Here is a 112,617-nt window from a genome sequence, read left to right as displayed (position 1 = left end):
GTGATGCCCTGCTCCTTCAGCGCGGAGACGAGCGCCCACACACCCTGGCGGCTGCGGGGGTCGAGGCCGGTGGTCGGCTCGTCGAGGAATACGACCTCGGGGCGGATCACCAGGCCGCAGGCGATGTCGACACGTCGTCGCATACCGCCGGAGTAGCCGGACACCTTCCGGTCGCCGGCGTCGAGTAGATCGAATTGTGACAGCAGGTCCTGGGCGCGCGCTTTCGCCGCACCCTTGGGCAGACCCATCAGCCGGCCGAAGAGCACCAGATTCTCGCGGCCGGTCAGCGACTCGTCGAGTGCGGCGTACTGGCCGGTCATCATGATGCTGCGGCGGACGGCGGCCGCCTCCTCGACGACGTCGTGCCCGGCGACGAATGCCCGGCCCGCATCAGGCCGGAGCAGTGTGGACAGCACATTGACGGTGGTGGTCTTTCCCGCCCCGTTGGGGCCCAGGATGCCCAGAACCGTGCCGCGGGGCACCTCGAAGCTCACGCCCCGCAACGCAGCGACGTCACCGAAGGATTTCTCGATTCCCTCGACAAGAACGGCGGTGTCAGGTGCAGGCATGTCCCGAGTATGTCACGCGAGGTTGGCGATCAAGGCAGACCGGCGAACACCCTCGCGCCCCCGGAAAACTTCTGTAACGGGAGCGGACGGCGACGCGATCATTACCGGACACCTGTACCACTTCGGCCCCGGCGACCACGGTGGGGAGAGTCCCGTTCCGACGGATCTCCTGATGTACGTCGAGGTTCCGGTTCCGAAGAAGTGGCACACCGCAATTCGGTCCGGCCGCCGAGGCGCTGGGAAGGAATGTGAGCTACGACATGAGCTCCTCGCGGCGTCTATCGCGGGGTGACCCACGTCGTGATGTCGGCGTGAACCACCTCGACCCCCCGGCCGTCGAAGATGCGGACGGGCACCACGACGTCGGCGCCCTCGGTGATCGCGTCGAAGTCCGGTAGTTCCGTCAGTTCGGCGACGGCGCGCAGCGGTCCGTTCGCCTTGGTCCGGTAGTCGACGGTCATCGCCTTGGGAATCCATCGGTGAGTGGACGGGACGGTCGCCTCGGACAGCATGCCCATGGCGGCTTCGGCGAGGTTGCACGCGGCGATCGCGTGAAAGGTACCCAGATGGTTGCGGACGCCCCACCACTTCGGTGCGCGGACTTCGCAACGGCCCGGCCGCATCTCGACGACGCGGGGAAGCACCGAGCCGAAGTACGGGACGCGCAGGCACATGCCGACGGAGAAGAGGGCGTGTCCGAGCGCGTTGTCGGGGAGCTTCTGCCAGGCGGCGTACGCGGGACTCGAGGGAGTGGTCATCCCGTAATCTTACTCCGAAGTAAGTTAGCCGGCGGCGAGGGAGTGCTCGACCGGGTTTGAAGTCTTTCGCCCGGTACGGCATACTGGTCGGGTTGCCTTGTCTGGGACGCGATCGTTTGCGGCCCGAAACAGGTGGGGTGAAACGTCGCGCGGTAAGTCGAATGACCTGCTCGCGGCCATATGCAAGACGGAAGCAGTACCTACTGGCACTCGAATTCGAGTGCATCCGGTGCGCGTTCCCGGCCCGAACAGCTGAAAAGTTCCGGGTCGGAGAATGAGTGGGAGGGCGACACGCCCGACCGCGTGTACCGGAGAACCATGACAGATGAACAGCGGCAGCGGATCGGGTGTGTCCCGGTCGCCTAGCGTTCGGACAGTTGCGGCCCAGGCAAGGGACTGTGCAGACGAGGTAGTTCGGCCCGACTCGGGTGGGACTACGAAACGCGGCAAGAAAAGGACACTAAGCGTGGCGGGACAGAAGATCCGCATCAGGCTCAAGGCCTACGACCATGAGGCGATCGACGCGTCAGCGCGCAAGATCGTCGAGACGGTGACCCGTACCGGGGCCCGCGTCGTTGGACCCGTGCCGTTGCCGACCGAAAAGAACGTGTACTGCGTCATCCGCTCGCCGCACAAGTACAAGGACTCGCGCGAGCACTTCGAGATGCGTACTCACAAGCGGCTTATCGACATCCTCGACCCGACGCCCAAGACGGTTGACGCGCTCATGCGCATCGACCTTCCGGCCAGCGTCGACGTCAACATTCAGTGAGCGCGGCGGAGACAAAAACAATGACTGATACCAAGATCAAGGGAATCCTGGGCACCAAGCTCGGCATGACCCAGGTCTTCGACGAGAACAACCGGGTCGTTCCGGTCACCGTCGTGAAGGCCGGACCGAACGTCGTGACCCAGATTCGTACCGAAGAGCGTGACGGCTACAGCGCCGTGCAGCTCGCGTTCGGCGCCATCGACCCGCGCAAGGTGAACAAGCCGACTTCCGGCCAGTTCGCCAAGGCCGGCGTCACCCCGCGCCGTCACGTTGTGGAGCTCCGCGTTGCCGACACCTCGGAGTACGAGGTCGGCCAGGAACTTACCGCCGAGGTCTTCGAGGACGGCGCCTACGTCGACGTCACCGGAACCAGCAAGGGTAAGGGCTTCGCCGGAACCATGAAGCGCCACGGCTTCGCCGGTCAGGGTGCATCGCACGGTGCACAGGCCGTTCACCGTCGCCCCGGTTCCATCGGTGGTTGCGCCACTCCGGGCCGCGTGTTCAAGGGCATGCGCATGTCCGGCCGCATGGGTAGCGACCGCATCACGACGCAGAACCTCTCCGTTCACAAGGTGGACGCCGAGAACGGTTTGCTGCTGATCAAGGGTGCGATCCCCGGCCGCAAGGGTGGCCTCGTGATCGTCAAGAGTGCAGTGAAGGGTGGTGCACGAGCATGACCAGCACCGAGACATCGACGACCAAGCTGACGCTGGACGTCAAGGTCGCCGGCGGCAAGACCAACGGCACCGTCGATCTCCCCGCGGAGATCTTCGACGCGCCTGCCAACATCGCGCTTCTCCACCAGGTTGTCGTCGCGCAGCTCGCTGCTGCACGTCAGGGCACCCACGCCACCAAGACCCGCGGCGAGGTTCGCGGCGGTGGCAAGAAGCCGTACCGCCAGAAGGGCACCGGCCGCGCTCGTCAGGGCTCGACCCGTGCACCGCAGTTCGCCGGTGGTGGCACCGTCCACGGCCCGCAGCCGCGCGACTACTCGCAGCGGACCCCCAAGAAGATGAAGGCCGCCGCCCTGCGCGGAGCCCTCTCCGACCGGGCACGTAACGAGCGCATCCACGTGATCACCGAACTGGTCGCCGGTCAGACTCCGTCCACGAAGTCTGCCCGCACCTTCCTCGGCGAGATCTCGGATCGCAAGAAGGTCCTGCTCGTCGTCGGCCGCGCGGACGTCGCCGCCTGGAAGAGCGTGCAGAACCTGGACGGCGTGCACCCCATCGCACCCGACCAGCTCAACACCTACGACGTGCTCAACAGCGATGACGTCGTGTTCAGCGTCGAGGCTCTGAACGCGTTCATCCACGGGCCCGCCGAGACCGCCCAGGAAGAGAACAAGGAGGAGGGCAAGTGAGCACCATCGCCGATCCCCGCGACATCCTGCTCGCCCCGGTCATCTCCGAGAAGTCCTACGGACTGATCGAGGAAGGCACCTACACCTTCCTGGTGCACCCGGACTCGAACAAGACGCAGATCAAGATTGCCGTCGAGAAGATCTTCGGCGTCACCGTGACCAGCGTCAACACCGCCAACCGTCAGGGCAAGCGCAAGCGGACCCGGTTCGGTTACGGCAAGCGCAAGGACACCAAGCGCGCGCTCGTGACCCTCTCGGCCGACAGCAAGCCCATCGAGATCTTCGGAGGACCGGTCGCGTAAGCGCCGGGACTTGACGAGACATAGAGGACGAGAAGACTCATGGCAATCCGTAAGTACAAGCCGACAACCCCGGGCCGTCGTGGCTCGAGCGTCTCGGACTTCGCCGAGATCACTCGGTCGACCCCCGAGAAGTCGCTGGTTCGCCCGCTCCACGGACGCGGTGGACGTAACGCACACGGTCGTATCACCACCCGGCACAAGGGTGGCGGACACAAGCGCGCCTACCGGCTGATCGATTTCCGTCGCAACGACAAGGACGGCGTGCCGGCCAAGGTCGCTCACATCGAGTACGACCCCAACCGCACCGCGCGTATCGCCCTGCTGCACTACGCGGACGGCGAGAAGCGCTACATCATCGCCCCCAAGGGCCTGTTCCAGGGTGCACCGGTCGAGTCCGGTGCCGGCGCCGACATCAAGCCCGGCAACAACCTGCCCCTGCGCAACATCCCCACGGGTACCACCATCCACGCGGTGGAACTGCGCCCGGGTGGCGGCGCCAAGATGGCCCGCTCGGCCGGATCCAGCATCCAGCTGCTCGGTAAGGAAGGCACCTACGCCACGCTGCGTATGCCGTCCGGCGAAATCCGTCGCGTCGACGTTCGCTGCCGCGCCTCGATCGGTGAGGTCGGCAACGCCGAACAGTCGAACATCAACTGGGGCAAGGCCGGCCGTATGCGCTGGAAGGGCAAGCGCCCGACCGTCCGTGGTGTCGTGATGAACCCGGTCGACCACCCGCACGGTGGTGGTGAGGGTAAGACCTCCGGTGGTCGCCACCCGGTCAGCCCGTGGGGCAAGCCCGAGGGCCGCACCCGCAAGAACAAGGCGAGCGACAAGCTCATTGTCCGTCGTCGCCGTACCGGCAAGAACAAGCGCTAGGAGGGAGTGAAGGATGCCACGCAGCCTCAAGAAGGGCCCGTTCGTCGATGACCACCTCCTCGCGAAGGTGGACGTGCAGAACGAGAAGGGAACCAAGCAGGTCATCAAGACCTGGTCCCGTCGTTCCACGATCATCCCGGACTTCATCGGCCACACGTTTGCGGTTCACGACGGCCGCAAGCACGTCCCCGTGTTCGTTTCCGACTCGATGGTCGGACACAAGCTCGGAGAGTTTGCACCGACCCGCACGTTCAAGGGTCACATCAAGGATGATCGGAAGGCGAAGAGGCGATGAGCAACACCGAAACCGCCAACCCGACCGCCAAGGCAGTAGCGCGCCACGTGCGCGTCACGCCGATGAAGGCGCGTCGCGTTGTGGACCTGGTCCGCGGGCGTTCGGTTGAAGACGCCCTGAACATCCTCAAGTTCGCGCCGCAGGCAGCGAGCGAGCCGGTCGCCAAGGTGATCGCCTCCGCGGCAGCCAACGCCGAGAACAACCTCGACCTCGACCCGAGCACGCTTGTCGTCGCCACGGCGTTCGTGGACGAGGGCGCGACCCTCAAGCGGTTCCAGCCGCGTGCACAGGGACGTGCGTTCCGTATCCGCAAGCGCACCAGTCACATCACCGTGATCGTGGAGAGCCTGCCGAAGACCGGAACATCGACCCGTAATCGCCGGAAGGGAAGTGCTCAGTAGTGGGCCAGAAAATCAACCCGCACGGCTTCCGCCTCGGCATCACCACCGACTGGAAGTCTCGCTGGTACGCAGACAAGCAGTACGCGGAATACGTCAAGGAAGACGTCGCGATCCGCAAGCTCCTCGCCACCGGCATGGAGCGCGCGGGCATCGCGAAGGTCGAGATCGAGCGCACCCGTGACCGTGTGCGTGTGGACATCCACACCGCCCGCCCGGGCATCGTCATCGGTCGCCGCGGCGCCGAAGCCGATCGCATCCGTTCCGAGCTCGAGAAGCTGACCGGCAAGCAGGTCCAGCTGAACATCCTCGAGGTCAAGAACGCCGAGGCCGAGGCTCAGCTCGTCGCACAGGGTGTGGCCGAGCAGCTCTCGAACCGCGTCGCCTTCCGTCGCGCGATGCGTAAGGCCATCCAGTCGGCCATGCGTCAGCCCAACGTCAAGGGAATCCGCGTTCAGTGCTCCGGTCGTCTCGGCGGCGCCGAGATGTCCCGGTCGGAGTTCTACCGCGAAGGCCGTGTGCCGCTGCACACGCTTCGTGCGGACATCGACTACGGCCTCTACGAGGCCAAGACCACCTTCGGCCGCATCGGCGTGAAGGTCTGGATCTACAAGGGCGACATCGTCGGTGGCAAGCGTGAGCTCGCCGCCAACGTGGCTGCTCCCGCAGGCGACCGCCCGCGTCGCGAGCGTCCGAGCCGTCCCCGTCGTTCCGGTGCCACCGGCACCACCGCGACCAGCACCGAGGCCGGCCGCGCAGCGACCGCCACCGCCGATGCACCCGCTACGACTGAACAGAAGGAGGGCTGACGCATGTTGATCCCACGGCGGGTCAAGCACCGCAAGCAGCACCATCCGAGCCGTTCGGGTGCCGCCAAGGGTGGAACCCAGGTGACCTTCGGTGACTACGGCATCCAGGCTCTCGAGCCCGCCTACATCACCAACCGGCAGATCGAGTCCGCTCGTATCGCCATGACCCGGCACATCAAGCGTGGCGGCAAGATCTGGATCAACATCTTCCCGGATCGCCCCCTCACCAAGAAGCCGGCCGAAACCCGCATGGGTTCCGGTAAGGGTTCGCCCGAGTGGTGGATCGCGAACGTCAAGCCTGGTCGCGTGATGTTCGAGATGAGCTACCCCAATGAGGAGATCGCTCGTGAGGCCCTGCGCCGCGCGATGCACAAGCTCCCGTGCAAGTGCCGGATCGTGACAAGGGAGGAGCAGTTCTGATGGCTACTGGAACCCCAGCCGCAGAGCTCCGCGAGCTCACCGAAGAAGAGCTGGTCACCCGGCTTCGTGAGTCGAAGGAAGAGCTGTTCAACCTTCGTTTCCAGATGGCCACGGGTCAGATGGACAACAACCGTCGACTTCGTACCGTTCGTCACGAGATCGCGCGTATCTACACCGTTCTGCGTGAGCGTGAGCTCGGGCTGGCCGTTGGTCCGGACGCAGGTGACGCGGCATGAGTGAGGAAAAAGCAGTGAGCACTGAAGAGCGCGGCAGCCGCAAGGTCCGCACCGGATACGTCGTCTCCGACAAGATGGAGAAGACGATCGTGGTCGAGCTCGAGGACCGGGTCAAGCACCCGCTCTACGGCAAGATCATCCGGCGCACCAGCAAGGTGAAGGCGCACGACGAGAACGGCGTCGCTGGCATCGGTGACCGCGTGCAGCTGATGGAGACCCGTCCGCTGTCCGCGACGAAGCACTGGCGTCTCGTCGAGGTCCTCGAGAAGGCCAAGTAAGAACCGAATAATGTATCCGGTACGATGGTGGGGTTGCCTTGCGGCCGACGCACGGCAACCCCACCGTTGTGCCGCCCACCGGGGCGGCCCCTCTCGCAGGGCACGGGTGCAGACCGCGCACGTCGGGTCGGAAATCTGCCGTGCAACAGTCCAGGTCAAGGAGAAGTAAGTGATTCAGCAGGAGTCGCGGCTGCGCGTCGCCGACAACACGGGTGCCAAGGAGATTCTCTGCATCCGCGTTCTCGGTGGTTCGTCTCGCCGTTACGCCGGGATCGGCGACATCATCGTCGCCACCGTCAAGGACGCCATCCCGGGTGGAAACATCAAGAAGGGCGAGGTCGTCAAGGCCGTCATCGTCCGTACCACCAAGGAACGTCGCCGTCCGGACGGTTCGTACATCAAGTTCGACGAGAACGCCGCCGTCCTCATCAAGCCGGACAACGATCCCCGTGGCACCCGCATCTTCGGCCCCGTGGGCCGTGAGCTGCGTGAGAAGAAGTTCATGAAGATCGTCTCGCTCGCCCCGGAGGTGCTGTGATGAAGGTGCACAAGGGTGACACCGTGCTGGTCATCGCCGGCAAGGACAAGGGCGCGAAGGGCAAGGTCATTCAGGCCTACCCCGCGACCAACAAGGTCCTCGTCGAAGGCGTGAACCGCATCAAGAAGCACACCGCGGTATCCGCGAACGAGCGCGGAGCTTCCTCCGGCGGCATCGTCACGCAGGAAGCCCCGATCCACGTTTCCAACGTCGCGGTCGTCGACTCGGACGGCAACCCCACTCGCGTGGGCTACCGGACCGACGAAGAGTCCGGCAAGCGCGTTCGGATTTCCCGGAAGAACGGGAAGGACATCTGACATGACCTCCACTGAGAACAAGATCCAGCCGCGCCTGAAGACTCGCTACCGCGAGGAGATCAAGGCTGCGCTGAACACCGAGTTCGACTACGCCAACGTGATGCAGATCCCCGGCGTCGTCAAGGTTGTCGTCAACATGGGTGTCGGTGACGCCGCTCGCGACGCCAAGCTGATCAACGGTGCCGTCAACGATCTCGCTCTGATCACCGGTCAGAAGCCCGAGATCCGCAAGGCCCGCAAGTCCATCGCGCAGTTCAAGCTCCGCGAGGGAATGCCGATCGGTGCCCGCGTCACGCTGCGTGGCGACCGCATGTGGGAGTTCCTGGACCGTCTCGTGTCCGTCGCGCTTCCCCGCATCAGGGACTTCCGCGGCCTGTCGGGCAACCAGTTCGACGGCAACGGCAACTACACGTTCGGCCTGAACGAGCAGTCGATGTTCCACGAGATCGACGTGGACAAGATCGACCGCCCGCGTGGCATGGACATCACCGTGGTGACCACCGCGACCAACAACGAAGAAGGCCGTGCCCTGCTCAAGCACCTCGGCTTCCCGTTCAAGGAGAACTGAGCTAATGGCTAAGAAGGCATTGGTCAACAAGGCCAACAAGAAGCCCAAGTTCGCGGTGCGCGCCTACACCCGCTGCCAGCGCTGCGGCCGTCCGCACTCGGTGTTCCGCAAGTTCGGCCTGTGCCGAATCTGCGTTCGCGAGATGGCGCACGCCGGCGAGCTGCCCGGCGTTCACAAGAGCTCCTGGTGAGCCGGTGACGCCGTCGCCCCGCGGCGACGGCGTCACCCCACAGACTTCCGGTTCGTAACCTCGAACCGGGAAACGTAAGACCTACTTCGCGATAGGCCTGCGCCGGAGACGGCAGAGGGAACCGTTGTGAGAAAGGTAGAGGTCAACCTCATGACCATGACCGACCCCATCGCAGACTTCTTGACGCGTCTGCGCAACGCCAACACGGCGTACCACGATGAGGTGAAGTTGCCCCACTCGAAGATCAAGGCGAACATCGCCGAGATCCTCAAGCGCGAGGGCTACATCGCCGACTACCGCACCGAAGACGCCGAGGTGGGCAAGACCCTCATCGTCGACCTGAAGTACGGCCCGAGCCGTGAGCGCAGCCTTGCCGGCGTGCGTCGCGTCTCCAAGCCCGGTCTGCGTGTGTACGCGAAGTCCACCAACCTGCCCAAGGTTCTGGGCGGCCTCGGCGTGGCGATCATTTCCACGTCCACCGGCCTGCTCACCGATCGCCAGGCGGCCAATCAAGGAGTGGGCGGGGAAGTCCTCGCCTACGTCTGGTAAGGGAGGCCACCACAATGTCGCGTATTGGAAAGATTCCCGTCACCGTCCCCGGCGGCGTCGACGTCTCGATCGACGGCCAGGACGTCACGGTCAAGGGACCCAAGGGCACGCTCGCCCTGACGGTCGCCGAGCCGATTGCCATTGCGAAGAACGACGACGGCACGCTCAGCGTGACGCGTCCGGACGACGAGCGTCGCAGCCGCGCGCTGCACGGTCTGTCTCGCACCCTGGTGCAGAACCTCATCACCGGTGTCACCGACGGTTACACCACCAAGATGGAGATTCACGGCGTCGGTTACCGCGTTGCCCTCAAGGGCAAGGACCTCGAGTTCGCACTCGGCTACAGCCACCCGGTCCCGATCGAGGCTCCGGAAGGCATCACCTTCGCGGTCGAGTCGCCCACCAAGTTCTCGGTGTCGGGCATCGACAAGCAGAAGGTCGGGCAGATCTCGGCCAACATCCGTCGTCTCCGCCGTCCGGACCCGTACAAGGGCAAGGGCGTGCGTTACGAGGGTGAGCAGATCCGCCGCAAGGTCGGAAAGACGGGTAAGTGATATGAGCCAGACTGCAAACCAGAAAGCCAAGCGGATTCCGCTCGGCAAGGATGCGTCCACGAAGCGTCGCCTGTCGAAGGTGCGTCGTCACTTCCGTCTCCGCAAGAAGGTCTCCGGCACGCCCGAGCGTCCCCGCCTGGTCGTCAACCGGTCCTCGCGCCACATCCACGTCCAGCTGGTGGACGACCTCGCGGGCCACACCCTGGCCGCGGCGTCGACCACCGAGGCCGACGTGCGTGCAGCGGACGGCGACAAGAAGGTCCTCAGTGCGAAGGTCGGTCAGCTGATCGCCGAGCGCGCGAAGGCCGCCGGTGTCGAGACCGTCGTGTTCGACCACGGCGGACACGGCTACCACGGTCGCATCGCGGCCCTTGCGGACGCAGCTCGCGAAGGCGGGTTGAAGTTCTGATGACCAAGACCGAGTACATGAACGGAAGGACAGCCTGATGCCGGGACGTCAGAGGCGTGACGGCGGAAGCGGACCCGCCGGACAGAATGGCCCCAACACGGGGGACAACCGCGGCGGCGGCGACCGCCGGGGTGGCGGTCGCGACGATCGTCGCGGCGGACAGTCGGCCGAGAAGTCGAACCACATCGAGCGCGTCGTCACGATCAACCGCGTGTCCAAGGTCGTCAAGGGTGGTCGTCGCTTCAGCTTCACCGCTCTGGTGATCGTGGGCGACGGCAACGGACTGGTCGGCGTCGGCTACGGCAAGGCCAAGGAAGTTCCTGCGGCCATCCAGAAGGGCGTCGAGGAGGCTCGCAAGAGCTTCTTCCGCGTTCCGATGATCGGCAGCACCATCACGCACCCGGTTCAGGGTGAGGCCGCAGCAGGCGTCGTCATGCTGCGTCCGGCAAGCCCCGGTACCGGTGTCATCGCCGGTGGCGCGGTGCGTGCCGTGCTGGAATGCGCCGGCATCCACGACATTCTGTCGAAGTCGCTCGGTAGCGACAACGCCATCAATGTTGTGCATGCGACCGTCGCTGCGCTCAAGGGCCTGCAGCGCCCCGAGGAAGTTGCCGCTCGCCGCGGTCTCGCCCTCGAGGACGTTGCCCCTGCCGGCATGCTGCGTGCGCGCGCACAGGCTGGGAGCGTGAAGTAATGGCCGAACTCAAGGTCACTCAGATCAAGAGCACCATCGGTACCAAGCAGAACCAGCGGAACTCGCTGCGCACCCTCGGCTTGAAGGGCATCCGTCAGACGGTTGTCCGCGAGGACAATGCCCAGAACCGCGGTCTGATCAACGTGGTGCGCCACCTCGTCACAGTTGAGGAGGTCTAACCATGACCATCAAACTGCATCACCTGCGCCCCGCGCCGGGAGCCAAGACCGAGAAGACTCGCGTCGGTCGTGGTGAAGGTTCCAAGGGTAAGACCGCAGGCCGCGGCACGAAGGGCACCAAGGCCCGCAAGAACGTGCCCGCTGCCTTCGAGGGTGGACAGATGCCGCTGCACATGCGTCTGCCCAAGCTCAAGGGTTTCACCAACCCGTTCCGCACCGAGTACCAGGTCGTCAACGTCGGCGACATCGCCCGTCTGTTCCCCGAGGGTGGACAGGTGACGGTGGAGGACCTCGTTGCCAAGGGTGCCGTTCGCAAGAACCAGCTCGTCAAGGTTCTCGGCGACGGCGACCTGACTGTCGCCGTCCAGGTGACGGTCGACAAGTTCACCGGCTCCGCCAAGGAGAAGATCGCTGCTGCCGGTGGTACCGCCACCGAGCTGTGAGCTATCACCGCTAGCCAGTAGATGGCCGCAGTACAGCCTTGCGCTGTACTGCGGCCATTTGCGGCTGTACGGGCAGCACTGCCGCAGGTCTCCCAACTGTGCGTTCAGTTGCCACTGTTAGAGTTCTAGAGTTCATTCACGGACAAGTCTGCTTTCGACTTCGTCTCCCCACCGTCGTGCCAGGAGGATCTTTGCTTTCCGCCTTCGTCTCGGCCCTCAGGACCCCGGACCTGAGGCGGAAGATCCTCATTGCGCTCGGTCTCGTTGCGCTCTATCGCATCGGTGCCGTGATCCCCTCGCCGGGCGTCGACTACGGCAACGTCCGATCGTGTGTAGATCAGCTGTCGGGGGGCGATTCCGCGGGTATCTACTCGCTGATCAATCTGTTCTCGGGTGGTGCGCTACTCCAGCTGTCCATCTTCGCGATCGGCATCATGCCGTACATCACGGCCAGCATCATCGTCCAGCTGTTGACTGTCGTCATTCCGAAGTTCGAGGAACTCCGGAAGGAAGGCCAGTCCGGTCAGGCGAAGATGACGCAGTACACGCGGTACCTGTCGGTCGCGCTGGCGATCCTGCAGGCCACCGGCATCGTGGCGCTCGCGTCGCGCGGTCAGCTGCTGCAGGGGTGCCAGGAAGAGATCATCGCCGACAAGAGCATCTTCGGTCTCGTGATCATCGTGCTGGTCATGACGGCCGGCGCGGCGCTGGTCATGTGGTTCGGTGAGGTCATCACCGAGCGCGGCGTCGGCAACGGCATGTCGCTGCTCATCTTCTCGGGTATCGCGTCCCGTTTGCCGTCCGAGGGCAAGGCCATCCTGGACAGCCGTGGGGGACTGATCTTCGCGATCGTCTGCGTCGTGGCGCTCGCCATCATCGCCGGAGTCGTCTTCGTCGAGCAGGGACAGCGGCGCATCCCGGTGCAGTACGCCAAGCGCATGGTCGGCCGCAAGATGTACGGCGGTTCGTCCACCTACCTGCCACTCAAGGTCAACCAGGCCGGCATCATCCCGGTCATCTTCGCGTCGTCGCTGCTGTACTTGCCGAACCTCATCGCGCAGCTCACCGGCGCCACGTCGTCGGCCGATCCCAGCTGGTGGCAGCGGATCATCAACGAGTACCTGGTGAATCCCAACAACCCGGTGTACATCGCCATCTACTTCGCGCTGATCGTGTTCTTCGTGTTCTTCTACGTCGCGATCACGTTCAATCCGGAAGAGCGCGCCGACGAGATGAAGAAGTTCGGCGGCTTCATCCCCGGTATCCGCCCGGGTCGCCCCACCGCGGACTACCTGAATTACGTGCTCAACCGCATCACCGTTCCCGGCTCGATCTACCTGGGCCTGATCGCGGTGCTGCCCCACTTCTTCCTGTCCGGTGGCCAGACCTCCAGCAGCATCTTCGGTGGTGCCGCTGTGCTGATTCTCGTCAGCGTCGCCCTGGACACGGTCAAGCAGATCGAAAGTCAATTGATGCAACGTAACTACGAAGGGTTCCTCAAGTGAGACTTGTCCTCCTTGGTCCTCCCGGTGCAGGCAAGGGCACCCAGGCCGCGATTCTGTCCGAGAAGCTCGGCGTCCCCCACATCTCGACGGGAGACCTGTTCCGCGCGAACATCGGCCAGGCCACGCCCCTGGGCCTCGAAGCGAAGAAGTATCTGGACGCCGGAGACCTGGTTCCCAGCGAAATCACCAACAACATGGTGAAGGCCCGGGTCGCCGAGCCAGACGCCGCCAACGGCTTCCTCCTCGACGGTTTCCCCCGGACCGTCGACCAGGCTCAGGCGCTCGAAGCGATCCTGACCGAGCAGAACACCAAGCTGGACGCCGTGCTCTCCTTCGTCGTCGACGAGGACGTCGTGGTCGAGCGGATGCTGGCCCGCGGCCGCGCCGACGACAAGGAAGACGTCATCCGCAACCGCCTCCGGGTGTACCGCGAGGAGACCGCCCCGCTGCTGGACTACTACAAGGAGCAGCTGGTGACCGTCGACGCCCTGGGTGAGGTCGACGAGGTCAATGCTCGCGCACTGGGAGCGCTGGGTAAGTAATGGGCTTCGGGCGTAAGCGCAAGGTCGTTCCGTTCCGGACCGCCGGTGAGCTCGACGCGATGGCCGCCGCCGGCGCCATCGTCGGCGCGGCTCTGGTGGCGGTCCGCGATGCGGCGAAGCCGGGTGTGAGCACGCTCGAGCTCGACGAGGTGGCCGAGTCGGTCATCCGCGGCGCCGGCGCCGTGCCGTCGTTCAAGGGCTACCACGGGTTCAGCGGGTCGATCTGTTCGTCCGTCAACGATCGTGTGGTGCACGGGATCCCCTCGGTGGAAGACATTCTCGCCGAGGGAGACCTCGTCTCCATCGATTGCGGTGCCATCCTCGACGGCTGGCACGGCGACTCCGCGTGGACGTTCGGCGTCGGAGACATCATCGAGGCGGACCAGCAGCTGAGCGAGGCCACGCGGCTGTCCATGGAGGCGGGGATCGCCGCGATGCTGCCCGGCAACCGGCTGACCGACGTGTCCCATGCCATCGAGCTGGGCACCCGGGCCGCCGAGGCTCAGCACGATCGCAAGTACGGCATCGTCGACGGGTACGGCGGTCACGGCATCGGCCGGGAAATGCACATGGAGCCGTTCCTCGCCAACGAGGGCGCTCCGGGCAAGGGTCCCCAACTGGTTGTCGGTTCCGTGCTGGCGATCGAACCGATGTTGACCCTCGGCACCACCGACACCGTTGTCCTCGAAGACGATTGGACCGTCGTCACCACGGACGGCACCCGTGCCGCGCACTGGGAGCACACGGTCGCCGTCACCGAGGACGGACCGCGCATCCTCACCCTGCGCCCGGAGTAGCGCACCGACCAGGGTGCTGGTCTACACGTCGATCAGCAGAGTCACCGGTCCGTCGTTGACGAGGCTGATCTCCATGTGTTCGCCGAACACACCCGTCTCGACCGTCGCGCCCAGTTCCCGCAGGGCGCCGGTGAACTCCTCCACCAGTGGTTCCGCCACGGGCCTCGGCGCGGCGGCCGACCAGGACGGTCGCCGGCCCCGGCGAGTGTCCGCCATGAGTGTGAACTGACTGGCGACGAGCACCGGCGCGTCGAGGTCCGCCGCTGACTGCTCGTTCTCCAGAATGCGCATGGTCCACACCTTCTTCGCGAGCAGCGCCGCCTTCGCCGCATCGTCCGTGTGGGTGACCCCGATCAGGACGAGCAGCCCGTGACCGCCGTCCGGGGGGGTGATCCGTCCGACCTCCGTGCCGTCGACCCGTACCGACGCGGACGTCACTCGCTGTACCAGGGCGCGCACGCACACATCCTTCGAATAAGGGGCCGGTTGATTCGGAAGAGGGATCCGGGTCGGCGCGCAGGTCCGTCAGTGACCGCATTTGGCCTGGTGAGCAATTTCCCGTAACATGGATCAACGGTGCGCTATGCGTGCCGGTTGTCTGCGTGCCCAGTGCCGGATTCGATCCGGATTGTTCATGTTTCGGCCGGTGAAGATCCCATTGGGCGCCACGGTAACGGAAACAGATGCAATAAGCACGCCAAACCACATGGATCGCGGAGGATATGGCTAAGAAAGACGGGGCCATCGAGGTCGAGGGACGAGTAGTCGAGCCGCTGCCCAATGCGATGTTCCGCATTGAGCTCGAGAACGGCCACAAGGTTCTCGCCCACATCAGCGGAAAGATGCGTCAGCACTACATTCGCATCCTCCCGGAAGATCGCGTTGTAGTAGAGCTCTCGCCCTACGACTTGTCGCGCGGACGCATCGTTTACCGGTACAAGTAGAACTTCCCCGCCCGACCAGGTCGGGGAGAAGTACGTCCGCTGCGGATCTGCGTAGTGGGCTGCCACAAAACAGGAGATCAGAAGACGTGAAGGTTCAGCCGAGCGTCAAGAAGATCTGCGAGAAGTGCAAGGTGATCCGTCGTAACGGCCGGGTCATGGTGATCTGCGAGAACCTGCGCCACAAGCAGCGTCAGGGCTAGATCTCCGCTTTTCGAGGATCTGCTTGGCAACAAGCAAAGATGACCTCCCAGCACCAGCCGGTACTACGGCTTTCGAGCAGGTACTGGTTCACCCCCGGCACGGAGGCCGGGGCCCCACTGAGTTAGTTGAAGCATTGCCGGTCGCGAGACCGCCGACGTTTGAAGAGGCACAGGGGATGGACTGGGAGCAGACCTCCGCACACCGATAGGAAATGCCGACATGGCACGTCTCGCAGGTGTCGATCTTCCCCGTGAAAAGCGGATGGAGATCGCACTTACTTACATCTACGGCATCGGCCGTACCCGCTCCAAGGAGATCCTGGACGCCACCGGCGTCAGCCCGGATCTGCGGAGCAAGGATCTCTCGGACGAGGATCTGGCCAAGCTCCGCGAGTACATCGAGGAGTCGCTGAAGGTCGAGGGTGACCTTCGCCGCGAGGTCCAGGCCGATATCCGACGCAAGATCGAGATCGGCTGCTACCAGGGCCTGCGCCACCGTCGTGGTCTGCCCGTGCGTGGTCAGCGCACCAAGACCAACGCCCGCACCCGTAAGGGTCCGAAGCGCACCATTGCCGGCAAGAAGAAGGCGAAGTAATGCCCCCCAAGTCACGTAGCACCGGTCCGAAGAAGACCCAGAAGGCGCGTCGCAGGGACAAGAAGAACGTCCCGCACGGCGCCGCTCACATCAAGAGCACGTTCAACAACACCATCGTGTCCATCACGGACCCCGCCGGAAACGTGATTTCCTGGGCGTCCTCGGGACACGTCGGCTTCAAGGGTTCGCGCAAGTCGACCCCGTTCGCCGCCCAGCTGGCAGCCGAGAACGCAGCCCGCAAGGCGCAGGAGCACGGTGTCAAGAAGGTCGACGTCTTCGTCAAGGGCCCCGGCTCCGGCCGTGAGACCGCGATCCGCTCGCTTCAGGCCGCAGGCCTCGAGGTCGGCACCATCTCCGATGTCACCCCCCAGCCGCACAACGGCTGCCGTCCGCCCAAGCGGCGTCGGGTCTAGCGGGAAGGATAGGTAGAAAAAAATGGCACGTTATACCGGACCCATCACCCGCAAGTCGCGTCGTCTGCGCGTCGACCTCGTTGGAGGCGACCAGGCGTTCGAGCGTCGTCCCTACCCGCCGGGCCAGCACGGCCGCGCGCGGATCAAGGAGAGCGAGTACCTGCTCCAGCTGCAGGAGAAGCAGAAGGCTCGCTTCACCTACGGCGTCATGGAGAAGCAGTTCCGCCTGTACTACAAGGAGGCGAACAATCGCCCCGGTAAGACCGGTGAGAACCTGCTCCGCATCCTGGAGTCGCGTCTCGACAACGTCGTGTACCGCGCCGGACTGGCTCGCACCCGCCGCCAGGCCCGTCAGCTGGTCACCCACGGCCACCTCCTTGTGAACAACAAGAAGGTCGACATCCCCAGCTACCGCGTCTCCCAGTACGACATCATCGATGTCAAGGAGAAGTCGCTGTCCACGCTTCCCTTCCAGGTTGCGCGCGAGACCCAGGGCGATCGCCCGATCCCGGGTTGGCTGCAGGTTGTCGGTGGACGTCTCCGGGTTCTGGTTCACCAGCTTCCCGAGCGTGCGCAGATCGACGTTCCTCTGCAGGAACAGCTCATCGTCGAGTACTACTCGAAGTAGGCCTCTCGGCCCGTGCGCCTTTCTGGTTGTTTCGACTACCGGAAAGGCGCACGGGCACGAAGCGCCTTTCCCATCGTGGGCGTCAAATAGCGGACGCCCGTACAGGAGGAAATCCAATGCTCATTTCTCAGCGACCCACGCTGACCGAAGAGGTCATCGCTGACAACCGCTCGAAGTTCGTCATCGAGCCCCTCGAGCCAGGCTTCGGGTACACCCTCGGCAACTCGCTCCGTCGCACGCTGCTCTCGTCGATTCCCGGCGCAGCGGTCACGAGCATCCGCATCGACGGCGTTCTGCACGAGTTCACCACAGTTCCCGGTGTGAAGGAAGACGTCACCGACATCATCCTGAACCTCAAGGGGCTCGTCGTGAGCTCCGAAGAGGACGAGCCGGTCACCATGTACGTCCGCAAGCAGGGCCCCGGCGCTGTCACTGCAGGCGACATCGTGCCCCCGGCCGGCGTCACCGTGAACAACCCGGATCTGCACATCGCCACCCTGAACGACAAGGGAAAGCTGGAGATCGAGCTCGTCGTCGAGCGCGGTCGCGGCTACGTTCCCGCCGTCCAGAACAAGGCGTCCGGCGCAGAGATCGGCCGTATCCCGGTCGACTCGATCTACTCGCCGGTGCTCAAGGTCACCTACAAGGTGGAGGCCACCCGCGTCGAACAGCGCACCGACTTCGATCGGCTCGTTCTCGACGTGGAAACCAAGAACTCCATCACCGCTCGGGACGCGCTCGCTTCGGCGGGCAAGACCCTGGTTGAGCTCTTCGGCCTGGCCCGTGAGCTGAACGTCGAAGCAGAAGGCATCGAGATCGGACCCTCGCCCGCCGAGGCCGATCACATTGCTTCGTTCGGACTGCCCATCGAGGACCTGGACCTGACGGTCCGTTCCTACAACTGCCTCAAGCGCGAAGGTGTTCACACCGTCGGTGAGCTTGTCGGCCGTACCGAGTCCGATCTGCTCGACATCCGCAACTTCGGACAGAAGTCCATCGACGAGGTGAAGGTCAAGCTGCATTCGCTCGGCCTGGCCCTCAAGGACAGCCCCGCGTCCTTCGATCCCACCACCGTTGCCGGCTACGACGCCGCCACCGGAACGTGGAGCGACACGGACGCCGGTTCCTTCGGTGATGCCGAGGGCACCGAGGACTACGCCGAGACCGAACAGCTGTAGCTCACGGTCCTTTACTAGGAGATCATCATGCCCAAGCCCAAGAAGGGTGCCCGCTTCGGCGGGTCGGCTTCGCACCAGAAGGCGATCTTCGCCAATCTGGCTACCGCGCTCTTCGAGCACGGCCGCATCACCACCACGGAGTCCAAGGCCAAGGCCCTGCGCCCGTACGCCGAGAAGCTCGTCACGCACGCCAAGGCCGGAACCCTGGCTCACCGTCGCGAGGTTCTGAAGGTCATCCGCAACAAGGATGTCGTGCACACCCTGTTCGCGGAGATCGGCCCGTTCTACGCCGATCGTGACGGCGGCTACACCCGCATCATCAAGACGGTCCCCCGCAAGGGCGACAACGCGCCGATGGCGATCATCGAGCTCGTCAAGGAGAAGACCGTCACCTCCGAGGCCGACCGCGCTCGTCGCGTGAAGGCTTCGCAGGATGCGCCGGCTGCTGCTCCCGCCGAGGAGAACGTCGTCGAGGCCGTCGAGGCCGAGGCTACCGACGCCGAGGTCGAGAACGCTGACGCCGTCGTCGAGGCCATCGAGGACGAGTCCGCCACCGCGGCCGACGCTCCCGAGGCCGAAGAGGCCAAGAAGGACTAGTCCTCTTGGTTTCGGCACACGCTGAATCGAACGAGCCCGTCGTCCCCGAGAGGGACGGCGGGCCCGTTTCGTATGAGACCACCCGGCTCCGGCTGGACATCGCCTACGACGGAACAGATTTCTCCGGGTGGGCCCGCCAGATCGGCCTGCGCACGGTGTGCGGGGAGATCGAGGAGAAACTCGGCGCGGTCCTGCGCACACCGTTGCAGCTCACGGTGGCGGGACGGACGGATGCCGGAGTTCACGCCACCGGTCAGGTGGCGCACGTCGACGTCCCGGTGGACGCCGTGCCGGACGATCCGTCCCGGCTGGTCCGCCGCCTCGCGCGGTTCCTCCCGAAGGATGTGCGCATCACGCGGATCTCGTTCGCGCCGGACCACTTCGACGCGCGGTTCTCCGCGATGCGCAGGCACTACGAGTACCGCCTCACGGCCGCGGCCTACGGTGCCGAACCGCTGCGAGCCCGGGACACCGTGTCGTATCCCAAGGTCCTCGATCTCGAACTCATGCGCGCAGCGTCCGCGACACTGCTGGGACTGCACGACTTCGCGGCGTTCTGCAAACGCCGGGAAGGCGCCACCACGGTCCGCGATCTTCAGCGCTTCGACTGGGAGCGCACCGGCGAGGTGTTCACCGCCTTCGTCAGCGCGGACGCGTTCTGCTGGTCGATGGTGCGCAGTCTCGTCGGCGCCGTTCTCGCGGTGGGGGAGGGCCGCCGCGACCTCGACTGGATCGAAGGTCTGCTCCGTGAGACGTCGCGGTCCAGTTCGATCCTGGTCGCTCCCGCGCACGGACTGTCCCTGGTGCGCGTCGACTACCCGGACGACGCCGACCTGGCCGCACGCAATCGGATCACCCGAGACGTCCGCACCGTGCCGGGCGGCTGCTGCGGGGACTGAAAGGCCGATCGTGCGACAGCACACATCGCCCCGGAAGAAGGAGCCTGTTCATGACCGCAGCCGAGCCCGTCCGGATCGAGATCGTCGTCGGGTCGGTCAGGGTCGGCCGGATCGCCCCGGTCGTGACCCGCTGGTTCGCCGAACGCGCCCGCGCCCACCCGGGACTCGACGTCGGGATCATCGATCTGGCCGACACGCCGTTGCCGCAGGATCTCGGCGCATCCCCGGCCACGGAAGAGTTCCGGGAACGGGTGGGGCGAGCCGACGCGTTCGTGATCGTCACATCCGAGTACAACCACGGATACCCGGCAGCGCTCAAGACCGCGTTCGACAGCGTCAAACACGAATGGCGCACGAAGCCCATCGGATTCGTGTCCTACGGCGGATTGTCCGGCGGCCTGCGAGCGACCGAACAACTGCGTCAGGTGGTGGCCGAACTCCACATGGTGTCGGTGCGGCAGAGCGTGAGTTTCCACCAGGTGCGCAAGAGATTCGACGACGCGGGGCAGACTTCGGACGGCGCCGCCGCCGACTCGGCGGACCGCATGCTCGCGGAGTTGGTGTGGTGGGCCGACGCCACACGAGGCCAGCGTGCACGCATCCCGTATCCGGGTTAGTGCAGATGCGCGGGCTGATACTCGTCGACAGCGCGGGGCCGTCCGATGAACGCCGTCTCGGACGAGATGGTGACCAGCATCAGTTCGATGCTCGTGCCGCCGGTCGACAGCAGGATGCGGTCGCCCATCGCGTCCGGCTGGACGATGGACAGGTCCGGCTCGGCGCCGGGCCACTGACTGGGCTCCCCGTACAGGTAGATGGCAGTGACGCCGGCACGGGGCGGTAGCGCGTCGACGCCGTCGAACACGACGGTGTTGAAGCTGTTGTCGGACTGCGGATTGTGACCGGCGATGCGAAGCCGGTCGGGTGTGGCGATGGAATCGATCAGCGAAGACCACGTCTCGGGCCGGTCGGTGTGGATGAGCACGCGCGCACCGGTGGCGATGGCACGGAACACCAGTTGCTGGGCGAGATACAACTCGCCCGCCACGTAGACCATGCCGACGCCGGGACCCGCGATCCGGGCGGTGACTCCGTGGCCGTAGTCGTCGGAGCCGATGAGCTGTCCGCACCCCGCCGGGGGCAGGTGGAGAGCACCCAGTCTTTCCGCGGGGAAGTCGGACAACGGCATCGCGCCGTCGAGCTCCGACACGGCGATCGGAAGATTGGACAGCAGTCCGTCGCGCTGACGGCCCTGCATCGAGACGAGCCCGGGAATCGTGAGCGGTTCGGGCATTGTCCGAGTGGTCAGCCGGCAGGACGCACCGACCTTCACGTGCCCGGCGTTCCCGCTGGGGCGGATCCGGATCGTCACGGTGGTGCCGAGGCTCGACGGTACCCAGAGCTTCGCGAGCAGATCCTTCGTGAGGTACCGCGGGTCGACGCCGTAGCCGGTGTTGCGGACCCCGGGGAGCGGCGCGTGATTCCACGTCTCCTCGAAGGTATTCGGATCGACGCCCCGACTGATCTGCAGTGCAGCGGATTCGATTTCCGGCGCGGTGAGAATGCGGGCCCGGCAGCCCGAGTCGGTGAGTGCCCGCACCACCCGGCTCGCCGCGATCGTGATCGCGCGGCAGGCGCCGGCTTCGCCGCCACCACGCCGGGCCACGGCGGCGACGCTCCCGGTGGCGTCGAATCGCAGGGCGAGCCACACCATTCGGGTTGCGGTCGCCGGCAACGGACCCACCAGCCTGTCGTACACATCGGTGGCCGGCGTGCCGGCAGCGGCACGGTAGCCGTGGCTGACGATGTCGATTCCGCTCAGCGAGATGTCGTGCTGCACGAGGCATGCGGCGAGCGCCTCGGTGGGAAGGGCGTGCGTCGTCTGGAAACCGTCGCGGGTGATCTGCGTGAGGCTCCCCGCGGGCGGCAGGACCTCGACGACGGCTACCACGCTCCCACCGTCCCAGCGCAGCCCGACGGACTGCCCTGTCTGCGACTGGAAGCTGACGGTCCGCGACTGCGCCCGGCCGGGCGCAGTGAAGTACCGCCACGCGGTCCGGGCCCAGTCGACACTCGACCAACCGCCCACGCGGATCAGCGCGGCAAGGACGAGGACGCCGGCAGCGGCGACGGCTCCCCACCACACGAGCCCGCACAGCGAGGCCGTGACCCCGCCTCCCACTCCCAGAAGCTGCGCAATGACAATGTCGTTCGCCGACAACCGGAATGACGACAACCGGCGTGACGACGGTCGTGTGGCGCGCGAGCGGTTCATGGTTCCTCCCCCGAATACCTGAACCCGGCGGACCCATACCCGTCCACCGTGAAGACTGTCGATCGAACTGTATCGTCTCCCCCGAGCGCAGCGCGGCACGGGGGAGGAACAATGGCGGTAACACCCACTACTCGGTGGCAGGTCAACGGGTATCGTTTTCTGGTCAGGCGGTTGGAGCACGCTCTGGTGCGCCGCGACGTCCGAATGTTGCACGACCCGATGCGGTCACAGTCGCGCGCACTCGTGGTGGGGGTCGTGATCGCGTCGCTTGCACTCGCCGCGTGTGCCGGGCTGGCCCTCTTCCGCCCGCAGGACAAGATCGGCGACGCATCGATCGTCGTCGGGAAGGATTCCGGCGCGATGTTCGTCGTCATGGGCGACACGCTCCGTCCCGTCCTGAATCTCGCGTCCGCCCGGCTCATCGTCGGAAAGTCCGAGAATCCGGTGATCGTCAAGGAATCCGAACTCGACACACGTCCCCGCGGTGCCCTCGTGGGAATCCCCGGTGCGCCGTCGGCGCTGCCGCCCGGAGACCCCGCGGCGAAGACCCCGTGGACGGTGTGCGATTCGATCGGAGCCGACGGAAATCGCTCCGTCACAACATCGGTCATCGTCGGCGAGACGGAGGGCTCCGAGGGCGGCGGGCCCCTTGGCGGAGGTCAGGCGCTGCTCGCGTCGACGTCCGACGCGTCGTACCTCATCTATGGCGGCAAGCGAGCCAGGATCGACCTCGACGACCCGGCGGTCACCCGGGCGCTCGGCCTCGAGGGGGCGCGCCCGCGCCCGGTGAGCAAGGGCCTCGTCAACGCCGTCCCCGAAGTGCCGCCGCTCGCGGCGCCCGACATCCCGGGGGCCGGGGGCAGCCCCCGGTATCCGCTGCAGGACAAAGTGGTGGGATCCGTCTTCCAGGTGCTGATCGGCTCCGAGACCACCCACTACGTGGTACTGCGCGACGGAATCCAGAAGATCAGTTCGGCCGTCGCGAACCTGATCTTCCTGTCCGACTCGCACGGCGACACCGAGATGTCGAGCATCGCGCCCGACGCCACCAAACGGATCCCCTCCGTCGAACAAATTGCGGTGGACAGCTTCCCGGAGTCGGCGCCGACGATCGTCGATGCCACCGACAGGCCCATCAGCTGCCTGTCCTGGAAGCCTCTCCGGGCTCCGGACGAGACCGGATCGAGCGGTCCGGCGGCCGAACTGTCGCTGATGGCGGGACGGACGCTCCCGATTCCCGGTGACGCCCGCGCTGTCGAGCTGGCCCAAGCGGACGGCACGGGTGACAACGCGGACTCGGTGTACGTGCAACCGGGCACAAGCGGTTTCGTACAGTCCACCGGCATCGAGCCCACCGGCACCCGACGGGACAGCACCTTCTTCGTCGCGGACACGGGGGTCCGGTTCGGTATCCCGGACGGTGACTCCGCCAAGGCGCTGGGTCTCGACGGTGCCCAGCCCCTGGCGCCCTGGCAGATTCTCGGCCTGCTGGCGCAGGGTCCGTCGCTGGGGAAGTCGTCGGCGCTCGTCGCACACGACGGGGTCGCGCCGGACCTCGACCCCGCCGCCGTCGCGTCGGGGTCCAACTGAGCCGGTTCGGTCAGCGCCGATCTGGCGCGGACCGGAAACGGCGGCGGAGTGGGAACGACGCCAGGACGCCGAGCACGAGCAGCGCACCCAGCGTTCCGGTGGCGGCCACCGCGATGTCGCGCGGGCGACGATCCGGCGGAGCCGGGGCCGGGAGCGCCTCGATCGCCACGGAATTGGACTGATCGACAGCGGCGCCGTCGGGGAGAACGTCGACGGTGACCGCGGCCAGCGGATCGATGATCCCGTGCCCGACCGACGGATTCCATCCCTCCGCCGGTGCGTGCGCGGTGGCTTCGATCCGGGTCATGACCTGTTGCGCGGACAGTTGCGGGAACCGCGAACGGACCAGCGCCACAGTCGCCGAGACGTACGGGGCCGCGAAACTTGTTCCCCGCACCGGCTCCGCATTGCCCTGTGCGCCGTACACCGTATTGGTCAGGTCGCCGGTGGTCGGGTGCAGCGATGTCAGACCGGATCCCGGGGCTGCGACGTCGACCCAGGGACCGGCCAGGCTGAAGTCGCTCGGTGACCCGTTCGCCTCGACAGATCCGACGGTCAGCACGTAGTCGTCGTACCAGGCGGGACTGGCGATGGTGCTGACGGAATCCCACGGATCGGCGCCGGGGCGGAGGGGGTCGAGTGCAGGATTCTGAATCTTGCATTCTGCGGAACCGAAGTTGCCCGCCGCCGCGACGACCACGGCGTTGCGCACCGTGACGGCATACTTCACGGCCGACCCCAGATACCGATCGCCACTGCCGATTCCCTCGGCGGCGGTCTTGCACGCGACCTCGGAGATATTGATGACGGTCGCGCCCATGTCGGCTGCACGCCGGATCGCCGTTGCCATCGTCGCCACGTTGCCGTATCCGCCGACCGAGTTGCCGGCGTTGTCGACCTGATCGGTTTGGCCCGCGGCACTGTACGCGCTGCTCGACTGGCGGATGGACAGGATCCGGGAATCCGGTGCACCACCGGAGAAGCCGGAGCCGGGCACCTGCGCTGCGCCGATCAGCCCGGCGACGAGCGTGCCGTGCGCGTCGCAATCGACCGTGCCGGTCTCGGTTCCCACGAGGTCACCACCGTCCATGAGTCCGCGCAGCCGGGGGTGCCGCGAGACGCCGGTGTCGATCACCGCAACGATCTGACCGGCGCCCCGGCTTATCGGCCAGACCGACTGAAAGTCGAGGTCACGCTGGGCGGCCGGGACGTCGGGGCCGTCCGGTACGCGTACCGCATCTTTGCAGGGCCGCCGCTTCTCGACCTTCGTTCCGTCCTTGGGTGGAAGAAGACCGACGTCGATGGGGGCGGGGACCACCGCGGCCGCCCCACCCTGGCCCGCGGCGGCGCTGACCGCCACGATCGCAGTGGCCAGGACGACGCGGGTGACGCGGAGCCTCACAGTCCGCGCATCAGCGAGTAGAGGCCGGTCACCCAGCACACGAGCGGCACGATCGACGCGATCACCGCGAGATCGACGAGTTCCGCGCCCCGCCGCATCACGGGCGAGAACGTCTGGCGTGGGGCGATGATGCCCAGCACCAGCGCACCGACGGCGAACATGATCGCGACGGCGAACGACCCGATCGCGAAGTCGGGCAGGGCAGCGGCCGTCGCGGTGAGCAGCAGCACCGCGATCGTGACACCGCCCGCGATCAGCGGTACGGCCTGTTCGGCGCTGCTGTACGTGCGTCCCCGGAACGTCAGGACGGTCGCGGTCGCGACGGCGAGTGACAGCCCGGGCCAGAAGATTCCGTCGTGCACGCCGGGTTGCGCGGCGAGGACTGAACCGGTCACGGCGAGTGCTGTCATCGCGCCGACCAGGCCTGTGAGGTATTTGCGGGCCCGCGCCGCTCGTTGGGCGAGAGCGTCGAACGACGGCATCGTGACCTCGTCGTCCGGGTCGTCCTCGGACGGGTCGACCGAGGTGCCCGGGGCCGGGACGGGGGGTAGCGGAAGCTTTGCCAGCAGGATTGCCACCCGGGCCGAGAAGGTGAGTCCGGTCAGCGCGGCTGCCACGACCCCGGCCCCGACGGCGGACACCGGAGTGCCGAACAGTGTCGCGGCGAGTGCGGCGAACGAGCCGAACAACGAGGTCACCGACAGAGCGGTGAACGTGCGCAGTCCGACCCCGCCGAGTCGCAACGCCAGGACGGCGGTGGTTCCAGCCAGGGCCAGTCCGAGAAGAAAATGGGGAGCGCCGAGTTCGCCGGGCACGAACAGCATCCCCGCGGTGAACGAGAGTGGCACTGCGCATCCGCTGAGCACGACGGAACCGGGCGCGTCGCCGTAGATCCGGCCCGTAACCGCGCCGGCGATCAGGAACAGGATCGCCGTCGCCAGCGCACAACCGGCACCGAGGAATCCCCCCGTCCCGGCCCCGGACCACAGCAGCGCGAACGCGCCGGCCCCGGTGCCGAGGACGGCGGCCACGGAGCCCACGACCCGAGCCGAACCGCGGGTCCACTCCCGGTCGTCCTCGGCGTCGGCGATCGCGACGTTGTACATGATGTCGTCGAACAGCGGCGGCGGCGCGGCGGCATGCACGCTCTGCAGAACGAGCAGATCACCGTCGCGGATTCCGTGCTCGTGCAACGTCAACGTGGTCGAGAGCGGCGAATGGCCGATCTTCGCGAGAACCCACTCGCTGGGCTCGTACTGCTCGAGCGAATCGTCAAAGTCGTTGGTGCTGCGGTGGGTGTGGATCGTGTCGACGATTCCCGGGACGAGAATGGCCAGCGGCACGCCGAACGGCACCGCCATGTCGACTTGTGAATGCGCCGACAGCACGGTGATCCGGCACAGATCTGCTGCGGCGCCGGGACGGGTGGACGAGGCGGAGCCCCGCGATTCGTCATGGGTGATGGACACTGGCGATTCCCCCAACTCTGCGACGCACAACCCCATCTGCGCCGTTACGACACCGATCGACGACCGGCCACGGATCGTCATCCGATTTTGCTGTCCGACCTTACGACATCCGCGGGTGCCGCCTCCAGTGTCCGGCGGGGCCCGGACCTTCCGTATGCCCGACCGCCCGTCATGGGTTACTGTCTGACTTCGCGGATCAGCCCAGGGGGGCGACCCGGACTTCCGGGTCGGATCGGCTGCATGGTTTTTCGGGGCGGTTGTAGTCATGGGGGGCAGCTGGTGAGCACTATTCGGTTCGTGCGCAGGGCGCGACGAGAGGTACCACGTATTCCGGGCGGCGAAGTGAGCCTGCAACCGCCGCCCGAGATTCCGCGCCTCGTTCCGGGAAACCTGCTGACCAAACTTCTTCCCCTGGTCATGGTCGTCGCGATGGTCGGGATGATGGCCCTGATGTTCACGTCGGGCATGGCGCGCAATCCGATGTCGATGCTGTTTCCCGTCATGATGATGGTGTCGATGCTCGGCATGCTGGCGGGCGGTGGCCGCGGCGGCCCGAAAGCCGCCGAGGCCAACGAGGACCGCAAGGACTACCTGCGTTACCTGGACCAACTGCGCCGCGACATCACCGAGACCGGTGAGCAGCAGCGCAAGGCGCTCGACTGGAGTCACCCCGAGCCGGGTCTGTTGTGGACTCTTGCGGGCACCGCGCGCATGTGGGAGCGCCGGATCACCGATCCCGACTACTGCCATGTGCGCGTCGGGCGGGGAAGCCAGCGCCTTGCGACCCGCCTCATCGCACCGGAGACAGGTCCCGTGGAGGATCTGGAACCGGTTGCCGCGGTGTCGCTTCGACGCTTCGTCCGTGCGCATTCCGTCGTTCAGGATCTGCCCACGGCGGTGTCGCTGCGCGGCTTCGCCGCGGTCTCGGTGGAGGGGAACCGTGGTACGGCACGGTCGTTGGTGCGGTCGATGCTGATGCAGTTGTGCGCGTTTCACGGTCCGGACAATCTCCTGGTCGCGGTCGTGTGCGGCCCCGACACCCAGCACGAGTGGGACTGGGCCAAGTGGTTGCCGCACGCGCAACACCCGGAGTCGTTCGACGGCGTCGGTTCCTCTCGCATGATCTACGGATCGGTCCTCGAACTCGAATCCGCGCTCGGTCCGCAGCTGTCGATGCGAAACCGGTTCTCACGCAACGCCCCCGCGGTCCCCGGTGTCCCGCAGTTCGTCATCGTCGTCGACGGTGGGATCCTCGAGGGTGAATCGGGGATGATCACGGATGGCGGGGTGGACTCGGTCACCGTTCTCGACATCAGTGGCTTCTGCCCCCGGCTGACGACCACGCGCGGACTCCAGTTGGTGGCGCAGGAGGGAGCGCTCGGCGCCCGCAGCGGAACCGGTGTGGAGATGTTCGCGACAGCCGACCTCGTCAGCGACCATCAGGCGGAAACGCTGGCCCGGCGCCTCGCGCCGTACCGGACGGCATCGCAGTCGGCGGTGGATGCCGGCGACGACGAACAGCCGGTGCAGTCGTGGAGCCAGATGCTGGGGATCGGTGACGTCGGCCGACTCAACCCGGATCACGCGTGGCTGCCCCGCCACGGGCGTGACCGGCTGCGGGTGCCGATCGGTGTCGGCGTGGACGGTCATCCGGTGGAGATCGACCTCAAGGAGTCCGCCGAGAACGGGATGGGCCCGCACGGTCTGTGCATCGGAGCGACCGGGTCGGGTAAGTCGGAATTCCTGCGGACGCTGGTACTCGGCCTGATCGCGACGCATTCGCCGGACGCGCTCAACCTCGTCCTCGTCGACTTCAAGGGCGGCGCCACGTTCCTCGGCCTCGACGAGGCACCGCACGTCGCAGCGGTGATCACCAACCTGGCCGAGGAACTGGCCATGGTCGACCGGATGCGGGACGCGCTCGCAGGCGAGATGAACCGCCGCCAGGAACTCCTGCGCTCCTCCGGGAACTTCGCGAATGTCACCGAGTACGAGAAGGCACGCCAGGCGGGCGCCGACCTCGACCCTTTGCCCGCGTTGTTCATCGTCGTCGACGAGTTCTCCGAACTGCTCAGTCAGCAGCCCGAGTTCGCGGATCTCTTCGTCGCCATCGGCCGACTCGGCCGGTCGCTGCACATCCACCTGCTGCTGGCGAGCCAGAGGCTCGAAGAGGGCAAACTGCGTGGGCTCGACAGCCATCTGTCCTACCGGATCGGTCTGAAGACGTTCTCGGCCAACGAATCGCGCACCGTGCTCGGCGTTCCGGACGCCTACCACCTGCCGGCGACGCCGGGCGCCGCATACCTCAAATGCGATTCCGCAGAGATCGTCCGCTTCCAGGCCTCGTACGTGTCCGGCACCTACGAGGGCAGCCGCATCGACACCGTGCAACGGCCGGGTGCGACCGCGGTCGAGTTGCGCCCCAAGGTATTCACGGCCACACCCGTCGCGGTGGATCCCGTCGACGTCCGCGACGAACCACAGTCACTCCACCTGACCGAGGAGACGACGGAGACCCGGACCACCATCGACGTCGTGGTGGAGCGGATCAAGGGTCGTGGACCGAGCGCCCACGAGGTGTGGCTCCCGCCGCTCGACGCCGCGCCGACCCTCGACCAGATGCTGCCGAGGTCGGTTCTCACCGAACCGGTTCCCGCACTGAGCTCGCTGCGGGCGCCGATCGGGATCGTCGACCGGCCCTACGACCAGCGGCGCGACCTTCTCGTCGTGGACCTGTCGGGGTCCACCGGCAACATGGCGGTGGTCGGTGGTCCGCAATCCGGCAAGTCGACAGCGATCCGAACGCTCATCACCTCGCTGGCCGCTACACATTCCGCGGAGCAGGTGCAGTTCTACTGCCTCGACTTCGGTGGCGGCACGCTCGCCGGCCTCTCGGGACTGCCGCACGTCGGTTCGGTCGCCAACCGGCTCGACGTCGACCGGGTGCGTCGCACCATCGCCGAGATGAACACCCTCGTGCGTCAGCGTGAGCAGCGCTTCCGTGAGCTCGGGGTCGAGTCGATGGCCGAGTTCCGGCGACTGCGCGCGAGCGACCCCGGCAGCGGTGGCGCGGCGGCCGGGGTGGCGCAGGATCCATTCGGAGACGTCTTTGTCGTCATCGACGGTTTCGGCAGCATCCGCCAGGATTTCGAGGCCCTCGAGCAGCAGATCACCAACCTTGCATCCCAGGGGCTGTCCTACGGCGTGCACGTCGTGCTCACCGCCTCACGCTGGGGCGAGGTTCGGCCCGCTCTCAAGGATCAACTCGGCACGCGGATCGAGCTGCGCCTCGGTGACCCCTCGGATTCCGACCTCGGGCGCAAGACTGCGGCACTGGTTCCCGAAGGCCGGCCCGGACGCGGCATGACCCGCGACGGCCTGCACCTGCTCATCGGCTTGCCGAGGTTCGACGGAAATTCGGAGCCGACCGACCTGGCATCAGGTGTGGCGCACGCAGTATCGGTCGTCGCTGCCGCATCGCACGGCCGGCCCGCTCCGGCAGTGCGAATGCTGCCTGCCCGGATCGACCGCGAGGACCTGCTGCATGCCGCCGGGTCGTGGCCGTCGTACCTCGACCCCGCGCAGGCATCTCTGCAGATTCCGATCGGTCTCGACGAAGCCGAACTCGCACCGACGTTCCTGAACTTCGCCGAGCAGCCGCACTTCCTGGTGTTCGGCGACACCGAATGCGGGAAGACGACGCTCCTCCGGAACATCTGCGAGGGCATCATGGCGTCGAACACGGGCAAACAGGCGAAGATCATTCTCGGCGACTACCGGCGCACGATGCTCGGTGTCGTGGAAACGGAGCACCTGGCGTCGTACGCGCCGTCCGCGGACGTACTCACGAGGAACATGAACGACCTCGCGATCCTGCTGCAGGGGCGCATGCCGGGCCCCGACTTCAATCGTCAGCAGCAGCGCGACCGGTCCTGGTGGACGGGGCCCGAAGTCTTCGTCGTCATCGACGATTACGACCTCGTCGTGACCTCGAGCGGCAACCCCGTCGCTGCGATCGTCGAATTCCTGCCCCACGCCCGCGACATCGGATTCCATCTGATCATCGCGCGACGATCCGGCGGTGCGGCACGGGCCATGTACGAGCCGGTCATCGCGCGCCTGCGTGATCTGCAATCGACGGGCCTCGTGATGAGCGGCAACAGGGAAGAGGGCAACCTCATCGGGACCGTGCGCCCGAGCGCGATGCCTCCCGGGCGCGGAACGCTGGTCAACCGTTCGGGTACCGGCCTGATCCAGCTCGCGTGGATGCCCCCGCTGTGACGTCGTCGGTCGCGATTCATCTCACCGAATCCGGCATTTGGTCCTGCGCGCAGGGTGTGACGACGGCGATTCGCGAGATGACGCCGCTCTACTTCGTCGACGACGAGTACATCGATGTCGACGGCGGTGTTCTCGCGGTGTCCGACGCCCTGACCGCGGTGTTGCGGTCCGCGATCGGCGTCGACGGGGAGTCGGCGCCGATCGCGACGGCGGTACTGTCCTGCCCCTCGGAATGGGGTTCCGCACGGCGGAGTGTGCTCTCGGATGCGGGTGCGCGCGTTGCCGCCGGCGTGGTGCTTGTTCCCGTGGCCGTGGCGGCGGCCGAGAGCATCGCGACGCCCGCCGGACGATGGCTGGTGGTGGAAAGCCGGACCGTGGGCGCGACCGCCAGTTACGTGGTCGGCGAGGTCGGCGGATACCGGGTGGCCGAGTGTGAGCACGATTCGTCGGTCTGCGCCGACGAGGGAATCGAGAAGTGGGGGGCGGCGGTCGCGGAACTCGTCATCCGGGCTCGTGGTGACCGTCGCGTCGACGGAATTCTGCTGACGGGAATCGACGATTCGCGGGAGGTTCCGTCGATGCGGGACGCCGTGGCCGCATCCGTCGAACCGGCCGCCGATATCCGGGTCGTCACCGGCGAAGAGATCGCGCGCGCCCTCGCGTCGGGCCTGCCCGAGGCGGTGGGGGCGCCCCCGGTGATGGCGGTGCCGCAGGCGAACTGGCTCGAGCCGGCGCTGCAACGATCCGAACAGGACGGCCGGCGGCACGTGCGGCCGACCCTCTTCGCGGTGGCGGCGGTGCTGGCCGTCGTCGTCGGAGCGGTTCTCGTCTTCACTCTCCGGGGCCCCGATTCCGGCGCCGAATCCGTCCGTGCGCTCGACGCGAGTGCGGTACCGGTAGCGGCGCCCACGCCGACAACGACGTTCGGGCTACCCCGGACGACCACGACGACGACCACGGCAACGGCCGCGGCCGGGACGGACCTCGAAGTCGGCGGCCTTCGGGTGACACTGCCCGGCGGCTGGACACAGCGGGTAAACGGGGCGTCGGCTCCGTCCGGAGCCCGCGTGGAACTGGTGCCTTCCGGCGGGGCCGACAGGCGAATCATCATCACGCAGAACGCGGTTCGCGAGGGCGCCGGCTACGACGAGGTGGCGGCGACGCTCGCGGCGAAGATTGCGCAACGCGGCCGCCCGGGGCTGTTCAGGGAACTCGAGCGCGACGTCGTGTTCGGCGGCAGGCCGGGGATCTCGTACAGCGAGTTTCCCGACGAGAGTTCGGCCGTGAGGTGGCATGTCCTCATCGAGCGAGACCTCCAGGTGAGCGTCGGCTGCCAGTTCCTGACCGAGGAGTGGGAGTCGATCGAGAGCGCGTGCGAAGAGGTCGTGCGGTCGCTGGTGATCGTTCGGTGACTCCACCCGCGGCGCCGGAAAATCTTCCACGGTGGTGGAACCGATTGGGCAGTTGATGCGTCCAATCTTGTGTAGGGGTGAATCGGGCAGTCCAGTGGGGGCCGCCGCACCGAGAATAGAAGGAGTCACGATGGCGGGAGTAGTAACCGATGTCGGCCAGATGGAGGTCGCGGCCAATCATGTTCAGACGGTGAACAGCCAGCTGCAGGGCACGATCAACAGTCTCAAGGGTCGTTGCGAGGAGTCGTCGTCGGCGTGGCAGGGTGGAGCGCAGACGGCCTTCATGGAGCTGATGGCTCGTTATGGAGATGCTTCGCGCCGGATGCAGGACTCGCTCGACGAGATCGCGGTGAAGATCCGCGAGAACGGTAAGGGTTACGACGCCGCCGAGCAGGCCAACCAGGATGCGATCCATTCGGCCGGCGCCTCGGGATCGCTCGACATCTAGCGCCGGCGCGCCGAGAACACTCACGAAGCTCGAGGGGAGCACCGAATGTCTTCATTGAAGTATGGATTTGCCGAGTTGCAGGCGCTGGCCAGCGACATCAAGTCGAACGAAGCGAAGCTGCGCGAAACGCACGACGAGCTCCAGGGTTACGTCAACGGACTCGTGGCGCAGTGGGAGAGCGGGGCGCGGGACAACTACCAAGCCGTGCAGGCGAAGTGGGACCGTGCTCACGAGGATCTGCTTCAGGTTCTGCAGACGATCGCGAAGGTCGTCCAGGACGGTGCCCTCGACATGCAGACTGCCGAGGACCGGAACGCCACGGCGTGGCTCTGATCATTGCGTAACACTGAGTGCCCCGGCAATCCACGGTTGCCGGGGCACACTGGGTCCACTCCCGGTGCGACGGGCGGGAATCAGTCGGCGGGCGGGAATCAGTCGACGGGCGGTATCAGCCTGCTGAGGACGACGCTGCTCTTGGTCTGCAGCACCGCGGGCTCGGACCGCAGATTCTCCAGTGTTCGTTCGAGGTGTGCTGTGTCGGTGGTGCGGACGCGGAGCAGGGCGTTGGCGTCGCCGGTGACGGTGTACGCCTCCTGGACCTCGGTGTGGCGAGACACGATCCGTGCGATCTCGACGGCCGAGGTGCGCCCACTGCAGTACAACTCGACGAATACCTCGACGCCCTGGCCGAGGGCCCGGGGATCGAGCGCCGCATGAAAGCCGGTGATCACACCGGACTCGACCAACCGGTCGACGCGGCGCTTCACGGCGGGCGCGGACAGCCCGACGTCCGCGCCGATGGTGGCGAAGCTGGACCGTGCGTTGCGCTCCAGCCGCGCAACGATCCGTCGATCGAGGACGTCCATGCGCAACGAATCATCCATGTGATGGAACGCTAGCGCATTGATCAGGGTTTTTGTCGGGTGGATACTGATCTCACCGACACGGATCGAGGGGGAGTGGAGATGGCGCCCACTGCTGGTATCGAGTCCCAGAGCTCTTACGAGGACCCGTCGGTAGCGTCGGGCGATGCCGCCCGTGCGGCCCGCCACGCTCGCCCGCGGACCTATCTGATGTGCCCGCCCACATATTTCGACGTCCTCTATGCCATCAACGACTGGATGCGCCCCGGCGAACCCGTCGATCGCGACCGCGCCATGTCGCAGTGGTCCGCACTCGCGGACACCTACCGTCGACTCGGTCACGAGGTCCTCACCGTCGACCCCGTCGAGGGGCTCCCGGACATGGTGTTCGTGACCGACAGCGGGCTCGTCGTCGACGGCGTCGCTCTCGGTGCCCGGTACCGGTCCGCCGAGCGCCGGGCCGAGGCCGAACACGTGTTCCGGTGGTTCCGGGACAACGGTCTGACCAGGCCCACCCTGCCGCGCTATGTCAACGAGGGGGAGGGCGACTTCCTCGTCGTCGGCGACGTGATTCTCGCCGGAACCGGGTTCCGGTCCGACCCACGGTCGCATGCCGAGGCGGCGGCACATCTCGGTCGGCCGGTGATCACCCTGAACCTGGTGAATCCCCGCTACTACCATCTCAACACCGCGCTGGGGGTGCTCGACGACTCGTCGATCGCCTACCTGCCCGCGGCGTTCTCGCCCGACAGTCGCGCCGTCCTCGAGCGGATGTTCCCGGATGCGGTGATCGCGGCCGAGACCGACACCGACTGGCTCGGACTCAACCTGGTGAGCGACGGTGTCAATGTGGTGCTGCCCGTGCAGGCGTCGCATCTCGCGGACCAGTTGTCCGGTCGCGGGTACGAGCCCGTGCCGGTCGACTATTCGGAGTTCCTCAAATCCGGTGGCGGAATCAAGTGCAGCACTTTGGAACTCCGCGGGTTCCGCGCACGTGGTGATGCGGGCAGTCTCGGCACTGCGGGAAGTCAGGGGTGATCAGTCATGTCGGACAGTGCGGTTTCGGTGTCGGATGCCACGCGTGAGCAGCTGAGCAGGGCGGACGAGCACAGCGCACACAACTACTCGCCGCTGCCGGTCGTGATCGAGTCGGGCGCCGGCGCGTGGGTGACGGGTATCGACGGCGTCGACTACCTGGACGTTCTCGCTGGTTACTCGGCACTCAACTTCGGCCACGCACACCCCGCCCTCGTCCGAGTGGCGCGGGAGCAGCTGGGCAGGCTCACCCTGACGAGCCGCGCTTTCCAGCACGACCGCTTCGCGTCCTTCTGTGAGGACCTGAGCAGGCTGTGCCACAAAGAGGCGGTCCTGCCCATGAACACGGGCGCCGAGGCCGTCGAGACCGCGCTGAAACTGGTCCGCAAGTGGGGATACGACATCAAGGGTGTGCCGCCGGGGCGTGCCGAGGTGATCACTTGCGCCGGGAACTTCCACGGCCGCACCATCTCGATCGTCGGGTTCTCGTCCGATCCGGACGCGTACACCGGATTCGGTCCGTACCCGGCAGGCTTCGTGTCCGTCGAATACGGGAACGTGGACGCGTTCGAGTCCGCGATCACCGAGGACACAGTGGCCGTGCTGCTCGAGCCGATCCAGGGAGAGGCCGGTGTACTGGTGCCCCCGTCCGGTTACCTCGCGGCAGTCCGGGACATCTGTACCCGTCGCGGCATCCTCATGCTCGCCGACGAGATCCAGAGCGGTCTCGGTCGGACCGGCGACACGTTCGCGTGCGACCACGAGAACGTGACCCCCGACGTGTACATCCTGGGCAAGGCGCTGGGTGGCGGGCTGATGCCGGTGTCCGCCGTCGTCGCCGACTGGTCCGTGATGACGGTGATCGGTCCCGGGCAGCACGGCAGCACGTTCGGGGGCAATCCGCTCGCGTGCGCCGTCGGAAGCGCGGTGGTGGCTCTGCTCGAGACCGGCGAGTACCAGCAGCGCAGCCGAGAGCTCGGCGGCTACCTGCACAGCATGCTGTCGCAGCTGCCCGCCGACCGCGTGTCGGAGGTGCGTGGACGCGGATTGTGGGCAGGGGTGCAGCTGGCCGACGGTATGCCGTCCGCCCGCACGATCTGTGAAAGACTCCTCGCCCGCCGCGTCCTGGCGAAGGACGCGCACGAGGGGACCATCCGCATCGCTCCGCCGCTGGTGATCGAGCGCGACGAGCTGACGTGGGCGGTTGAACAGCTCGCCGATGCGCTCGCGGAGTGAGTTTTGACCCTGAGGCGCCCCGACCGGTAGTGTTCTCCGTTGGCGTGCCGTGCGCCGCTGTGTCCTCGTGTCGCAGTGGCTGGCGGTTCTCGGGTCTCAACTGGCCGCCGGGAATCGCTCGAACGATACGCAATGGCCAGCAGCGGATTGAACAAGACGAGGAAGTTCTGTGTCTACGTACACCCCGAAGGCCGGAGATGTGACCCGCACGTGGCACGTCATCGACGCCACTGACGTGGTGCTCGGCCGCCTTGCCGTCCAGGCAGCCAACTTGCTGCGCGGCAAGCACAAGCCCACCTTTGCACCGCACGTTGACGGCGGCGACTTCGTCGTCATCATCAACGCCGAGAAGGTTGCCATCAGCGGCAACAAGCGTGAGGGCAAGTTCCTGTACCACCACTCCGGACACCCCGGTGGTCTGAAGTCCCGCTCCGTCGGTGAGGTTCTCGACAAGAACCCCGACCGTCTCGTGGAGAAGGCCATCGTCGGCATGCTCCCCAAGAACAAGCTGGGTCGCGCCATCAGCAGCAAGCTGAAGGTCTACGCGGGCCCGAACCACCCCCACGCCGCGCAGCAGCCGGTGCCATTCGAGATCAAGCAGGTGGCCCAGTGACGGCGCCGGAGGAGCAGAACGTGTCCAACCCCGAAGAGATCACCGAGGCTGTCGAGGTCGCGGCGGACGAGTACGTGTCCGTCGAAGAGCCCGAGGTCGCGGAGGACATCGAGGCCGCTGCTGCGCCGCAGGCCCCGATCGTGATCGATCGCCCCATCCAGACCGTCGGCCGTCGTAAGGAAGCGGTTGTCCGCGTCCGTCTGACCCCGGGTTCGGGTGACTTCAAGCTCAACGGCCGCACCATCGAGGACTACTTCCCGAACAAGGTGCACCAGCAGCTGATCAAGGCTCCGCTGGTCACGGTCGAGCGTGCAGAGTCCTTCGACATCGTGGCACTGCTGCATGGTGGCGGACCGTCCGGGCAGGCCGGCGCTCTGCGTCTCGCCATCGCCCGCGCACTCATCGAGGTCACCCCCGAGGACCGTCCGGCTCTCAAGAGCGCCGGCTTCCTCACGCGGGACGCCCGCGCCGTCGAGCGCAAGAAGTACGGCCTGAAGAAGGCCCGCAAGGCATCTCAGTACTCGAAGCGCTGATGTGTCGCCGAAGCCGCCCTCCGGGTCGGCTTCGGCACCTGTTCTTCCCGAGAGCAGGCGTCCATCGTTACCGGACGCCTGCTCTCGTGCTTTATCCGAGATGTAGTGGGTTTCCTAGGTGCGAGGGGTCTGGTCTATGGGTCGATTGTTCGGGACGGATGGGGTTCGTGGTCTCGCGAATACCGAGCTGACCGCCGAGTTGGCGTTGCAGGTGGCCTCCGCCGCCGCGACGGTGCTGGCGTCGCCGGGTTCGGGTGGACGAAAGACGGCTGTGGTCGGCCGTGACCCGAGGGCCAGCGGTGAAATGCTCGAGGCAGCGGTCGTCGCGGGCCTGACCTCTGCAGGCGTCGACGTTCTGAACGTCGGGGTACTGCCGACACCAGCGGTGGCATTCCTGACCGCGGAGCTGGACGCGGCTCTCGGTGTCATGATCTCCGCCTCGCACAATCCGATGCCCGACAACGGCATCAAGATCTTCGCGGCCGGTGGGCACAAACTCGACGACGAGGTGGAAGACCGGATCGAGGCCGTCGCCGCCGGAACCACGACGCGGCGGGCGCCTACCGGAGCGGGCATCGGACGCGTCCGCGCGGTGCCGGACGCCGCCGAACGGTACCTGCGGCACCTGGCTACCGCGCTCCCGAACAGCCTCGACGGGCTGACCGTGGTGGTGGACTGTGCGCACGGGGCGGCCTCGGCCGTCGCTCCCGCCGCCTATCGGGCCGCCGGCGCCACCGTCGTCGCGATCAACGCCGAGCCCGACGGACTCAACATCAACGAGAACTGCGGATCGACGCACCTCGAGAGCCTGCAGAAGGCGGTCGTCGAGCACAGCGCCGATCTGGGGCTCGCACACGATGGAGACGCGGATCGATGCCTGGCTGTCGATGCCGGCGGATCCCTTGTCGACGGCGACGCCATCATGACCGTGCTCGCCCTCGGCATGCGCGACGCGGGTGAGCTGGTCGACAACACTCTGGTCGCGACCGTCATGAGCAACCTCGGCTTGCACATCGCGATGCGCGAGGCCGGGATCTCGCTGGTCACCACGGCCGTCGGTGATCGCTACGTCCTCGAGGGGCTCCGGTCCGGCGGTTTCAGCCTGGGCGGCGAGCAGTCCGGCCACGTCGTGTTGCCCGCCTTCGGCACCACCGGCGACGGGGTGCTGACCGGACTGCGGCTGATGGGCCGGATGGCGGAGACCGGCCGGCCGATCGCCGAGTTGGCAGCGGCGATGACGACGCTTCCGCAGATCCTCGTCAACGTGAAGGTCGGCGACAAGCGTGCCGTCGCCGCATCCCCGGTGGTGCTGGACGCCGTCGTCGCGGCGGAGCGCAGTCTGGGCGAGAAGGGGCGGGTGCTCCTGCGACCGTCGGGCACCGAACAACTCGTGCGCGTGATGGTCGAAGCCTCGGATCTCGACGTGGCCCGCAAGCTCGCCGACGAACTGGCCCGCATCGTCGCCTCCGTATGAATTGAGAGGCACCGCCTCCGTATGAACTGAGAGGCACCGCCTCCGTATGAACTGAGAGGCACCGCGCACCGATCGGCCGAGGGAACCGATCGGTGCGCTGTCGCGTCTAATGGGGTAGGTCGCGAAGAGAGGGTGGGCAATGAGCGATGCAGTCGAGGTGGACGTCGCCCTGGTGACGGATGCGGGCGCGAGGATGCTGCGGTCGGCGGAGGTCCTGCGACAGCAGGCCACGGAAGCTGCTCGGATGGAATTCGGCGGGGCGCAGGCCGGTCGCGACTACGCCGCGAAAGGTGACGCGCTTCGTGACGCGCTCGGCGTCGCCGGGGTGTGCTTCGAACAGTGGGCCGTTGATTCGGAGTCGTTCGGTCACGCCTATCAGGCCGCCGCCGCGCGTTACTCGGGAACAGACGCGGACGTCGCCGCCTCTTTGACCGGGGTGCAGTGGTGACTACGGACCCGAGAGCGCTGATCGACGATCCGAATCTCACCCCCGAGTTCAAGGAGCAGTTGCTCCAGGCGTGGGCCGCCTCGCGTGAGGAAGACGCACACTCGTGGCAGCCCTACTTCGACGAGTACGGTCTCGACAGGCGCGATCGCACTCCGTCCGCCGACCAGCGGTACGCCGCGCTGCTTCAGGACGGCAGCGACGCGCAGACCGCGAACGCGTCCCGGATCGCGCTGGGGGAGCATTTGCGCCCCGACTCCCTCAACACTCCCGATGACATGCTCGACCTGGGCGCGCGGGGACTCGAATTCTTCGAGCTGTTTCTTCCCGCCGCGAGGAGGCTGGGGTACGAGACCCGCGAACTCGCGGACTACTACGCCAGGTTCGACGCCGAACGGGGTATGCAACTGAAGTCCCTCGGCCGCGACGTCGACACCCTCGGTCGCAGTGTCGATGCCGCCCGAACCGAACTCGACGAGCAGGAGAAGTGCGCGGTCGCGGTGCGCGGCGGATGGCGCGGAATCGCCGCTGCCGCAGCCGTCGATGCAGCGGATCGGCAGAATGCTCACGCAGCTGCCACCGTCGGTCGGATCCACGGACTCGCCGAGGTGATGTTCGAGGCGAACCTGACACTGAGCGCGGCGGTGACCAACAAGGCGTACAAGGTGGTGTCGCTGCACCAGTCGACTGTCGGTGGGTACAGCGCAGCGCAGATCGACGTGCTCGCCCACATCTACGCAGACGGTAAGGACGGCGAACACTCGATCGCGAAGGATGCCATGGAAGATGCGTCCTACTGGTTCCCCGAACTCGCCGATGACGACTACCGGCACGTCAATGGTCTGTACAAGGACGGGGGCGGTGGCGCGCTCCGCCTGCTCGACCGCGACGACGTGGTACGGCGCGCCGCCGGGATCACCAAGGACTGGTTCGACGCGAACTTCCGGCATGTGTACGAGGAGAAGCAGCAGGAATTCGCGGCCGCGTGCGCGGACTGCACGGAGGCCGTGAACACCGCCTACGACACCGTGATCGCCGAGGCACGGTCGATCGTGGTGCAGCCGGGCTTTCGCCCGCAGGACACGTCGGATCCGGCGCCGGACCCGGCCGAGCCTGCGGTACCGAACACCGAGACCGCCACCGTCGCCGCGTCGGCACCCGATCCCGTCACTGTCCCGTTCAGCGCGCTACCACTGGCGGCGACGCCGGTCGCAACGCCATCAGGTGCCGAGAATGCGGCCACCGGACCCATGGCCGCGGCACCCCAGCCGGTGACCGCACCCTCGCCGGTGACCGCACCCTCGCCGGTGACCGCACCCTCGCCGGTGACCGCACCCTCGCCGGTGACCGCACCCTCGCCGGCGACCTCACCCCCGCCGGCGACCGCACCCGCCGTGGCGGCGCCGACTGCTCCGGTGCCGGCGGCGCCGGCCGCGGCTCTTCCGGCCCCGGCCCCCACGCCTGCACCCCTCGCAGCCCCGGGCGGTCTCCCGGGATTCGGTTCCGTGCCGGCCCCGGGCGATCTCGTCCGGCAGACGCTCGCGGGCGGCCTGGCAGATCTCGGTGGGATCATTCGCCCGTTGATCGAGGACACCCTGACGACGCTCACTCACCGGGACGAGGAACGACACGACGAGGACCTCACCGGGAACGTCGACGATCCCGGTGAGCACCTCGGCAAGTCGGCACACGACGGGACACCCGCCGAGAGCCTCCGAATGAACCTCGACGGGAAGTCCTGGACGCTCGCCCTCGAGGTGGACGGTCAAGGACTTCACCTCGAGATGAGCGATGGTGCGGGCGGGACGGCGAGGTTCGGGGTCGAGATCGGCCCGGACGGCCTGCCGCGGATCGTCGGCGAAACGCCTGTCGTCGAAGAAGACTCCATCGGCGCCGCGTCCGCCGAGCCGGCTCCCGAATCACCGGCTCCCGAATCACCGGCCCCCGCAGAGGGGAACGCGCCGGACATGCCACCCGGACAGGACGGTCCGGTGGCCGATCGTGGCGTCGGGAACGTGGTGTCGGAACAGGCGGAGGCGCCGCTGCCGGGCGACGAAACACCGGTAGGCCCCCCACCGCCACCGGCGGCCGCTGCCCAGCAGGAGGCTGCTCCCGAACCGGCCGCCGAACCCCAGCCGCTGCGTGAGTCGCGGCCGGCACCCGAACCCGCACCAACGCCCGGCGACGGATTCGACAGCGGTGCGGAGCTGGCCGAGGCCGGTCCGCTGTGAGCAATCGAGCCGCACAGTTGCGTGCGCAACGGGCGCAGATGAGAGCGGACCTGGAGATGTTCCGGGAGCGGCTCGACGAACGTCGGGCACGGGACGAGGCGGCGAGGGCCGGACGCGGTCCGGGGCCGTCCGTCCAACCGGCGACGCCGGAGGCTCCCCGCCGGGGAGTCGTCGAGGACGACGACGAGTTCTACCGGCCCCGCAGCTGGCTGGTGTGACCCGGACCCTCAGATGTGGGGCAGGAGGCCCTCGGAACCGGCATGAGTGTGCTCCTCGTGCGGATCGACCAGTGTGGTGTGCGGGAGTTCGGCATCGGCCTGCGCGAACACCGCGTACTTCTTGTCCTCGGTGAGGTGATGGAGCAGGAAGCCGGTGAGCAACGCACGCGTGACCTGCTGAGTCTTCCGCTCGGAACCTCCGATGCCGAGTGCGCCCAGGAGCCTGCGCCCCTCGGTGAGCCCGGACTCGGAGGCCCCCTTGACGGCGCGCAGGACGTGTTCCCCGCCCCATGCCTCGGCCAGCGGCTTGGCAGTGCTGTTCATGGTGTCGATGTCGGCGCCCGCGACGATGAGCCCCGGCGCTGTGATCTTCGACGCATACTTTTCGGCCTTCGGCGCTGTCGGCGCGGGGAACAGGGCGGCGACGGCCGACACGTCCTGCTGCGCGGCCGCGAGCACAGCCACTCCCGCACCCATCCCGTGGCCGGCGAAGGCCACGCGGTCGGGCTGCACGCTGATCTGACCGGGACCGAGACGCACACCCACACAGATGTCGAGCGTTGCGCGCAGATCGGTGGCGAGCCCGAGGTGGGAGGGCACGGGACCACGCTCGCTGTTGGGTGCGGCCACGACGATTCCCCACGACGCGAGGTGCTCGAGGGTCTTCCGATAGTGGTCGGCACCCGCCATCCACCCGTGTGCGAAAGCGACAGCGGGCAGGTTGAAGCCTGATTCGGGCGTGTATACGACTCCCGGTTGCCCGGCGAGGGCGAGATCACCCCGCAGCACGCGGTGCGGTCCTCGCTTGGACAGTTCACGGGCCAGGGTCTTCGGTTTCGGCGCCACGGGGAGAACGTTATCCGATTCGCGGGCACGCGAGAGAGCCGATGCGGCCCGCACTCCGACTTCGCGGCGTCGCCCGGTCCAAGTACCCTGATGAACCATGTGCGGAATCGTGGGATACGTCGGCCACCGGCAGGCTCTGACTGTTGTGGTGGAGGCTTTGCGGCGGATGGAATACCGCGGATACGACTCTGCCGGGATCGCCGTGCTCGACGGGCGCGGCGGCATGGCGGTGGAGCGGAAGGCGGGTCGTCTCGCGAACCTCGAGGCCGAATTGGACGAGGTCGGGGCCGAGCATTTCACCGGGAGCACCGGGATCGGGCACACGCGGTGGGCCACGCACGGTCGTCCGACCGACCGTAACGCGCACCCGCACCGTGATGCGGGCAACACCGTCGCCGTCGTCCACAACGGCATCATCGAGAACTTCGCCCCGCTGCGGGCCGAACTCGAGCACGACGGTGTCGACTTCGCCAGCGACACCGACACCGAGGTGGCGGTGCATCTCGTCGCCCGTGCCTATGCGTCGGGGGAGACCGCGGGCGACTTCGTCGCGAGCGCGCTGAGCGTGCTGCGCAGGCTCGAGGGAGCGTTCACGCTCGTCTTCACGCACTCGGATCACCCGGACACCATCGTCGCGGCGCGTCGCTCGACGCCGCTCGTCATCGGTGTCGGCGAGGGCGAGACGTTTCTCGGTTCCGACGTCGCGGCGTTCATCGAGCACACCCGTGACGCAGTCGAGCTCGGTCAGGACCAGGTGGTCGTGATCACCGCGGACGGCTACTCGATTCTGAACTTCGACGGATCCGAGGCGCAGGGCCGCCCGTTCCGCATCGACTGGGACCTCGCCGCCGCCGAGAAGGGCGGTCACGACTACTTCATGCTCAAGGAGATCGAGGAGCAGCCGGCCGCGGTCGCGGACACCCTTCTGGGTCACTTCGCGGACGGGAAGATCGTTCTCGACGAGCAGCGACTGTCGGATCAGGAATTGCGCGACGTCGACAAGGTCTTCGTCGTCGCCTGCGGCAGCGCGTACCACTCGGGTCTGCTCGCGAAGTACGCCATCGAGCACTGGACTCGTCTGCCCGTCGAGGTCGAGCTCGCCAGCGAATTCCGCTACCGCGATCCGGTGCTCGACCGGTCGACGCTGGTCGTGGCCATTTCGCAGTCCGGTGAGACGGCGGACACCCTCGAGGCTGTGCGGCACGCCAAGGACCAGAAGGCCCGGGTGCTGGCGGTGTGCAACACGAACGGCGCCCAGATTCCGCGCGAGGCCGACGCCGTCCTCTACACCCGGGCAGGTCCGGAGATCGGTGTCGCGTCGACCAAGGCGTTCCTCGCGCAGGTCACGGCGAACTACCTGGTCGGCCTGGCGCTGGCCCAGGCGCGCGGCACCAAGTACCCGGACGAGGTCGCCCGCGAGTACGCAGACCTCGAGGCGATGCCCGATCTGGTGAGCCGCGTCCTCGAAACGGTCGAGCCCGTGCGGGCGCTGGCGCGGGAGCTGGCGTCGTCGTCGACGGTGCTGTTCCTGGGCAGGCACGTGGGCTACCCCGTGGCGCTCGAGGGTGCGCTCAAGCTCAAGGAGCTGGCGTACATGCACGCCGAGGGTTTCGCGGCGGGCGAGCTCAAGCACGGTCCGATCGCGTTGATCGAGGACGGGCTGCCGGTGATCGTCGTGATGCCGTCCCCGAAGGGGCGCGCGGTGCTGCACTCGAAGCTGCTGAGCAACATCCGGGAGATCCAGGCCCGCGGCGCGCGGACCGTCGTGATCGCGGAGGAGGGGGACGAGGCCGTGCGCCCGTTCGCCGACCATCTGATCGAGATCCCGGCGGCGCCGACGCTGCTGCAGCCTTTGCTGTCGACGGTGCCGTTGCAGGTCTTCGCGGCGGAGGTCGCGCAGACCCGCGGCTACGACGTCGACAAGCCGCGCAACCTCGCGAAGTCCGTCACCGTCGAATAGCACCGATCGGGGGCGCGGCACGAGCCGCGCCCCTACGGGGTCACGATGACGGTGCCCGTCATGTCCGGGTGCAGCGAGCACGTGTAGTCGTAGGTTCCCGGTTCGGTGAATGTGTAGGTGAACGTGCCGGTCTGCATCAGCCGGCTCCGCAGGACGCTCTTCGCGGCGCCGACACCGACCACGTCGTGGGTGACACCGCGGTCGTCGAAATTCCAGGTGACGGTGTCTCCGGCCTTGACGGTGAGCGTCGCGGGCGCGTAGGCCATGTTCGCGACCTGCACGACGGGCCCGGCCGGCGCCTCCGGTGCCGCCGCATCCGGGGAACTGCAGCCGGACACGACCCCCGTCATCGAAATACATGCGGCGAGAGCCACTCCGGCGATCCACGACCTTCCACGTCCTCGCATGAGGTCGAGCGTAGTCTGACCCCGTACCGACCCTTCACTGCACAGCGGCCAGCCGTGACGCTGGCACGACGAGGAGTTCCCATGCGGGGCTACTACACCGCTGACGAGGTTCGAGCCGCCGAGACGCCGCTGCTGGCGTCCCTTCCCGACGGGGCACTGATGCGGCGCGCCGCACACGGACTGGCCACTGTGGTGGCGGCGGAACTGCGGGCGCGGACCGGGGGCGTCGCAGGCCGCGCGATCAGGGTGCTGGTGGGGTCCGGGGACAACGGTGGGGACGCGCTGTGGGCGGCGTCGATGCTACGCAGACGAGGTGTCGCGGCTACCGCGGTGCTGTTGAAACCGGAGAAGACTCACGAGTCGGGGCTGGCGGCGTTCACCGCGGCCGGTGGCCGGACGGCCACTCCCTCCGACGGCCCGGGCCTGCCCGACCTGGTGATCGACGGGATCGTGGGAATCTCCGGCCGGGGACCGCTGCGTCCCGACGCTGCGGCCGTCGTCGACCGAATCGACGCGCCGATCGTGTCGGCCGATCTGCCGAGCGGTGTGGATCCGGACACCGGGGCGGTCGAGGGACCGGCCGTGCGGGCCGCTGTCACCGTCGCGTTCGGCGCCCTCAAGCCCGTCCACGCGCTCCGGGCGGCGCACTGCGGCCGAGTGGAGTTGGTGGACATCGGACTGTCGCTCGGCGTCGCCGGGATCACCGCACTCGACGCCGCCGACGTGGGTGCCGCGTGGCCGGTGCCGGGACCGGGCGACGACAAGTACTCGCAGGGGGTGGTGGGGGTGGTCGCCGGCAGCGACGGCTATCCCGGAGCGGGCGTCCTGTGCACCGGCGCAGCTGTCACGGCGACGTCGGGGCTGGTCCGGTACGCCGGGCCGTGCACGAAGGAGGTGCTCGCGCACTCGCCGGAGGTGATCGCGACTCCCGACTTCGCGAAGGCCGGACGCGTCCAGTCCTGGGTGGTCGGGCCGGGCATGGGCACCGATGACGACGCCCGACGCACGCTGCGGACGGTCCTCGAGTCCGATGTACCGGTTCTGATCGACGCGGACGGTCTCACCCTCCTTGCCGAGGACCCCGACCTGGTGCGATCGCGGACCGCGGCGACGCTGCTGACACCGCACGCTGGTGAATTCGCCCGGCTGACGGGGAAGGATCCCGGTCCGGACCGGGTCGCGTCGGCGCGGGCTCTCGCTGCCTACTGGAACGTCCACGTGCTGCTCAAGGGACGGGCCACGGTGATCGCGGAACCCGGTGGACGGGCTCTGGTCAACGAGGCGGGCGGATCGTGGTCGGCCACCGCGGGCGCGGGGGACGTGCTCGCCGGGATCGTCGGCTCACTCATGGCCGCGGGCATCGCCCCGGACCGTGCGGCCGCGGTGGGCGCCCGAGCGCACTCGCTCGCCGCGAACCTGGCGGCTCGCGGTGGGGGCGCAGACCTCTCCGCCGGGCGTGGAACAGCACCGATCTCCGCCGGAACCCTGCTCGCGCACCTCCGGGAGTCGATCAGGGTCCTGCGTGCGGGGGTGTCACCCGAGGAAACACCGGCTACACCGTGAATGGCAGGATCGACCATATGACGCTTGCTGAAGCAGTACCGGCGGACGAGGACGGCCACAGCGAACTCGCGGCGACCGGCGGGTCGACATCGGCACCTCAGGCCGAAGCCGTGGTGGATCTGGACGCGATCGCGCACAACGTCCGCATCCTGCGCGACAGTGCCCGGGACGCAGCGCTGATGGCCGTCGTGAAGGCGGACGGCTACAACCACGGTGCGGTGCCCGTCGCCAAGGCGGCGCTCGCAGCGGGAGCGTCGGAACTGGGCGTGACGACGGTGTCGGAGGCGCTGACGCTGCGCCGTGCGGGAATCGAGGCGCCTGTCCTGGCGTGGCTGCACACCGTCGATGCCGATTTCGCCCCCGCGATCGCGGCCGGCGTGGAACTCGGTGTCTCCTCGCCCCGCCACCTCGCCGCGGTGGTCGCTGCCGCGCGGAGCGTCGGCACGACGGCGATCGTCACGATCAAGGTCGACACGGGGCTGAACCGCAACGGGGTGGCACCCGACGAACTGGCGCAGGTCCTCGTCGACCTGGCGCGCGCACAGGCCGAAGGCGCGGTGCGGCTGCGCGGCATGTTCTCTCATCTCGCCCACGCCGACGAACCGCACCATGCGTGGATCGATTCCCAGCGCGAACGACTCGAAGGCGCGATCGCGGATGCCAAGCGGCACGGACTGGTTCCCGAAGTGGTGCACCTGTCCAATTCGGCGGCCACCCTGACCCGCCCCGACCTGCGGTTTGACATGGTTCGGCCGGGAATCGCGATATATGGTCTGTCGCCCGTTCCCGAACTCGGTCAGTTCGGGCTGCGCCCGGCGATGACACTGCGATCGAGGGTGGCTCTGGTGAAAAAAGTGGCGGCGGGTGAAGGCGTGTCCTACGGGCACATGTGGGTGGCCCCCCACGACACGACGGTGGCACTGCTCCCGTTCGGGTACGCCGACGGGCTGCCCCGTTCGCTCAGCGGCCGATTCGAGGTCCAGTTGGGCGCCGAGCGCCGCCCGGGGATCGGACGTGTCTGCATGGACCAGGTGGTCGTGGATCTCGGGCCGGACGGCGGTGGAGTCAAGGAAGGCGACACCGCGGTCTTCTTCGGCAACGGCGACCTCGGCGAGCCCAACGCGCAGGCCTGGGCCGACGAACTCGACACCATCCACTACGAGGTGGTGACCGGAGTCCGCGGACGCACCGTGCGCAGCTACATCGGCGGGGCAGGCGCCTAGGTCATGGGGGTGTCGAAGCGCTTGGGGCTGGTCGGCGGGCTGCTGAGCGCGCTCGCGCTGGGCTCGGTGGCCGGGGTCAACGCGCTGCGGAGCGCGACCCGGCCGGGGCGGGAGATCTACGACGACGAGGACTTCGCACTGATGTCGCGGGATAGGCGCAGCGTCGTGGTCACCGAGGACGGCGTCGCGCTCACTGTCCGCGAGGTCGGACCGGTCGACGCCCCGGTGACGGCGGTGTTCGTACACGGATATTGCCTGGACATGACGTCGTGGCATTTCCAGCGCCGTCAACTCGCCGAGCGCTGGGGCGACGACGTGCGGATGGTGTTCTACGACCAACGCGGGCACGGTGATTCGGGTGTCCCGTCGACCGAGAGCTGCACCATCGCGCAGCTGGGCGCCGATCTCGCGACGATCGTCGAGGCAAAGGCTCCGACCGGACCGGTTGTGCTGGTGGGGCATTCGATGGGCGGGATGACGGTGCTCGCATTCGCCGGGCAACGGCCGGAACTGGTGGCGTCCCGGGTGGCGGCGGTGGGTCTGATCGCCACGGCCGCGGCGGGCCTCAGCGAGACCGGATTGACCAGAAACCTGCAGAACCCGGTCATCGACGGATTCCGGTTGGCCGTCCGGACCTCGCCCGATGTGGTCCAGCTCGCACGGGGCGCGGCCCGGGCGCTGATCACCCCCATTCTGCGGGCGGCGTCCTACGGCACGGACGTGAGTCCGCGCCTGCAGAAGTTCTCCGATTCGATGCTGGACCGGACGTCGGTGGTCACCGTCGTGAACTTCCTGCGGACGCTCGAATTGCACGACGAGTCGGCGTCACTCGCGGCGATCGAGGACACCCCGTCCGTCGTGGTGTGCGGCGACAGCGACATGATCATCCCGTTCTCCAGTTCCCGGAAGCTCGCCGCGGACCTCGCGGAATCCGAACTGGTGCGGGTGCGCGGCGCGGGCCACCTCGTGCAACTCGAGTTCCCGTCGGTGGTGTCGGACGCGATCGACCGGGTGCTGCGCCGGGGTCTCGACACGGGGGAATCGCGGGAGCAGTCCGATGTCGGCTGAGGAGAGAGAGCTGGGTGTGAGCGGGACGGTGGTGCTGGCGACGGCGGAGGACACGGAGCAGTTCGGGCGGGACCTCGCCCGGGGGCTCGTCGCCGGCGATCTGGTGGTGCTCGACGGACCCCTCGGCGCAGGGAAGACCGCGCTGACGAAGGGAATCGGGGCAGGCCTCGGCGTGCAAGGACGAGTGACTTCGCCCACATTCGTGATCGCGCGAGAGCACCGGGCGGGCACGCGACCCGGCGGCGGTGCACCGGTGGGAATGGTGCACGTGGACGCGTACCGGCTGGGTGGCAGCGGCCCGCACGCCCTGGACGAGCTCGACGCGCTCGACCTCGACACCGACCTGGCCGCAGCGGTGGTCGTCGTCGAATGGGGGGAGGGCATCGTCGAGCAACTGGTCGACCGCCACCTGCGAGTGCGCCTGCGCCGCGAACCGGAGACGGATGTCCGCACGGCCCACTGGGAGTGGATTTCCTGACGGGTCGGGTGTCGGGAGCCGTTCTGACGTGCGAGTACCCTCAGTTACCGTGCTTGTTCTCGCCATCGACACGTCCACGCCTGCCGTGACCGCCGGAGTCGTCCGGGTTTCGGCCGATTCCGCATCGGTGGGGGCGGTGCACACCCTCGCGGTGCGCGTGACGGTCAACCCGCGCGCCCACGCGGAAGTGCTCACCCCGCACATCCTCGAATGCCTCACCGAGTCGGGTCACGTCGCCGCTGACCTCGACGCGGTGGTGGTCGGGGCCGGGCCCGGGCCATTCACCGGACTGCGCGTGGGGATGGCTACCGCCGCCGCCTTCGCCGACGCCCTCGGTATTCCGGCGCACGGCGTGTGCAGCCTCGACGCAATCGCCGCCCAGGTGGACGGGGACCGGAATCTGCTCGTCGTCACGGACGCACGCCGCCGGGAGGTGTACTGGGCGCGGTATTCGGCGGGAGTGCGGGTGGAAGGTCCGGCGGTGGTGAAGCCGCGCGACCTCGAGCCCATGCCCTCCGAGGTGGTCGCGGGATCGCCGTCGCATGTCGACTTCTTCGATCTGCCCGTCGAACCCGTGGAAACGCCCTCGCCCGCAGGGCTGGTCGCGGTGGCCGCGGAGGCTCTGTTCAGTGGCGGCGTCCCGGACGCGCTGGTCCCGCTGTACCTGCGGCGCCCGGACGCCGTCGAGTTGGCGGACCGGAAGAAATGACGTTCCGCATCGAACCGATGTCGGCCGCGGATGCCGAACGCTGCGCGGAGCTCGAAACCATTCTCTTCGCCGGCGACGGGCCCTGGAGCGCAAGCGCGTTCAGGGCGGAACTCGCCGCCCCGCACGTGCGTTACACCGTGGCGCGGGACGAGTCGGGACACGTCGTCGGATACGCCGGAATCGCCCTGCTGGGCGATGGCGCGCATCCGGAATCCGAGATACACACGATCGGAACGGACCCGGCGTGCCAGCGCCGGGGCATCGGCGGCGCCCTCCTCGACGAGCTTCTCCGCGTCGCCGACACCCACGGTGGTCCGGTGTTCCTCGAAGTGCGGACCGACAACGATGCGGCGATCGCGCTGTACAAACGTGAAGGATTCGAGATCGTGGGAACCCGTAAGAAGTACTACCAACCGAGCGGTGCGGACGCGTTCACGATGCGCCGCCCCGGATCGGGTGAGGAGCCGGTGCAATGATCGTCATGGGGATCGAAAGCTCTTGTGACGAGACCGGAGTCGGCATCGTCCGGTGGAACGGTGACGGAACGTGTGAGCTTCTCGCCGACGAGGTCGCGTCCAGCGTCGACCAGCACGCCCGCTACGGAGGGGTGGTGCCGGAGGTCGCGTCCCGCGCTCATCTCGAGGCCATCGTCCCGACGATGAGGCGTGCCCTCGCGGTGGCCGGGATCGCCAAGCCGGACGCGCTTGCCGTCACCATCGGCCCCGGCCTGGCCGGTGCGCTGCTCGTCGGCGTCGCGGCGGCGAAAGCGTATGCGGCGGCCTGGGACGTCCCGTTCTACGCCGTGAATCACCTCGGCGGTCACGTCTCGGTGGACACCCTCGAGCACGGACCGATGCCGCCGTGTGTGGCGCTGCTCGTGTCGGGTGGGCACACGCACCTCCTGCACGTCGAGGATCTCGCGAAACCCATCGTCGAACTGGGCACGACCGTTGACGACGCAGCCGGCGAAGCGTTCGACAAGGTGGCTCGCCTCCTCGGACTCGGCTTCCCCGGTGGGCCCGCCCTCGACGCTGCGGCGCAGGACGGCGACCGGAACGCGATTCCGTTCCCTCGCGGCATGACCGGGCCGCGCGATGCGCGGCACGACTTCTCGTTCTCCGGTCTGAAGACGGCGGTGGCGCGATATGTCGAATCGAAGGAGCGTGCCGGGGAGGTGTATTCGGTGCCGGACATCGCCGCGAGCTTCCAGGAGGCCGTGGCCGACGTGCTGACGATGAAAGCGGTGCGCGCCGCCCGTGACGTGGGCGTCGACACTCTCGTCCTCGGCGGGGGTGCCACGGCCAACTCGCGTATCCGCGCGCTCGCCGAGGAACGCTGCGCCGAGGCCGGCCTGACGCTGCGGGTTCCCAAGCCGCGCTTGTGCACCGACAACGGAGTGATGATCGCGTCGCTCGGCGCGCACCTGATCGGGGGTGGCGCCGCGCCCTCCCTGCTGACCGTGGCGAGCGATCCGGGACTGTCGGTGGCGACCAGTCAGGTGTTCAGCTGACCGGGATCGTGACGGTCTCGGTGGCCGGCGGAGTCAGCGCCCCGTTCGGGCTCGGAGCAACCGTGCCCGGCGCCGGGACGATCGGGAAGAGCCCCTCGGATGCCGGTGGCTCTGCCGGTGCCGACGGTGCCGCGGGCGTCCCGGTCGGCGGCGCCACTCCGGGAACGCCGGGTGCCGGGGCACCGGGGCTCGGTTCGTTCGGGGTGGATTCTCCCGGAACCTGCGGCCACAGCGGCGGAATGGCGGGCCACTCGATGTGCGGCCATGCCGACGGCGGCGGATTGGTGCCGGGCAGGGTCGGCCGCGCCGGAGCGGTCGGCGTCGGCTGCGGTGTCGTGGTGGGTGGGGTGATGGTCGCGCTCGTCGAGTCGGGCACGTGCTCCGGGGTGCGGTTCGTCTGCGGTTCCGACGCGGGCGGGGCCACCGGGTTGGGGGAGTAGTCCCGTGTCGGTGTGGGGTCGTACGACGGAATCCGCGTGGCGGGAGGTGTATCCGTCGTGGTGGTCGTGACCTGCTCGGTGGTCTGGAACGTGTCGGTCCCGGCGGGGGAGACGTTGGGATCCGGGGCGGGTGCGAGTTCCTTCACGCCGTAACCGAGGACGAGCCCGCCGACGACCAGGGCGCCGACGAGAGCACCGGAGACCTTCGCCGCAGAGCCGGGGCGGTTCGATTCGGTGGCCGGGTAGTTCTGGATGGCGGAGGAGACGGCGAGCAGCGCTGCACCCTTCGCTGTCGCCGTGTCCGGTTCGGGCACGGCGATGACCCGGGCGGTGAACGCGTCGGCGACGGCGGACGCGATCGCCGGAATGGTCGCGCCACCACCGACCAGCGCCAAGGCGTCAGGAGGACGCGGGGAGTCGGCGACGGTGGCACGGATGAACTCGACCGCGACCCGGACCGTCGGTGCGGCGATCTCCTCGAATTCGCTGCGGCTGATCTCGATCGGGCGGATGCCCGGCAAGTCGATGTCGACGTGCGCGTTCGGCTCCGAGGACAACTGCTCCTTCGCGACACGGCACCGCGCCGCGAGCAGATCGCGGTCCAGGTGCCGCAAGGGATGTGGAGTGGCGAAACTGCCGACGACGTGGTGGTAGACGAGGTCGTCGATTCCGGTGCCGCTCACGTGGCTGGTGCGGTCGGCGTGCAGGACGGTGCCGTCCACCTGATCGACGACCGCGACGGACATCCCGGACTCGCCGAAGTCGACGATCGCGACGGTGGCGTGCTGAGCGACCTCGCCGGTGTGCCGAAGGTAAGTGAGGGTGGCGGCGGTCTCGGGCACGAGATGCACGCGATGCCGCTGCCTGCTGACGGCGCTGCGGATCGAATGTGCCTGCTCTGCCGTCCGGTACGCGACGGCGAACGCGTCAGGAGTGGTGGGGGAGGTGGGAACCTGGGTGGTCATCAGCGAGATGGAGGAGCGGACCAGGTCGCCGAGGTCGGTGTGCGCCTGGTCTGCGGAGAGGTAGCGGAACTCGACGTTCTGCGCACCGTTGGAGGCCGTGCTGACGAGGGCGGAACCGACACCTGCCGCACCGGTCGACATGCCCAGCGACATACCCATCACACACCCCCTCACGTATTCGACGCGTGACCTGCCATCTCTGTTGGAACGCCCAGTTCAGCGAGGAATTCCTGCCCGTTGAATCGGCGACTGTTATCTGAACGTTACAGAAAACAAACGGATTTCGCTCCCGGGTTTCGGTCGTGGAAGACGAAGATTGCGCTCGATATCCGGCCTCACCTGCACAGTTGTCCAAAGGAATCTCATGCGACGCGCCAGCGATTTCCGCACCCTCACGAGACGTGAGCGCCGACGGCTTGTAGTGCGCGCGGTTCTGCGCCCGCTGAGCACCGTCGTCCTGTGCGTAGTGGTGTATTTCGCCACGCCGTGGACCTCGTTGGGGGACCTGTCCGCCGTGCTCTTCCTGGTGGGCGGCATCGCCGTGGTCGTGGTGGCCGCAGTGTGGCAGGTCCGGCGGATCATGCGGTCCGAGGCACCCACCCTCCAGGCGATCGAGGCGCTGGCCCTCATCGTGCCGCTCTACCTGCTCGGCTTCGCGACCGGCTATTGCCTGATGTCCGAGAGTGATCCGGGCTACTTCACCGAACCCCTTACCCGCATGGGGGCTCTCTACTTCTCGCTCACCGTCTTTTCCACGGTCGGGTTCGGCGACATCGCCGCGACGACCGACCCGTCGCGAGCCGTAGTGAGCGTGCAGATGATCGGAAATCTGATCCTGCTCGGCGTCGGCATCCGCGTGATCGTCGCGGCCGTCCAGTGGGCCCGCAGGCGCCGGACCTAACGGCCCGACACCAGCACCAGTTCCACGTTCCGGTCCGGCGTCCCGCCGAGCAGGTCGGGGTCCGCGTGAATGTCGTTGAACGACAATTCCCGGTACAGCGACGCCAACCCGAGTGGGGAGAGATCGGTGTGATCGACGGCGTAGGGGCTGTCGGCCTCGAACAGCGTCGTGAGCAGCGACAGGGTTCCGTCGGCGTTGTCGACCACCTCGACGATCCGGCCGTGCTGAGGGAAGTCGATGTGTGAGGCCGTGTTGATTTCCCAGAACGACTGCTCCGGAGTCGCTCCGGGCCACGGGGTGATCCGGTTCTCGTGGGTATGTCCGTTGACCCAGGCGAGGACGTTCGGGAATCGGTGCAGCAGATCCACCAGTCGTGAGCCCCGGATCCGGGGCTCGGCCGGCGCCGAGGGGTCGGGGACGACGTTGTCCATGCTGCCGCTGGTGTGGTGGCTGAACAGGACGAACCATGTGTCGTTGCGGGCCTGCGACACCGGGCGGCCTGCCGTGTCGTAGTAGCGGCTGCTCCCTGCCGTCAGGGTGTCCTCGATCCACTGGAACTGCGCCGCGCCGAGCGAGCCGTCGACGAACCCCGCCCGGTTGGTGGAATCCATGCTGATGCCGACCACGCCCGGGGTGATGTCGAACGAGTAGTAGCCGATGCCGGTCTCGCCGGCATCGGGCGCGAAACCGTGACCGGCCGGTCCGGGGCCCGTGTTGGCCGGGTCCAGGTGCGCGGCGATGAACTGGCGCGGTGTGAACGGCGCCCGCGCGGGGTCGGGTGTGACGACTCGCGGTGGGGTCGTGAATGCGGACAGCGCGCCGGGAACGGCCCCGGGGTCGAACTTGGTGGCGATGTCGACCGCCTTCGCCTGCTCCGGTGATCCGGGGACCTCGAACTTCAGCGAACCGGTGTACATGGCTTCGAGCGGGGGGATGCCGCTCGGGACGGTGCCTTCCACCGAGTCGTCGTGATTGCCGAAGACGCAGTACCAGGGGGTGCGCAGGCCGGGGCTCGTGACGGGACGGATCGCGGCGTCGAGCAGTCCGGGGATCTCCGGGAAGCCGGCCTTCTTGTACATGTCCTGGACGGAGGATTCGGGGTTCCAGTACAGATCCGCACCCGAATTCTGCACGCCTTCGTAGCGGTCCGGGGCACCCGTGTTGGGGACGATGGTGCCCCCGTTGAGCGCGGTGAGGAACCAACCGAGTTCGGCGAACTCCTTGTTGTCGGTGTTGTCGCCGGTGCTCACGACGGCGTCGAACGGGCGCCGCGTGTGCGGGCCGGACGCGAGCGCGTTGACGCGTGCGACCAGCGCGACGAGACCCTGTGAGGTGAGCGTCTCGTGTGGGCGGAATGCGGAACCGGTGAAGGGGTGCACGTATTCGAAGCGCATCGGGGACTGGGCGTCGACCAGGTGCACGTCCGTGAGCTGGACGAGGGAGGCGAGGGCGGTGCGACGGTCTTCGCGCCCGCTGCGGGCCTCGGCGAGTTCGGTGCGGACGATCGTCGGCCATCCCGCTCCCGCGCCGAGCCTGCGGTACCCCGAGGTTCCGAGTGGGACGGCAACCGCTTCGAGCGTGGTCCCCGCCCCGGACGTGGGAAGCGGCGCCGCCCCCGCGTACTGCAACCCCCACGGGCGTGCACCGAACCCCACTGTTCCGACGGCCCCGAGCCCGGCAATTGTCAGGAATTTACGCCGATTGATGTCAGACACCAGGGGAACCTTAGGTGACGACCCGTGAGACAGGCCGATTTTCGGCTCGGCGCGATCTACCGCCCCCTTCTCCTTGAGGGTTGGCACTCTCACGTATAGAGTGCCAAGTGGCGCCGATCGAGCTCCGGCACCCGCGACGACGGGGCTGTGTGACGTGCCGTAAACGGAACACTCAAACAAGGAGTCCGGAGAAATCTCCGGGTCCGCATACCCCAAAGTGGAGGGCTCATCGTGGCGAGCGTCAACATCAAGCCGCTCGAGGACAAGATCCTCGTCCAGGCCAACGAGGCTGAGACGACGACTGCCTCCGGCCTGGTCATTCCCGACACGGCCAAGGAGAAGCCCCAGGAGGGCACCGTCGTCGCAGTCGGCGAAGGCCGCGTCAACGAGCAGGGCAACCGCATCCCGGTCGACGTCAAGGAGGGTGACACCGTCATCTACTCCAAGTACGGCGGAACCGAGATCAAGTACGCCGGCCAGGAGTACCTGATCCTGTCGGCACGCGACGTGCTGGCTGTCGTCTCCAAGTAAGCCATACGTGATCCGCCCCGGAGTCCCCACAGGATCCCGGGGCGGAGTGCGTTCACGCGCGTAACCCTGAGATCCAGGAGAAGACAGAACACATGTCCAAGCAGATTGAGTTCAACGAGATCGCACGCCGGTCTCTCGAGCGTGGAGTCGACAAGCTTGCCGACGCGGTCAAGGTGACCTTGGGTCCGCGTGGCCGCCACGTAGTGCTGGCAAAGGCCTTCGGCGGCCCGACCGTCACCAACGACGGCGTCAGCATCGCCCGGGAAATCGAGCTCGAGGACCCGTTCGAGAACCTCGGCGCGCAACTCGTCAAGAGCGTCGCCACCAAGACCAACGACGTCGCAGGCGATGGCACCACCACCGCGACCGTGCTGGCCCAGGCCATCGTGCGGGGCGGTCTGAAGAACATTGCCGCGGGTGCGAACCCGATGGCACTCGGCATCGGCATCAACGCCGCTGCAGACAAGGTCGTCGAGGCACTGCTCGCCGTCGCGAAGCCGGTGGAGGGCAAGAACTCCATCGCCCAGGTCGCGACCGTCTCCTCGCGCGACGAGGAGATCGGCGAGATGGTCGGCGAGGCGCTCACCCGCGTCGGCACCGACGGTGTCGTCACGGTGGAGGAGTCCTCGACCCTGGCGACCGAGCTCGTGATCACCGAGGGAGTCCAGTTCGACAAGGGCTACCTGTCGCCGTACTTCGTGACGGACCTCGACGCACAGAAGGCTGTGTACGAGGACGCACTCGTGCTGCTGTTCCGCGAGAAGATCACGTCCCTGCCCGATTTCCTGCCGCTGCTGGAGAAGGTGGCCGAGAGCGGCAAACCGCTCCTCATCATCGCGGAGGACGTCGAGGGCGAGGTTCTCTCGACGCTCGTGGTCAACTCCATCCGAAAGACCATCAAGGCCGTCGCCGTCAAGGCGCCGTTCTTCGGTGACCGCCGGAAGGCGTTCCTCGACGATCTCGCCGTCGTCACCGGTGGCACGGTCATCAACTCCGACGTCGGCCTCACGCTGAAGGATGCAGGCCTGGACCTGCTCGGCAGCGCACGTCGCGTCGTGGTCAGCAAGGACGAGACCACCATCGTCGACGGCGCCGGAACCGACGACGACATCAAGGGCCGCGTCGCGCAGTTGCGCCGCGAAATCGAGAACACCGACTCCGACTGGGATCGCGAGAAGCTCGAAGAGCGTCTGGCGAAGCTGGCCGGTGGCGTCGCCGTCATCAAGGTCGGCGCAGCCACCGAGACGGACCTCAAGGAGCGCAAGTTCCGCGTCGAGGACGCCGTCAACGCCGCGAAGGCCGCAGTCGCCGAGGGCATCGTCCCCGGTGGCGGTTCCGCCCTCGTCCAGGCGAGCACCGAGCTGACCGACAACCTCGGTCTGACCGGTGACGAAGGCACGGGCGTCAAGGTCGTGCGCGAAGCCCTGCAGGCGCCGTTGTTCTGGATCGCCAGCAACGCCGGCCTCGACGGGTCCGTCGTGACCAGCAAGGTTGCCGAGCAGCCCAAGGGGCACGGCTTCAACGCCGCCACCCTCACCTACGGCGATCTGCTCGCCGACGGTGTCGTCGACCCGGTGAAGGTCACCCGCTCCGCGGTCGTCAACGCGGCCTCGGTCGCGCGGATGATCCTCACCACCGAGAGCGCCGTCGTCGACAAGCCGGCGGAAGAGGAAGAGGCTCACACCGGTCACGGGCACAGCCACTAGGCTCTGCCGTCGCGCCCGGTCGGACATTCCGACCGTCAGTCGAAGAAACCCCCGTGCGGATCACCGCGCGGGGGTTTCTTCGATCCGGCCTGCGCCGGTCAGCTCAGTTGCAGCACCGCGAACGGATCCGACGTCGGCTGCGGTGACCCGCCGGGTGGCTCGACGGTGACGGCCAGCTTCGACATCGATCCGACGTCGTCGAGGACGACGGGCGTGTTCGACAGCACATCGGAGGGGGACAGGGTTCCGGCCGGCACAGGCGCATCGCCCGATTCGGGCATCAACCACAGCTGGTACACGGTGTCCGGTGCGGGCGGGGTCACGCCGTCCAGCACGAACACGACGGCGTCCTGCGACTTCGAGTAGATGGCGGTCGCGGACCCGCCTGCCGCGATCGCACTCGTCGACGAATGCATGTCCGCGGCGTCCAGCACCTGCTCGGCCACGGTGGGCGACGGCCCTTCGGTGAACTGCCGGACGATCACCGTGCCGCCGGCGAGCACACCGACCGCAGCGGCAACCGCGACGGCGATCTGCCAGCGATGCCGACGGGATCGGCGCTCGGTGAGAGAGATCGGACCTGACGGTGAGTGTTCTGGCGCAGAGTGTCCTGGCGCGGTCTTCCCGACCTCGGCGAGAAGTCGTGCCCGAACGTATGGCGGGGGGTCGACGGCGCCGACCGCACTCACCACCGCGAACGCTTCGTGGATCCGGCGAACCTCCTCGGTGAACGAGGACCGGGTCCGGTCGTCGGTCGCGGCGAGATCGGTGTCGAGTTCGTGGCGTTCGGTGACGTCGAGCGCGTCGAGTGCATACGGGTAGGCCATGCCCACGAGTTCGTCGTTCATGTCACAGACCCCCCAGGCAGCCGCGCAGCCGCGTCAATCCGTCACGGATGCGCGTCTTGACCGTCGACAGTGCGACCCCCAGCTGGGAGGCGACCTCTCGGTAGGTGCGACCGTCGTAGTACGCCATCGCGACCGACTCACGTTGCGTGTCGGTGAGGGAGTCGAGGCAGGCGAGCACCGACTGATGCTCGAGGCGCCGGGTCACCTCCTCGGTGACGTGATCGAACGGCCCGGCGACGTTGGTGTTCTCGTAGAGGGCCTCGCGGTCCGTGCCCGCCTGCTCGGATCGCACCCGGTCGACCGCCCTGCGGTGCGCAAGCGTCATCAGCCAGGACAGCGCGGAGCCGCGAGCAGGATCGAAGTTCGACGCGGTGCGCCAGGCCTGGAGGAAGACTTCCTGTGTCGTCTCTTCGGCGTACCCGGGATCGCGGAGCACGCGCAGCACCATTCCATGGATCCGGGCGCTCGTCCGGTCGTACAGCTCGGCGAACGCCTCGGCGTCGCCGTTCGCGACCCGGGCCATGGCGTCGGAGAGCTCTGCGGATTCGGTGGCCCGGGCCGTGCGTGCCCCGGTCGCGTCCGCCGGGCACACGTCTTCTGCTGACAAGTTGCCCCCGTGGTTCGTCACCGACACTCTTCTCGTTTCATCGAGAACCACGGTAGCGTGCATTTCCACTCATCTCCTCCAGCCGGTAGGCATTCGGAGACCGAGTCGCCGTGGATGGGTGGCCGGGGAGACCGGTGTGTCGCGCGGAACCCGCGCAGCGGGGAGTTCCTAGGTGAGTGTCGTAGTGGAGTCAGACCGCGATCCGGCCGCGCCGGTGACGGCCGTGCATTTCGCGTTCGGTCTCGGACATACCGCCCCAGATACCGTACGGCTCGGACACGCTCAGAGCGTGGTTGCGGCACTGGGCGAGGACTGGGCAGCGTCTGCACATTTCCTTCGCCCGGGTCTCCCGTTGTGCGCGGGCCCGGCCACGCTCCCCGTCGGGATGGAAGAACATCGAGGAGTCGACCCCGCGGCACAGTCCGTGCATCTGCCAATCCCAGATATCCGCGTTCGGGCCGGGAAGGTGGTTGGGTGCAGGCATGTGGACTCCTTAGCTGCAAGCTCGCCTCTGGCGACGAGCGGACCGTGGGCTCGAACGCAAGTTCAAGCCACTGAATCATTCACGTCGCTAACCGTAGAGTCGGTTGTGAAATCGCGTCAATAGTTGTTCACAGTGGTGATTTACATATCCCACGAGCTGAAAGTTAACCTGGAAAATATTTACATTCCCGCGGTTCCATGATTCCGTTTCAGGTTGAAAGACCCCGGATCGCGGGCAACGATGTCCGGGTGCCCCAGCCCGCGGAGCCTGAAACCCAACACCCCTCCGGATCTCCGGACGAGGGACCCACGATCTCGGTATCTGCGCTGGCCAGAAAGCTCGGCGTCGCTCCGTCGACGCTCCGCACCTGGGACCGCAGGTACGGCATCGGGCCGTCCGTCCACCCGCAGGGAAGCCACCGCAGATACACGCCGCTCGACGTCGCAAGACTCGAGTGCATGCAACAGGCGCTGGACGGCGGGGCAAACTCTGCCGAGGCGGCGAGATATGCGATTAACGCAATGGCTACATATTCGTCAGAAAGGGACCACCGAGCGGGCGGGGAAAATCTGCATGACAACTCGGTGAACGGAACGAAAACAGACTCGTCGAACCTTTTGTCGGCCTTTTCCGGCCTCGGCGACACCGACGCCTCGATCCGGAATTTATCGGGGGCGCTGCTGGCGCGGGATGTCGTGACCATCCGGCGAATTGTCGTGCGGGCCGCCGCCGAGCGGGGATTCGTTTCGATGTGGACAAGGCTGGTCGTTCCCGTGCTCGAGTGGGCGGACGAGGGAAGGAACTCGGAGGCCGCCGCCGCGAGTGTCCGCGTCTTCACCGATTGCGTTGCGGGGATCCTGTCTACGATGACGCTGGACGCGCCCATCGGCGGCGGTGGCCGTGTGCTGCTGGTGCGCGTCCCCGCGGACACCCGAGATGCCGGGCCCGCCGACCCTTCCGGCCTCGAATTCCGGGCATTGGGCGCAGCTCTCGCCACCGCCTCGGTCGACACACGGACGGCGCTGCCCGTGTGCCGGTCCGCGCTCCTCACCGCCGTGACCAACGGCGAGCCGGACGTGATCATCCTGTGGTTGCCGTACTCCGGATGCGACATCCCGTCTCTCGTGCGGGCGATCCGCCGCCGCCGCACCGGGCTGATCATGCTCGCGGGTGGCCCCGAATGCCGCGCCCAGGGACTGCCACGGTCGATCGCCGTGCTGGGCGGCACCCTGGGCGAGGCCGTCGACGCCGTCCTCGCGGTCACCTGACTCGCGGCCGTCCAGCGGTGCCGTGATCTCGCCGGTGCCCTGAATCTCGCCGGTGCCCTGAATCTCGCCGGTGCCCTGAATCTCGCCGGTGCCCTGAATCTCGCCGGTGCCCTGAATCTCGCCGGTGCCCTGAATCTCGCCGGTGCAATGATTCGTGCGTGCCCGATTCCAGCCACCGTTCCGAAGTCACGACATCGCTGAACCACGCCGCGTTCGGTGCCGGCCCGGGGGCGGGCCCGCTGGCGGACACCGACGTTCCGGTCGAGCGCTGGATGCGCGCAGTGGTGTGGGGCGCCCGAGGGCACTACAGCCGGGCCCGCGCCGAACTGGAGGCGCTGACGCGGGGCGGCGACGTCGAACCCGCGGTCGTCTCGCTGGCGTGGAGCACGCAGGCGTCACTGCTGCGCCAACTCGGCTGGCACCGTGTCGCCTCCGGATTCGACGGCCGGGCCCTCGCGGTGGTCGGAACGGGGTCCGGTGACGGCGGCGACGTCCTCCTCCGCGAAGCCCGCTGCGACGCTCTGACGGGGCTTGCCGCGGACGCCCTGGGATGCGGTCGTCTCGCGCTGGGCCGGCGCCTCCTCCAACGCTGTGGCGAGCACCTGGACGAGGGTGTCGCGGATCGGCTGTGGCGGCAGCGGATCCGCACCCACTGGGTGAGCGCGGAGCTGTTCCTCGCGGGCGGCGACTTCGCCTCGGCGCGCCGCCACGCCGATACGGCCGCGGAAATTTCGGAGGCCTCCGGATCCGTGCGCCACCACGTCAAGTCGGATCTGTTACGCAGCGCGGCGATGACCGGGGATCCCGATTCCGGTCCCGCGGCACGGCTCGCCGCCGATGTGCTCGACCGCTGCGACCGGCACGGCCTGATACCTCTGAAGTGGGCAGCTGCGATGTTGCTGGGGGGTGTGACGTCGGACTCACGTGCCCAGGTGGCGCGCGAGGAGTGCGAAGCCTTGATCCGGGCGCGAGGTGGGCGCTTCCGAATCTGACGCCGCTGATCGGGTGGGCTACGGCTCGATTGTGCGCGAATCGGTGTGAATCCGCGCGAATACCGTTCGGTCGGCACCGTTACTCTTGGAGTGTTCCGCTGAGAGCGGGAGCACACCCATCGGGGGAGGTGCCACTGTAACGCCAGGATATTCAGCAACGATGACTAATACGAGCGAGGAGTTGGACTCCGCCGTCGCCGCTGCAGCGCAGGGCGACCGGGCCGCTTTAGCTCTGGTCCTGGAAAACATTCGGCCCCTGGTTGTGCGTTACTGCAGAGCCAGGGTCGGTGCTGCGGAGAGGGGACAACTCTCCGCGGACGACGTGGCACAAGAAGTGTGCCTCGCCGTGATGACGGCCTTACCTCGCTACGAGGACCAAGGCCGGCCGTTCATGGCATTCGTCTACGGGATCGCCGCGCACAAGGTCGCCGACGCGCATCGGAACTCCGCACGTAACAAGTCGGAGCCCGTCGCCGAAGTACCCGATGTCGTAGCCAACGACGACGGACCCGAACAGAGGGCGCTGGACTCGGAAGCGAGCAGGCAGATGAACGAATTGCTGAGCACGCTGCCGGAGAAGCACCGGGAGATCTTGATCCTCCGCCTCGTGGTCGGCATGTCGGCGGAGGAGACGGCCGCGGCCGTGGGTAGTACCGCGGGAGCTGTCCGCGTGGCTCAACACCGAGCTATCGCGAAACTGAAAAAAGAAGTGACGAGGGCAGGTGAGAGGTTTGGCTAGGAGCATCAAGCGCAACGGCAATCCCGATGCCGATCTCCCAGAAGACGACGCACCGGTGGACGTTGCGGCAGTACGCCGCGACGATGCGCTGATCGACGCGATCGCCGGTGGCGGTCCCGTCGCAACGGATTCGCCGGAGCAATACGAGCTCGCGCTTCTGCTGACGAATTGGCGCGCCGACATCGTGGCGACGCCGATGCCGACCGAACCGCTGCTGGACGACGTGATCGCGGCGATCGACGCCTCGGACGCCCGTTCCGCACGTAGCGCTGCCCGCAGCAAGCTCCGTCTGCTGCGACCCATCGCCGGCGCTGCCGCCGCGGTCGCCGTCGTGATGGGCGGCGCCACCATCTTCTCGTACAACGCCGAACCGGGCGATCCGCTGTGGAGTGTCAAGTCGGTCGTATTCAGCCAGCAGGCCGATTCGACCGTCGCACAGATCGACACGACATCGCAGTTGCATGAAGCCGAGCGGCTGATCGCGGCGGGCGACGCCGAGTCCGCGCAGCACCTGCTCGACAACGCCGCCGACCGTGCCGGCGGAGTTCGCGACTCCGACATGCGGAACGAACTCGACGTGTGGCGTGCGAAGCTTGCCGCGCAAATCGAGAAGATCGCTCCCACCACGCCGCCGATGACGTCACCCGGCACCACCACGACGAACGCGCAGGCGCAGACCAACGAGATGCCGGCCACCGTTCCGGGCACCCCGGGTGCCACAACGCTGCCGGGAGTCGGTCCGCTGCCGGGCACAGGTACCCTCCCGACCACTGATCTGCAGATTCCGGGACTTCCGGCCATCCCGTTGCCGCAACTGCCGCAGTTGCCGACGCTTCCGCCGCCGGAGACGTTGCCGTCCACGAGCCCCGATCCCACGATCATGATGGTCCCGACGCTGCCCTCGGACATCCCGGCAACGGAACCGTCCACCCACCAGCAGGTCCCGCAGGAGCCGTCGTCGGTGCCGCTGCCCACTACGACCACGGTGCCGGTGCCGCCGCCCACCGGTTAGCGGCACACCTTTCCTCCACGAACGACTGTGGCCCGACACGCGAAGTGTCGGGCCACAGTCGTTCGTGGAGGAAAGCGTGCCCGGGTCAGGCGTCGAAGCCGTCCCCGTGCAGAGCGTCGTTCATCGAGGCGTCCGCGTAGCCACGGCAATAATCCCACGTGACGTAGGCCTCGGGTGTCGGGTCGTAGGCGGGCTCGTGCGGGCGCACGGTGCCGTCGACCAGAAGCTGGAGGAGATTGGCACGGAGCATGTCCCAATCGTGGTAGTGATCTTGCTGGCAGTCTTCGCAGCAGACGACGAGCCCGCGGATCCCACGATGAGCCAGCAGCGCCTCGTACACGGCGAGGTCGGCCAGATCTTCCTCCACGGCGAGGCGCTCGTGGGGGTCGAGTGGCTGGCCCGGTTCGATCGCATCGAGAGCTGCGGACGGGTCGGCGGGGTCGCCGGCGAAGGGGTCCGGGGGCAGACCTGGAGGCAGTTGATCGCGCACAGCACCACGGTACGCAGGTCAGCCCGGTCTGCGCCAGCCGTTCGGCGTACGCCCAGCGTGGGTGGGCTCCGTGGCGATCGCGCCGAGCCGATATCATGGTCTCCGGAGCTGGGAATATCGATCGACGCTCCGGACTTTTCCCTGTAAACCGGATCGATGATCCGGCTGTCCACAGACGGCGCCGCGGCGCTGCACCTATGTTTCATGGAGGGCCCGAACCGCATGACAAGTTCAGCAGGGCATGTACACACCGGCGGTGACGACCCGAACAAGGTCGCGATGCTGGGTCTCACGTACGACGACGTCCTGCTCTTGCCGGCGGCGTCGAATGTCATTCCCGGCCAGGTCGACACGTCGAGTCAGCTGACCCGCGACATCCGGCTGCGAGTACCCCTCGTCAGTTCTGCGATGGACACCGTCACCGAGGCGCGGATGGCCATTGCCATGGCCCGCGCCGGTGGCATGGGCGTCCTGCACCGCAACCTGTCGGTGGAGGCCCAGGCGGGGCAGGTCGAGACGGTCAAGCGGTCCGAGGCGGGAATGGTCACCGATCCGGTCACCTGCAAGCCGTCCGACACCCTCGCCGAGGTGGACGCCAAATGTGCCCGTTTCCGGATCTCCGGACTGCCGGTGACCGATGCGGCCGGGCAACTGGTGGGCATCATCACCAACCGCGACATGCGCTTCGAGGTCGACCAGAATCGGGCCGTGTCCGAGGTCATGACCAAGGCGCCGCTGATCACCGCGCAGGAGGGTGTCACCGCGGAGGTGGCGCTGGGCCTGCTTCGCCGTCACAAGATCGAGAAGCTGCCGATCGTGGACGGGCAGGGCAAGCTCACCGGTCTCATCACGGTCAAGGACTTCGTGAAGACCGAGCAGCACCCGGACGCCACCAAGGACCGCGACGGCCGGCTCCTCGTCGGTGCCGCCGTGGGTGTGGGTGACGAGGCGTGGAGTCGTGCGATGGCTCTCACCGACGCCGGCGTGGACGTCCTCGTCGTCGACAGCGCTCACGGGCACTCGGCCGGCGTCCTGGACATGATTTCGAAGCTCAAGGCCGAGGTCGACGAGCGCGTGCAGATCATCGGCGGCAATGTCGCCACCCGCAGCGGTGCAGCCGCCCTCATCGAAGCCGGTGTCGATGCGGTCAAGGTCGGTGTCGGACCGGGCTCGATCTGCACCACCCGCGTCATCGCCGGTGTCGGCGCCCCGCAGATCACCGCGATTCTCGAAGCGGTCGCCGCGGCGAAGCCCCACGGTGTGCCGGTGATCGCCGACGGCGGCCTGCAGTTCTCCGGCGACATCGCCAAGGCGCTGGCGGCGGGCGCGTCGACGGCCATGCTCGGTTCGCTGCTCGCGGGCACCGCCGAGTCGCCGGGTGAGCTGATCCTGGTGAACGGCAAGCAGTACAAGAGCTACCGGGGCATGGGTTCGCTCGGCGCGATGCAGAGCCGCGGCGCCGCCAAGTCGTACTCGAAGGACCGCTACTTCCAGGACGACGTGCTGTCCGAGGACAAGCTGGTCCCGGAGGGCATCGAGGGCCGGGTCGCGTTCCGCGGGCCGCTGTCCCAGGTCACGCATCAGCTCACAGGTGGTCTGCGCGCCGCCATGGGCTACACGGGAGCGTCGTCGATCGAGGAGCTGCAGAATGCGCAGTTCGTGCAGATCACGGCCGCGGGCCTGAAGGAGAGCCACCCGCACGACATCACGATGACGGTCGAAGCTCCCAACTACACCGCCCGCTAGCAACCAGTCACGATTCACGAGAAAGGGGCGCGCGTGCGCGACCTCGTTGAGATCGGCATGGGCCGAACAGCCCGACGAACCTATGAGCTGGACGACATCGACATCGTCCCCTCCCGCCGGACCCGCTCCTCCAAGGAGGTGTCGACGGCCTGGCAGCTCGACGCGTACCGGTTCGACATCCCGGTGCTGACACATCCGACCGACGCGCTCGGGTCGCCGTCGTTCGCGATCGAACTCGGCAAGCGTGGTGGCCTCGGGGTCATCAACGGTGAGGGTCTGTGGGGCCGGCACGCGGACGTCGAGGCGAAGCTCGCCGACCTCGTCGCGCTGGCGGAGTCGGACGTCGACGTCGAGGCGCCGATCAAGAAGCTGCAGGAGTTGCATGCGGCACCGTTGCAGCCGGGTCTCCTCGCCGCCGCGGTCGCGCAGGTCCGTGACGCCGGCGTCACGACCGCGGTCCGGGTGAGCCCGCAGAACGCCCGGGCGCTCACCCCGCTGCTGCTGGAGGCGGGCATCGACCTGCTGGTCGTGCACGGCACGATCATCTCCGCCGAGCACGTCGCCCACGGCGACAGCGAGCCGCTGAACCTCAAGACGTTCATCTCCGAGCTCGATGTCCCCGTCGTGGCCGGTGGCGTGAGCGATCATCGCACCGCCCTGCACCTGATGCGCACGGGCGCGGCCGGTGTCATCGTCGGATACGGTTCCACCGAGGGTGCCACCACCACCGGTGAGGTGCTCGGCATCGGACTCCCGATGGCTACGGCCATCGCGGACGCCGCGGCCGCCCGCCGTGACTACCTCGACGAAACGGGTGGGCGCTACGTCCACGTCATCGCGGACGGCAACATCACGTCCTCGGGCGATCTGGCGAAGGCGATCGCCTGTGGTGCGGACGCCGCGGTCCTGGGCGCGCCGCTGGCCGTGGCAGCGGAGGCCCCCGGCGGCGGCTGGTACTGGCCGTCGGCCGCCGCGCATCCTTCGGTCCCGCGCGGGACGATGCTGCCTGTCGCGTTCGGCGAGCGCCCGTCGCTCGACCGGGTGCTGACCGGTCCGTCGGACGACCCGTTCGGTTCGCTGAACTTCGTCGGCGGTCTGCGCCGCTCGATGGCGAAGTCGGGGTATTCGGACCTGAAGGAATTCCAGAAGGTGGGCCTCACCGTCCGCGCCTGAGACCCGCTCTCGACCGCTTCACTCGTCGCCCGATGTCGCATCGGTGCAGTTCAACTGCACCGATGAGGCATCGGGCGACAGTCTTTTGCGGGTACCGCGACCGTTTCTGATACCTGTCGTTACAGTTAGGCAACCCTTGTGGCAGCTGTCACAGTCGCGGGGTGCATACTGGCGAGTAATAACTCAGGTTTCGTGGGAGGTCGAGTGATGAGCAAGCAGCGCGCAACGGAGTACGACGTCCTCATCGTCGGTTCGGGATTCGGGGGCAGTGTCACCGCGCTCCGATTGGTGGAGAAGGGCTACAAGGTCGGCGTCCTCGAGGCGGGCCGCCGCTACGCCGACGCCGATTTCGCGAAGACCAGCTGGGACGTCAAGAAGTTCCTGTGGGCGCCCGCCCTCGGATTCTTCGGCATCCAGCGCGTCCACCTGCTGCGCGACTGCCTGATCCTCGCCGGCGCGGGAGTCGGTGGCGGGTCGCTCAACTACGCCAATACCCTCTACAAGCCGCCGGCCTCCTTCTTCCAGGACAAGCAGTGGTCGCACATCACCGACTGGCACGACGAGCTCACGCCTTATTACGAGCAGGCCCGGAAGATGCTGGGGGTGGTCCAGAATCCGCACATGACCCCCGCCGACGAGATCATCAAGTCGGTCGCCGAGGACATGGGCGTGGGCGACACGTTCATCCAGACCCCGGTTGGTGTGTTCTTCGGCGAAGCGGGCAAGACTGTGCCGGACCCGTACTTCGGCGGCGTCGGCCCCGACCGCACGGGTTGCATCGAATGCGGTGAGTGCATGACCGGGTGCCGGCACGGCGCCAAGAACACCCTGCTCAAGAATTACCTGGGTCTCGCCGAGAAGGCGGGCGCGGAGATCATCCCGATGACGACGGTCAGCGGTCTGCGCGAGGCGTCCGACGGAACGTGGGACGTCTTCACCCGGCGCAGCGGTCCTCGTAAGAACCGGAACCGCAAGACGTACACCGCCGCGAACGTCGTGCTGGCCGCCGGTACGTGGGGGACGCAACACCTGCTGTTCGACCAGAAGGAGACGGGCGCGCTGCCCAAGATCTCCGACCGGCTGGGCGTGCTCACCCGCACCAACTCCGAGTCGATTCTCGGCGCCGCCAAGAACAAGGTGGACCCCGCGCTCGAACTCACCAAGGGCGTCGCGATCACGTCGTCGTTCCACCCGACGTCCGACACCCACGTCGAACCCGTGCGGTACGGCAAGGGGTCGAATTCGATGGCCCTGCTGCAGACCCTGCTGACGGACGGCGGTGGGCGGCGGTGGATGACGTTCCTCCGGGAGCTGGCGAAGGATCCCACGGCGTTGAAGGTCCTCACACCGTACAAGTGGAGCGAGCGCACCATCATCGCGCTGGTGATGCAGAACCTCGACAACTCCATCACCACGTACACGAAGAAGGGTCTGTTCGGCCGGCGCAAGGTCACGAGCAAGCAGGGTCACGGGGAGCCGAACCCGAGCTGGATCCCGGCGGGCAACGAGGCGACCCGCCGCATCGCGGAGAAGATCGACGGCCGCGCGGGCGGAACCTGGGGCGACGTGTTCAACATCCCGCTCACCGCCCATTTCCTCGGCGGGTGCACGATCGCGTCGGAGCCGTCGAAGGGCGTCATCGATCCGTACCACCGTGTGTGGGGATACCCGACGCTGAGTGTCGTCGACGGGTCCGCGGTATCCGCGAACCTGGGGGTCAACCCGTCGCTGACGATCTCGGCGCAGGCCGAGCGGGCGGCCTCGCTGTGGCCGAACAAGGGCGAAGAGGACCTGCGTCCGGCGCAGGGCGAGGGATACCGGCGCCTGAACCCGGTCGCACCGATCGCGCCGGTCGTGCCCGCGGACGCCCCCGCCGCCCTGGTGCTGCCGATCGTCGAGATCCGCAGCGGCTCCGCGGTGCCCGACGCGCAGAAGCACGGCGTTGCATAGCGGCAGCGTGGGCCCGGTCATGGGGTCGCGCAGACCACGGAGCTGCGCCGATTAGACTGACCCGGTGGCAGATATCGAGCAACAGAGACCGGTCCTCGTCGTCGACTTCGGCGCGCAGTACGCGCAGCTGATCGCCCGGCGGGTGCGGGAGGCCAAGGTCTACTCCGAGGTGGTTCCGCACACCGCGACCGTCGAGGAGATCGCGGCCAAGAATCCCCTCGCCGTGGTGCTGTCGGGCGGTCCGTCGAGCGTCTACGCCGACGGTGCGCCCCAGCTCGATCCGGCGCTGTTCGATCTGGACGTGCCGGTATTCGGCATCTGCTACGGATTCCAGGCCATGGCCGGGGCGCTCGGGGGAACGGTGGCACACACCGGCACCCGTGAGTACGGACGCACCGACCTGACGGTGCAGGGTGGTCTGCTGCACGACGGCCTGCCGTCCCGTCAGCCCGTGTGGATGAGCCACGGTGACGCGGTCACCGCGGCGCCGGACGGCTTCGAGGTGACGGCCACGAGTGAGGGCGCCCCCGTCGCCGCGTTCGAGGACCGGGCCCGCAAGCTCGCCGGTGTGCAGTACCACCCGGAGGTCCTGCATTCGCCGCACGGGCAGCAGGTGCTCAGCCGGTTCCTCCACGAGATCGCGGGCATCCCGCCGGCGTGGACGGCCGCGAACATCGCCGACGCCCTCGTCGAGCAGGTCCGCGAGCAGGTCGGCGACGGCAAGGCGATCTGCGGACTGTCGGGCGGTGTCGACTCCGCTGTCGCCGCGGCGCTGGTGCAGCGGGCGATCGGCGACAACCTGACGTGTGTGTTCGTCGACCACGGTCTGATGCGCGCGGGTGAGCGTGCGCAGGTGGAGCAGGACTTCGTCGCCGCGACCGGAGCGAAGCTGATCACGGTCGACGCCGCCGACACGTTCATCGGCGAGCTGGCCGGCGTCTCCGATCCGGAGACCAAGCGCAAAATCATCGGCCGCGAGTTCATCCGCAGCTTCGAAGGCGCGGTCAGCGACGTGCTGGGCGAGAACGCCGCCCACGGCGACACGGTCGAATTCCTCGTGCAGGGCACCCTGTACCCGGACGTCGTGGAATCCGGTGGCGGCACCGGCACGGCCAACATCAAGAGCCACCACAACGTAGGCGGTTTGCCGGAAGACCTGCAGTTCACGCTCGTCGAACCGCTGCGGCTGCTGTTCAAGGACGAGGTCCGTGCGGTGGGACGCGAGCTGGGGCTGCCCGAGGAGATCGTGGGGCGTCAGCCGTTCCCCGGTCCCGGGCTCGGCATCCGCATCATCGGCGAGGTCACCCAGGAGCGGCTCGAGATCCTGCGTCACGCGGATTCGATTGCGCGAGAGGAGTTGACGGCCGCCGGGCTGGACGGTCAGATCTGGCAGTGCCCGGTTGTACTGCTGGCCGACGTCCGCAGCGTCGGCGTGCAGGGTGACGGGCGCACGTACGGGCACCCGATCGTGCTTCGCCCCGTGTCCAGTGAGGACGCGATGACCGCGGACTGGACGCGACTGCCCTACGACGTTCTCGAGCGGATCTCCACCCGGATCACCAACGAGGTGCACGACGTCAACCGTGTCGTGCTGGACATCACGAGCAAGCCGCCGGGCACCATCGAGTGGGAGTGACGCACGAGGCGCGGTGAGCGAGTCCCGAGGGCTCGCTCACCGCGCCTGTGCGTAGTGCGCCTCTATTTCCGCCGGTTGGGTGCGAACACGAGAACCAGGCCGACCAGAACCGCGGCCAGCACGAACAGCCAGCGGAACTCGACGTTCGCGAGCGGTTCGAGTGAGAACGGCCCCACGAGCGCCCAGCCGCTCACGAGGAGCGCTGCCACCCCGGCGAGGATCAGGAGTGGCGACGGTCGCTTCCGCGTCCGGGTCTGCTCGGTGTCCTGAGTGTCGTCGACGTCATCCACGGTGCACCTCCACACTTCCGAATCGAACATCGGCATTGAGGGTCAGGACGGGACCGTCCGTGCCGTCGACGCCGCCGTCGAGACCCTCCCCGAGGCATTGCGCCTCACCGAACTGGGCGGTGCAGTGGTTGTCGACGTTCATGCCGGGCGGCACCACCACCACGACCTCACCGAACTGGCCGCTGACGTCGACCGTCTTGTCCTCGGTGAGCGTGACGTTCCGGAGGTCGAGGGTGAAGCTGCCGAATCCGCCGGAGTAGGCGGGATCGATCTGGGCCGCCGACAGCGGCGTCCACGTCCGATCACCCATGTTGTCGCTGCTCAGGTCGAGAGCCCCGACGATCGAGGCGAGGATCACGAATCCGATCAGCGGGCCCGCGACTACGAGAAGTCCGTAGCCCTTGCGCAGGAAGCCGCCGATCAGCAGTCCGACGCCGATGACGGCGAGCGCGACGGCCCCGATCCGGCCGGGGTTCAACCAGTCGGACCCGGTGGCGACCGACAACGCCGTCGCCGCGGCCGCGGCCAGAATCGCCAGTCCGATCACCGTGGTGGTCAGGCGCGAGTGCCTGCGCTCCGGTTGTACTGCGGGAGTGGTGGTCCTGGCCGGTTCGGGGAGATCCCACGCGAACGGGGCGACACCGAGCGGGTCCCATGCCGGAGGTCGCGGTTCGAGCGGCGCGAACGGGGCCGGCGGTGTATCGACCCGCGGATCGGGGGGCGGTGACTTCTCGAACGGCATCGGATCGGTCTGGGCGGCAGCAGTGTCGGGCTTCAGCGCCTCGGTGGGGGCGTCGGCCGGATCCTCGTCCGGGGCGGGCGGAGTGCTCGGCGTGTAGGAATCGGGAAGCTTCGTGTACGGACCGTAGGCGGCCGGACCGTAGGTGCCCGGACCGAACGGATTGGCGCCGAACTGGCCGGGCGAGAAGCTCGTCCCGGGATATCCGGTCCCGACCCCGGGCGCGACGGCTCCGGTCGGCAACGGCGGAGGTATCGGCTGCCGTTGGTATAGCAGCCACAGGCCACCGAGCATGAGCGCCATGCTGATCAGCCCGGAGCCGCCGAGGCCGACGCCGAAGGGTCCGACGGTGCTCAGGGCGATCGCCAGTGCGACGAGGAGGACGATGGTCTTGGTGCCCGAGTCGGAGCTGTGACCGCGTCCGACCAACGACTCCGCGGGCGAGGCCGGGTCGCCCGACTTCGTGAGGGCGAGCCAGCACGCCAGGTAGAGGAGCACTCCGGCGCCGCCGAAAATGGTGGACACGACGAAGGCGACTCGTATCAGTACGGGATCGACGCCATAGCGGTAGCCGATTCCTGCACAGACACCGGCGACGTGGCCGCGGCCGGGCAACCGCACCGGTCGGGTCCGCCACAGATCTTGTATCTGCTCTTGGAAGCTCCCATTGCTCATACGACCATCGTTCCGGTCGGCGTGGCGCGGGTACATCGGGAACTACCCTGATCTTTCCGCTCGGGGTGGGCCGTGGCGGACGTCGAAGTCAGGGTCGGACCCTGATGCCGCCATTCGGGGATCGTGCCAGTATCGAAGGTGTGCACCCTGTGTCGAACACGTCCGCGGCCGCAGTGACCGCGCCGGTACCGCCCGGCGGTGTCACCATGCCACGGCTCGAACGCCGGGCCGGCGGTCGGATCGTGGGCGGCGTCGCGGGCGGTATCGCAGACCAGCTGGGCGTCGACGTGATGAAGGTGCGGGTCGTGTTCGCGTGCCTGGCCGCACTCGCCGGCGCGGGCATCGTCGGCTACGGACTGTTGTGGATCTTCACGGCCGCGGGCTCCGATACCGAGAAGCCCACTGCCGCTGAGCGGCGGCGGGCGTACGGGCTGATCGCGATCGGACTGGCCGGCGCATCCGCCTTGTCGTGGCTGTTCAGCGGCCGGGTCGGTGGTGTGATCGCGCCGATCATCGTGGTGGCGGTGGGTGCGGCGCTGGTGTGGCGCGAGTTCGATTCGGAGGGGCCCCGGACCGTTATCGGGCTGCCGCAGCGTCCCACCGTCCTGACGTGGGCGCGAGTGCTCGGCGGCGTGACACTGATCGTGTCGGGTCTCGGCGTGGTGATCCTCGCGCAGGTCGACTTCGCCGCGCTGCGGTCGTCGCTGCTGGCCGTGGTGGTCACCCTCGTCGGTGCCGGGTTGCTGACAGTTCCCCTGTGGTTGCGGCTGTGGCGCGCACTCGGGGCGGAACGCGCCGCCAGGATCCGCAACGACGAGCGCGAGGAGATCGCGTCACACCTGCACGACTCCGTTCTCCAGACACTGGCGCTGATCCAGAAGCAGGCCGACCACCCACAGGAGGTCGCGCGCCTCGCCCGCGGTCAGGAACGGGAACTGCGGAAGTGGTTGTTCGGCGGGGGAGACACCGACCATTCGAGTCTCGCGGAAGCGCTGCGGATCATCGCCGGCGAGGTGGAGGACCACCACGGTGTCACGGTGCGGCCGGTGACCGTGGGCGACGTGGCACTCGACGTCGAGGGCACCGGCGAGGGACTGTCCAAGGAGAGTTTCACCGCGGTGCTCGGTGCGGCCCGGGAGGCGCTGGTCAACGCGGCCAAGCACTCCGGTGAGACGGACATCAACCTGTTCGCCGAGGCCGAGCGCGAACAGGTCAGCGTGTTCGTCCGAGATCGGGGCGTCGGATTCGACGTCGACGAGGTGTCTCCGGATCGTCAGGGGCTGGCGAAGTCGATCCGGGGGCGGATCGAGCGCAGAGGCGGGCACGTCGACGTGCGGTCCGCGCCCGGCAAGGGCACCGAGGTGCGAATTCATATGCCGCGGAACGGCCGGACGTGGCCGGGAGCGGGCGGAACCGAGGGCGCGGACGGTGCCGGCGTCGAGGACGTGCCGGCATGAGCGGGGAATCGTGCGACAGCCTCTAGAGTGGGGTGACACTACCGCCCACGCGAGGACCAGCCGCAGTGACTTTGCCTGAAACGCCCCCGTACCGTGTCTTTCTCGTCGACGATCATGCCGTGTTCCGCTCCGGTGTCCGCGCCGAGCTCGGCAGGGAGGCGGACATGGAGGTGGTGGGCGAGGCGGGCGGCGTCGCGGAGGCGGTGGCCGGAATCAACGCCACCTCACCGCACGTGGTGCTGCTCGACGTTCACATGCCCGACGGCGGCGGCGTCGCGGTGCTGCGGGGCATCGAGTCGGGTCCGGTGTGCCTGGCGTTGAGTGTGTCCGACGCCGCCGAGGACGTGATCGCCGTCATCCGCGCGGGCGCCCGGGGGTACGTCACCAAGACGATCTCGGGAGTGGAACTGGCCGACGGCGTACGCCGGGTGGCCGGCGGTGACGCCGTGTTCAGCCCGAGACTGGCGGGCTTCGTGCTGGACTCCTTCACCGGACGGTCCAATGCGCCTGAGCCGCAATTGGATCCGGAGCTCGATTCGCTGACGCCGCGGGAGCTGGAAGTGCTGCGGCTGCTCGCCCGGGGTTACACGTACCGCGAGATCGCCGAGGAATTGGTGATTTCGGTGAAGACCGTCGAAACCCATGCCTCGAACGTGCTGCGGAAGACGCAGCAGTCCAACCGGAATGCGCTCACCCGGTGGGCGCACCGCCGGCGGATCGACTGAGGTCGACGGTTCTCAGGGCTGCGCGAGAAGGACGATCACGGCCACCAGTACGGCCAGGATCAGGATCGCGACCATGACACCCATCGCGATCGGCGCCCACGCCACCACCTGGTCGCGGACCGTCGGGGCCGGCGCACCCGGAGCGGGTTTCGCGGGGCGCGGGGGCCACTGCAGCCGGCCGAGCGGGCGGGGCACGTTCTTCAACGGGGTGCTCTGATGCACCGCGGGCAGACCGGCCTGGGTGGAACTCACCAGCTTGGTCCGCCGCCGTGAATCGGGCAGCGGCGTCGAGCGGTGCGCCCACGCCGGGATGGTGCCGTCCGCGGAATAGACCGGCGAGCCGACGAGGTGCGCGACGTTGCCGTCGCCAGCCATGGCCACCCGGGCCAGCGCGTCGCGGGCCTCGGCCATCGTCGGACGACGCGCCGGGTCGGGTTCGAGTAGGTGCAGCAGCGTGTCGGTGAGCGGTCCGGCCTTGCTCGGGCGGTAGATCTCGGCCTTCGCGACCCGGTGCAGGAGTGCGATGGAATCCGAGTCGATCCCGAACGGCGGCTGGCCCTCGACGACGGTGTACAGCGTGGAACCGAGCGAGAAGACGTCGCTGGCCTCGGTGGGATCCTGGCCTCGGGCGACCTCGGGGGAGAAGTACGCCGGTGTGCCGGTGATGACCCCGTTCGTGGTGTCGGCGGAATCGCCTTTGGCGCGGGCGATTCCGAAGTCGCTGATCTTCACCGTGCCGAGTTCCCGGCCGCGGTCGGCGACGAGGATGTTGCCCGGCTTGATGTCCCGGTGCACGATCCCGGCGGCGTGTGCGGCGGTGAGCGCGTCGGCCACCTGCGCGCCGATCTGAGCGACCTCCAGAGGGGGCAGGGTGTCGGCGATGTTCATCGCCTGGGCGAGACTGCGCGACGGCAGGTACTCCATGACCAGCCAGGGTTCACCGGCCTCGAGTGCCACGTCGTACATCGCGATGGAATGACTGTGGGCGAGTTTGGCGGCGTTGCGCCCTTCCCGCATGGTGCGTTCGCGGACGCGCCGGGCCTCGTCGGGGTCGAGTCCGGCGGTCGTGGTGACCTGTTTGATGGCGACGTCGCGGTGCAGCAGGGTGTCCCGCGCGAGCCACACCGCGCCCATTCCGCCGCCGCCCAGTTTGGACCGCAGTCGGTACCGTCCGGCCACCAGGTATTCGGGTCCGATGCCCCTCTCGCTCTGCTCCTGCTCCATCACGCGTTCAGGTTAGAGGATTGCGCGGACACGGGATGCGCGACGGTCCTGACCTGGCCGTTCGGGGTCCACTTGACGGGCCACCACCGACCGGCTTTACTGAAACGGGTTCGAAAATACGTTCGAACAAAGCGTCTGTTCGAGCCGCGTCTTCCCCGTGGTTGCCGACCGCTGTTGGTGCCGAGTGTCAGGGGTGTCGAGTTGGCTGAAGTGGCCGGGGTGCCGGGGTCTGCGGAGTTGTCCGGGCTGTCCCGGCAGGAGCGTCTGGACCTTCTCCGGCGACGGATGGCCGCAGTCCCCGCGCGCGGGGAGTCGGTGGCGGGCCGCGCCCCGGTGGAGAGTGCGCGTCCCCCGACGGGTGCCCCCGCGGTTCCCGATTCCCACACCGCCGGGGTTCTCCCGGTTCCGGCTGCGCTGGCCGATCTCCTTCCCCGGGGAGGGCTGGTGCGCGGTTCGGTGGTGTCGGTGTCGGGTGCCACCTCGCTCCTGCTGGGGCTGGTGGCATCGGTGACCGCGGACGGGGGCCACGTCGCGGTGATCGGGCATCCCCGGCTCGGGGTGCTGGCAGCGGTCGAGATGGGCGCGCAACTGGAACGGCTGGCCCTGATCCCCGACCCGGGCGCCGATCCGGTGGAGATCGCCGCGGTGCTGCTGGACGGAATGGACCTGGTGGTGCTCGGACTGGGCGGGGCATCGGTGGCGCCGTCCCGGGCGCGTGCGGTGGTGGCCCGGGCCCGGAGCAAGGGGTCGACCCTGGTCGTCACGGACGGGCACTGGGACGGCGCGGAGATGAGACTGGAAGCCCGGGTGCACGGATATGCGGGACTGGGCAACGGATCTCAGGACCGCGGATGCGGACGATTGCGTTCCCTCAGCCTGGCGGTGTGCGCCCGGGGGAGGTCGTTCCAGCCGCGCACCACCCGGCTGGACGTGCGGTCGACGCAGGGGCGGGTGGAGTGGGTGAGCACGCCGGAACCGGTGGCGCCCCTCGAGACCGGTTCCGTCCCCGAGGGAGCGGAGGTGGTGGGCCTGTGAGCCGGGTGCTGGCGCTGTGGTGTCCGGACTGGCCCGCGGTTGCGGCGGCCGCGTCCGCGGACCTCCCCCCGACTCATCCGGTGGCGGTGACGTCGGGCAATCGGGTGATCGCCTGCTCGGCGCCGGCCCGCGCGGACGGGGTGCGCAGAGGTCTGCGCCGCCGCGAGTCCCAGGCCCGGTGCCCCCGGTTGCACGTGGTGACAGCCGATCCCGACCGCGACGCGCGGCTGTTCGAGCCGGTCGCCTCGGCCGTCGACGCGGTGGCACCCGGTGTCGAGGTGCTGCGTCCCGGTCTCGTGGTGCTGTCCGCACGCGGCGTCGCCCGGTACTTCGGTTCGGAGGAAGCCGCCGCGGAACGGTTGGTGGATCAGGTGTCGGCGGTGGGGGTGGAGTGCCAGGTCGGTATCGCCGATCAGCTGTCCACGGCCGTGATCGCCGCGCGCAGAGCAACTCTCGTGCCGGCCGGGGAGGGGGCGGCCTTCCTGGCGCCGCTGCCGATGAGGGAGTTGGCCGCCGAGCCGAGCCTCGCGGCGCCCCATCGCGGTGAGCTGGTCGATCTGCTGCACCGGCTCGGGCTGCGCACGATCGGCAGTTTCGCCGCACTGTCGGCGGGCGATGTGGCGTCGCGGTTCGGAACCGATGCGGTGCTGGCGCATCGGGCCGCACGCGGTGAGCCGGAGCGTCCCCCGTCGGGCCGGTCGCTGCCTCCCGACCTGGAGGTCGAGGAGCACTGCGATCCCGTGATCGAACGGGTCGACGCCGCCGCCTTCGCAGGGCGAGCGCTGGCGGAGAAGCTTCATCGCACGCTGTCGGACGCCGCAGTGGCCTGCACCCGGCTGTCGATCTCGGCGAGCACCGGCAACGGTGAGCAGCTGTCCCGGATCTGGAGGTGCGCGGAACCGTTGACCCCGGAGGCCACGGCCGACCGGGTGCGGTGGCAGCTGGACGGATGGCTGACCGGGCGCAGCGAGAAGCGACCCACCGCCGGTATCGCCGTCCTGCGGCTCGAACCGGTGGAAGTGGTGGCGGCCGGCGCCCTGCAGCTGGGGCTGTGGGGTGGGGTCGGCGATCAGGACGAGCGAGCCCGGCGGGCTCTGGTGCGGGTGCAGGGGCTGCTCGGCGGGGAAGCCGTGCAGGTGGGGGTCCTCAGCGGTGGGCGGGGCCCGGCGGAGCGCATCACGTTGCTGCCGTTGGGCGACGAGTTGATCCCTCGCAACGATCCGTCGGAGCCGTGGCCGGGCACGCTGCCGGAACCGGCGCCTGCGGCGGTGCTGACCGCCCATCCGGAGGTGTGGATGTCGGACGAGCGGGGTATGGCCGTGACGGTCACGGAACGGGGTGTGTTCAGCGCGCCTCCTGCCCGGTTGCGGTGGGGGAGTCGAGAGTGGGCGGTGTGCGGATGGGCCGGACCGTGGCCTGTGGACGAGCGGTGGTGGGACCCTCCGGCGGCCCGGACGGCGGCCCGGGCCCAGGTGCTGCTGGAGGAGTCGCGGGCGCTGCTGGTGATCTGCACGGCGGGCCGTTGGTCGGTGGAGGGAATCTACGAGTGACACTGGCAATCACCGACATCCCTTGCGAACCGACCGTTCGAAATGCTTTGCTGTGCAGTGGGTCGCGTGCCGGTGGCGGACAGCGTCAGGCATGGAGGCCGGCCACAGCCGCATCGTCGGCTCGTGGCATATCCCGAAAGGGTCGACTGTGACCATTTCTTTCAACCACACGATCGTCGCCGCCAAGAACAAGCAGGAGTCGGCGACTTTCTTCACCACCTTGTTCGGACTGCCGGCCGCCGTGCCTGCCGGGCATTTCCTGGCGGTCGCCCTCGACAACGGGGTGTCCCTCGACTTCGCGGAGCCGCCGATCGACTTCCCGCCGCAGCACTACGCCTCCTCGTCGGGGAGGACGACTTCGACCGGATCTACGGCCTCATCGTCGACTGGGGGCTCGACCACTGGGCGGATCCGCGGCAGACGCTGCCGGGCACCATCAACACGAACGACGGCGGGCGGGGTGTCTACTTCCTCGACCCGTCGGGTCATTATCTGGAGATCATCACCCGCCCGTACGGGTCGGGCCGGTAGCCCGCGGCCGGGGTGTCCGTACTCGCTAGTCTGGATTGTCGTGGACACGAGCAGGACGACCCCGACGCGTGCCGGTATCGAGATCGCCTACCGGGACAGCGGTGGATTCTCGGAACCGGGGACGGTGCCGGTGGTTCTGGTGCACGGGATGGGCGGTGACGGCGGCACCTGGGATCGATTCGCCCGCGCGCTCGTCGCCCGTGGGCGCCGGGTCCTCGTGCTCGACCTGCGGGGACACGGTCGGAGTGCGCGGGCCGCGTCGTACCTTTTCGACGAGTTCAGTGCCGATGTGGTGGAGGTGTGCGACAACCTCGGGCTGACGCGGGTGGATCTCGTCGGGCATTCGCTCGGCGGTCATGCCGCGTCGCTCGCGGCGCAGGCCCGCCCGGGGCTGGTCCGCAGGCTGGTGATCGAGGAGGCGCCGCTCCCGCTGCGGCCCGGTGACCCGGAGCAGGTCTTCGCGAACCGGCTGCCGTCGCTGCCGGAACTGTGGCACGCGGCGACGAGCCTGATCCGTCATCCGCGGGCCGCGTTCGCCTTCGATCGGTCGATGACGGGTTCCGCGATCGAACAGTTCCGCCGCCCGGATCCGTTGTGGTGGGACCGATTGCCGGACATCGAGGCCGACACGCTCATCCTGCGGGGCGGCCCGGGCGGAATGGTGGATCCCCGCAGGCTCGAGTCCGCGGTCGCGGCGATTCCGAGATGCCGGGTGGTGGTGTTTCCCGGCGGGCACAGCATTCACCGCGACCGGTACGACGAGTTCGCGGCGGCGGTCCTGCCGTTCCTGATGACGCCCGAGCCGGGCTGACAAAAAGTCCCAAAATGTAAACCGCGACGGTCCCGACAGGACTAGCGTGGGAACGGAAGCGGGACTCGGACCGACCGCACCGTCGCGACGAACACCCGAAAATGCGGGGCGTCGAGACAACGTCGTCCGCACGTCCGGAAGAAGGCCCACGATGTCGACACTCACGCCCGGACGCCCGTACGCGCCCGGCCGGCAGGGATTCAGCTCACTCCGCGCCGGGGGACTCAACTGGGACGCGTTTCCGTTGCGTCTGTTCACGAAGGGCAATGCCAAGTTCTGGAACCCCACCGACCTCGACTTCGGTCGCGACGCGGAGGACTGGGCGGAGTTGAACTCGGAGCAGCAGCGCAACTCCACGTATCTGGTCGCGCAGTTCATCGCCGGTGAGGAAGCTGTCACCGAGGACATTCAGCCGTTCATGAAGGCGATGGCTGCCGAGGGCCGCTTCGGAGACGAGATGTATCTCACGCAGTTCTGTTTCGAGGAGGCCAAGCACACCCAGGTGTTCCGGTTGTGGATGGATGCGGTGGGCCTGACCCGCGACCTGCACCCCTTCGTCGCCGACAACCCGTTCTACCGTCAGTTGTTCTACGAGGAACTGCCGGGTGCGCTGAAGGTGCTCGAGACCGATCCCAGCCCGGCCAATCAGGTGCGGGCGAGCGTCACGTACAACCACGTCATCGAGGGGAGCCTCGCGCTCACCGGGTACTACGCGTGGCAGAAGGTGTGTACGACGCGGGGGATCCTGCCGGGCATGCAGGAACTCGTCCGCAGGATCGGCGACGACGAACGGCGCCACATGGCGTGGGGGACGTTCACGTGTCGCAGGCACGTGGCCGCCGACGACGGCAACTGGGGTGTCGTCCAGGAGCGGATGGCGGAACTGATGCCGATGGCACTGGGCATGATCGACTGGGTCAACAAGCAATTCGAGGTGCAGCCGTACGGCCTCGACGACCAGGAATTCATCGCCTACGCGGCGGATCGGGCGCAGCGCAGGTTGGGGGCTATCGAGTCCGCGCGGGGACGCCCGGTCGAGGAGATCGATTTGGATTACTCGCCCGAGGCGCTCGAGGAGAAGTTCGGCGAGGAGGATGCCCAGGCGATGTCCGAGGCCGCGGGCTGAGGAACGCGCCGCGGTGGCGGGTGGCAGGATCGGCTCATGGCGCTCACCGCACTCGACCGCAGACTCCTCGGCTGGTCCGCAGCTTTCGTGATCTCGCAGGCGAATATCGTCCGGCTGCTCGGCCCGGTGGCACCGCGGCTCGCCGAGATCCAGACGGCCCGGTCCGCCCGGTCCTACACCGCGATCCTCGACGGAATGACCGACGCCGAGACGGCGCGTTACCGCAGCCACTACTACCCGGACTTCGTCCATCCGGTGATCTACGCGGTCGCGTTGCGCACGGGCGCACAGCGTCTGGCCGAGTTGACACCGTTGTCGACGCGCACGCAGAGGGCGCTGGCGGCGGCGCCGGTGATCTCGGCGGTGGGCGACTACGCCGAGAACATCGTCGGACTGCACCTGTTGTCGCACCGCGAGCACATCACCGACGCGACCGTCCGGGCTACCAGCGCGGTCAGCGTCACCAAATGGCTCCTGGCCCTCGGCGCACTCGGATATCTGTCCCAGGGATTCGTGCGAGTCTGGGCGGGAAAGCTGTTCTCCCGCTAGATTCGGGCACATGTGTGCAGCCGAACTCGGCGTCGAGTACTTCACCGGTCAGGCCCAGTTCCGGCAGTGGCTCGGCGCCCATCACGACTCCTCACCCGGCATCTGGCTGAAGATGGCCAAGAAGGGGTCGGCGCATTCGTCGATCGACTACGACCAGGCGCTCGAGGTCGCGCTGTGTTACGGCTGGATCGACAGCCAGGTCCGCCGCGTCGACGACGACTTCTTCGTGCAGCGGTTCACCCCGCGCTCGTCGCGGAGCCCGTGGTCGAAGCGGAACCGGGAGTTCGCCGAGAAACTCGCCGAGGCCGGTCTCCTCGAACCCGCCGGGGCGGCGGAAGTGGAACGGGCGAGGGCAGACGGTCGCTGGGACCGCGCGTACGCGGGACAGAAAGCAGCGGAGATCCCGCAGGACTTCCTGGACGCCCTCGCGCAGAACCCCGAGGCGGAGGCCTTCTACGCGACGCTCGACAGCCACAACCGGTACGCCATCTTCTACCGACTGCAGGACGCGAAACGTCCGGAGACGCGGGCCCGTCGCATCGAGAAGTTCGTCCAGCAGTTGGCGGAACGCCGGAAGTTCCACGACTGACCGATTTTCGCGACTGACACAATGGCATCGTGCCCGACACGATCACCGCCACCTGCTCCGCGCTGTCCGCATTCGACGAACCCCTCGCAGGGACCGCTGCGCAGGTCACCGGATGGGTGTGCCTGGAATTTCCGGGTGCGTGGGGCCGGGACGTGCTCGACGGCACGGCGCTCGGCTCGGACCTCGCCCGGGAACTCGGCGCCCGCGCGGATGCGGCCGGGGTGCGGATCATGTTCATTCGCCGACCGGGCCGCGGCGCCGCGTCCCCGGAGCGGCGCACGGTGCTGCTGGCGCAGTCGCATCCCGCGCGGTCGTGGTGCGAGCGGCTCGAGATCGCGTTCCCGGAGGATCTCCTCGATCTGGACCTCGGTCTGATCGCCGGGACCGCGCCCGGTCTGGGGGCGCCGGTGACGGACCCCGTCGTGCTCGTGTGCGCGCACGGAAAACGGGATCAGTGCTGCGCCGTCCTCGGACGTCCGGTCGCGGCGGCATTGGCCGAGGAATTCGGCGACGCCGTGTGGGAGTGCTCGCACACCGGTGGGCACCGTTTCGCGCCGTCGCAGATCCTGCTGCCGACGGGTTATACGTACGGCCGGCTGTCGGTGCGGCAGAGCGCCGAGGCGGTGCGCGCCGCGGCCCGTGGCGAGGTGTACCCGACCGGGCTCCGCGGCCGCAGTTGCTGGGACGTGCCGGGTCAGGTCGCGGAACTCGCCGTCCGCGAACTCGTGGACGCAGCCGCGGACGATCTGGCGGTGCACGCGAATTCGATCGTCACCCACCGTGACGGACGCCGCTGGGCCGTCGAGGTGGAGGAACGGGAACTGCCGCCCCGGCCGGCGAGTTGCAGGGCGGCGCCGAAACCGGTACGACCGGTCGTCGCCACCGGGATCCGCGCGCTCGCCCCCTGAGACGGGTCACCAGTGGGTGCCGGGCACCAGCCGTCCGACCTTCCGGGCGGCGCGGCCCAGCACCGACGACGTGTGGTGCCGGGATTCCGGCGCGTGCCGGGGAACCGGTGCCGCGTCCGCCGTGCTCTCGCCTTTCGCCGCCGGTGAGTCGGGGAACATGCGGTACATCTGATGCATCACGCGGTCCTTGACGGCGGGTGCGAAGACGTGGCCGAGTTCCCCGAGCGTGCCGGTGGGGACGTCGATGCGCTTGGGGCGTTCGATCAGCGCCCGGACCACCATCGCGGCCGCCTTCTCCGGTGACGTGATCGGACCCACGTTGTACCGGCCGGTGGGTGCGATCATCGGTGTCTCCACCAACGGCATGTGGATGGTGGTGAAGGTGATTCCGTCCGACAGGGTTTCGGACGCCGCGACATCGGTGAAGCCGTCGAGCGCCGACTTGCTCGCGATGTAGGCGGCGAACCGCGGTGTCGCACCCTGGACCCCGGCGCTGCTGATGTTGACGATGTGCCCGAACCGCCGTTCGCGCATCTGCGGGAGGAACGCGAGGACGAGTCGGACCGCGCCGAAGTAGTTGACGGCCATGGTCCGCTCGAAGTCGTGGAACCGGTCCGTCGAGTGGTAGAGACCCCGCCGGATCGACCGTCCGGCGTTGTTGACCAGCATGTCGACGTGATCGTGTTCGGCGAGAACGGCTTTGACGGTGTGTTCCACCGACTCGTCGTCGGTGATGTCGCAGGGGTATCCGAAGGCCTCGCCGCCCGCGGTGCGGATCTCGGCCACCACTGCGTCGAGTTCCTCGGTGCGCCGGGCGAGGAGAATCACCCTCGCGCCCTTGCGGGCCGTCGCGATCGCCGAGCTGCGGCCGATCCCGGACGATGCGCCGGTGATCACGACGTGCCTGCCCACGAGCGGTCCGGCCGGGTGGGGCCGGCGCGCACGGTCGGGGTCGAGGTTCTCGCGCCAGTACGACCACAGGCGGCCGGCGTACGACGCGAAATCCGGGACGTCGATGCCTGTGCCGCGCAGCGCTTCCCGGGTGTCGTCGTTCACGAACACCGTGGGCAGGGTCATGTTCTCGACGAGGACCGGCGGAATGCCGAGGCCGCCGAGAACGAGCTTGCGGGCCGCGTCGAGGGCCGAGTCGGGGGTGGGAGTGAGGAAGGGGCGGACGAGTCCGCCGGGGAGGCCGGCTGCGGGGTGCGGTGCGCCGGCGGCCTTCGCGAGCGCGGCGTAGATCTCGCGGACCGGCTGGGGTCGCGGATTCACGAGATGGAACGTCTGGCCGTCCCGTCCGGGCGCCGACATCAACTCCACGATGGCCGCCGCCACGTAGTCGACGGGGACGACGTTGGTCGATCCGATCCGGGGGACCGCCACGGGCAGGGCCGCGGGGAGTTTCGCGAACGCCGCGATGGCGGGGAACAGATAGTACGGACCGTCGATCTTGTCCATCTCTCCGGTGACCGAACTGCCGACCACCGCGGAGGGCCGGTAGATGCGCCGGCGCACGCCCTCGGCCTCACGGACCAGTTTCTCGGCCTCGAACTTGGTGCGGTGATACGGGGTCGGGAAACCCTGTCCGAGGTCGAAATCGGTTTCCCGGAACGGTCCTTCGTGGTCACCGGCGACGGCGATCGACGAGACGTGGTGAAGTGTGGCGTCCAGTTGCCGGGCCAGTTCGATCACCGAGCGGGTGCCGTCGACATTGGTGGCGGCCTGCTCGTCGCCCACCGTGAGGTCGTAGATCGCGCCGAGGTGCAGGACGTGGTCGGCGGCGGGTGCCGAGGTGATGCCGAGGCCCGGCTCGGTCAGGTCACCGATCAGTGGATGCACCCTCTCGCCGCCGGGTATGCCCTCGACGAGGGTCTCCAGTCGCGCGACCGATGCGCGGCGGACGAGGACGTGAATCTCGGCGGATCCATCGCGGTCGAGGATCAGGGGCAGCACGTGCCGACCCAGGAATCCGGTTCCGCCGGTGACGAGGTAGGTGGCCATGACCCGAACTTACTCCACGGTAAGATAATGCACTAGTGGCCGAGACCCACCTTGGCGTGCACCTTCTTCATCCATGCCGGAGCCCACCAGTTGGCCTCGCCCATCAGCTTCACGAGGGACGGAACGAGAAGCATCCGGACCACCGTTGCGTCGACGAGGAGGGCGACGATCATGCCCACACCGAGAAACCGCATGATCGACAGGCCGGAGACGGTGAACGCTCCGGTCACCATCACGAGCAGCAGCGCGGCGGCCGTGACGATCCGGCCCGTGCGCTCGGTGCCGAAACGCACCGCTTCCTCCGTGGTCGCGCCCGCCTCGTGCGCCTCGACCATGCGCGACATCAGGAACACCTCGTAGTCGGTCGACAGACCGAAGACCACGGCGAGGATGAGCACCACGAACGTCGCCTCGAGGGGCGCCGGGCTGACGCCGAGCAGACTCGCACCGTGCCCCAGCTCGAAGATCCACGTGAGCACACCGAACGTGGCGGCGAGGCTCAACCCCGCCATCGCGACCGCCTTGATCGGCAGCACCACCGACCCGAACGCCAGGAACAACAACACCAGCGTCGAACCCACCATGATCGCGATCATCACCGGCATCCCGTGCACGATCGCCGCGTTGCCGTCGTCGACGGTCGCCTGACCGCCTCCGACGAGAAGTTCGGTCCCCTCCGGCGCGGAGAGGTCGCGCAGACCCGCCACCGCGGCGCTCTGGTCGTCGGTGGTGACGCCCTCGGAGTAGACGACCTGGATCGCGACCAGTTCGTTGCCGGACGCGACGACGGTGGCCGCCCCGATGCCGTCCACCCGGCCGGCGACCTGGGCGACCGCGGCGCCGTCGGCGGCGGTCGGGGCCGTGCCGTCGGTGCCCCGGAGGATGAGGGTGGCGCCGTTTCCGGTGGTGGGAAATTCGGTGCTCAGCGTGTCCGTGGCGATGCGGGCGGGATCGTTCTCCGGCAGCGCCGTGTACGTGACCTCACCGAGTGACGCGCTGAGCAGGGGCCAGGCGAGGACCATCAACCCCGCGACGATGCCGACCGCGATGGCGACCGGTCGCCGCATCACCCACGTGACCACCGAACCCCAGAACCTGCGGGCGCGCAGCTCACCCCGCTGGGCCGCGTCCTTGCGCCAGCTCAACGCGTTGATGCGGTGTCCCAGGATCGCGAGCAGTGCCGGGACCGCGGTCAGGGACAGCAGGGCCGCGCTCGCGACCGCCGCCATCGCGCCGAATCCGAGCGATTTGATCACGTCCTGCGGAAACACCAGCATGCCCGAGAACGCACACACGAGAAGCAGTCCGGAGAACAGCACGGTGCGCCCCGCCGTCAGGACGGTGCGCCGGGTCGCCTCGGCGACGTCGGCGCCGGATTCGAGTTCCTCGCGGAAACGTCCGACGACGAACAGGCCGTAGTCGATCGCGAGCCCCATGCCGAGTAGGGAAGCCACATTGATCGCGAACGAACTGACGTCGGTGAACAGGGTCAGCAGGCGCAGCGTGGCCAGGGCGCTGAAGATCGAGAGCAGCCCGACGAACACCGGAACAGCCGCGGCCACCAGCCCGCCGAAGATGAAGACCAGCAACACGAGAGTGATCGGGATCGCGATCGCCTCGGCCAGCACCAGGTCTCGTTGCAGCCGGTTGTCGAACGCCACACCCACCACCGAGTTGCCCGCGAACTCGGTGTCGATCCCCTCCACCTCGAGCTTCGGCAGGAGGTCGTCGAACGTGGCGGCGGTGATCCCCGCGTCGGGGTCGACGGTGATCGCGGCCGACGCCTTGGTGCCGTCCTCCGACACCATCAACTGCTTCCTCGTCGCGTCCGCTGTCCAATAGGACGTCACCGCATAGGTCGGCACCTCGGCCGCGAACCGGTCGAGGCTCGCGGTGACCTCGGGGCCGAGGTCGTCCAGGGTCTTCCCGTCGGGTGCGGTGTAGATGACGATGATGTCCGGGGTCTGCGGACCGAGGTTGTCCTGGACGATCCGTGCCACCTCGGCGGATTCGCTACCGGGGTCGGTGAATCCACCCGAGCTGAGTTTCGCGAAGACACCGGTGCCCCAGGCGCCGCTCACCAGAACGGCGAGCACGGCGAGGGTCAGGACCCACCATTTGCGTGAAACAACGGTCGAGGCCCAACGTGTCATGCGTCAACTCCGGATGGTGTGAGGGGGCGGTGCGACTGCCGACTGTAGTGCGGATCGAGGAGTTCCCGGTGGGTGGTGGCTCGCACTCGTCGTGCAGGATGGTCGGGTGATGAGCACCGGTCCGCTGCTGTCGAGGGAGATCCCGGGACCGGGCGATGGATGAACAATTGCGGCGTGTCTACGAAGCGACCCTCCGCCGCGTCCCGATGATCGCCGACCAGATCGGGGACCCCGGCCACTCCTCGTTCCCGGCCGACCGCCTGACCGATCCCGGCTGGCTCGCGGACCGGGTCGCGGACACGGCGCGGCGGTGGGGTAGTGGCGATCCTCGGGTCGACGGCACCCTGTGGTGGTACTCGGCCAGTTCGTCACTGACCGGGATCCCGATCGCGACCGCGCTCCTCACGGGGTTCGCCGCCCGGCCGAGGCTCGGCGACGCCGTGGCATTCCTGCGGGGCGACGGGTCCCTCGGCGGCCTGACCGCGTCGTCGGCGCTGCCGGTCGCCGAGGGGCTGTCCGTGCTGGCGTCGGAGATGGCCGGGGCGCTGACGCCGATCATCGACGCCCTCGCCGCGGCGGCCGGAGTGCGGCAGGCCGCGATGTGGGCGATCACGACGGATTCGATCGCCAACCGGGCCCTCGACGCCGGTGCGGCCTGCGGCGACCGGGTACGCGGCAGTGTCTTCGCCCGGGAACTGGTGGACGCACTCCACCGGGCGGGGGTCGTGATGCCCGACCCGCGGTTCGTCGACGTGCGGGCCGGGGCGGTGTCCCGCCGGTTCACGCAGCGGGCGTCGTGCTGCCTGATCTACGAGACCCCGGGGCCGGGCAAGTGCGTGAGCTGCCCGAGAAGACCTGCCGAGGACCGGTTGCGAGGACTGGCCGCACTCGTGATGTGAGTCCGGTGTCCCGCATTGACCCGGTCCGGCATGCGATGGCACACTGACAGCATTCGAACTTCCGTTCGAACGATGCGCCTTCCCCAGCGGCATCTTCCATGGTCTCGGCACGGCATGTGCGCGGCATGAAGAGGTGTAGCCAGATGGGTTGGGGAAACGGTCCGCCGACATGGTCCGAGATGGAGCGGGTCCTGTCGGGCCGGCCGGGGCGAGTTCCCCCGGAGTCGCTGTATCCGGGCGACGGCGGCGACAGTCCCGCGTGGTCGCGCAAGCGGGGCGAGTACCGGGCGGGCCGTCGGGAACGCATCGACTCCACCGTTCCGTATGCCGAACTCCACGCGCATTCGGCGTTCAGTTTCCTCGACGGCGCCTCGCCGCCGGAAGAGTTGGTGGAGGAGGCCGTCCGGCTCGGTCTCGAGGCCATCGCGCTCACCGACCACGACGGGTTCTACGGTGTGGTCCGGTTCGCGGAAGCGGCGAAGGAACTGGACATGCGCACCGTGTTCGGCTCCGAACTGTCGTTGGACGACGCGCATCTGCTGGTGCTGGCGCGAGGCCAGGAGGGGTACCGGCGGCTCTCCCGGGAGATCGCGGCGGCACACCTCGCGGGAGGGGAGAAGGGCAAACTCCGTTACGACCTCGACCGTCTCGCCGACGCGGCCGGTGGGCACTGGCAGATCCTGACCGGGTGCCGGAAGGGGCATGTGCGTCAGGCGCTGGTCGACGGTGGCCCGGACGCCGCGGCCGGACGGCTGCGGGAACTGATCGACCGGTTCGGGGCCGACCGGGTCACGGTGGAACTCACCTATCACGGCGTCGCGGAGGACGGTGAGCGCAACGCCTGCCTCGCCGAACTCGCACAGCGGCACGGGCTTCGGGTGATCGCGTCCACGGCTGCACACTTCGCGGGGCCGCCGCGCCGAAGGCTGGCCATGGCGATGGCCGCCGTCCGGGCCCGGCAGAGTCTCGACGACACGGCCGGGCACCTGGCACCTGCCGGCGGAGCGCACCTGAGGTCCGGTGAGGAAATGGCACACCTCTTCGCCGCATACCCGGAAGCCGTGCGCGGTGCCGCGGACCTCGGCCTGGAGTGCGCGTTCGACCTACGGCTCATCGCGCCGCAACTGCCCCCGTTCGACGTACCCGACGGGCACACCGAGGCGAGTTGGCTGCGGCAGCTCACGCTGGACGGAGCACGACGCCGTTACGGTGCGCAGGCGGACCGGCCGGAGGCCTACCGGCAGATCGAGCACGAACTGGACATCATCACCGAGCTGAACTTTCCGGGCTACTTCCTGGTGGTCCACGACATCGTGTCGTTCTGCAAGAACAACGACATCCTCTGCCAGGGAAGGGGTTCGGCGGCCAACTCCGCCGTCTGCTTCGCCATCGGCATCACCAACGTGGATCCCGTCCGCAACAAGCTGCTGTTCGAACGATTCCTCTCACCCGAGCGCGACGGCCCACCGGACATCGACGTCGACATCGAATCCGATCGCCGGGAGGAGGCCATCCAGCACGTCTACGCCAAGTACGGACGCCAGTACGCGGCGCAGGTGGCGAACGTCATCACGTACCGCGGGAAGTCCTCGGTGCGGGACATGGCCCGGGCGCTGGGTTTCTCGCAGGGGCAGCAGGACGCGTGGAGCAAGCAGGTCAGCCGCTGGGGCGGCATCGGCAAGGAGGTGGGCACCGACATTCCGCCGGCCGTCCTCGAACTGGCCGCCCAGATCGAAGGGTTTCCGCGGCACCTCGGCATCCACTCGGGCGGCATGGTGATCTGCGACCGGCCGATCGCCGACGTGTGCCCGGTGGAGTGGGCGCGCATGGAGAACCGCAGCGTTCTGCAGTGGGACAAGGACGATTGCGCGGCAGTGGGTCTGGTGAAGTTCGACATGCTGGGCCTCGGGATGCTCTCGGCGCTGCACTACATGATCGACCTGGTGGCCGAGCACAAGGGGATCGAGGTGGATCTGGCGCAACTGGACCTCTCGGAGAGCGCCGTCTACGAGATGCTGCAGCGGGCGGACTCGGTGGGGGTGTTCCAGGTGGAGTCGCGGGCCCAGATGGCCACCCTGCCGAGGCTGAAACCGCGGAACTTCTACGATCTGGTGGTGGAGGTGGCGCTCATCCGCCCCGGTCCGATCCAGGGCGGTTCGGTGCACCCGTACATCCGCCGCCGCAACAAGCTCGAACCGGTGACCTACGATCACCCGTCCCTGGAGAAGGCGCTGAAGCGGACGCTGGGTGTGCCGCTGTTCCAGGAGCAGTTGATGCAGATGGCGGTCGACGTCGCGGGTTTCAGCCCGGCCGAGGCCGACCAGCTCCGGCGGGCCATGGGGTCCAAGCGGTCGCCGGAGAAGATGGAACGGTTGCGGGGGCGGTTCTACCAGGGGATGCGGGACGTGCACGGGATCGGGGGCGACGTGGCCGACCGGATCTACGAGAAGTTGTACGCCTTCGCGAATTTCGGTTTCCCCGAAAGCCATTCGCAGAGTTTCGCCGCCCTCGTGTTCTATTCGTCGTGGTTCAAGCTGCATCATCCGGCGGCGTTCTGTGCCGGTCTGCTCCGGGCGCAGCCGATGGGGTTCTACTCGCCGCAGTCGCTGGTGGCCGACGCCCGCAGACACGGGGTACAGGTGCACGGCGCGGACGTCAATGCGAGTCTCGCGCACGCCACCGTCGAGGCGGACGGAATGGAGGTGCGTCTCGGGCTCGGGGAGGTGCGGCACATCGGAACCGCGCTGGCCGAGCGGATCGTCGAATCACGCGGCGCCGGAGGGCCGTACACGTCGTTCCTCGACCTCACCGGCCGGGTGGAATTGAGCACGGCGCAGGCCGAATCGCTGGCCACCGCGGGTGCTCTCGACAGTTTCGGGTTGTCCCGGCGGGAAGCGTTGTGGGCGGCGGGCGCCGCGGCGGGGGAGCGCCGCGACCGGCTGCCGGGGATCGGGGCGTCCACCCGCGCGCCGACCCTGCCGGGGATGAGCGATCTCGAACTGGCCGCGGCCGACGTGTGGGCCACCGGGGTGTCCCCGGACACGTACCCCACCCAGTTCCTGCGCCCGCAACTCGACGCGCTCGGGGTGATCCCGGCGGCGCACCTGCTCGACGTCCCCGACGGCGACCGGGTTCTGGTGGGAGGGGCGGTGACCCACCGGCAGCGCCCGGCGACGGCGGCGGGAGTCACGTTCATCAACCTCGAGGACGAGACCGGGATGGTCAATGTGGTGTGTTCGGTGGGATTGTGGGCGAAGTACCGCAAGCTCGCGAACACGGCACCCGCACTGCTGATCCGCGGCAGGGTGCAGAACGCGGAGGGGGCGGTGACGGTGGTGGCCGATCGGCTGCAGCTGATGGATCTGCGGGTGTCCGCCAAATCCAGGGACTTCCGGTGAGCGCGCACCGCTAGCATTCGGACATGAGGAGATACGTCTTGTCGGCGATCGTCGTGGCCACGCTGGCGCTAGCGGGGTGTAGTGGTTCCGGCAGTGATTCCTCGCAGCCGTCGCCCGCCCCCGCGACGGGGAACCCGAGCGGGATGGAAATCGGTGGCGCAGTCCAGCAACCCGCGAAGGATCAGGCACCCACCGCCCGCCAGGAGATCATCACCGGCCAGGTGGCGATCACCGCCGACGATCCGGTGGCCGTCGGCAGGCAGATCGTGGACGAGGTCGACGATCTGGGCGGACGCGTCGACCAGCTCACCGAACAGCCGGGCTCCGACGACCAGGACGCGAGCAGTTCCCTGACCATCCGCGTGCCCGCCGACTCGCTCACCCGGACGTTGGACGATCTGCGTCGACTCGGCAAGGTCACCAGCGTCAGCGTCACGAAGAGCGACGTGACGATGCAGTCTCAGGACCTCGATGCCCGGATCGGCGCCTTGACGGCGTCCGTCACCCGCTTGCAGGCCCTCATCACGTCGGCGGCCAACACGGCGGATCTGATCGAGGCCGAGCGTGCCCTCTCGGAACGTCAGGGGGAACTCGACAGTCTGACCGCCCAGAAGCGGTCGCTGAGCGACCAGGTGGCGCTGGCGACGCTCACGATCGACGTCACCGCCACCGATGCCGCACAACCCAGTCCCGGTCCGGACAACTTCTGGGAGGGCGTCGTCGCGGGCTGGCACGCCCTGCTGTCCGCGATCAAGGGCGGCGCCGTGGTCGTGGGAGCGTTGATTCCCTGGTTCGGATTCGTGGCCGTCATCGCACTGGTCGGGTACGGCGCGTACCGTCTGCGCCGGATGTCCAACAGGCAGCCCAGCCCCCCGCCGGGCCCGGCGCCGGAACGAGAAGAGGCGAAGACACCATGATCGAAGTCGACCTGAATGCCCTGGACGGTGCATTGGCGTCGGGTGCCCCCGTCATCGACGTGCGCGAGGCCGACGAGTACGCGCAGGCGCGGGTCCCGGGTGTGACGCTGATCCCGCTCAGTGAGTTCGTCGCGCGTGTGGACGAGATCCCGGACGCCGACGTCGTCTACGTGATCTGCGCGGTGGGTGGCCGGAGCCTGCAGGCCGCGGAATACCTGAATGCGCGGGGAATCAACGCCGTGTCGGTCGCAGGCGGGACGTCCGCGTGGATGCAGTCCGGGCGCCCCATCGAATCGGGCGCCTGACCCGCGGTCAGCGAGTGGCGCCGTAGGCGGGGACCCGGTCCCGCGCGACGCGCTCGCCGAGTAGTCCGGCGGCGTGCCGCAGCGTGTTGACGGCGACGGTGCCCCAGATCAGGAGCAGCGCGCACCACAGGGTCACGCCTGCGCCCACGACCACGACCGAATCCAGTGCGACGCCCAGCGAGTTCGCGCCCAGCGCGCAGGTGCCGACCGGGAAGGTGAAGCTCCACCAGCTCGGTGCGAACGTCAGCCCGCGCCGAAAGGCGCCGACGGTCACAGTGACGAGGGTCGCGAGGGTGACGACACCGAGCGCGCCGACCGTGGTCCCGTAGACCACGCCCACCGAGTGCAGCCAGGTCTGGCCGGAGGCGCCGCCGAGCAGATTGATCGCCGCCACCGACTGTCCGATGACGCCGAGCGGAATCCACAGCGTGGGGACGAGCGGGAGGTCGGGGAGGCCGTTGCGCACCAGGTGGCTCCCGACGACGGCGGCGACGGTCAGCGCCGCGCTCAGCGCGAGCGCGAACAGTGCGTAGCAGAGCATCAGCAGCGCGATCCGCGGTGCGCCCTCCGCGAGATGCCGGACCAGTGCCGAGCCGGTGGCGGCCGACACCATGGGCGGCACGACGGGCATGAGCCAGGACGGCGCCGGGGCCACCTGGTGCGGCCGGGTCAGCCTGCGGGCCATGACGGCGAAGGTGACGAGCCCGAGTGCGGTCCCGATCGTCCACAGAATGGCGGCGACGGCGACGGCGACACCGCCGAGCAGTTCGTGGCCCGCCGATCCGGTGGCGGCGCCGACGGTCAGCACGGCCATCGCCACCGCACCGTAGAACGGGAACATCGTGTGGCTCCGGGCGTCCGCGAGGGCGTCGTCGCGGCGAACAATCCAGTGCCGCGCGAGTGCGGTCGTCAGCCCGGCGAGCAGCGTCACGGCGATCAGCCAGAAGATCTCGGCGACCGTGCGGGCCACCGGAACGCCGGCGGGAAAAGCCGCGGCGACGACTGCGACGATGCCGGTGCCCATCACTGCTGCGAACCAATTCGGGGTCATACCAGAAGCCTGCCGCGGCGTCGTCGTGGCCGGTAGAAGGGTTGTCGTTGAATGCCCACAAATCGCGTTTGTGGGACTAGCCTTGGGTTGTGCCGCTGTCTCCCCGTGTCCCCGAACTCAGTGCCCTCGACGTCCTGCTGTCCGTCGAGCGGCTCGGGAGCATGGGCGCGGCGGGCCGCGAACACGGGCTCAGTCAGCAGGCCGTCAGTGCACGCGTGCGGTCCGCCGAGCGCCAGTTCGGCATCAAGGTGTTCAGTCGCGGCGCGAGCGGGGTGCGACCCACGTCGGAGGGCGCCCTGATCCTGGAATGGGCGAGCCACATCCTCGCCACGGCCGAGGAACTGGCGTCCGGGGTCGCGGCCCTGCGCGGCGAGCGGCAAGCCGGACTGACCGTGGCGGCCAGCATGACGATCGCCGAGTACCTGGTCCCCGGATGGACCGTCGCGATGCGGCGCAAGTACCCGAACGTGGTGACGAACGTGCGGCTGCTGAACTCGTCGGAGGTGACCGCCCGGGTGCTGTCCGGTGAGGCGGATCTCGGTTTCGTCGAGGGCCCGGACATTCCGGCGGGACTGCAGGTGCGGGAGATCGGCCGCGACCATCTGGTGGTCGTGGTGCCGCCGGAGCACGAATGGGTGCGCCGGTCACCGATTCCGGTGTCCGAACTCGCCGCGACGCCGATGATCCAGCGGGAGTCCGGCTCCGGAACACGCACCACACTGGAGAACGCGGTGCCGCAGTGTGTCCCGCCGTTGCTGGAGTTGACGTCGTGCACGGCGGTGAAGGCGGCGGTCGTCGCCGGCAATGCGCCGGCGGTGCTGTCGTCCCTGGCGGTTGCCGCCGATCTGACGGACGGGCGACTGGCCTCCGTTCAGGTGGAAGGACTGACCCTTCCGCGCCGCCTGTCCGCGGTGTGGGATCCGGTGCGCGGGGTGCAGGGCGCCGCACGCGACTTCCTGGACATCGCCCTCGGTGCCGGCGCCGCCGCGGTTACCGGGCCGCGCCGCTGAATCCGTGCTGGCGCCACGCCTCGTAGGTGACGACGGCGGCGGCGTTGGACAGGTTCAGGGAGCGCCGGCCGGGCAGCATCGGGATGCGGAGCCGCTCCGTCACGTGCGGGTCGGCCAGCACCTCCGCGGAAAGTCCGGTGGGTTCCGGGCCGAACAGCAGGACGTCGCCGGGCTGGTACGCGATGTCGGCGTACGACACGGTGGCGTGGGCGGTGAAGGCGTACACCCGCTCCGGCTGCACCGCAGCCCAGGCCGCCTCCAGGTTCTCGTGCACGGTCACCGAAGCCAGGTCGTGGTAGTCGAGCCCGGCCCGTTTGAGTTTCGGTTCGGACAGGTCGAATCCGAGCGGGCCCACCAGGTGCAGTTCGCAACCGGTGCCCGCCACCATGCGGATGGCGTTGCCGGTGTTGGGTGGGATTCGGGGTTCGTGGAACATCACTCGGAACACCCGCACAGCTTAGGACCACTCCCCGGCGCGGCATGATGGACGCATGGATCCGGTGGAAGAAGTGGTGGGTGAGGATTACGGCGACGCCCGACTCCCCGCGCAGAACTGGCAGCGGCGGCACTATACGAAGTGCAATTTCCGCGACGCCGACTTGAGTGAACTCCGCACCGAGTCGGTGATCTTCACCGACTGTGATTTCACCGGAGCCGACCTCGCCGAGTCGCATCACGTGGGTACGGCGTTCCGGTCCTGTTCGTTCACGAGAACGACGCTGTGGCACAGCGAGTTCCGCAACTGCAGCTTCCTCGGATCGGAGTTCGACCACTGCCGGCTGCGCCCGATGGTGTTCGACGAATGTGACTTCACGCTCGTGTCGCTGGGCGGCGCGGACCTGCGCGGGCTCGATTTCACGGACTGCCGGTTCCGGGAAGCCAACCTCGTCCGAACCGACCTCCGGCGGGCCGTGCTCCGCTCGGCGGACCTGCTCGGCGCCCGCACCGGTGGCGCGAAATTCGACGGTGCCGACCTTCGTGGAGCCCACGTCGACGCGAACCTGTGGACGGCGGCCTCACTGGACAAGGCGCAGATCGAACTCACCCAGGCCATCGCCTACGCGACGGCCAACGGCCTCATGGTGGAACCGACCTGACGCGGGTATGGCGAACCTGAGAGAATGGGGTACGTGACTGCAACGATCCTCGATGGCAAGGCGACCCGCGACGATATCTTCGAAGACCTGAAGGTGCGGGTGAGCGCCCTGAAGGACAAGGGCATCACGCCCGGTCTCGGCACCGTTCTGGTGGGCGACGACCCGGGGTCGGCCGCCTACGTGCGCGGTAAGCACAACGACTGCGCCAAGGTCGGGATCACCTCGATCCGCCGTGATCTGCCCGGCGACATCACGCAGGACAAGCTCGACGCCACCATCGACGAGCTCAACGCGAACCCGGACTGCACCGGATACATCGTGCAGCTCCCCGTGCCGAAGCAGCTCGACGAGAACGCGGCTCTCGAGCGCATCGATCCCGACAAGGACGCCGACGGACTGCACCCGGTCAACCTGGGCCGGCTGGTGCTCGGCAAGGAAGCGCCGCTGCCGTGCACGCCGCGCGGAATCCTGCACCTGCTGCGCCGCTACGAGGTGCCCATCGCGGGCGCGAACGTCGTCGTGATCGGCCGCGGAGTCACGGTCGGCCGGCCGATCGGTCTGCTGTTCACCCGACGCAGCGAGAACGCCACCGTCACCCTCTGCCATACGAAGACGCGGGATCTGGCAGCAGAGGTGCGCCGCGCCGACATCGTGATCGCGGCGGCAGGTGTCCCCGGGCTGGTGACGGCCGACATGGTCAAGCCCGGCGCGGCGGTACTCGATGTGGGTGTGAGCCGCACCGAGGACGGACTGCGCGGCGACGTGGCGGCGGACGTCGCGGAGGTCGCCGGTTTCCTGTCGCCGAACCCCGGTGGTGTCGGACCGCTCACCCGGGCCTTCCTGCTGACCAACGTCGTGGAGCGGGCCGAGCGTGTCGCAGCGTCTCTCGGCTGAGATGGCCGACTGGGGGCAGTTCGCGAAGAAGAACCTGCCGATGCTGGCAGTCCTCGTCGTCATCGTGGTAGCCGTCGGGTTCGTGCTCGCGGATCGGTGGCGGCGAGGAGCCTTCGTCTTCGGCGTCGCCACCCTGCTGGCGGCGGTCTTCCGGTTGACGATGCCGTCGGAGCGGGTCGGGCTACTCGCCGTGCGCAGCAAGCCTTTCGACGTGGGCGCACTCGTGGCCGTCGGCGGCGCGATCGTGTGGCTGGCCGTGTCGATCGACCCGCTCGGAACCGACTAGCGGTCCGAGCGGGCGTCGTCCCGCTCCGGGGTCAGCGTCCGGCGCGTGCCAGCTGCATCGTTTCGGACAGGAGCTTCGCGACCGCGGCGGCCTCGGTGAGGAACCCGTCGTGGCCGTCCCGCGAGTTGAGTACCCGCAGGCCGTCGCACGTGGGGATGTCGTCGGCCAGATCCTCCTGCAGGCGGATCGGGTAGAGGCGGTCGGAGTCGACTCCGCCGACGATCACGGGGGCGGTGATCGTGCTCAGCGCGGCTGCGATACCACCGCGACCGCGGCCCACGTCGTGGCGGTTCATGGCCTCCGACAGCAATACATAGGTGCCCGGATCGAACCGGCCGACCAGCTTGTCCGCCTGGTGCTGGAGGTAGCTCTCGACGGCGTACCGTCCGCCGCGCCACGGGTCTTCGTCGTCCTGCGGAGAGTTCGCGAACCGGGAGTCGAGTTCGCTCTCGCTGCGATACGTGAGGTGCGCGATCCGCCGGGCGATGCGCAATCCGGTGCGCGGGATCCGGCCGGTGCCGTGGTAGTCGCCGCCCTGCCAGTCGGGGTCGCTGGTGATGGCCTCGATCTGGGTGGTCTGCGTGCCGATCTGGTCGGCGGTCGCGCGGGCACCGACGGCGAGGACGAGCGCGGACGCGATCCGGTCCGGGTAGGTCACGGCCCACTCGAGTGCGCGCATTCCGCCCATCGAACCACCGACGACGGACGCCAGCTTCTCGATGCCCAGCAGGTCGGTGAACTTCTTCTCGGCGGCGATCTGGTCGCGGATGGAGATCTCCGGGAAGCGGCTGCCCCACGGGCGACCGTCCTCGGCGATCGAACCGGGACCGGTGGTGCCGCGGCAGCCACCCAGGACGTTGGTGGCGACGACACACCACTCGTCGGTGTCGATCGGCGCACCGGGCCCGACCATTCCCGTCCACCAGCCGGGGGAGGGGTGCTCGTCGGTGACGGGTCCGGTGACGTGGGAGTCGCCGGTGAGGGCGTGCTCGACGAGCACCACGTTGTCCCGGTTCGGGGACAGCTCACCCCACCGCTGCACGGCGAGTGTCACCGAGGGGAGGACCTCTCCGCTTTCCAGTTCGAGGGGGCCGATGTCCAGGGTGCCGAGACGTCCGTCCGCCGCGGGCAGGTTCTGTACTGCGCTCACTGTCAAGATGCCGCCGCCGTAAGTCCGGTCTCGATATCGGCGATGATGTCGTCGATCCCTTCGATGCCGACAGCCAGTCGGACCAGTCCGGGAGTGACACCGCTCGCGGCCTGCTCCTCGGGGGTCAGCTGGGAGTGCGTGGTGGACGCGGGGTGGATCACCAGCGACCGGACGTCGCCGATGTTCGCGACGTGGCTGTGCAGGGTGAGCGCGTTGACGAACTTCTTGCCCGCGTCGATGCCACCGGCGAGCTCGAACGTCACGATGGCGCCCGCGCCCCTCGGGGCGATCTGCTTCGCCCGGTCGTGCCAGGGCGAGGACGCGAGCCCGGCGTATCCGACGGACACGACCTCCGGCCGGGCGTCGAGGTACTCGGCGACGGCGGTCGCGTTCGACACGTGGCGTTCCATCCGCAGGCTGAGGGTCTCGAGACCCTGCGCGATGAGGAACGCGTTGAACGGGGAGACCGCCGAGCCGAGGTCGCGCAGCAACTGCACCCGTGCCTTGAGGGCGAACGCCGGCGGTCCGAGTTCGGCAAAGACGACACCGTGGTAGCTCGGGTCGGGCGTGGTGAAGTTGCTGTGGCGGCCCTGCGTCCAGTCGAACGTGCCGCCGTCGACGATGACCCCGGCGATCGCCGTGCCGTGCCCGCCGAGGTACTTGGTGGCGGAGTGCACCACGATGTCCGCGCCGTGCTCGAGGGGGCGGATCAGGTAGGGGGTCGCCACCGTGTTGTCGACGATCAGCGGGATGCCGTGCTGATGCGCGATCCCGGAGATGCCGGGCAGGTCGAGGACGTCGTTGCGCGGATTGGAGATGGTCTCGCCGTAGAACGCTTTCGTGTTGGGGCGGACGGCGGCGCGCCACTGCTCGAGGTCGTCGGGGTCTTCGACGAACGAGACCTCGATGCCGAGCTTGGGCAGCGAGTAGTGGAACAGGTTGTAGGTGCCGCCGTAGAGCCGCGGGCTGGAGACGATGTGGTCGCCGGCCTCGGCGAGGTTCAGGATCGCGAACGTCTCGGCGGCCTGACCCGACGCGAGGAGAAGCGCGGCAACGCCGCCTTCGAGGGCGGCGATGCGCTGTTCGACCGCGTCCTGGGTGGGGTTCATGATGCGGGTGTAGATGTTGCCCGGTTCGGCCAGACCGAACAGCGCGGCAGCGTGATCGGTGCTGTCGAACGTGTACGAGGTGGTCTGGTAGATCGGCAGCGCCCGCGCCTTGGTGGTCGCGTCGGACGTCTGCCCGGCGTGGATCTGCTTGGTCTCGAACGACCAGTTCTCGGTCATGTGCTGTCTACTCCAGTGGTCTGACGAGGCGCGGACGACGAGCTGTTCGTTCGCGCGCAGGGCTGTCTGGGGTCTATCTACGACAACAACACATCATGAACCTCCGATGTCGGACCCGCGCTTGTCACCCGACTGTTGTATGAATCAGGGAACCAGGTCATCACCCGGGGCACCCCACCGCGGTGGAGGGTTGCCGGCCAGCTAGCCGGGGCTCGTTGCTGGCACTCATGACCTGTGGTGAATCTTAGCGGCTGCGGTGGAACGGCCGGAATCGGCACCGATCAGGGCCACTAGCAGGCAAAAGTTACCCGCCAGTAGGGGCGGGTTCCCGCACCCCGTGTGTTGCGAGCCCGGCGTATAGCAGTACGCTTGTCTTGTTAAAGCGCGGTCTCCCAGGGGCCGCTGTGACCGTCTACGTTTGATAAGCGAACCGTTCGCGGACCCACTCACGAAGTGCGCCCGCAACCGTGTAACCAGGGAATCTTCCTAGGAGGACGCGAAGCACCCATGTCCAAGATCAAGGTTGAGGGCACCGTCGTCGAACTCGACGGCGACGAAATGACACGCATTATCTGGCAGTTCATCAAAGACAAGCTGATCCATCCTTACCTGGATGTGAACCTCGAGTACTACGATCTCGGCATCGAGCACCGGGACGAGACCGACGACCAGGTGACCGTCGACGCCGCCAACGCCATCAAGAAGCACGGCGTCGGCGTCAAGTGCGCGACCATCACCCCGGACGAGGCACGCGTCGAGGAGTTCGGCCTCAAGAAGATGTGGCGGTCGCCCAACGGCACGATCCGCAACATCCTCGGTGGCACGATCTTCCGCGCGCCGATCATCATCTCCAACGTTCCGCGACTGGTTCCGGGCTGGACCAAGCCGATCATCATCGGTCGTCACGCCTTCGGTGACCAGTACCGCGCCACCGACTTCAAGGTCCCCGGCCCCGGCAAGGTGATGATCACCTACACGCCCGAGGACGGCAGCGAGCCGATCGAGCACGAACTGGTGAACTTTCCCGACGGCGGCGGCGTCGTCCAGGGTCAGTACAACTTCACCAAGTCCATCGAGGACTTCGCGCGCGCCTCGCTCAACTACGGCCTGCAGCAGAACTACCCGGTGTATTTGTCGACGAAGAACACCATCCTCAAGGCGTACGACGGTGCGTTCAAGGACATCTTCCAGCACGTCTACGAGACCGAGTTCAAGCCGGAGTTCGACGCGGCGGGTCTCACCTACGAGCACCGCCTCATCGACGACATGGTCGCGTCGGCGCTCAAGTGGGAGGGCGGCTACGTCTGGGCCTGCAAGAACTACGACGGTGACGTCCAGTCCGACACCGTCGCGCAGGGCTTCGGTTCGCTGGGTCTCATGACCTCCGTGCTGCTGACCCCGGACGGAAAGACGTGTGAGGCCGAGGCTGCGCACGGCACCGTGACGCGTCACTACCGTCAGCACCAGCAGGGCAAGCCGACGTCCACCAACCCGATCGCGTCGATCTTCGCGTGGACCCGTGGACTCGAGCACCGCGGCAAGCTGGACAACACCCCCGACGTCATCGGCTTCGCGCAGGAGCTCGAAGACGTGGTCATCAAGACCGTCGAGGGCGGCCAGATGACCAAAGACCTCGCGATGCTGGTCGGCGGCGACCAGGGCTACCTCACCACGGAGGAGTTCCTCGGCACGCTGGACATCAACCTCCAGAAGGCGATCGCCGAGCAGTAGGCACCGCACGACGGCAGTACGGAACGGGACGCTCCCCACGTCGGGGTGTCCCGTTCGTCGTCTGCGGGAAGTCGGGGGAGGCGCGCCGACGAAGTGAGTGTGCTCACCCCACGGCGGAAGCGGGAAGAGAACCCGGGATGCCGTCGTTGACTGTTCTTCGTGACTACTTCCGCGCCTGCCCGTCCGTCCGGTCCCGTCGGTGTCGTCGCCCAGCATCCGTCCGTCCGCACGCTCGCCATGATCGCGCTGGCGCTCGGCGGATTCGGGATCGGAACCACCGAGTTCGTGGCGATGGGCCTGTTGCCCGAGATGGCGTCGAGCCTGGGGATCACCGAGCCGATCGCCGGGCACGTCATCTCGGCGTACGCGCTGGGAGTGGTCGTCGGTGCGCCGCTCATCGCGGCCCTGACCGCGCGGGTGCCCCGCAAGACGCTGCTGATCGCGTTGATGGCGGCGTTCACGATCGGCAACGCCGCAACCGTGTTCGCACCGAACTACGGGGTGCTGATGGCAGCACGGTTCGTGGCGGGCCTCCCGCACGGCGCCTATTTCGGTGTCGCGGCCCTCGTGGCGGCGCACCTCGCGGACCGAGGCCAGCGGGCCAGGGCGGTCGCGCTCGTCATGATGGGACTGTCGGTGGCCAACGTCGTCGGCGTGCCCATCGCGTCGTGGCTGGGCCAGACGCTCGGCTGGCGCAGCGCCTTCGCCCTCGTCGCGGTGATCGGTGTGGTGACCCTGGCCGCGATCTCGTCGTGGGTGCCCGCGCTCGCCGCCATGCGGATGACGAATCCCCTCACCGAACTCGGTGCCCTGCGCCGTCCTCAGGTGTGGATGACATTGATCATCGGCATGGTCGGGTTCGGTGGCATGTTCGCCGTCTACACGTACATCAGCACCACGCTCACCGACGTCGCCGGACTGTCGCGGTCGCTCGTGCCGCTGGCCTTGATGATCTACGGGCTGGGCATGGTCGCGGGCAATCTGATCGGCGGCAAGCTCGCCGACAGGGCGCTGATTCCCGGCCTGTTCGTCTCGATGACGGCGCTCGGGGTGCTGCTCGGGATCTTCGTGATCGCCTCCCACAACCCGTACACGGCGCTGCTGCTGGTGTTCTTCGTCGGTGCGGCGGGAGCGTCGATGGTGCCCGGACTGCAGACCCGGCTGATGGACGTCGCCGCCGACGCGCAGACGCTCGCCGCCTCGCTCAACCACGCCGCCCTCAACATCGCGAACGCGTTCGGGGCGTGGATCGGTGGCGTCGTGATCGCGGCCGGCTACGGCTACACCGCGCCCGCCGCAGTGGGTGCGCTGCTCGCCGTCGCGGGTCTCGTGGTTCTCACCGTGGCGGTCGCGATGGAACGCCGCAGCGCCCGTTCGTCTGGGTAGCCGCGCTGTCGTACGCGTCCGCTACGGTGCTTGCCGTGCCACACATCATCACCACCGTCAATGTCAACGGCGTTCGCGCCGCCGCCCGCAAGGGGCTCACCGAATGGATCGAGCGCACGGAGGCCGACGTCGTGTGTCTGCAGGAGACACGGGCGTCGGACGAGCAACTGGCGGAGACGCTCGCGCCCGCCCTGGAGGGCGGATGGAGTCTGGTGTCCGCGGAACCGTCGTCGAAGGGACGCAACGGCGTCGCGATCCTGTCCCGCAGGCCGGCCGACGCGTTCCGGGTGGGCCACGGTGACGACGAGTTCGCGGCCGCAGGCCGGTACCTCGAGGCCGACTTCGACGACCTGACCGTGGGGAGTCTGTACCTGCCCTCGGGGGAGGCCCAGACACCGCGGCAGGAGGAGAAGGAGCGGTTCATGGACTCCTTCGCCCGGTACCTCACCGACACCGCACGCACCGCCGTCACGGCGGGGCGGCACGTCGTGGTCTGCGGCGACTGGAACATCGCCCACACCGAGCTGGACCTGAAGAACTGGAAGACGAACAAGAAGAACTCCGGGTTCCTGCCCCACGAGCGGGAGTGGATGTCGGCGCTGTTCGCGGACGACGCGCACTGGACCGACGTGGTCCGTCAGCTGAATCCCGACGTCGCGGGGCCGTACTCGTGGTGGTCGTACCGCGGGAAGGCGTTCGACAACGACTCCGGCTGGCGGATCGACTACCAGATCGCCACCCGGGAACTGGCGGAGCGGGCCAAGCAGGCCGTCGTCGAGCGTGCCGAAACCTACGACCAGCGGTGGTCCGATCACGCGCCGGTCACCGTCCAGTACCGGTAACGGGCGGTATCTGATTCGTGTCGTCACGGCCCACGTGAAAAGATCAGTACTCATGTCGACCCCTGCAGCTCAGAAACCCACCGCGAAACCGCGGGTGCTCTCCGGCATCCAGCCCACCGCCGACTCGTTCCACCTCGGCAACTTCCTGGGTGCGCTGCAGCAGTGGGTGCCGCTGCAGGACGACTTCGACGCGTTCTACTTCATCCCCGACCTCCACGCGATCACGGTGGCGCAGGACCCGAAGGAGCTGCGCCGCCGCACGAAGATCGCGGTGGCGCAGTTGCTGGCGCTCGGGATCGACCCCGACCGCGCCACCCTGTTCGTCCAGAGCCAGGTTCCCGAGCACGCGCAGCTCGCATGGGTTCTCAACTGCATCACCGGTTTCGGCGAAGCCAGCCGGATGACGCAGTTCAAGGACAAGTCGGCGAAGCAGGGCAGTGAGAACGCGAGCGTCGGGCTGTTCACGTATCCGGTGCTGATGGCCGCCGACATCCTGCTCTACCGCCCGCAGCGGGTCCCCGTCGGCGAGGACCAGCGTCAGCACCTCGAACTGGCCCGCGACCTCGCGCAGCGGTTCAACACACGGTTCGGGAAGGCGTTCGTCATTCCCGAGGCGCAGATCATCAAGGGCACCGCCAAGATCTACGACCTGCAGGATCCGACGTCGAAGATGAGCAAGTCCGGTCCCAGCCCGGCCGGCTTGATCAATCTCCTCGACGACCCCAAGGCGTCGGCGAAGAAGATCAAGTCCGCGGTCACCGACAACGAGCGGGAGATCCGGTACGACCCGCAGGCCAAGCCCGGGGTGAGCAACCTGCTCACCATCCAGTCGGCGTTGTCCGGCATCCCCGTCGACACATTGGTCGCCGGGTACGAGGGCAAGGGCTACGGCGATCTGAAAACCGATACCGCCGACGTTCTCGCCGAATTCGTGACACCGTTGAAAGCGAAAGTGGAGGGGTACCTCTCGGACGAGGCCGAGCTCGACCGGATCATCGCTGCCGGCGCCCACCGCGCCCGTGAAGTGTCTTCGCAGACGCTGGCGGCCGTGTACGAGAAGGTAGGGTTCCTGACACCGAAGGGATAGCACTGTGGCTGACGAACCGAGTTTTCTCGACAGGCAGCGGGCAGCGCGCCCCTGGTTCGACCATCTGATGCGGGCCGCCCAGCGGTACCAGCAGCAGAAGGGCGACTACTACGCGGCGGGTATCACGTATTTCAGTGTGCTCGCACTGATTCCGATCCTGATGGTGGCGTTCGCCATCGCCGGTTTCGTGCTCGCCGGGCAGCCGGAGTTGCTGCAGGAACTGCAGGACGGCATCACGAAGAACGTGCCCGGAAGTCTCGGTGACACGCTCAACACCATCATCGATTCGGCGATCGCGTCCCGCGCCAGCGTGGGTGTGCTGGGTCTGCTCGGCGCCGCCTACGCCGGCCTGGGGTGGATGGCCAACCTGCGCGACGCGCTCACGGCGATGTGGGAAAGTCAGCGCGAATCGAAGGGATTCGTGCGCACCAAGCTCGGCGACGCGGGCGCCCTGCTCGGGCTGGGCCTGGCGATGATCGTCTCGATCGGATCGTCCGCGCTGAGCAGCGGTCCGGTGGCCCGCACGGTGGTCGAGGTGCTCAACCTCGACGAGGTGACCGGCGTCGACGCCGGACTGCGCGCACTGTCGACCCTGCTGTCGCTGGTCGCGACGTGGGCGGTGTTCGCCTGGGTGATCGCCCGACTGCCCCGGGAGCCCGTGACGTTCCGCAGTGCGATCAAAGCGGCCCTGCTCGCGGCCGTGGTGTTCGAGATCTTCAAGCAGGTCGGGGCCATCTACCTCACGGCCGTGACCGCGGGTCCGGCGGGCGTGGCGTTCGGCCCGATCATCGGTCTGCTCGTGTTCATCTACCTGACGTCCCGGATGCTGCTCTTCTGCACGGCGTGGGCCGCGACCACCACGGCCAGCATGGAGCTCGCGTTCGTGCCGCCGCCGGATCCGGCCGTCATCACCCCGCGGGTCGAGGTCCACGAGGGGCCGGGGGTGCGTGGGGGCATCGCGTTGGTCGGAGTCGGTGCCCTCGCCGCGCTCGGGTTGTCCGGATTGTTCACCCGCAACAAGCACTGATTGATCCGGGCCCGTCAGCGCCGCCGCGACAGCCGGCGTGCGCAGAGCACGAGCACGAGAACGACGGCCGCCCCGACGATTCCGATGCCCGCCCGCAGAACCAACGTGTTGTCGGGATGGTCGGAACCGGACGCGACGACGGAGGTCGTTACGGCGGCCGAATCCTGTTGCGGCGGTGCGGCAAGCATCGCGTCGGGGCTGTCCTCGGCCGGGTGCAGGTCTTCCAGCGAACCCACCCCTGCGTCGCGGTCGAGGGCGAAACCGTAGTCCAGCAGGCGGGCCGCCTGTTCCCACGTCCGGAGCGGCTGGGCTTCGGCTCCCATCAGCGTCACCATCAGGCGGCGACCGTCGTGATCGGCGCCGCCGACGTACGTGTGGCGGGCGTCGTCGGTGTATCCGGTCTTGCCGCCCAATGCGCCCGGGTAGTTGTAGAGCAGCTGGTTGTCGTTGGCGAGCGCGAACGGGGGCCGGTCCTGATCGTCCGGGATCGCGGGGTCCTTGGGGAATCCCGGGAACTGGACCGTTTCCGTGGAGATCAGTTCCGCGAACGTCGGGTTCTTCATCGCAGTGTGGAAGATGAGCGCGAGGTCGAACGGCGAGCTGCTCATGCCGGGACCGTCGAGTCCCGACGGGGTAGCGGTTCTCGTGTCGTGGGCACCGAGCGTGTCGGCGAGGTGGTTCATCTTCTCGACGGTCGCCGCGTCGCCGCCGAGTTGCCGGGCGAGGAGGTGGGCCGCGTCGTTGCCGGACGCCATGACCAATCCCTGCATCAGCTGACGGTTCGTGTACTGACCGTTCTTGCCGATCCCGACCGCACTGCCCTCGACGGCGGCGTCCTCGGCGGTGGCAGTGACGGTCTTGTCGAGATCCAGCTCGTCGAGCGCGACGAGAGCGAGCAGCATCTTGATGGTGCTCGCCGGCCGGTACCGGCCGTGCGGGTCCTTCGCGGCGAGCACCTCGCCGCTGTCGATGTCGGCCAGCACCCAGCCGGAGGCCACGATGTCGGCGGGCAACGCCGGCGCGCCGTCGGGCAGGCTCACTCCGCATTCGGCGAGCCGCGGTCCGCCCACCGGCTCGTCGGGCACCGACACGGCGGTCGGCGCCGGATCACCCGGCTGCGGCACCTCCGACAGGTCGACGGCCGGGGCCGGGGCCGACCGGTGCGGGCAGTCGTCGGTGTTCGGGGTGGTGAACGGCACCGAGGTAGGGGAGGCGGGGACCGCCGGCGGAATCGCCCCTGCAGCGCTCACTGAGAGTCCGGCCAGTAGGGTTCCGGACACGACCGCGGTACACACTCGACGCCACATCATCGGAAATGCAGCGTATGCGATGAGCGGGCCGGTTCCGAAACCGGACGCGTGTCGACACGTATTCGTGACGTCTCCGCACCGTTGCGGGCGGAATGGCCTGGGTCAGATGAAACCCATGCCCCGGACGGCATCGCGTTCGGATTCGAGTTCCGCCACCGACGCGTCGATCCGCTTCCGCGAGAAGTCGTCGATCTCCAGCCCCTCCACTATCTGCCAGGCCCCGTCGACCGAGCGAACCGGGAACGAGCTGACGAGTCCCGCCGGCACCCCGTAGGCCCCGGTGGAGGGTAGGGCAACCGACGTCCAGTCGTCCTCGGGGGTACCGAGCACCCAGTCGTGCACGTGGTCGATCGCGGCATTGGCGGCGGACGCCGCGGACGATGCACCGCGAGCCTCGATGATCGCGCTGCCCCGGTTCGCGACCGTGGGAATGAAGTCGCCGGTGAGCCACTCGCGGTCGGCGGCGAGCTCGGCGCCGGACCGGCTCCCGACCCTCGCATGGAAGATGTCGGGGTACTGGGTACTCGAGTGATTGCCCCAGATCGCGACGCGGCTGATGTCCTTCACCGCGGCGCCGGAGTGCCTCGCCAGCTGGGCGATCGCGCGGTTGTGGTCGAGCCGGGTCAGCGCCGTGAACCGGTCCGCGGGCACGTCGGGTGCGTTGTTCGCGGCCACGAGCGCGTTGGTGTTGGCCGGGTTGCCCACGACCAGTACCCGGACTCCGTCGGCCGCAACCTGATTGATCGCGCGGCCCTGCACGGTGAAGATCTGCCCGTTCGCCGCGAGCAGGTCGCCGCGCTCCATGCCCTTGGAGCGGGGACGCGATCCGATGAGGAGCGCCACGTCGGTGCCGTCGAAGCCCTGCTTCGGGTCGTCGTGGACCTCGACGTCGCACAACAGCGGGAACGCACTGTCTTCGAGCTCCATCGCGGTGCCCTCGGCTGCACCGACGGCGGACGGAATCTCCAAGAGCCGCAATCGAATCGGGGTGTCGGGGCCGAGTATCGCGCCTGCGGCGATCCGGAAGAGCGTCGCGTAGCCGATGCTGCCGGCCGCTCCGGTGACCGTGACCACCGCGGGAGAAGGCGACTGCGCCATGTGAACCTCACTGTCCGTCGGGAGCATCTGTTCTCGACACTAGCGCGGAGATCCCACGGTGGAGCCGCTCGGACAGTGAGCTCGAGCACGACGCAGAGCGCCCCCGACCGGATGTGGTCGGGGGCGCTCTGGAACGTGCTCGGCAGACCTGGGGTCAGCGTGCGAAGAGCAGCGCGCGCTTGACTTCCTGGATCGCCTTCGTCACCTGGATGCCCCGGGGGCACGCGTCGGTGCAGTTGAACGTGGTCCGGCAACGCCAGACACCGTCCTTGTCGTTGAGGATGTCGAGACGCTCCGACGCACCCTCGTCACGGCTGTCGAAGATGAAGCGGTGAGCGTTGACGATGGCGGCGGGACCGAAGTAGCTGCCGTCACTCCAGTACACCGGGCACGACGTGGTGCAGCAGGCACACAGGATGCACTTGGTGGTGTCGTCGAAACGTGCCCGGTCGTGCTGCGACTGGATGCGCTCGCGGGTGGGCTCGTTGCCGGTGGTGATGAGGAACGGCTTCACGGCGCGGAACGCGTCGAAGAAGGGCTCCATGTCGACGACGAGGTCCTTCTCCACCGGCAGGCCCTTGATGGGCTCGACGGTGATCGTGACCGGCTTGCCGTCCTTGGGCAGCATGTCCTTCATGAGGAGCTTGCAGGCCAGGCGGTTGACGCCGTTGATCCGCATCGCGTCCGAACCGCACACGCCGTGGGCGCAGCTGCGGCGGAACGTGAGCGTGCCGTCGAGGTAGCCCTTCACGTACAGGAGCAGGTTCAGCATGCGGTCGGTCGGCAGCGCCGGCACCTGGAAGCTGTCCCAGTGCTGGCCCTCGCCGGACTCCGGGTTCATCCGCGCGATCTTGAGGGTGACCATGACGGCACCCTCGGGAACGGGCGGAAGATCCGACTTGTTCTCACTCTTGTCGACTGCAGGTGCGCTCATCAGTACTTACGCTCCATCGGCTCGTAACGGGTCTGGACTACCGGCTTGTAGTCGAGACGGATGTCGGAGAGCAGGCCGTCGCCCTCCTTGTATGCCATCGTGTGCTTCATGTACTCGGCGTCGTTGCGGTCCGGGAAGTCCTCGCGGGCGTGGCCGCCACGCGATTCCTTGCGGTTCAGTGCACCGACGACGGTGACCTCCGCCATTTCGAGGAGGAAGCCGAGCTCGACGGCCTCGAGCAGATCGCTGTTGTAACGCTTGCCCTTGTCCTGCACCGTGATGTGGTTGTAGCGCTCCTTGAGGGCGCGCACGTCCTTGAGTGCCTGGGTGAGGCGCTCTTCGGTACGGAACACCGAGGCGTTGTTGTCCATCGACTGCTGCAGTTCGCTGCGGATGTCCGCGACACGCTCGTGGCCGTGGTCCGAGAGGATGGTGGCCATCCACTCGTCGACCATCTTCTCGGGCGTCTCGGGCAGGTCGACGAACTCGCTGTTGTTGGCGTGCTCGGCGGCGGCGATGCCGGCGCGGCGTCCGAACACGTTGATGTCGAGTAGCGAGTTGGTGCCGAGGCGGTTGGCGCCGTGGACGGAGACGCAGGCGCATTCGCCGGCGGCGTACAGGCCCTGGACGATCTCGTCGTTGTTGCGCAGCACCTCACCGTTGATCCTGGTGGGGATGCCGCCCATGACGTAGTGGCAGGTGGGGTACACCGGCACGGGTTCCTTGACGGGGTCGACGCCGAGGTAGGTTCGGGAGAACTCCATGATGTCGGGGAGCTTCTCGTCGAGGACTTCCTCGGGGATGTGGGTCACGTCGATGTAGACGTAATCCTTGTTCGGTCCCGCGCCGCGGCCCTCGAGCACCTCGAGCACCATCGACCGCGCGACGATGTCACGGGGCGCGAGGTCCTTGATGGTGGGGGCGTAGCGCTCCATGAACCGTTCGCCGTCGGCGTTGCGAAGGATGCCGCCCTCACCGCGCACGGCCTCGGAGATGAGGATGCCGAGACCGGCCAGGCCCGTCGGATGGAACTGGTGGAACTCCATGTCCTCCAGCGGAAGGCCCTTGCGGAAGATGATGCCCATGCCGTCACCGGTGAGGGTGTGCGCGTTGGACGTCGTCTTGTACATGCGTCCCGAGCCGCCGGTGGCGAACACGATGGACTTCGCGTGGAAGACGTGGATCTCGCCGGTGGCCAGCTCGTAGGCGATGACGCCGGTGGCGACGGGGCCGTTCTCGGTCTCGGTGATCGCGATGTCGAGAGCGTAGAACTCGTTGAAGAACTCCACGTCGTGCTTGACGCAGTTCTGGTACAGCGTCTGCAGGATCATGTGACCGGTGCGGTCCGCGGCATAACATGCGCGGCGCACGGGGGCCTTACCGTGATCGCGGGTGTGACCACCGAAACGACGCTGGTCGATCTTGCCCTCGGGCGTGCGGTTGAACGGCAGACCCATCTTCTCGAGGTCGAGCACCGCGTCGATGGCCTCCTTGGCCATGATCTCGACGGCGTCCTGGTCGGCGAGGTAGTCGCCGCCCTTGACCGTGTCGAAGGTGTGCCACTCCCAGTTGTCTTCCTCCACGTTCGCCAGCGCGGCGCACATGCCGCCCTGGGCCGCGCCGGTGTGGCTGCGGGTGGGGTAGAGCTTGGTCAGTACCGCGGTGCGGGCGCGGGGACCGGCCTCGATCGCTGCGCGCATGCCGGCGCCGCCGGCACCGACGATGACCACGTCATAACGGTGTTCCTGCATGAAGTCTGTGCTCCCCTAGCTCGCCGAGATATTGGGGTCGAAGGTGAAGATGACGTACGTGCCCAGGCCCATGATCAGGATCATCGAGAGAACGAGGATCGTGGTCAGCCAGAAGCGCGTGGAGTCCTTGCGGGAGTAGTCCGCGATGACCGTGCGGAGTCCGTTACCGCCGTGCAGCTGGGCAAGCCACAGCATGGTGAGGTCCCAGAACTGCCAGAACGGGCTGGACCAGCGGCCCGCGACGAACGCGAAGTTGATGCGGTGCACGCCGTCGTCGAGCATCAGCATGATGAAGAGGTGGCCGAGCACGAGGAAGATCAGTGCGAGTCCGGAGAACCGCATGAACAGCCAGGCGTACAGCTCGAAGTTGTTCTTCGCGCTGCGGCGCGGTGAGCGCGGGTTGTCCAGGCTGGCGGGACGATCATAGGTCTTGCCGAGACTCTTGGCTTCTGTCGTCATGTCAGTGCCCCGCAAACATGTTGTAGAAGATGCGGCCGGCGCCCGGGATCATCACCAGGAACCAGATCGCGAGGATTACCCAGAGCATCAGGCGCTGGTACTGCGGTCCCTTGGACCAGAAGTCCACCAGCATCACCCGGACGCCGTTCAGTGCGTGGTACAGCACCGCGGCGACGAGAGCGAGCTCCATGAGCCCGACGATCGGGTTCTTGTAGGTCTCGATGACACTGTCGTACGTGTCGGGATTCACACGCACCAGCGCGGTATCCAGCACGTGCACGAATAGGAAGAAGAACGTCATTACGCCTGTGATCCGGTGCAATACCCAGGACCACATTCCGGGGTCGCCCCGGTAAAGCGACCGTGTGCGCTCCTTGGCCGGAGCGGCTTCAGTCGTAGTACTCATCGAGTGCTGTGCCTCCAACGTCATTGGTGGACGTGTCGAGTCTGCGCAGCGTTGCGGACATACCACAACTGGGGACCCGACGTGATCCTGAACCGACTTCTCTGAACTCTAAACCCAACGGAAACGGGGGAACTAATTCGAGTCGGGGTTCGTACCGCCCCCGCAATCGAAGTTAGGTTTGCCTCTCCAATACGGATCGAGCTGTCCCGGGCGATTCTCTGCATCCATTCAGCCGACATGATTGGATGGGGAACCATGGGCGAGATCGAGTGGAAACTGTTGCGCGCCAACGCGCGTGAGGTGATGGAGCGGGCCTATGCGCCCTACTCCGGGTTCCCGGTGGGCGCGGCCGCGCTCGTCGACGATGGACGAATCGTCGTCGGATGCAATGTGGAAAATGTCTCATACGGTCTGGGGCTCTGCGCCGAGTGTGTACTGGTCGGTAACTTGTTTGCGGGCGGCGGAGGCCGATTAATCGCCTTCACCTGCTGTGACGCGAGGGGCGACATACTCATGCCGTGCGGACGCTGCCGGCAGATTCTCTTCGAGCACGGCGGTCCCGGACTGCTCGTCGACCACCGGGCCGGCGCGCGACCACTGGAACAGCTGCTGCCGGACGCTTTCGGTCCGGAGGAGAAGGGGAGAATCAGCCATGCATGACGCCTCGTCGATCATCGCCGCCAAACGCGACGGCAGGGAACTGTCCGGGGCAGAGATCGACTGGGTGGTGGAGGCATTCACCCGGGGTGTCGTGGCCGACGAGCAGATGTCGGCGCTGGCCATGGCGATCTTCTTCCGCGGAATGACGCGCGAGGAGGTGAGCCGCTGGACCACGGCGATGATCTCGTCCGGTCGTCGCCTCGACTTCACCCATCTGGGCAGGCCCACCGTGGACAAACACTCGACCGGTGGTGTCGGCGACAAGATCACGCTGCCGCTCGCCCCGCTGGTCGCCGCGTGTGGTGCCGCCGTGCCGCAGCTGTCGGGACGCGGGCTCGGGCACACCGGCGGAACGCTCGACAAGCTCGAGTCGATCCCCGGGTGGCGCGCCGACCTCGACACCGCCGAGATGGCCGAGATCCTGTCCGACCCCGCCGTCGGAGCGGTCGTCTGCGCCGCCGGGGCAGACCTGGCACCGGCGGACCGGCGGTTGTACGCGCTGCGCGACGTCACCGGGACGGTCGAGTCGATCCCCCTGATCGCCAGCTCGATCATGAGCAAGAAGATCGCCGAAGGCACCGGCGCGCTCGTGCTCGACGTGAAGGTGGGGTCGGGTGCGTTCATGAAGAAACTCGACGACGCGCGCGAACTCGCGCAGACGATGGTCGACCTCGGGAGCGACGCCGGAGTGCGGACGATGGCGGTGCTCACGGCGATGGACGCACCGCTCGGTCACACCGCGGGCAACGCCCTCGAAGTGCGGGAATCGCTGGAGGTGCTGGCCGGGGGCGGCCCGTCCGACGTCGTGGAGCTGACGCTCGAACTCGCGCGAGAAATGTTGAAGGCGGCCGGAATCGACGGTGTCGACCCAGCGGACAAGCTGCGCGACGGGTCGGCCATGGATCGCTGGCGGAAGATGATCTCCGCCCAGGGCGGGGATCCCGGCGCCCCGCTGCCGACCGC

The 112,617-nt window shown here is 67.8% G+C and carries 119 protein-coding genes, 2 pseudogenes and 1 riboswitch (2 of these 122 cut by a window edge); of the genes and pseudogenes, 91 read left to right on the top strand and 30 right to left on the bottom strand.

The window, feature by feature from the left end; all coding sequences use genetic code 11:
• Window positions 1-569, bottom strand: partial view of an ATP-binding cassette domain-containing protein gene (locus H0B43_RS06100; RefSeq protein WP_185728872.1) — the 5' portion only. Its footprint begins 400 nt before the window's first position; only the first 569 of its 969 coding nucleotides appear in the window; the start codon lies at window positions 567-569; the stop codon falls past the left edge of the window.
• Window positions 570-847: 278 nt separating this feature from the next.
• Window positions 848-1,327 (bottom strand): hotdog fold domain-containing protein, encoded by a 480-nt coding sequence (locus tag H0B43_RS06095; protein WP_185728873.1) that lies wholly within the window; start codon window positions 1,325-1,327, stop codon window positions 848-850.
• A 466-nt stretch (window positions 1,328-1,793) separates the two neighbouring features.
• On the opposite strand from H0B43_RS06095, the gene rpsJ reads away from it, so the two are divergent.
• The 24 genes from rpsJ to map all read left to right on the top strand — a co-directional run bounded on the left by rpsJ (window position 1,794) and on the right by map (window position 14,361).
• Window positions 1,794-2,099 (top strand): 30S ribosomal protein S10, encoded by a 306-nt coding sequence (rpsJ, locus tag H0B43_RS06090; RefSeq protein ID WP_003938093.1) that lies wholly within the window; start codon window positions 1,794-1,796, stop codon window positions 2,097-2,099.
• Window positions 2,100-2,119: 20 nt separating this feature from the next.
• Window positions 2,120-2,776, top strand: a complete 657-nt coding sequence (gene rplC, locus H0B43_RS06085) for a 50S ribosomal protein L3 (protein WP_009479366.1) — start codon at window positions 2,120-2,122, stop codon at window positions 2,774-2,776.
• Window positions 2,773-3,462 carry a 50S ribosomal protein L4 gene (gene rplD / locus H0B43_RS06080; RefSeq protein ID WP_185728874.1) on the top strand — a complete coding sequence of 230 codons (690 nt, stop codon included), beginning with the start codon at window positions 2,773-2,775 and terminating at the stop codon, window positions 3,460-3,462. Before rplC ends, rplD begins: the two co-directional genes overlap by 4 nt.
• Window positions 3,459-3,764: a 50S ribosomal protein L23 gene (gene rplW / locus H0B43_RS06075; RefSeq protein WP_005239632.1), complete on the top strand. Its 306-nt coding sequence runs from the start codon at window positions 3,459-3,461 to the stop codon at window positions 3,762-3,764. The genes rplD and rplW overlap by 4 nt, the downstream gene beginning before the upstream one ends.
• Window positions 3,765-3,803: 39 nt before the next feature.
• Window positions 3,804-4,640, top strand: coding sequence for a 50S ribosomal protein L2 (gene rplB / locus H0B43_RS06070; protein ID WP_015889918.1), 837 nt, complete (start codon window positions 3,804-3,806; stop codon window positions 4,638-4,640).
• Window positions 4,641-4,653: 13 nt separating this feature from the next.
• Window positions 4,654-4,935: a 30S ribosomal protein S19 gene (gene rpsS / locus H0B43_RS06065; RefSeq protein WP_003940820.1), complete on the top strand. Its 282-nt coding sequence runs from the start codon at window positions 4,654-4,656 to the stop codon at window positions 4,933-4,935.
• Entirely contained in the window at window positions 4,932-5,336 is a 405-nt protein-coding gene (gene rplV / locus H0B43_RS06060; protein ID WP_005239634.1) for a 50S ribosomal protein L22, read from the top strand. Before rpsS ends, rplV begins: the two co-directional genes overlap by 4 nt.
• Window positions 5,336-6,142: a 30S ribosomal protein S3 gene (rpsC, locus tag H0B43_RS06055; RefSeq protein WP_005239635.1), complete on the top strand. Its 807-nt coding sequence runs from the start codon at window positions 5,336-5,338 to the stop codon at window positions 6,140-6,142. Before rplV ends, rpsC begins: the two co-directional genes overlap by 1 nt.
• Before the next feature lie 3 nt (window positions 6,143-6,145).
• Window positions 6,146-6,562 (top strand): 50S ribosomal protein L16, encoded by a 417-nt coding sequence (rplP, locus tag H0B43_RS06050; RefSeq protein WP_005239636.1) that lies wholly within the window; start codon window positions 6,146-6,148, stop codon window positions 6,560-6,562.
• Window positions 6,562-6,798: a 50S ribosomal protein L29 gene (gene rpmC, locus H0B43_RS06045; protein WP_005239637.1), complete on the top strand. Its 237-nt coding sequence runs from the start codon at window positions 6,562-6,564 to the stop codon at window positions 6,796-6,798. The genes rplP and rpmC overlap by 1 nt, the downstream gene beginning before the upstream one ends.
• A complete protein-coding gene (gene rpsQ, locus H0B43_RS06040) occupies window positions 6,795-7,076 on the top strand; it encodes a 30S ribosomal protein S17 (protein WP_005239638.1) in 282 nt (93 codons plus the stop codon). Before rpmC ends, rpsQ begins: the two co-directional genes overlap by 4 nt.
• 169 nt (window positions 7,077-7,245) lie before the next feature.
• Complete coding sequence (gene rplN, locus H0B43_RS06035; RefSeq protein ID WP_005239639.1) at window positions 7,246-7,614, top strand: 50S ribosomal protein L14; 369 nt, start codon at window positions 7,246-7,248, stop codon at window positions 7,612-7,614.
• The gene (gene rplX, locus H0B43_RS06030) at window positions 7,614-7,931 is read left to right on the top strand and encodes a 50S ribosomal protein L24 (RefSeq protein ID WP_005239640.1); all 318 of its coding nucleotides are present in this window, start codon (window positions 7,614-7,616) and stop codon (window positions 7,929-7,931) included. The genes rplN and rplX overlap by 1 nt, the downstream gene beginning before the upstream one ends.
• A gap of 1 nt (window position 7,932) precedes the next feature.
• Complete coding sequence (gene rplE / locus H0B43_RS06025) at window positions 7,933-8,499, top strand: 50S ribosomal protein L5 (RefSeq protein ID WP_005239642.1); 567 nt, start codon at window positions 7,933-7,935, stop codon at window positions 8,497-8,499.
• Window positions 8,500-8,503: 4 nt separating this feature from the next.
• Window positions 8,504-8,689, top strand: a complete 186-nt coding sequence (locus tag H0B43_RS06020; RefSeq protein ID WP_005239644.1) for a type Z 30S ribosomal protein S14 — start codon at window positions 8,504-8,506, stop codon at window positions 8,687-8,689.
• A 150-nt stretch (window positions 8,690-8,839) separates the two neighbouring features.
• Entirely contained in the window at window positions 8,840-9,238 is a 399-nt protein-coding gene (rpsH, locus tag H0B43_RS06015; protein ID WP_005239657.1) for a 30S ribosomal protein S8, read from the top strand.
• A gap of 14 nt (window positions 9,239-9,252) precedes the next feature.
• Complete coding sequence (rplF, locus tag H0B43_RS06010; protein WP_185728875.1) at window positions 9,253-9,792, top strand: 50S ribosomal protein L6; 540 nt, start codon at window positions 9,253-9,255, stop codon at window positions 9,790-9,792.
• A gap of 1 nt (window position 9,793) precedes the next feature.
• Window positions 9,794-10,201: a 50S ribosomal protein L18 gene (gene rplR / locus H0B43_RS06005; protein WP_185728876.1), complete on the top strand. Its 408-nt coding sequence runs from the start codon at window positions 9,794-9,796 to the stop codon at window positions 10,199-10,201.
• 37 nt (window positions 10,202-10,238) lie between these two features.
• Complete coding sequence (gene rpsE / locus H0B43_RS06000; RefSeq protein WP_005253858.1) at window positions 10,239-10,895, top strand: 30S ribosomal protein S5; 657 nt, start codon at window positions 10,239-10,241, stop codon at window positions 10,893-10,895.
• The gene (gene rpmD, locus H0B43_RS05995; protein ID WP_005253859.1) at window positions 10,895-11,074 is read left to right on the top strand and encodes a 50S ribosomal protein L30; all 180 of its coding nucleotides are present in this window, start codon (window positions 10,895-10,897) and stop codon (window positions 11,072-11,074) included. The genes rpsE and rpmD overlap by 1 nt, the downstream gene beginning before the upstream one ends.
• A gap of 2 nt (window positions 11,075-11,076) precedes the next feature.
• Window positions 11,077-11,517: a 50S ribosomal protein L15 gene (gene rplO / locus H0B43_RS05990; protein ID WP_015889922.1), complete on the top strand. Its 441-nt coding sequence runs from the start codon at window positions 11,077-11,079 to the stop codon at window positions 11,515-11,517.
• 191 nt (window positions 11,518-11,708) lie between these two features.
• On the top strand, window positions 11,709-13,022 hold the full coding sequence (gene secY, locus H0B43_RS05985) for a preprotein translocase subunit SecY (protein ID WP_185728877.1): 1,314 nt from the start codon (window positions 11,709-11,711) through the stop codon (window positions 13,020-13,022).
• A complete protein-coding gene (locus tag H0B43_RS05980) occupies window positions 13,019-13,564 on the top strand; it encodes an adenylate kinase (RefSeq protein ID WP_185728878.1) in 546 nt (181 codons plus the stop codon). The genes secY and H0B43_RS05980 overlap by 4 nt, the downstream gene beginning before the upstream one ends.
• Window positions 13,564-14,361 carry a type I methionyl aminopeptidase gene (gene map, locus H0B43_RS05975; RefSeq protein ID WP_185728879.1) on the top strand — a complete coding sequence of 266 codons (798 nt, stop codon included), beginning with the start codon at window positions 13,564-13,566 and terminating at the stop codon, window positions 14,359-14,361. Before H0B43_RS05980 ends, map begins: the two co-directional genes overlap by 1 nt.
• Window positions 14,362-14,382: 21 nt before the next feature.
• Here map and dtd read toward each other — a convergent pair whose 3' ends face one another.
• Complete coding sequence (gene dtd, locus H0B43_RS05970; RefSeq protein ID WP_185728880.1) at window positions 14,383-14,820, bottom strand: D-aminoacyl-tRNA deacylase; 438 nt, start codon at window positions 14,818-14,820, stop codon at window positions 14,383-14,385.
• Between the two features lie 263 nt (window positions 14,821-15,083).
• Between dtd and infA the strand changes: the two genes are divergently transcribed.
• The 9 genes from infA to H0B43_RS05925 all read left to right on the top strand — a co-directional run bounded on the left by infA (window position 15,084) and on the right by H0B43_RS05925 (window position 20,432).
• Entirely contained in the window at window positions 15,084-15,305 is a 222-nt protein-coding gene (gene infA, locus H0B43_RS05965) for a translation initiation factor IF-1 (protein ID WP_003418601.1), read from the top strand.
• Between the two features lie 86 nt (window positions 15,306-15,391).
• Complete coding sequence (rpmJ, locus tag H0B43_RS05960; protein WP_003938068.1) at window positions 15,392-15,505, top strand: 50S ribosomal protein L36; 114 nt, start codon at window positions 15,392-15,394, stop codon at window positions 15,503-15,505.
• 220 nt (window positions 15,506-15,725) lie between these two features.
• Window positions 15,726-16,100 (top strand): 30S ribosomal protein S13, encoded by a 375-nt coding sequence (rpsM, locus tag H0B43_RS05955; protein WP_005239677.1) that lies wholly within the window; start codon window positions 15,726-15,728, stop codon window positions 16,098-16,100.
• Window positions 16,100-16,513 (top strand): 30S ribosomal protein S11, encoded by a 414-nt coding sequence (gene rpsK, locus H0B43_RS05950; protein ID WP_005239680.1) that lies wholly within the window; start codon window positions 16,100-16,102, stop codon window positions 16,511-16,513. Before rpsM ends, rpsK begins: the two co-directional genes overlap by 1 nt.
• Before the next feature lie 22 nt (window positions 16,514-16,535).
• Window positions 16,536-17,141, top strand: a complete 606-nt coding sequence (gene rpsD, locus H0B43_RS05945) for a 30S ribosomal protein S4 (RefSeq protein ID WP_005253863.1) — start codon at window positions 16,536-16,538, stop codon at window positions 17,139-17,141.
• Window positions 17,142-17,257: 116 nt separating this feature from the next.
• Window positions 17,258-18,319 (top strand): DNA-directed RNA polymerase subunit alpha, encoded by a 1,062-nt coding sequence (locus H0B43_RS05940; protein ID WP_005239684.1) that lies wholly within the window; start codon window positions 17,258-17,260, stop codon window positions 18,317-18,319.
• A gap of 27 nt (window positions 18,320-18,346) precedes the next feature.
• Entirely contained in the window at window positions 18,347-18,916 is a 570-nt protein-coding gene (gene rplQ, locus H0B43_RS05935) for a 50S ribosomal protein L17 (protein ID WP_185728881.1), read from the top strand.
• Between the two features lie 5 nt (window positions 18,917-18,921).
• Complete coding sequence (gene truA, locus H0B43_RS05930; protein ID WP_185728882.1) at window positions 18,922-19,815, top strand: tRNA pseudouridine(38-40) synthase TruA; 894 nt, start codon at window positions 18,922-18,924, stop codon at window positions 19,813-19,815.
• A gap of 50 nt (window positions 19,816-19,865) precedes the next feature.
• Window positions 19,866-20,432 (top strand): NADPH-dependent FMN reductase, encoded by a 567-nt coding sequence (locus H0B43_RS05925; RefSeq protein ID WP_185728883.1) that lies wholly within the window; start codon window positions 19,866-19,868, stop codon window positions 20,430-20,432.
• Here H0B43_RS05925 and eccE read toward each other — a convergent pair.
• On the bottom strand, window positions 20,429-22,090 hold the full coding sequence (gene eccE / locus H0B43_RS05920; protein ID WP_185728884.1) for a type VII secretion protein EccE: 1,662 nt from the start codon (window positions 22,088-22,090) through the stop codon (window positions 20,429-20,431). The genes H0B43_RS05925 and eccE overlap by 4 nt on opposite strands.
• Window positions 22,091-22,201: 111 nt before the next feature.
• Between eccE and eccB the strand changes: the two genes are divergently transcribed.
• Window positions 22,202-23,680 (top strand): type VII secretion protein EccB, encoded by a 1,479-nt coding sequence (gene eccB / locus H0B43_RS05915; protein ID WP_185728885.1) that lies wholly within the window; start codon window positions 22,202-22,204, stop codon window positions 23,678-23,680.
• A gap of 10 nt (window positions 23,681-23,690) precedes the next feature.
• Here the strand turns inward: eccB and mycP are convergent, their stop codons facing one another.
• Together mycP and eccD are read right to left on the bottom strand one after the other, a co-directional pair.
• Window positions 23,691-25,082: a type VII secretion-associated serine protease mycosin gene (gene mycP, locus H0B43_RS05910; protein WP_185728886.1), complete on the bottom strand. Its 1,392-nt coding sequence runs from the start codon at window positions 25,080-25,082 to the stop codon at window positions 23,691-23,693.
• The gene (eccD, locus tag H0B43_RS05905; protein WP_185728887.1) at window positions 25,079-26,551 is read right to left on the bottom strand and encodes a type VII secretion integral membrane protein EccD; all 1,473 of its coding nucleotides are present in this window, start codon (window positions 26,549-26,551) and stop codon (window positions 25,079-25,081) included. Before eccD ends, mycP begins: the two co-directional genes overlap by 4 nt.
• Window positions 26,552-26,830: 279 nt before the next feature.
• On the opposite strand from eccD, the gene eccCa reads away from it, so the two are divergent.
• The 4 genes from eccCa (at window position 26,831) to H0B43_RS05885 (ending at window position 33,025) form a co-directional block, all read left to right on the top strand.
• Window positions 26,831-30,832 carry a type VII secretion protein EccCa gene (gene eccCa, locus H0B43_RS05900; protein ID WP_185728888.1) on the top strand — a complete coding sequence of 1,334 codons (4,002 nt, stop codon included), beginning with the start codon at window positions 26,831-26,833 and terminating at the stop codon, window positions 30,830-30,832.
• The gene (locus H0B43_RS42785; protein ID WP_185728889.1) at window positions 30,814-32,244 is read left to right on the top strand and encodes a type VII secretion-associated protein; all 1,431 of its coding nucleotides are present in this window, start codon (window positions 30,814-30,816) and stop codon (window positions 32,242-32,244) included. Before eccCa ends, H0B43_RS42785 begins: the two co-directional genes overlap by 19 nt.
• Window positions 32,245-32,374: 130 nt before the next feature.
• A complete protein-coding gene (locus tag H0B43_RS05890; protein ID WP_185728890.1) occupies window positions 32,375-32,692 on the top strand; it encodes a WXG100 family type VII secretion target in 318 nt (105 codons plus the stop codon).
• A 45-nt stretch (window positions 32,693-32,737) separates the two neighbouring features.
• Window positions 32,738-33,025: a WXG100 family type VII secretion target gene (locus H0B43_RS05885; RefSeq protein ID WP_185728891.1), complete on the top strand. Its 288-nt coding sequence runs from the start codon at window positions 32,738-32,740 to the stop codon at window positions 33,023-33,025.
• A gap of 98 nt (window positions 33,026-33,123) precedes the next feature.
• Here the strand turns inward: H0B43_RS05885 and H0B43_RS05880 are convergent, their stop codons facing one another.
• Complete coding sequence (locus H0B43_RS05880) at window positions 33,124-33,576, bottom strand: Lrp/AsnC family transcriptional regulator (protein WP_185728892.1); 453 nt, start codon at window positions 33,574-33,576, stop codon at window positions 33,124-33,126.
• A gap of 81 nt (window positions 33,577-33,657) precedes the next feature.
• Here H0B43_RS05880 and ddaH point away from each other — a divergent pair, with 81 nt between their 5' ends.
• From ddaH to H0B43_RS05840, 8 genes are all read left to right on the top strand, one after another.
• Window positions 33,658-34,593, top strand: a complete 936-nt coding sequence (gene ddaH, locus H0B43_RS41340) for a dimethylargininase (RefSeq protein WP_185728893.1) — start codon at window positions 33,658-33,660, stop codon at window positions 34,591-34,593.
• Between the two features lie 6 nt (window positions 34,594-34,599).
• A complete protein-coding gene (gene rocD, locus H0B43_RS41335; protein ID WP_185728894.1) occupies window positions 34,600-35,826 on the top strand; it encodes an ornithine--oxo-acid transaminase in 1,227 nt (408 codons plus the stop codon).
• A gap of 169 nt (window positions 35,827-35,995) precedes the next feature.
• Complete coding sequence (gene rplM / locus H0B43_RS05865; RefSeq protein WP_005239728.1) at window positions 35,996-36,439, top strand: 50S ribosomal protein L13; 444 nt, start codon at window positions 35,996-35,998, stop codon at window positions 36,437-36,439.
• A complete protein-coding gene (gene rpsI / locus H0B43_RS41330) occupies window positions 36,436-36,972 on the top strand; it encodes a 30S ribosomal protein S9 (protein ID WP_005239729.1) in 537 nt (178 codons plus the stop codon). The genes rplM and rpsI overlap by 4 nt, the downstream gene beginning before the upstream one ends.
• A 136-nt stretch (window positions 36,973-37,108) precedes the next feature.
• Window positions 37,109-38,446, top strand: a complete 1,338-nt coding sequence (gene glmM, locus H0B43_RS05855; protein WP_185728895.1) for a phosphoglucosamine mutase — start codon at window positions 37,109-37,111, stop codon at window positions 38,444-38,446.
• A gap of 139 nt (window positions 38,447-38,585) precedes the next feature.
• On the top strand, window positions 38,586-38,894 hold the full coding sequence (locus tag H0B43_RS05850) for a hypothetical protein (protein WP_185728896.1): 309 nt from the start codon (window positions 38,586-38,588) through the stop codon (window positions 38,892-38,894).
• A complete protein-coding gene (locus tag H0B43_RS05845; protein ID WP_312033909.1) occupies window positions 38,891-41,122 on the top strand; it encodes a hypothetical protein in 2,232 nt (743 codons plus the stop codon). Before H0B43_RS05850 ends, H0B43_RS05845 begins: the two co-directional genes overlap by 4 nt.
• A complete protein-coding gene (locus H0B43_RS05840) occupies window positions 41,119-41,340 on the top strand; it encodes a hypothetical protein (protein ID WP_312037612.1) in 222 nt (73 codons plus the stop codon). The genes H0B43_RS05845 and H0B43_RS05840 overlap by 4 nt, the downstream gene beginning before the upstream one ends.
• A gap of 9 nt (window positions 41,341-41,349) precedes the next feature.
• Here the strand turns inward: H0B43_RS05840 and H0B43_RS05835 are convergent, their stop codons facing one another.
• Window positions 41,350-42,186, bottom strand: coding sequence for a dienelactone hydrolase family protein (locus H0B43_RS05835; protein ID WP_185728899.1), 837 nt, complete (start codon window positions 42,184-42,186; stop codon window positions 41,350-41,352).
• A 97-nt stretch (window positions 42,187-42,283) separates the two neighbouring features.
• On the opposite strand from H0B43_RS05835, the gene glmS reads away from it, so the two are divergent.
• The gene (glmS, locus tag H0B43_RS05830; protein WP_185728900.1) at window positions 42,284-44,146 is read left to right on the top strand and encodes a glutamine--fructose-6-phosphate transaminase (isomerizing); all 1,863 of its coding nucleotides are present in this window, start codon (window positions 42,284-42,286) and stop codon (window positions 44,144-44,146) included.
• Window positions 44,147-44,178: 32 nt separating this feature from the next.
• On the opposite strand, the gene H0B43_RS05825 is transcribed toward glmS, so the two are convergent.
• Window positions 44,179-44,553, bottom strand: coding sequence for a cupredoxin domain-containing protein (locus H0B43_RS05825; RefSeq protein WP_185728901.1), 375 nt, complete (start codon window positions 44,551-44,553; stop codon window positions 44,179-44,181).
• A gap of 81 nt (window positions 44,554-44,634) precedes the next feature.
• Between H0B43_RS05825 and H0B43_RS05820 the strand changes: the two genes are divergently transcribed.
• Genes H0B43_RS05820 through tsaD form a run of 7 tightly spaced genes read left to right on the top strand, consistent with a single transcriptional unit; the run spans window position 44,635 to window position 51,104 of the window.
• Window positions 44,635-46,116 carry an NAD(P)H-hydrate dehydratase gene (locus H0B43_RS05820; RefSeq protein WP_185728902.1) on the top strand — a complete coding sequence of 494 codons (1,482 nt, stop codon included), beginning with the start codon at window positions 44,635-44,637 and terminating at the stop codon, window positions 46,114-46,116.
• A gap of 17 nt (window positions 46,117-46,133) precedes the next feature.
• Window positions 46,134-47,339 carry an alanine racemase gene (gene alr / locus H0B43_RS05815; RefSeq protein ID WP_185728903.1) on the top strand — a complete coding sequence of 402 codons (1,206 nt, stop codon included), beginning with the start codon at window positions 46,134-46,136 and terminating at the stop codon, window positions 47,337-47,339.
• A gap of 3 nt (window positions 47,340-47,342) precedes the next feature.
• A complete protein-coding gene (locus H0B43_RS05810; RefSeq protein WP_185728904.1) occupies window positions 47,343-48,407 on the top strand; it encodes an alpha/beta fold hydrolase in 1,065 nt (354 codons plus the stop codon).
• Window positions 48,397-48,885, top strand: coding sequence for a tRNA (adenosine(37)-N6)-threonylcarbamoyltransferase complex ATPase subunit type 1 TsaE (gene tsaE, locus H0B43_RS05805; protein ID WP_185728905.1), 489 nt, complete (start codon window positions 48,397-48,399; stop codon window positions 48,883-48,885). Before H0B43_RS05810 ends, tsaE begins: the two co-directional genes overlap by 11 nt.
• Window positions 48,886-48,934: 49 nt before the next feature.
• The gene (gene tsaB, locus H0B43_RS05800; RefSeq protein ID WP_185728906.1) at window positions 48,935-49,594 is read left to right on the top strand and encodes a tRNA (adenosine(37)-N6)-threonylcarbamoyltransferase complex dimerization subunit type 1 TsaB; all 660 of its coding nucleotides are present in this window, start codon (window positions 48,935-48,937) and stop codon (window positions 49,592-49,594) included.
• The gene (rimI, locus tag H0B43_RS05795; RefSeq protein ID WP_185728907.1) at window positions 49,591-50,070 is read left to right on the top strand and encodes a ribosomal protein S18-alanine N-acetyltransferase; all 480 of its coding nucleotides are present in this window, start codon (window positions 49,591-49,593) and stop codon (window positions 50,068-50,070) included. Before tsaB ends, rimI begins: the two co-directional genes overlap by 4 nt.
• Window positions 50,067-51,104: a tRNA (adenosine(37)-N6)-threonylcarbamoyltransferase complex transferase subunit TsaD gene (gene tsaD / locus H0B43_RS05790; RefSeq protein WP_185728908.1), complete on the top strand. Its 1,038-nt coding sequence runs from the start codon at window positions 50,067-50,069 to the stop codon at window positions 51,102-51,104. The genes rimI and tsaD overlap by 4 nt, the downstream gene beginning before the upstream one ends.
• Here the strand turns inward: tsaD and H0B43_RS05785 are convergent.
• Window positions 51,097-52,668, bottom strand: a complete 1,572-nt coding sequence (locus tag H0B43_RS05785; RefSeq protein WP_185728909.1) for an Hsp70 family protein — start codon at window positions 52,666-52,668, stop codon at window positions 51,097-51,099. The genes tsaD and H0B43_RS05785 overlap by 8 nt on opposite strands.
• A gap of 205 nt (window positions 52,669-52,873) precedes the next feature.
• Here H0B43_RS05785 and H0B43_RS05780 point away from each other — a divergent pair, with 205 nt between their 5' ends.
• A complete protein-coding gene (locus H0B43_RS05780; RefSeq protein WP_185728910.1) occupies window positions 52,874-53,410 on the top strand; it encodes a potassium channel family protein in 537 nt (178 codons plus the stop codon).
• Here H0B43_RS05780 and H0B43_RS05775 read toward each other — a convergent pair.
• The gene (locus tag H0B43_RS05775) at window positions 53,407-55,125 is read right to left on the bottom strand and encodes a TIGR03767 family metallophosphoesterase (RefSeq protein WP_185728911.1); all 1,719 of its coding nucleotides are present in this window, start codon (window positions 55,123-55,125) and stop codon (window positions 53,407-53,409) included. The genes H0B43_RS05780 and H0B43_RS05775 overlap by 4 nt on opposite strands.
• A 231-nt stretch (window positions 55,126-55,356) precedes the next feature.
• Here H0B43_RS05775 and groES point away from each other — a divergent pair, with 231 nt between their 5' ends.
• Both groES and groL read left to right on the top strand, forming a co-directional pair.
• Window positions 55,357-55,656, top strand: coding sequence for a co-chaperone GroES (gene groES, locus H0B43_RS05770; protein ID WP_003940763.1), 300 nt, complete (start codon window positions 55,357-55,359; stop codon window positions 55,654-55,656).
• 92 nt (window positions 55,657-55,748) lie between these two features.
• Window positions 55,749-57,362: a chaperonin GroEL gene (gene groL, locus H0B43_RS05765; RefSeq protein ID WP_185728912.1), complete on the top strand. Its 1,614-nt coding sequence runs from the start codon at window positions 55,749-55,751 to the stop codon at window positions 57,360-57,362.
• A gap of 98 nt (window positions 57,363-57,460) precedes the next feature.
• Here groL and H0B43_RS05760 read toward each other — a convergent pair whose 3' ends face one another.
• The 3 genes from H0B43_RS05760 to H0B43_RS05750 all read right to left on the bottom strand — a co-directional run bounded on the left by H0B43_RS05760 (window position 57,461) and on the right by H0B43_RS05750 (window position 59,301).
• Window positions 57,461-58,210: an anti-sigma factor domain-containing protein gene (locus tag H0B43_RS05760; protein ID WP_185728913.1), complete on the bottom strand. Its 750-nt coding sequence runs from the start codon at window positions 58,208-58,210 to the stop codon at window positions 57,461-57,463.
• Between the two features lies 1 nt (window position 58,211).
• Window positions 58,212-58,880 carry a sigma-70 family RNA polymerase sigma factor gene (locus H0B43_RS05755; protein ID WP_213015550.1) on the bottom strand — a complete coding sequence of 223 codons (669 nt, stop codon included), beginning with the start codon at window positions 58,878-58,880 and terminating at the stop codon, window positions 58,212-58,214.
• 127 nt (window positions 58,881-59,007) lie between these two features.
• Window positions 59,008-59,301, bottom strand: coding sequence for a WhiB family transcriptional regulator (locus H0B43_RS05750; RefSeq protein WP_185728914.1), 294 nt, complete (start codon window positions 59,299-59,301; stop codon window positions 59,008-59,010).
• Window positions 59,302-59,498: 197 nt separating this feature from the next.
• Here H0B43_RS05750 and H0B43_RS41325 point away from each other — a divergent pair.
• The 5 genes and pseudogenes from H0B43_RS41325 to H0B43_RS05730 form a co-directional block, all read left to right on the top strand.
• Window positions 59,499-59,798, top strand: a pseudogene (locus tag H0B43_RS41325) (MerR family transcriptional regulator); the annotation flags it as partial.
• Between the two features lie 87 nt (window positions 59,799-59,885).
• Window positions 59,886-60,569 (top strand): transcriptional regulator, encoded by a 684-nt coding sequence (locus H0B43_RS05745; RefSeq protein ID WP_312034039.1) that lies wholly within the window; start codon window positions 59,886-59,888, stop codon window positions 60,567-60,569.
• 158 nt (window positions 60,570-60,727) lie between these two features.
• Complete coding sequence (locus tag H0B43_RS05740; protein ID WP_185728916.1) at window positions 60,728-61,561, top strand: hypothetical protein; 834 nt, start codon at window positions 60,728-60,730, stop codon at window positions 61,559-61,561.
• Between the two features lie 160 nt (window positions 61,562-61,721).
• Window positions 61,722-62,300: a sigma-70 family RNA polymerase sigma factor gene (locus tag H0B43_RS05735; RefSeq protein WP_185728917.1), complete on the top strand. Its 579-nt coding sequence runs from the start codon at window positions 61,722-61,724 to the stop codon at window positions 62,298-62,300.
• A complete protein-coding gene (locus H0B43_RS05730; RefSeq protein ID WP_185728918.1) occupies window positions 62,284-63,312 on the top strand; it encodes an anti-sigma-D factor RsdA in 1,029 nt (342 codons plus the stop codon). The genes H0B43_RS05735 and H0B43_RS05730 overlap by 17 nt, the downstream gene beginning before the upstream one ends.
• Window positions 63,313-63,397: 85 nt before the next feature.
• On the opposite strand, the gene H0B43_RS05725 is transcribed toward H0B43_RS05730, so the two are convergent.
• Window positions 63,398-63,802 carry a DUF5319 domain-containing protein gene (locus H0B43_RS05725; RefSeq protein WP_005239778.1) on the bottom strand — a complete coding sequence of 135 codons (405 nt, stop codon included), beginning with the start codon at window positions 63,800-63,802 and terminating at the stop codon, window positions 63,398-63,400.
• A gap of 222 nt (window positions 63,803-64,024) precedes the next feature.
• Here H0B43_RS05725 and guaB point away from each other — a divergent pair, with 222 nt between their 5' ends.
• The 4 genes from guaB (at window position 64,025) to guaA (ending at window position 70,307) form a co-directional block, all read left to right on the top strand.
• Window positions 64,025-65,548 carry an IMP dehydrogenase gene (guaB, locus tag H0B43_RS05720; RefSeq protein ID WP_005239781.1) on the top strand — a complete coding sequence of 508 codons (1,524 nt, stop codon included), beginning with the start codon at window positions 64,025-64,027 and terminating at the stop codon, window positions 65,546-65,548.
• Window positions 65,549-65,581: 33 nt separating this feature from the next.
• The gene (locus H0B43_RS05715) at window positions 65,582-66,721 is read left to right on the top strand and encodes a GuaB3 family IMP dehydrogenase-related protein (protein ID WP_185728919.1); all 1,140 of its coding nucleotides are present in this window, start codon (window positions 65,582-65,584) and stop codon (window positions 66,719-66,721) included.
• A gap of 207 nt (window positions 66,722-66,928) precedes the next feature.
• Window positions 66,929-68,671, top strand: coding sequence for a GMC family oxidoreductase N-terminal domain-containing protein (locus tag H0B43_RS05710; RefSeq protein ID WP_185728920.1), 1,743 nt, complete (start codon window positions 66,929-66,931; stop codon window positions 68,669-68,671).
• Window positions 68,672-68,735: 64 nt separating this feature from the next.
• Window positions 68,736-70,307 (top strand): glutamine-hydrolyzing GMP synthase, encoded by a 1,572-nt coding sequence (guaA, locus tag H0B43_RS05705; RefSeq protein WP_185728921.1) that lies wholly within the window; start codon window positions 68,736-68,738, stop codon window positions 70,305-70,307.
• A 62-nt stretch (window positions 70,308-70,369) separates the two neighbouring features.
• Here the strand turns inward: guaA and H0B43_RS05700 are convergent, their stop codons facing one another.
• Both H0B43_RS05700 and H0B43_RS05695 read right to left on the bottom strand, forming a co-directional pair.
• Entirely contained in the window at window positions 70,370-70,597 is a 228-nt protein-coding gene (locus H0B43_RS05700; RefSeq protein WP_185728922.1) for a hypothetical protein, read from the bottom strand.
• On the bottom strand, window positions 70,590-72,047 hold the full coding sequence (locus H0B43_RS05695; RefSeq protein WP_185728923.1) for a PspC domain-containing protein: 1,458 nt from the start codon (window positions 72,045-72,047) through the stop codon (window positions 70,590-70,592). Before H0B43_RS05695 ends, H0B43_RS05700 begins: the two co-directional genes overlap by 8 nt.
• 68 nt (window positions 72,048-72,115) lie before the next feature.
• Here H0B43_RS05695 and H0B43_RS05690 point away from each other — a divergent pair, with 68 nt between their 5' ends.
• Both H0B43_RS05690 and H0B43_RS05685 read left to right on the top strand, forming a co-directional pair.
• Window positions 72,116-73,468 carry an ATP-binding protein gene (locus tag H0B43_RS05690; protein WP_213015082.1) on the top strand — a complete coding sequence of 451 codons (1,353 nt, stop codon included), beginning with the start codon at window positions 72,116-72,118 and terminating at the stop codon, window positions 73,466-73,468.
• Between the two features lie 65 nt (window positions 73,469-73,533).
• A complete protein-coding gene (locus H0B43_RS05685) occupies window positions 73,534-74,193 on the top strand; it encodes a response regulator transcription factor (RefSeq protein WP_185728924.1) in 660 nt (219 codons plus the stop codon).
• Window positions 74,194-74,205: 12 nt separating this feature from the next.
• On the opposite strand, the gene H0B43_RS05680 is transcribed toward H0B43_RS05685, so the two are convergent.
• Window positions 74,206-75,417 (bottom strand): serine/threonine-protein kinase, encoded by a 1,212-nt coding sequence (locus H0B43_RS05680; protein WP_185730087.1) that lies wholly within the window; start codon window positions 75,415-75,417, stop codon window positions 74,206-74,208.
• 174 nt (window positions 75,418-75,591) lie between these two features.
• Here H0B43_RS05680 and H0B43_RS05675 point away from each other — a divergent pair, with 174 nt between their 5' ends.
• The 8 genes and pseudogenes from H0B43_RS05675 to H0B43_RS05640 all read left to right on the top strand — a co-directional run bounded on the left by H0B43_RS05675 (window position 75,592) and on the right by H0B43_RS05640 (window position 82,516).
• Window positions 75,592-76,452: a hypothetical protein gene (locus H0B43_RS05675; RefSeq protein WP_185728925.1), complete on the top strand. Its 861-nt coding sequence runs from the start codon at window positions 75,592-75,594 to the stop codon at window positions 76,450-76,452.
• Entirely contained in the window at window positions 76,449-78,002 is a 1,554-nt protein-coding gene (locus H0B43_RS05670; RefSeq protein WP_185728926.1) for a DNA polymerase Y family protein, read from the top strand. Before H0B43_RS05675 ends, H0B43_RS05670 begins: the two co-directional genes overlap by 4 nt.
• Window positions 78,003-78,150: 148 nt before the next feature.
• A pseudogene (locus H0B43_RS05665) lies at window positions 78,151-78,533 on the top strand (VOC family protein).
• 40 nt (window positions 78,534-78,573) lie between these two features.
• Complete coding sequence (locus tag H0B43_RS05660; protein WP_185728927.1) at window positions 78,574-79,344, top strand: alpha/beta fold hydrolase; 771 nt, start codon at window positions 78,574-78,576, stop codon at window positions 79,342-79,344.
• Between the two features lie 151 nt (window positions 79,345-79,495).
• Window positions 79,496-80,470, top strand: a complete 975-nt coding sequence (locus tag H0B43_RS05655; RefSeq protein WP_185728928.1) for a R2-like ligand-binding oxidase — start codon at window positions 79,496-79,498, stop codon at window positions 80,468-80,470.
• A gap of 36 nt (window positions 80,471-80,506) precedes the next feature.
• Window positions 80,507-81,019: a hypothetical protein gene (locus H0B43_RS05650; protein ID WP_185728929.1), complete on the top strand. Its 513-nt coding sequence runs from the start codon at window positions 80,507-80,509 to the stop codon at window positions 81,017-81,019.
• 10 nt (window positions 81,020-81,029) lie between these two features.
• Window positions 81,030-81,608, top strand: coding sequence for a YdeI family protein (locus H0B43_RS05645; RefSeq protein ID WP_185728930.1), 579 nt, complete (start codon window positions 81,030-81,032; stop codon window positions 81,606-81,608).
• A gap of 29 nt (window positions 81,609-81,637) precedes the next feature.
• Complete coding sequence (locus H0B43_RS05640; protein WP_185728931.1) at window positions 81,638-82,516, top strand: sucrase ferredoxin; 879 nt, start codon at window positions 81,638-81,640, stop codon at window positions 82,514-82,516.
• 6 nt (window positions 82,517-82,522) lie between these two features.
• On the opposite strand, the gene H0B43_RS05635 is transcribed toward H0B43_RS05640, so the two are convergent.
• Together H0B43_RS05635 and H0B43_RS05630 are read right to left on the bottom strand one after the other, a co-directional pair.
• The gene (locus H0B43_RS05635; protein ID WP_185728932.1) at window positions 82,523-84,517 is read right to left on the bottom strand and encodes an SDR family oxidoreductase; all 1,995 of its coding nucleotides are present in this window, start codon (window positions 84,515-84,517) and stop codon (window positions 82,523-82,525) included.
• A gap of 32 nt (window positions 84,518-84,549) precedes the next feature.
• Complete coding sequence (locus tag H0B43_RS05630) at window positions 84,550-86,670, bottom strand: MMPL family transporter (RefSeq protein ID WP_185728933.1); 2,121 nt, start codon at window positions 86,668-86,670, stop codon at window positions 84,550-84,552.
• A 155-nt stretch (window positions 86,671-86,825) separates the two neighbouring features.
• Here H0B43_RS05630 and H0B43_RS05625 point away from each other — a divergent pair, with 155 nt between their 5' ends.
• From H0B43_RS05625 to H0B43_RS05610, 4 genes are all read left to right on the top strand, one after another.
• Entirely contained in the window at window positions 86,826-87,569 is a 744-nt protein-coding gene (locus tag H0B43_RS05625) for a (2Fe-2S)-binding protein (RefSeq protein WP_185728934.1), read from the top strand.
• Window positions 87,570-87,712: 143 nt separating this feature from the next.
• Window positions 87,713-90,967 (top strand): error-prone DNA polymerase, encoded by a 3,255-nt coding sequence (locus tag H0B43_RS05620; protein ID WP_185728935.1) that lies wholly within the window; start codon window positions 87,713-87,715, stop codon window positions 90,965-90,967.
• Between the two features lie 23 nt (window positions 90,968-90,990).
• Complete coding sequence (locus H0B43_RS05615) at window positions 90,991-91,884, top strand: DUF4349 domain-containing protein (protein ID WP_185728936.1); 894 nt, start codon at window positions 90,991-90,993, stop codon at window positions 91,882-91,884.
• Entirely contained in the window at window positions 91,881-92,189 is a 309-nt protein-coding gene (locus tag H0B43_RS05610) for a rhodanese-like domain-containing protein (protein WP_087558399.1), read from the top strand. The genes H0B43_RS05615 and H0B43_RS05610 overlap by 4 nt, the downstream gene beginning before the upstream one ends.
• A gap of 7 nt (window positions 92,190-92,196) precedes the next feature.
• On the opposite strand, the gene H0B43_RS05605 is transcribed toward H0B43_RS05610, so the two are convergent.
• Window positions 92,197-93,240: a TDT family transporter gene (locus H0B43_RS05605; protein WP_185728937.1), complete on the bottom strand. Its 1,044-nt coding sequence runs from the start codon at window positions 93,238-93,240 to the stop codon at window positions 92,197-92,199.
• Window positions 93,241-93,329: 89 nt separating this feature from the next.
• Here H0B43_RS05605 and H0B43_RS05600 point away from each other — a divergent pair, with 89 nt between their 5' ends.
• Window positions 93,330-94,250: a LysR family transcriptional regulator gene (locus H0B43_RS05600; RefSeq protein WP_185728938.1), complete on the top strand. Its 921-nt coding sequence runs from the start codon at window positions 93,330-93,332 to the stop codon at window positions 94,248-94,250.
• Here H0B43_RS05600 and H0B43_RS05595 read toward each other — a convergent pair.
• Window positions 94,231-94,698 carry a tRNA (cytidine(34)-2'-O)-methyltransferase gene (locus tag H0B43_RS05595; protein ID WP_185728939.1) on the bottom strand — a complete coding sequence of 156 codons (468 nt, stop codon included), beginning with the start codon at window positions 94,696-94,698 and terminating at the stop codon, window positions 94,231-94,233. The two genes, H0B43_RS05600 and H0B43_RS05595, sit on opposite strands and share 20 nt — an antisense overlap.
• Before the next feature lie 43 nt (window positions 94,699-94,741).
• Here H0B43_RS05595 and H0B43_RS05590 point away from each other — a divergent pair, with 43 nt between their 5' ends.
• Genes H0B43_RS05590 through H0B43_RS05580 form a run of 3 tightly spaced genes read left to right on the top strand, consistent with a single transcriptional unit; the run spans window position 94,742 to window position 96,527 of the window.
• Entirely contained in the window at window positions 94,742-95,347 is a 606-nt protein-coding gene (locus H0B43_RS05590; protein WP_185728940.1) for a pentapeptide repeat-containing protein, read from the top strand.
• Window positions 95,348-95,380: 33 nt separating this feature from the next.
• Window positions 95,381-96,241 carry a bifunctional methylenetetrahydrofolate dehydrogenase/methenyltetrahydrofolate cyclohydrolase gene (locus H0B43_RS05585; protein ID WP_185728941.1) on the top strand — a complete coding sequence of 287 codons (861 nt, stop codon included), beginning with the start codon at window positions 95,381-95,383 and terminating at the stop codon, window positions 96,239-96,241.
• Window position 96,242: 1 nt separating this feature from the next.
• Window positions 96,243-96,527 (top strand): DUF3017 domain-containing protein, encoded by a 285-nt coding sequence (locus H0B43_RS05580; RefSeq protein WP_185730088.1) that lies wholly within the window; start codon window positions 96,243-96,245, stop codon window positions 96,525-96,527.
• Between the two features lie 31 nt (window positions 96,528-96,558).
• Here the strand turns inward: H0B43_RS05580 and H0B43_RS05575 are convergent, their stop codons facing one another.
• Together H0B43_RS05575 and H0B43_RS05570 are read right to left on the bottom strand one after the other, a co-directional pair.
• On the bottom strand, window positions 96,559-97,683 hold the full coding sequence (locus tag H0B43_RS05575) for a homoserine O-acetyltransferase (RefSeq protein WP_185728942.1): 1,125 nt from the start codon (window positions 97,681-97,683) through the stop codon (window positions 96,559-96,561).
• Entirely contained in the window at window positions 97,680-98,963 is a 1,284-nt protein-coding gene (locus H0B43_RS05570) for a bifunctional o-acetylhomoserine/o-acetylserine sulfhydrylase (protein WP_185728943.1), read from the bottom strand. The genes H0B43_RS05575 and H0B43_RS05570 overlap by 4 nt, the downstream gene beginning before the upstream one ends.
• A gap of 112 nt (window positions 98,964-99,075) precedes the next feature.
• Window positions 99,076-99,196: riboswitch (SAM riboswitch) on the bottom strand.
• 274 nt (window positions 99,197-99,470) lie between these two features.
• On the opposite strand from H0B43_RS05570, the gene H0B43_RS05565 reads away from it, so the two are divergent.
• The 5 genes from H0B43_RS05565 (at window position 99,471) to yhjD (ending at window position 105,036) form a co-directional block, all read left to right on the top strand.
• The gene (locus H0B43_RS05565; protein ID WP_185728944.1) at window positions 99,471-100,694 is read left to right on the top strand and encodes an NADP-dependent isocitrate dehydrogenase; all 1,224 of its coding nucleotides are present in this window, start codon (window positions 99,471-99,473) and stop codon (window positions 100,692-100,694) included.
• Between the two features lie 159 nt (window positions 100,695-100,853).
• Entirely contained in the window at window positions 100,854-102,080 is a 1,227-nt protein-coding gene (locus H0B43_RS05560) for an MFS transporter (RefSeq protein WP_185728945.1), read from the top strand.
• Window positions 102,081-102,115: 35 nt separating this feature from the next.
• Window positions 102,116-102,922 carry an exodeoxyribonuclease III gene (locus H0B43_RS05555; protein ID WP_185728946.1) on the top strand — a complete coding sequence of 269 codons (807 nt, stop codon included), beginning with the start codon at window positions 102,116-102,118 and terminating at the stop codon, window positions 102,920-102,922.
• A 52-nt stretch (window positions 102,923-102,974) separates the two neighbouring features.
• Complete coding sequence (gene trpS / locus H0B43_RS05550; protein WP_185728947.1) at window positions 102,975-104,009, top strand: tryptophan--tRNA ligase; 1,035 nt, start codon at window positions 102,975-102,977, stop codon at window positions 104,007-104,009.
• Between the two features lie 4 nt (window positions 104,010-104,013).
• Complete coding sequence (yhjD, locus tag H0B43_RS05545) at window positions 104,014-105,036, top strand: inner membrane protein YhjD (RefSeq protein WP_185728948.1); 1,023 nt, start codon at window positions 104,014-104,016, stop codon at window positions 105,034-105,036.
• A 14-nt stretch (window positions 105,037-105,050) separates the two neighbouring features.
• Here yhjD and H0B43_RS05540 read toward each other — a convergent pair whose 3' ends face one another.
• From H0B43_RS05540 to sdhC, 6 genes are all read right to left on the bottom strand, one after another.
• A complete protein-coding gene (locus tag H0B43_RS05540) occupies window positions 105,051-106,331 on the bottom strand; it encodes a D-alanyl-D-alanine carboxypeptidase family protein (protein WP_185728949.1) in 1,281 nt (426 codons plus the stop codon).
• 117 nt (window positions 106,332-106,448) lie between these two features.
• Window positions 106,449-107,444 (bottom strand): malate dehydrogenase, encoded by a 996-nt coding sequence (locus H0B43_RS05535; protein ID WP_185728950.1) that lies wholly within the window; start codon window positions 107,442-107,444, stop codon window positions 106,449-106,451.
• 154 nt (window positions 107,445-107,598) lie between these two features.
• Entirely contained in the window at window positions 107,599-108,378 is a 780-nt protein-coding gene (locus H0B43_RS05530) for a succinate dehydrogenase iron-sulfur subunit (protein ID WP_005256985.1), read from the bottom strand.
• Window positions 108,378-110,129 (bottom strand): succinate dehydrogenase flavoprotein subunit, encoded by a 1,752-nt coding sequence (sdhA, locus tag H0B43_RS05525; protein WP_185728951.1) that lies wholly within the window; start codon window positions 110,127-110,129, stop codon window positions 108,378-108,380. The genes H0B43_RS05530 and sdhA overlap by 1 nt, the downstream gene beginning before the upstream one ends.
• Window positions 110,130-110,144: 15 nt before the next feature.
• Window positions 110,145-110,588, bottom strand: a complete 444-nt coding sequence (locus H0B43_RS05520) for a succinate dehydrogenase hydrophobic membrane anchor subunit (protein WP_185728952.1) — start codon at window positions 110,586-110,588, stop codon at window positions 110,145-110,147.
• 1 nt (window position 110,589) lies between these two features.
• Window positions 110,590-110,994 carry a succinate dehydrogenase, cytochrome b556 subunit gene (gene sdhC / locus H0B43_RS05515; protein WP_005239889.1) on the bottom strand — a complete coding sequence of 135 codons (405 nt, stop codon included), beginning with the start codon at window positions 110,992-110,994 and terminating at the stop codon, window positions 110,590-110,592.
• Window positions 110,995-111,249: 255 nt separating this feature from the next.
• Here sdhC and H0B43_RS05510 point away from each other — a divergent pair, with 255 nt between their 5' ends.
• Together H0B43_RS05510 and H0B43_RS05505 are read left to right on the top strand one after the other, a co-directional pair.
• Entirely contained in the window at window positions 111,250-111,654 is a 405-nt protein-coding gene (locus tag H0B43_RS05510) for a cytidine deaminase (protein ID WP_185728953.1), read from the top strand.
• Window positions 111,647-112,617: the 5' portion of a thymidine phosphorylase gene (locus tag H0B43_RS05505; RefSeq protein WP_185728954.1), read on the top strand. 325 nt of this gene lie beyond the right edge of the window; the window shows 971 of its 1,296 coding nt (coding positions 1-971); its start codon is at window positions 111,647-111,649; its stop codon lies off the right edge, out of view. Before H0B43_RS05510 ends, H0B43_RS05505 begins: the two co-directional genes overlap by 8 nt.

Origin of the sequence: Rhodococcus sp. 4CII (assembly GCF_014256275.1) — a bacterium.
GTDB classification, from domain to species: Bacteria; Actinomycetota; Actinomycetes; order Mycobacteriales; family Mycobacteriaceae; genus Rhodococcus_F; species Rhodococcus_F wratislaviensis_A.
Note: the sequence above shows the minus strand (reverse complement) of the source record. Positions and strands in the feature narration are given on the sequence as shown.

Bases quoted from the DNA above. Each gene is read 5' to 3' on its own strand.
- rpsH (WP_005239657.1), top strand. From the start codon at position 8,840: ATGACCATGACCGACCCCATCGCAGACTTCTTGACGCGTCTGCGCAAC.
- H0B43_RS06095 (WP_185728873.1), bottom strand. From the start codon at position 1,327: ATGACCACTCCCTCGAGTCCCGCGTACGCCGCCTGGCAGAAGCTCCCC.
- tsaD (WP_185728908.1), top strand. From the start codon at position 50,067: ATGATCGTCATGGGGATCGAAAGCTCTTGTGACGAGACCGGAGTCGGC.
- H0B43_RS05880 (WP_185728892.1), bottom strand. From the start codon at position 33,576: ATGGATGATTCGTTGCGCATGGACGTCCTCGATCGACGGATCGTTGCG.
- H0B43_RS05530 (WP_005256985.1), bottom strand. From the start codon at position 108,378: ATGAGCGCACCTGCAGTCGACAAGAGTGAGAACAAGTCGGATCTTCCG.
- rpsE (WP_005253858.1), top strand. From the start codon at position 10,239: ATGCCGGGACGTCAGAGGCGTGACGGCGGAAGCGGACCCGCCGGACAG.
- rplX (WP_005239640.1), top strand. From the start codon at position 7,614: ATGAAGGTGCACAAGGGTGACACCGTGCTGGTCATCGCCGGCAAGGAC.
- rpmD (WP_005253859.1), top strand. From the start codon at position 10,895: ATGGCCGAACTCAAGGTCACTCAGATCAAGAGCACCATCGGTACCAAG.
- rplD (WP_185728874.1), top strand. From the start codon at position 2,773: ATGACCAGCACCGAGACATCGACGACCAAGCTGACGCTGGACGTCAAG.
- H0B43_RS05580 (WP_185730088.1), top strand. From the start codon at position 96,243: ATGGCCGACTGGGGGCAGTTCGCGAAGAAGAACCTGCCGATGCTGGCA.
- map (WP_185728879.1), top strand. From the start codon at position 13,564: ATGGGCTTCGGGCGTAAGCGCAAGGTCGTTCCGTTCCGGACCGCCGGT.
- H0B43_RS05885 (WP_185728891.1), top strand. From the start codon at position 32,738: ATGTCTTCATTGAAGTATGGATTTGCCGAGTTGCAGGCGCTGGCCAGC.
- rplV (WP_005239634.1), top strand. From the start codon at position 4,932: ATGAGCAACACCGAAACCGCCAACCCGACCGCCAAGGCAGTAGCGCGC.
- rocD (WP_185728894.1), top strand. From the start codon at position 34,600: ATGTCGGACAGTGCGGTTTCGGTGTCGGATGCCACGCGTGAGCAGCTG.
- sdhC (WP_005239889.1), bottom strand. From the start codon at position 110,994: ATGAGTACTACGACTGAAGCCGCTCCGGCCAAGGAGCGCACACGGTCG.
- H0B43_RS05520 (WP_185728952.1), bottom strand. From the start codon at position 110,588: ATGACGACAGAAGCCAAGAGTCTCGGCAAGACCTATGATCGTCCCGCC.
- infA (WP_003418601.1), top strand. From the start codon at position 15,084: ATGGCTAAGAAAGACGGGGCCATCGAGGTCGAGGGACGAGTAGTCGAG.
- tsaE (WP_185728905.1), top strand. From the start codon at position 48,397: ATGTCGGCTGAGGAGAGAGAGCTGGGTGTGAGCGGGACGGTGGTGCTG.
- H0B43_RS05625 (WP_185728934.1), top strand. From the start codon at position 86,826: ATGGATGAACAATTGCGGCGTGTCTACGAAGCGACCCTCCGCCGCGTC.
- H0B43_RS05925 (WP_185728883.1), top strand. From the start codon at position 19,866: ATGACCGCAGCCGAGCCCGTCCGGATCGAGATCGTCGTCGGGTCGGTC.
- H0B43_RS05890 (WP_185728890.1), top strand. From the start codon at position 32,375: ATGGCGGGAGTAGTAACCGATGTCGGCCAGATGGAGGTCGCGGCCAAT.
- rplR (WP_185728876.1), top strand. From the start codon at position 9,794: ATGAGCCAGACTGCAAACCAGAAAGCCAAGCGGATTCCGCTCGGCAAG.
- H0B43_RS05620 (WP_185728935.1), top strand. From the start codon at position 87,713: ATGGGTTGGGGAAACGGTCCGCCGACATGGTCCGAGATGGAGCGGGTC.
- rplB (WP_015889918.1), top strand. From the start codon at position 3,804: ATGGCAATCCGTAAGTACAAGCCGACAACCCCGGGCCGTCGTGGCTCG.
- H0B43_RS05605 (WP_185728937.1), bottom strand. From the start codon at position 93,240: ATGACCCCGAATTGGTTCGCAGCAGTGATGGGCACCGGCATCGTCGCA.
- rplC (WP_009479366.1), top strand. From the start codon at position 2,120: ATGACTGATACCAAGATCAAGGGAATCCTGGGCACCAAGCTCGGCATG.
- H0B43_RS05610 (WP_087558399.1), top strand. From the start codon at position 91,881: ATGATCGAAGTCGACCTGAATGCCCTGGACGGTGCATTGGCGTCGGGT.
- H0B43_RS05810 (WP_185728904.1), top strand. From the start codon at position 47,343: ATGGGGGTGTCGAAGCGCTTGGGGCTGGTCGGCGGGCTGCTGAGCGCG.
- rplQ (WP_185728881.1), top strand. From the start codon at position 18,347: ATGCCCAAGCCCAAGAAGGGTGCCCGCTTCGGCGGGTCGGCTTCGCAC.
- H0B43_RS05590 (WP_185728940.1), top strand. From the start codon at position 94,742: ATGGATCCGGTGGAAGAAGTGGTGGGTGAGGATTACGGCGACGCCCGA.
- trpS (WP_185728947.1), top strand. From the start codon at position 102,975: ATGTCGACCCCTGCAGCTCAGAAACCCACCGCGAAACCGCGGGTGCTC.
- rpsD (WP_005253863.1), top strand. From the start codon at position 16,536: ATGGCACGTTATACCGGACCCATCACCCGCAAGTCGCGTCGTCTGCGC.
- H0B43_RS05735 (WP_185728917.1), top strand. From the start codon at position 61,722: ATGACTAATACGAGCGAGGAGTTGGACTCCGCCGTCGCCGCTGCAGCG.
- H0B43_RS05680 (WP_185730087.1), bottom strand. From the start codon at position 75,417: ATGGAGCAGGAGCAGAGCGAGAGGGGCATCGGACCCGAATACCTGGTG.
- rpsQ (WP_005239638.1), top strand. From the start codon at position 6,795: ATGAGTGAGGAAAAAGCAGTGAGCACTGAAGAGCGCGGCAGCCGCAAG.
- rpsS (WP_003940820.1), top strand. From the start codon at position 4,654: ATGCCACGCAGCCTCAAGAAGGGCCCGTTCGTCGATGACCACCTCCTC.
- H0B43_RS05760 (WP_185728913.1), bottom strand. From the start codon at position 58,210: ATGAACGACGAACTCGTGGGCATGGCCTACCCGTATGCACTCGACGCG.
- guaB (WP_005239781.1), top strand. From the start codon at position 64,025: ATGACAAGTTCAGCAGGGCATGTACACACCGGCGGTGACGACCCGAAC.
- H0B43_RS05785 (WP_185728909.1), bottom strand. From the start codon at position 52,668: ATGGGTATGTCGCTGGGCATGTCGACCGGTGCGGCAGGTGTCGGTTCC.
- H0B43_RS05850 (WP_185728896.1), top strand. From the start codon at position 38,586: ATGAGCGATGCAGTCGAGGTGGACGTCGCCCTGGTGACGGATGCGGGC.
- H0B43_RS05510 (WP_185728953.1), top strand. From the start codon at position 111,250: ATGGGCGAGATCGAGTGGAAACTGTTGCGCGCCAACGCGCGTGAGGTG.
- rplP (WP_005239636.1), top strand. From the start codon at position 6,146: ATGTTGATCCCACGGCGGGTCAAGCACCGCAAGCAGCACCATCCGAGC.
- H0B43_RS05615 (WP_185728936.1), top strand. From the start codon at position 90,991: ATGAGGAGATACGTCTTGTCGGCGATCGTCGTGGCCACGCTGGCGCTA.
- groL (WP_185728912.1), top strand. From the start codon at position 55,749: ATGTCCAAGCAGATTGAGTTCAACGAGATCGCACGCCGGTCTCTCGAG.
- H0B43_RS05755 (WP_213015550.1), bottom strand. From the start codon at position 58,880: ATGCACGCTACCGTGGTTCTCGATGAAACGAGAAGAGTGTCGGTGACG.
- glmM (WP_185728895.1), top strand. From the start codon at position 37,109: ATGGGTCGATTGTTCGGGACGGATGGGGTTCGTGGTCTCGCGAATACC.
- H0B43_RS05635 (WP_185728932.1), bottom strand. From the start codon at position 84,517: ATGGCCACCTACCTCGTCACCGGCGGAACCGGATTCCTGGGTCGGCAC.
- H0B43_RS05825 (WP_185728901.1), bottom strand. From the start codon at position 44,553: ATGCGAGGACGTGGAAGGTCGTGGATCGCCGGAGTGGCTCTCGCCGCA.
- rimI (WP_185728907.1), top strand. From the start codon at position 49,591: ATGACGTTCCGCATCGAACCGATGTCGGCCGCGGATGCCGAACGCTGC.
- ddaH (WP_185728893.1), top strand. From the start codon at position 33,658: ATGGCGCCCACTGCTGGTATCGAGTCCCAGAGCTCTTACGAGGACCCG.
- rplO (WP_015889922.1), top strand. From the start codon at position 11,077: ATGACCATCAAACTGCATCACCTGCGCCCCGCGCCGGGAGCCAAGACC.
- H0B43_RS05535 (WP_185728950.1), bottom strand. From the start codon at position 107,444: ATGGCGCAGTCGCCTTCTCCCGCGGTGGTCACGGTCACCGGAGCGGCC.
- H0B43_RS05630 (WP_185728933.1), bottom strand. From the start codon at position 86,670: ATGACACGTTGGGCCTCGACCGTTGTTTCACGCAAATGGTGGGTCCTG.
- rpsK (WP_005239680.1), top strand. From the start codon at position 16,100: ATGCCCCCCAAGTCACGTAGCACCGGTCCGAAGAAGACCCAGAAGGCG.
- H0B43_RS05820 (WP_185728902.1), top strand. From the start codon at position 44,635: ATGCGGGGCTACTACACCGCTGACGAGGTTCGAGCCGCCGAGACGCCG.
- alr (WP_185728903.1), top strand. From the start codon at position 46,134: ATGACGCTTGCTGAAGCAGTACCGGCGGACGAGGACGGCCACAGCGAA.
- H0B43_RS05780 (WP_185728910.1), top strand. From the start codon at position 52,874: ATGCGACGCGCCAGCGATTTCCGCACCCTCACGAGACGTGAGCGCCGA.
- H0B43_RS05570 (WP_185728943.1), bottom strand. From the start codon at position 98,963: ATGACCGAGAACTGGTCGTTCGAGACCAAGCAGATCCACGCCGGGCAG.
- H0B43_RS05690 (WP_213015082.1), top strand. From the start codon at position 72,116: ATGCCGCCATTCGGGGATCGTGCCAGTATCGAAGGTGTGCACCCTGTG.
- rpmC (WP_005239637.1), top strand. From the start codon at position 6,562: ATGGCTACTGGAACCCCAGCCGCAGAGCTCCGCGAGCTCACCGAAGAA.
- eccB (WP_185728885.1), top strand. From the start codon at position 22,202: ATGGCGGTAACACCCACTACTCGGTGGCAGGTCAACGGGTATCGTTTT.
- H0B43_RS05695 (WP_185728923.1), bottom strand. From the start codon at position 72,047: ATGTACCCGCGCCACGCCGACCGGAACGATGGTCGTATGAGCAATGGG.
- H0B43_RS05650 (WP_185728929.1), top strand. From the start codon at position 80,507: ATGGCGCTCACCGCACTCGACCGCAGACTCCTCGGCTGGTCCGCAGCT.
- rplE (WP_005239642.1), top strand. From the start codon at position 7,933: ATGACCTCCACTGAGAACAAGATCCAGCCGCGCCTGAAGACTCGCTAC.
- H0B43_RS05655 (WP_185728928.1), top strand. From the start codon at position 79,496: ATGTCGACACTCACGCCCGGACGCCCGTACGCGCCCGGCCGGCAGGGA.
- H0B43_RS05750 (WP_185728914.1), bottom strand. From the start codon at position 59,301: ATGCCTGCACCCAACCACCTTCCCGGCCCGAACGCGGATATCTGGGAT.
- H0B43_RS05710 (WP_185728920.1), top strand. From the start codon at position 66,929: ATGAGCAAGCAGCGCGCAACGGAGTACGACGTCCTCATCGTCGGTTCG.
- rplF (WP_185728875.1), top strand. From the start codon at position 9,253: ATGTCGCGTATTGGAAAGATTCCCGTCACCGTCCCCGGCGGCGTCGAC.
- H0B43_RS05940 (WP_005239684.1), top strand. From the start codon at position 17,258: ATGCTCATTTCTCAGCGACCCACGCTGACCGAAGAGGTCATCGCTGAC.
- glmS (WP_185728900.1), top strand. From the start codon at position 42,284: ATGTGCGGAATCGTGGGATACGTCGGCCACCGGCAGGCTCTGACTGTT.
- eccE (WP_185728884.1), bottom strand. From the start codon at position 22,090: ATGAACCGCTCGCGCGCCACACGACCGTCGTCACGCCGGTTGTCGTCA.
- sdhA (WP_185728951.1), bottom strand. From the start codon at position 110,129: ATGCAGGAACACCGTTATGACGTGGTCATCGTCGGTGCCGGCGGCGCC.
- H0B43_RS05565 (WP_185728944.1), top strand. From the start codon at position 99,471: ATGTCCAAGATCAAGGTTGAGGGCACCGTCGTCGAACTCGACGGCGAC.
- H0B43_RS05645 (WP_185728930.1), top strand. From the start codon at position 81,030: ATGTGTGCAGCCGAACTCGGCGTCGAGTACTTCACCGGTCAGGCCCAG.
- H0B43_RS06020 (WP_005239644.1), top strand. From the start codon at position 8,504: ATGGCTAAGAAGGCATTGGTCAACAAGGCCAACAAGAAGCCCAAGTTC.
- rpsM (WP_005239677.1), top strand. From the start codon at position 15,726: ATGGCACGTCTCGCAGGTGTCGATCTTCCCCGTGAAAAGCGGATGGAG.